Annotated in this window: 99 protein-coding genes, 3 tRNA genes, 1 rRNA gene and 2 pseudogenes (1 of these 105 running past the window's edge); 61 read left to right on the top strand and 44 right to left on the bottom strand. The window is 70.5% G+C overall.

Annotated elements, in window-relative coordinates; all coding sequences use genetic code 11:
- Together AC5L30_RS22710 and AC5L30_RS22705 are read right to left on the bottom strand one after the other, a co-directional pair.
- Window positions 1-74: ribosomal RNA gene (locus AC5L30_RS22710) — 16S ribosomal RNA — on the bottom strand; the annotation flags it as partial.
- A gap of 754 nt (window positions 75-828) precedes the next feature.
- The gene (locus AC5L30_RS22705; RefSeq protein ID WP_494869668.1) at window positions 829-1083 is read right to left on the bottom strand and encodes an SCO4848 family membrane protein; all 255 of its coding nucleotides are present in this window, start codon (window positions 1081-1083) and stop codon (window positions 829-831) included.
- 207 nt (window positions 1084-1290) lie between these two features.
- Between AC5L30_RS22705 and AC5L30_RS22700 the strand changes: the two genes are divergently transcribed.
- From AC5L30_RS22700 to trpS, 3 genes are all read left to right on the top strand, one after another.
- Entirely contained in the window at window positions 1291-1755 is a 465-nt protein-coding gene (locus AC5L30_RS22700) for a PRC-barrel domain-containing protein (protein ID WP_494869666.1), read from the top strand.
- Between the two features lie 9 nt (window positions 1756-1764).
- Window positions 1765-1941 (top strand): hypothetical protein, encoded by a 177-nt coding sequence (locus AC5L30_RS22695; protein WP_494869664.1) that lies wholly within the window; start codon window positions 1765-1767, stop codon window positions 1939-1941.
- Window positions 1942-2029: 88 nt separating this feature from the next.
- Complete coding sequence (gene trpS / locus AC5L30_RS22690) at window positions 2030-3088, top strand: tryptophan--tRNA ligase (protein WP_494869663.1); 1059 nt, start codon at window positions 2030-2032, stop codon at window positions 3086-3088.
- A gap of 52 nt (window positions 3089-3140) precedes the next feature.
- On the opposite strand, the gene AC5L30_RS22685 is transcribed toward trpS, so the two are convergent.
- Window positions 3141-3863 carry a hypothetical protein gene (locus AC5L30_RS22685; protein ID WP_494869661.1) on the bottom strand — a complete coding sequence of 241 codons (723 nt, stop codon included), beginning with the start codon at window positions 3861-3863 and terminating at the stop codon, window positions 3141-3143.
- Window positions 3864-3935: 72 nt separating this feature from the next.
- Here AC5L30_RS22685 and AC5L30_RS22680 point away from each other — a divergent pair, with 72 nt between their 5' ends.
- From AC5L30_RS22680 to AC5L30_RS22665, 4 genes are all read left to right on the top strand, one after another.
- A complete protein-coding gene (locus tag AC5L30_RS22680) occupies window positions 3936-4586 on the top strand; it encodes a winged helix-turn-helix transcriptional regulator (RefSeq protein ID WP_494869659.1) in 651 nt (216 codons plus the stop codon).
- A 381-nt stretch (window positions 4587-4967) separates the two neighbouring features.
- Window positions 4968-5315, top strand: coding sequence for a YciI family protein (locus AC5L30_RS22675; RefSeq protein ID WP_494869688.1), 348 nt, complete (start codon window positions 4968-4970; stop codon window positions 5313-5315).
- A 2-nt stretch (window positions 5316-5317) separates the two neighbouring features.
- Window positions 5318-6574, top strand: coding sequence for an RNA polymerase sigma factor (locus tag AC5L30_RS22670; RefSeq protein ID WP_494869658.1), 1257 nt, complete (start codon window positions 5318-5320; stop codon window positions 6572-6574).
- 17 nt (window positions 6575-6591) lie between these two features.
- The gene (locus tag AC5L30_RS22665; protein WP_494869656.1) at window positions 6592-7182 is read left to right on the top strand and encodes an HAD family hydrolase; all 591 of its coding nucleotides are present in this window, start codon (window positions 6592-6594) and stop codon (window positions 7180-7182) included.
- A 4-nt stretch (window positions 7183-7186) separates the two neighbouring features.
- On the opposite strand, the gene AC5L30_RS22660 is transcribed toward AC5L30_RS22665, so the two are convergent.
- From AC5L30_RS22660 to AC5L30_RS22645, 4 genes are all read right to left on the bottom strand, one after another.
- A complete protein-coding gene (locus AC5L30_RS22660; protein WP_494869654.1) occupies window positions 7187-8158 on the bottom strand; it encodes a quinone oxidoreductase family protein in 972 nt (323 codons plus the stop codon).
- Window positions 8159-8366: 208 nt separating this feature from the next.
- On the bottom strand, window positions 8367-9446 hold the full coding sequence (locus AC5L30_RS22655) for a WxL protein peptidoglycan domain-containing protein (protein WP_494869653.1): 1080 nt from the start codon (window positions 9444-9446) through the stop codon (window positions 8367-8369).
- Between the two features lie 91 nt (window positions 9447-9537).
- Complete coding sequence (locus AC5L30_RS22650; RefSeq protein WP_494869652.1) at window positions 9538-11511, bottom strand: purple acid phosphatase family protein; 1974 nt, start codon at window positions 11509-11511, stop codon at window positions 9538-9540.
- Window positions 11512-11655: 144 nt separating this feature from the next.
- Complete coding sequence (locus AC5L30_RS22645; RefSeq protein WP_494869651.1) at window positions 11656-12933, bottom strand: HupE/UreJ family protein; 1278 nt, start codon at window positions 12931-12933, stop codon at window positions 11656-11658.
- A gap of 121 nt (window positions 12934-13054) precedes the next feature.
- Between AC5L30_RS22645 and AC5L30_RS22640 the strand changes: the two genes are divergently transcribed.
- Window positions 13055-13717, top strand: coding sequence for a type 1 periplasmic-binding domain-containing protein (locus tag AC5L30_RS22640; RefSeq protein WP_494869649.1), 663 nt, complete (start codon window positions 13055-13057; stop codon window positions 13715-13717).
- Between the two features lie 70 nt (window positions 13718-13787).
- Here the strand turns inward: AC5L30_RS22640 and AC5L30_RS22635 are convergent, their stop codons facing one another.
- Both AC5L30_RS22635 and AC5L30_RS22630 read right to left on the bottom strand, forming a co-directional pair.
- On the bottom strand, window positions 13788-15452 hold the full coding sequence (locus tag AC5L30_RS22635) for a glucuronyl esterase domain-containing protein (protein WP_494869647.1): 1665 nt from the start codon (window positions 15450-15452) through the stop codon (window positions 13788-13790).
- A 239-nt stretch (window positions 15453-15691) separates the two neighbouring features.
- Complete coding sequence (locus AC5L30_RS22630) at window positions 15692-15985, bottom strand: hypothetical protein (RefSeq protein ID WP_494869645.1); 294 nt, start codon at window positions 15983-15985, stop codon at window positions 15692-15694.
- A 98-nt stretch (window positions 15986-16083) separates the two neighbouring features.
- Here AC5L30_RS22630 and AC5L30_RS22625 point away from each other — a divergent pair, with 98 nt between their 5' ends.
- On the top strand, window positions 16084-18708 hold the full coding sequence (locus tag AC5L30_RS22625) for a S8 family peptidase (protein WP_494869644.1): 2625 nt from the start codon (window positions 16084-16086) through the stop codon (window positions 18706-18708).
- Between the two features lie 62 nt (window positions 18709-18770).
- Here the strand turns inward: AC5L30_RS22625 and AC5L30_RS22620 are convergent, their stop codons facing one another.
- Window positions 18771-19496 carry an SDR family NAD(P)-dependent oxidoreductase gene (locus AC5L30_RS22620; protein ID WP_494869642.1) on the bottom strand — a complete coding sequence of 242 codons (726 nt, stop codon included), beginning with the start codon at window positions 19494-19496 and terminating at the stop codon, window positions 18771-18773.
- Between the two features lie 329 nt (window positions 19497-19825).
- Between AC5L30_RS22620 and AC5L30_RS22615 the strand changes: the two genes are divergently transcribed.
- The 3 genes from AC5L30_RS22615 to AC5L30_RS22605 all read left to right on the top strand — a co-directional run bounded on the left by AC5L30_RS22615 (window position 19826) and on the right by AC5L30_RS22605 (window position 22023).
- Complete coding sequence (locus AC5L30_RS22615) at window positions 19826-20047, top strand: hypothetical protein (RefSeq protein ID WP_494869641.1); 222 nt, start codon at window positions 19826-19828, stop codon at window positions 20045-20047.
- A 1-nt stretch (window position 20048) separates the two neighbouring features.
- Window positions 20049-21239 (top strand): MFS transporter, encoded by a 1191-nt coding sequence (locus tag AC5L30_RS22610; RefSeq protein ID WP_494869640.1) that lies wholly within the window; start codon window positions 20049-20051, stop codon window positions 21237-21239.
- 262 nt (window positions 21240-21501) lie between these two features.
- Window positions 21502-22023, top strand: coding sequence for a class I SAM-dependent methyltransferase (locus AC5L30_RS22605; RefSeq protein WP_494869639.1), 522 nt, complete (start codon window positions 21502-21504; stop codon window positions 22021-22023).
- Window positions 22024-22117: 94 nt separating this feature from the next.
- On the opposite strand, the gene AC5L30_RS22600 is transcribed toward AC5L30_RS22605, so the two are convergent.
- From AC5L30_RS22600 to AC5L30_RS22590, 3 genes are all read right to left on the bottom strand, one after another.
- The gene (locus tag AC5L30_RS22600) at window positions 22118-23647 is read right to left on the bottom strand and encodes a non-reducing end alpha-L-arabinofuranosidase family hydrolase (RefSeq protein ID WP_494869638.1); all 1530 of its coding nucleotides are present in this window, start codon (window positions 23645-23647) and stop codon (window positions 22118-22120) included.
- Window positions 23648-24141: 494 nt separating this feature from the next.
- Window positions 24142-25761 (bottom strand): serine/threonine protein kinase, encoded by a 1620-nt coding sequence (locus AC5L30_RS22595; protein ID WP_494869637.1) that lies wholly within the window; start codon window positions 25759-25761, stop codon window positions 24142-24144.
- A gap of 238 nt (window positions 25762-25999) precedes the next feature.
- Window positions 26000-27112: a ricin-type beta-trefoil lectin domain protein gene (locus AC5L30_RS22590; RefSeq protein ID WP_494869636.1), complete on the bottom strand. Its 1113-nt coding sequence runs from the start codon at window positions 27110-27112 to the stop codon at window positions 26000-26002.
- 459 nt (window positions 27113-27571) lie between these two features.
- Here AC5L30_RS22590 and AC5L30_RS22585 point away from each other — a divergent pair.
- Window positions 27572-27781: pseudogene (locus tag AC5L30_RS22585) on the top strand (CGNR zinc finger domain-containing protein); the annotation flags it as partial.
- A 44-nt stretch (window positions 27782-27825) separates the two neighbouring features.
- On the opposite strand, the gene AC5L30_RS22580 reads toward AC5L30_RS22585, so the two are convergent.
- The 3 genes from AC5L30_RS22580 to AC5L30_RS22570 are packed head-to-tail and all read right to left on the bottom strand — an operon-like array spanning window position 27826 to window position 31645.
- Window positions 27826-28944: a serine hydrolase domain-containing protein gene (locus AC5L30_RS22580; RefSeq protein ID WP_494869634.1), complete on the bottom strand. Its 1119-nt coding sequence runs from the start codon at window positions 28942-28944 to the stop codon at window positions 27826-27828.
- A gap of 53 nt (window positions 28945-28997) precedes the next feature.
- Window positions 28998-30914: an FtsX-like permease family protein gene (locus AC5L30_RS22575; RefSeq protein WP_494869633.1), complete on the bottom strand. Its 1917-nt coding sequence runs from the start codon at window positions 30912-30914 to the stop codon at window positions 28998-29000.
- Window positions 30911-31645, bottom strand: a complete 735-nt coding sequence (locus tag AC5L30_RS22570; protein ID WP_494869687.1) for an ABC transporter ATP-binding protein — start codon at window positions 31643-31645, stop codon at window positions 30911-30913. Before AC5L30_RS22570 ends, AC5L30_RS22575 begins: the two co-directional genes overlap by 4 nt.
- 108 nt (window positions 31646-31753) lie before the next feature.
- Between AC5L30_RS22570 and AC5L30_RS22565 the strand changes: the two genes are divergently transcribed.
- From AC5L30_RS22565 to AC5L30_RS22555, 3 genes are all read left to right on the top strand, one after another.
- Window positions 31754-32980 (top strand): sensor histidine kinase, encoded by a 1227-nt coding sequence (locus tag AC5L30_RS22565; RefSeq protein WP_494869632.1) that lies wholly within the window; start codon window positions 31754-31756, stop codon window positions 32978-32980.
- A gap of 17 nt (window positions 32981-32997) precedes the next feature.
- Window positions 32998-33639, top strand: coding sequence for a response regulator (locus tag AC5L30_RS22560; protein WP_494869686.1), 642 nt, complete (start codon window positions 32998-33000; stop codon window positions 33637-33639).
- 620 nt (window positions 33640-34259) lie between these two features.
- Window positions 34260-36044 (top strand): AIPR family protein, encoded by a 1785-nt coding sequence (locus AC5L30_RS22555; RefSeq protein WP_494869631.1) that lies wholly within the window; start codon window positions 34260-34262, stop codon window positions 36042-36044.
- Window positions 36045-36579: 535 nt separating this feature from the next.
- Here the strand turns inward: AC5L30_RS22555 and AC5L30_RS22550 are convergent.
- Window positions 36580-36777 (bottom strand): hypothetical protein, encoded by a 198-nt coding sequence (locus AC5L30_RS22550; RefSeq protein ID WP_494869630.1) that lies wholly within the window; start codon window positions 36775-36777, stop codon window positions 36580-36582.
- Between the two features lie 313 nt (window positions 36778-37090).
- Between AC5L30_RS22550 and AC5L30_RS22545 the strand changes: the two genes are divergently transcribed.
- Window positions 37091-37321: a GntR family transcriptional regulator gene (locus AC5L30_RS22545; RefSeq protein WP_494869629.1), complete on the top strand. Its 231-nt coding sequence runs from the start codon at window positions 37091-37093 to the stop codon at window positions 37319-37321.
- A 744-nt stretch (window positions 37322-38065) separates the two neighbouring features.
- Here the strand turns inward: AC5L30_RS22545 and AC5L30_RS22540 are convergent.
- From AC5L30_RS22540 to AC5L30_RS22525, 4 genes are all read right to left on the bottom strand, one after another.
- Window positions 38066-38560 (bottom strand): hypothetical protein, encoded by a 495-nt coding sequence (locus AC5L30_RS22540; protein WP_494869628.1) that lies wholly within the window; start codon window positions 38558-38560, stop codon window positions 38066-38068.
- A gap of 55 nt (window positions 38561-38615) precedes the next feature.
- Window positions 38616-38969 carry a site-specific integrase gene (locus AC5L30_RS22535; protein WP_494869627.1) on the bottom strand — a complete coding sequence of 118 codons (354 nt, stop codon included), beginning with the start codon at window positions 38967-38969 and terminating at the stop codon, window positions 38616-38618.
- Between the two features lie 86 nt (window positions 38970-39055).
- A tRNA-Arg gene (locus AC5L30_RS22530) sits at window positions 39056-39128 on the bottom strand.
- Window positions 39129-39163: 35 nt separating this feature from the next.
- Window positions 39164-39254: transfer RNA gene (locus AC5L30_RS22525), tRNA-Ser, on the bottom strand.
- A gap of 596 nt (window positions 39255-39850) precedes the next feature.
- Between AC5L30_RS22525 and AC5L30_RS22520 the strand changes: the two genes are divergently transcribed.
- Window positions 39851-40711: a hypothetical protein gene (locus tag AC5L30_RS22520; protein ID WP_494869626.1), complete on the top strand. Its 861-nt coding sequence runs from the start codon at window positions 39851-39853 to the stop codon at window positions 40709-40711.
- Between the two features lie 4 nt (window positions 40712-40715).
- Here AC5L30_RS22520 and AC5L30_RS22515 read toward each other — a convergent pair whose 3' ends face one another.
- The gene (locus AC5L30_RS22515) at window positions 40716-41486 is read right to left on the bottom strand and encodes a CPBP family intramembrane glutamic endopeptidase (RefSeq protein ID WP_494869625.1); all 771 of its coding nucleotides are present in this window, start codon (window positions 41484-41486) and stop codon (window positions 40716-40718) included.
- A gap of 144 nt (window positions 41487-41630) precedes the next feature.
- On the opposite strand from AC5L30_RS22515, the gene AC5L30_RS22510 reads away from it, so the two are divergent.
- Window positions 41631-42746, top strand: a complete 1116-nt coding sequence (locus AC5L30_RS22510) for a globin domain-containing protein (RefSeq protein ID WP_494869624.1) — start codon at window positions 41631-41633, stop codon at window positions 42744-42746.
- A gap of 68 nt (window positions 42747-42814) precedes the next feature.
- Here AC5L30_RS22510 and AC5L30_RS22505 read toward each other — a convergent pair whose 3' ends face one another.
- Window positions 42815-44344 (bottom strand): peptide deformylase, encoded by a 1530-nt coding sequence (locus tag AC5L30_RS22505; RefSeq protein ID WP_494869622.1) that lies wholly within the window; start codon window positions 44342-44344, stop codon window positions 42815-42817.
- A 328-nt stretch (window positions 44345-44672) separates the two neighbouring features.
- Between AC5L30_RS22505 and AC5L30_RS22500 the strand changes: the two genes are divergently transcribed.
- Window positions 44673-45449 carry a hypothetical protein gene (locus AC5L30_RS22500; protein WP_494869620.1) on the top strand — a complete coding sequence of 259 codons (777 nt, stop codon included), beginning with the start codon at window positions 44673-44675 and terminating at the stop codon, window positions 45447-45449.
- Window positions 45450-45459: 10 nt separating this feature from the next.
- Here the strand turns inward: AC5L30_RS22500 and AC5L30_RS22495 are convergent, their stop codons facing one another.
- Window positions 45460-47295 carry a DUF6311 domain-containing protein gene (locus AC5L30_RS22495; protein ID WP_494869618.1) on the bottom strand — a complete coding sequence of 612 codons (1836 nt, stop codon included), beginning with the start codon at window positions 47293-47295 and terminating at the stop codon, window positions 45460-45462.
- Between the two features lie 212 nt (window positions 47296-47507).
- Here AC5L30_RS22495 and AC5L30_RS22490 point away from each other — a divergent pair, with 212 nt between their 5' ends.
- Window positions 47508-48218 carry a class I SAM-dependent methyltransferase gene (locus AC5L30_RS22490; protein WP_357360646.1) on the top strand — a complete coding sequence of 237 codons (711 nt, stop codon included), beginning with the start codon at window positions 47508-47510 and terminating at the stop codon, window positions 48216-48218.
- A 141-nt stretch (window positions 48219-48359) separates the two neighbouring features.
- Here AC5L30_RS22490 and AC5L30_RS22485 read toward each other — a convergent pair whose 3' ends face one another.
- Entirely contained in the window at window positions 48360-48902 is a 543-nt protein-coding gene (locus tag AC5L30_RS22485) for a YbhB/YbcL family Raf kinase inhibitor-like protein (protein WP_494869616.1), read from the bottom strand.
- A gap of 271 nt (window positions 48903-49173) precedes the next feature.
- Complete coding sequence (locus tag AC5L30_RS22480; RefSeq protein ID WP_494869615.1) at window positions 49174-49590, bottom strand: hypothetical protein; 417 nt, start codon at window positions 49588-49590, stop codon at window positions 49174-49176.
- A gap of 30 nt (window positions 49591-49620) precedes the next feature.
- Between AC5L30_RS22480 and AC5L30_RS22475 the strand changes: the two genes are divergently transcribed.
- Window positions 49621-50358, top strand: coding sequence for a MerR family transcriptional regulator (locus tag AC5L30_RS22475; protein WP_494869614.1), 738 nt, complete (start codon window positions 49621-49623; stop codon window positions 50356-50358).
- A gap of 25 nt (window positions 50359-50383) precedes the next feature.
- Here the strand turns inward: AC5L30_RS22475 and AC5L30_RS22470 are convergent, their stop codons facing one another.
- Together AC5L30_RS22470 and AC5L30_RS22465 are read right to left on the bottom strand one after the other, a co-directional pair.
- Entirely contained in the window at window positions 50384-50641 is a 258-nt protein-coding gene (locus tag AC5L30_RS22470; protein ID WP_494869613.1) for a LysR substrate-binding domain-containing protein, read from the bottom strand.
- A gap of 101 nt (window positions 50642-50742) precedes the next feature.
- Window positions 50743-50829 (bottom strand) — tRNA-Ser (locus AC5L30_RS22465).
- A gap of 162 nt (window positions 50830-50991) precedes the next feature.
- Here AC5L30_RS22465 and AC5L30_RS22460 point away from each other — a divergent pair.
- The gene (locus AC5L30_RS22460) at window positions 50992-51990 is read left to right on the top strand and encodes an NAD(P)H-quinone oxidoreductase (RefSeq protein ID WP_494869612.1); all 999 of its coding nucleotides are present in this window, start codon (window positions 50992-50994) and stop codon (window positions 51988-51990) included.
- A gap of 21 nt (window positions 51991-52011) precedes the next feature.
- Here AC5L30_RS22460 and soxR read toward each other — a convergent pair whose 3' ends face one another.
- Complete coding sequence (soxR, locus tag AC5L30_RS22455) at window positions 52012-52485, bottom strand: redox-sensitive transcriptional activator SoxR (RefSeq protein WP_494869611.1); 474 nt, start codon at window positions 52483-52485, stop codon at window positions 52012-52014.
- A gap of 47 nt (window positions 52486-52532) precedes the next feature.
- Between soxR and AC5L30_RS22450 the strand changes: the two genes are divergently transcribed.
- Both AC5L30_RS22450 and AC5L30_RS22445 read left to right on the top strand, forming a co-directional pair.
- A complete protein-coding gene (locus AC5L30_RS22450) occupies window positions 52533-53228 on the top strand; it encodes a thiamine pyrophosphate-binding protein (protein WP_494869610.1) in 696 nt (231 codons plus the stop codon).
- Between the two features lie 5 nt (window positions 53229-53233).
- On the top strand, window positions 53234-54127 hold the full coding sequence (locus AC5L30_RS22445; protein ID WP_494869609.1) for a transketolase family protein: 894 nt from the start codon (window positions 53234-53236) through the stop codon (window positions 54125-54127).
- On the opposite strand, the gene AC5L30_RS22440 is transcribed toward AC5L30_RS22445, so the two are convergent.
- Window positions 54113-54820: a glycosyltransferase family 2 protein gene (locus AC5L30_RS22440; protein ID WP_494869608.1), complete on the bottom strand. Its 708-nt coding sequence runs from the start codon at window positions 54818-54820 to the stop codon at window positions 54113-54115. The genes AC5L30_RS22445 and AC5L30_RS22440 overlap by 15 nt on opposite strands.
- A 123-nt stretch (window positions 54821-54943) precedes the next feature.
- Between AC5L30_RS22440 and AC5L30_RS22435 the strand changes: the two genes are divergently transcribed.
- Window positions 54944-57142: a glycosyltransferase family 39 protein gene (locus tag AC5L30_RS22435; RefSeq protein WP_494869606.1), complete on the top strand. Its 2199-nt coding sequence runs from the start codon at window positions 54944-54946 to the stop codon at window positions 57140-57142.
- A gap of 188 nt (window positions 57143-57330) precedes the next feature.
- Window positions 57331-58932: a ricin-type beta-trefoil lectin domain protein gene (locus tag AC5L30_RS22430; RefSeq protein ID WP_494869605.1), complete on the top strand. Its 1602-nt coding sequence runs from the start codon at window positions 57331-57333 to the stop codon at window positions 58930-58932.
- A gap of 39 nt (window positions 58933-58971) precedes the next feature.
- On the opposite strand, the gene AC5L30_RS22425 is transcribed toward AC5L30_RS22430, so the two are convergent.
- The 6 genes from AC5L30_RS22425 to AC5L30_RS22400 form a co-directional block, all read right to left on the bottom strand.
- On the bottom strand, window positions 58972-59571 hold the full coding sequence (locus tag AC5L30_RS22425) for a hypothetical protein (RefSeq protein ID WP_494869603.1): 600 nt from the start codon (window positions 59569-59571) through the stop codon (window positions 58972-58974).
- 56 nt (window positions 59572-59627) lie between these two features.
- Window positions 59628-61094: a sensor histidine kinase gene (locus tag AC5L30_RS22420; protein ID WP_494869602.1), complete on the bottom strand. Its 1467-nt coding sequence runs from the start codon at window positions 61092-61094 to the stop codon at window positions 59628-59630.
- Complete coding sequence (locus AC5L30_RS22415) at window positions 61087-61779, bottom strand: response regulator transcription factor (protein WP_124822475.1); 693 nt, start codon at window positions 61777-61779, stop codon at window positions 61087-61089. Before AC5L30_RS22415 ends, AC5L30_RS22420 begins: the two co-directional genes overlap by 8 nt.
- A gap of 93 nt (window positions 61780-61872) precedes the next feature.
- Window positions 61873-62379, bottom strand: a complete 507-nt coding sequence (locus tag AC5L30_RS22410; RefSeq protein ID WP_238662381.1) for a hypothetical protein — start codon at window positions 62377-62379, stop codon at window positions 61873-61875.
- 111 nt (window positions 62380-62490) lie between these two features.
- Window positions 62491-63504: an aminoglycoside phosphotransferase family protein gene (locus AC5L30_RS22405; protein WP_494869601.1), complete on the bottom strand. Its 1014-nt coding sequence runs from the start codon at window positions 63502-63504 to the stop codon at window positions 62491-62493.
- Between the two features lie 59 nt (window positions 63505-63563).
- Entirely contained in the window at window positions 63564-64736 is a 1173-nt protein-coding gene (locus AC5L30_RS22400; protein ID WP_357223351.1) for a thiolase family protein, read from the bottom strand.
- Between the two features lie 112 nt (window positions 64737-64848).
- Here AC5L30_RS22400 and AC5L30_RS22395 point away from each other — a divergent pair, with 112 nt between their 5' ends.
- Window positions 64849-65277 carry a PH domain-containing protein gene (locus AC5L30_RS22395; protein WP_494869599.1) on the top strand — a complete coding sequence of 143 codons (429 nt, stop codon included), beginning with the start codon at window positions 64849-64851 and terminating at the stop codon, window positions 65275-65277.
- Window positions 65278-65281: 4 nt separating this feature from the next.
- Here AC5L30_RS22395 and AC5L30_RS22390 read toward each other — a convergent pair whose 3' ends face one another.
- Both AC5L30_RS22390 and AC5L30_RS22385 read right to left on the bottom strand, forming a co-directional pair.
- A complete protein-coding gene (locus AC5L30_RS22390; RefSeq protein WP_494869598.1) occupies window positions 65282-66190 on the bottom strand; it encodes a rhomboid family intramembrane serine protease in 909 nt (302 codons plus the stop codon).
- Window positions 66191-66284: 94 nt separating this feature from the next.
- On the bottom strand, window positions 66285-66815 hold the full coding sequence (locus AC5L30_RS22385) for a peptidylprolyl isomerase (RefSeq protein WP_091396894.1): 531 nt from the start codon (window positions 66813-66815) through the stop codon (window positions 66285-66287).
- 84 nt (window positions 66816-66899) lie between these two features.
- Between AC5L30_RS22385 and AC5L30_RS22380 the strand changes: the two genes are divergently transcribed.
- On the top strand, window positions 66900-67679 hold the full coding sequence (locus tag AC5L30_RS22380) for a hypothetical protein (RefSeq protein ID WP_494869597.1): 780 nt from the start codon (window positions 66900-66902) through the stop codon (window positions 67677-67679).
- Between the two features lie 116 nt (window positions 67680-67795).
- Here the strand turns inward: AC5L30_RS22380 and corA are convergent, their stop codons facing one another.
- From corA to AC5L30_RS22360, 4 genes are all read right to left on the bottom strand, one after another.
- The gene (corA, locus tag AC5L30_RS22375; protein ID WP_494869595.1) at window positions 67796-68944 is read right to left on the bottom strand and encodes a magnesium/cobalt transporter CorA; all 1149 of its coding nucleotides are present in this window, start codon (window positions 68942-68944) and stop codon (window positions 67796-67798) included.
- 323 nt (window positions 68945-69267) lie between these two features.
- Window positions 69268-70362 carry an aminotransferase-like domain-containing protein gene (locus AC5L30_RS22370; protein WP_494869594.1) on the bottom strand — a complete coding sequence of 365 codons (1095 nt, stop codon included), beginning with the start codon at window positions 70360-70362 and terminating at the stop codon, window positions 69268-69270.
- Between the two features lie 106 nt (window positions 70363-70468).
- The gene (locus AC5L30_RS22365) at window positions 70469-70927 is read right to left on the bottom strand and encodes an ester cyclase (protein WP_494869593.1); all 459 of its coding nucleotides are present in this window, start codon (window positions 70925-70927) and stop codon (window positions 70469-70471) included.
- An 83-nt stretch (window positions 70928-71010) separates the two neighbouring features.
- Window positions 71011-71403, bottom strand: a complete 393-nt coding sequence (locus tag AC5L30_RS22360) for a CBS domain-containing protein (RefSeq protein ID WP_210782688.1) — start codon at window positions 71401-71403, stop codon at window positions 71011-71013.
- A gap of 109 nt (window positions 71404-71512) precedes the next feature.
- On the opposite strand from AC5L30_RS22360, the gene AC5L30_RS22355 reads away from it, so the two are divergent.
- The 5 genes from AC5L30_RS22355 to AC5L30_RS22335 all read left to right on the top strand — a co-directional run bounded on the left by AC5L30_RS22355 (window position 71513) and on the right by AC5L30_RS22335 (window position 75291).
- A complete protein-coding gene (locus AC5L30_RS22355; RefSeq protein WP_494869592.1) occupies window positions 71513-71965 on the top strand; it encodes an NUDIX domain-containing protein in 453 nt (150 codons plus the stop codon).
- The gene (locus AC5L30_RS22350; protein WP_494869590.1) at window positions 71962-72729 is read left to right on the top strand and encodes a hypothetical protein; all 768 of its coding nucleotides are present in this window, start codon (window positions 71962-71964) and stop codon (window positions 72727-72729) included. Before AC5L30_RS22355 ends, AC5L30_RS22350 begins: the two co-directional genes overlap by 4 nt.
- A 78-nt stretch (window positions 72730-72807) precedes the next feature.
- The gene (locus AC5L30_RS22345; protein WP_494869588.1) at window positions 72808-73539 is read left to right on the top strand and encodes a phosphocholine cytidylyltransferase family protein; all 732 of its coding nucleotides are present in this window, start codon (window positions 72808-72810) and stop codon (window positions 73537-73539) included.
- The gene (locus AC5L30_RS22340) at window positions 73527-74594 is read left to right on the top strand and encodes an iron-containing alcohol dehydrogenase family protein (RefSeq protein WP_494869587.1); all 1068 of its coding nucleotides are present in this window, start codon (window positions 73527-73529) and stop codon (window positions 74592-74594) included. Before AC5L30_RS22345 ends, AC5L30_RS22340 begins: the two co-directional genes overlap by 13 nt.
- Complete coding sequence (locus AC5L30_RS22335; RefSeq protein ID WP_494869585.1) at window positions 74569-75291, top strand: CDP-alcohol phosphatidyltransferase family protein; 723 nt, start codon at window positions 74569-74571, stop codon at window positions 75289-75291. Before AC5L30_RS22340 ends, AC5L30_RS22335 begins: the two co-directional genes overlap by 26 nt.
- Window positions 75292-75495: 204 nt before the next feature.
- On the opposite strand, the gene AC5L30_RS22330 is transcribed toward AC5L30_RS22335, so the two are convergent.
- Window positions 75496-76767 carry a glycosyltransferase family 4 protein gene (locus AC5L30_RS22330; RefSeq protein ID WP_494869584.1) on the bottom strand — a complete coding sequence of 424 codons (1272 nt, stop codon included), beginning with the start codon at window positions 76765-76767 and terminating at the stop codon, window positions 75496-75498.
- 80 nt (window positions 76768-76847) lie between these two features.
- Here AC5L30_RS22330 and AC5L30_RS22325 point away from each other — a divergent pair, with 80 nt between their 5' ends.
- The 22 genes and pseudogenes from AC5L30_RS22325 to AC5L30_RS22220 all read left to right on the top strand — a co-directional run bounded on the left by AC5L30_RS22325 (window position 76848) and on the right by AC5L30_RS22220 (window position 100048).
- Complete coding sequence (locus AC5L30_RS22325; protein ID WP_494869582.1) at window positions 76848-77708, top strand: Fpg/Nei family DNA glycosylase; 861 nt, start codon at window positions 76848-76850, stop codon at window positions 77706-77708.
- 263 nt (window positions 77709-77971) lie between these two features.
- On the top strand, window positions 77972-79543 hold the full coding sequence (locus tag AC5L30_RS22320; RefSeq protein ID WP_494869685.1) for a sugar transferase: 1572 nt from the start codon (window positions 77972-77974) through the stop codon (window positions 79541-79543).
- A 39-nt stretch (window positions 79544-79582) separates the two neighbouring features.
- The gene (locus AC5L30_RS22315) at window positions 79583-80809 is read left to right on the top strand and encodes a sensor histidine kinase (RefSeq protein ID WP_494869581.1); all 1227 of its coding nucleotides are present in this window, start codon (window positions 79583-79585) and stop codon (window positions 80807-80809) included.
- A gap of 23 nt (window positions 80810-80832) precedes the next feature.
- Window positions 80833-81594, top strand: coding sequence for a LytR/AlgR family response regulator transcription factor (locus AC5L30_RS22310; protein ID WP_088950711.1), 762 nt, complete (start codon window positions 80833-80835; stop codon window positions 81592-81594).
- 66 nt (window positions 81595-81660) lie between these two features.
- Complete coding sequence (locus AC5L30_RS22305; RefSeq protein ID WP_494869580.1) at window positions 81661-82323, top strand: DUF5701 family protein; 663 nt, start codon at window positions 81661-81663, stop codon at window positions 82321-82323.
- Between the two features lie 302 nt (window positions 82324-82625).
- Window positions 82626-83039 (top strand): DUF485 domain-containing protein, encoded by a 414-nt coding sequence (locus AC5L30_RS22300; RefSeq protein WP_328651696.1) that lies wholly within the window; start codon window positions 82626-82628, stop codon window positions 83037-83039.
- A gap of 1 nt (window position 83040) precedes the next feature.
- Entirely contained in the window at window positions 83041-84684 is a 1644-nt protein-coding gene (locus AC5L30_RS22295) for a sodium/solute symporter (protein ID WP_494869579.1), read from the top strand.
- A gap of 132 nt (window positions 84685-84816) precedes the next feature.
- The gene (locus AC5L30_RS22290; RefSeq protein ID WP_494869577.1) at window positions 84817-85581 is read left to right on the top strand and encodes an ABC transporter ATP-binding protein; all 765 of its coding nucleotides are present in this window, start codon (window positions 84817-84819) and stop codon (window positions 85579-85581) included.
- Window positions 85566-87269 (top strand): ABC transporter permease, encoded by a 1704-nt coding sequence (locus AC5L30_RS22285; RefSeq protein WP_494869575.1) that lies wholly within the window; start codon window positions 85566-85568, stop codon window positions 87267-87269. The genes AC5L30_RS22290 and AC5L30_RS22285 overlap by 16 nt, the downstream gene beginning before the upstream one ends.
- A gap of 87 nt (window positions 87270-87356) precedes the next feature.
- A complete protein-coding gene (locus AC5L30_RS22280; RefSeq protein WP_494869573.1) occupies window positions 87357-88256 on the top strand; it encodes an alpha/beta fold hydrolase in 900 nt (299 codons plus the stop codon).
- A pseudogene (locus tag AC5L30_RS22275) lies at window positions 88219-88770 on the top strand (flavin reductase family protein); the annotation flags it as partial. The gene AC5L30_RS22280 and the pseudogene AC5L30_RS22275, both read left to right, overlap by 38 nt.
- Before the next feature lie 175 nt (window positions 88771-88945).
- Window positions 88946-89311, top strand: a complete 366-nt coding sequence (locus tag AC5L30_RS22270) for a DUF485 domain-containing protein (protein WP_124853905.1) — start codon at window positions 88946-88948, stop codon at window positions 89309-89311.
- Window positions 89289-90980, top strand: a complete 1692-nt coding sequence (locus AC5L30_RS22265) for a monocarboxylic acid transporter (RefSeq protein ID WP_494869572.1) — start codon at window positions 89289-89291, stop codon at window positions 90978-90980. Before AC5L30_RS22270 ends, AC5L30_RS22265 begins: the two co-directional genes overlap by 23 nt.
- A gap of 88 nt (window positions 90981-91068) precedes the next feature.
- On the top strand, window positions 91069-92043 hold the full coding sequence (locus AC5L30_RS22260; protein WP_494869570.1) for an NAD-dependent epimerase/dehydratase family protein: 975 nt from the start codon (window positions 91069-91071) through the stop codon (window positions 92041-92043).
- A gap of 75 nt (window positions 92044-92118) precedes the next feature.
- Window positions 92119-93345: an LCP family protein gene (locus AC5L30_RS22255; RefSeq protein WP_494869568.1), complete on the top strand. Its 1227-nt coding sequence runs from the start codon at window positions 92119-92121 to the stop codon at window positions 93343-93345.
- Window positions 93346-93504: 159 nt separating this feature from the next.
- A complete protein-coding gene (locus tag AC5L30_RS22250) occupies window positions 93505-94773 on the top strand; it encodes an LCP family protein (protein ID WP_494869567.1) in 1269 nt (422 codons plus the stop codon).
- Window positions 94774-94993: 220 nt separating this feature from the next.
- The gene (locus AC5L30_RS22245; RefSeq protein WP_494869565.1) at window positions 94994-95911 is read left to right on the top strand and encodes an LCP family protein; all 918 of its coding nucleotides are present in this window, start codon (window positions 94994-94996) and stop codon (window positions 95909-95911) included.
- A 58-nt stretch (window positions 95912-95969) separates the two neighbouring features.
- Window positions 95970-96305 (top strand): rhodanese-like domain-containing protein, encoded by a 336-nt coding sequence (locus AC5L30_RS22240; RefSeq protein WP_494869563.1) that lies wholly within the window; start codon window positions 95970-95972, stop codon window positions 96303-96305.
- Window positions 96306-96315: 10 nt separating this feature from the next.
- Window positions 96316-97104 (top strand): glycerophosphodiester phosphodiesterase, encoded by a 789-nt coding sequence (locus AC5L30_RS22235; RefSeq protein ID WP_494869561.1) that lies wholly within the window; start codon window positions 96316-96318, stop codon window positions 97102-97104.
- Between the two features lie 55 nt (window positions 97105-97159).
- Window positions 97160-98614, top strand: coding sequence for a PAS domain-containing sensor histidine kinase (locus tag AC5L30_RS22230; protein ID WP_494869559.1), 1455 nt, complete (start codon window positions 97160-97162; stop codon window positions 98612-98614).
- A 67-nt stretch (window positions 98615-98681) separates the two neighbouring features.
- Entirely contained in the window at window positions 98682-99101 is a 420-nt protein-coding gene (locus AC5L30_RS22225) for an ATP-binding protein (protein ID WP_494869558.1), read from the top strand.
- Between the two features lie 59 nt (window positions 99102-99160).
- Window positions 99161-100048, top strand: a complete 888-nt coding sequence (locus tag AC5L30_RS22220; protein ID WP_494869556.1) for a DUF5926 family protein — start codon at window positions 99161-99163, stop codon at window positions 100046-100048.
- A gap of 19 nt (window positions 100049-100067) precedes the next feature.
- On the opposite strand, the gene AC5L30_RS22215 is transcribed toward AC5L30_RS22220, so the two are convergent.
- The gene (locus AC5L30_RS22215) at window positions 100068-101285 is read right to left on the bottom strand and encodes an arginine deiminase (protein ID WP_494869554.1); all 1218 of its coding nucleotides are present in this window, start codon (window positions 101283-101285) and stop codon (window positions 100068-100070) included.
- A gap of 163 nt (window positions 101286-101448) precedes the next feature.
- On the opposite strand from AC5L30_RS22215, the gene AC5L30_RS22210 reads away from it, so the two are divergent.
- The 5 genes from AC5L30_RS22210 to pheA all read left to right on the top strand — a co-directional run.
- Window positions 101449-102186, top strand: coding sequence for a hypothetical protein (locus AC5L30_RS22210; protein WP_494869552.1), 738 nt, complete (start codon window positions 101449-101451; stop codon window positions 102184-102186).
- Window positions 102187-102354: 168 nt separating this feature from the next.
- Window positions 102355-102813, top strand: a complete 459-nt coding sequence (locus tag AC5L30_RS22205; protein WP_387175126.1) for a hypothetical protein — start codon at window positions 102355-102357, stop codon at window positions 102811-102813.
- Between the two features lie 75 nt (window positions 102814-102888).
- Window positions 102889-103278 (top strand): ACT domain-containing protein, encoded by a 390-nt coding sequence (locus tag AC5L30_RS22200; RefSeq protein WP_494869550.1) that lies wholly within the window; start codon window positions 102889-102891, stop codon window positions 103276-103278.
- A gap of 84 nt (window positions 103279-103362) precedes the next feature.
- Window positions 103363-103989: a hypothetical protein gene (locus AC5L30_RS22195; RefSeq protein WP_494869549.1), complete on the top strand. Its 627-nt coding sequence runs from the start codon at window positions 103363-103365 to the stop codon at window positions 103987-103989.
- Window positions 103990-103999: 10 nt separating this feature from the next.
- Window positions 104000-104559: the 5' portion of a prephenate dehydratase gene (pheA, locus tag AC5L30_RS22190; protein ID WP_494869548.1), read on the top strand. The gene runs 397 nt beyond the window's last position; only the first 560 of its 957 coding nucleotides appear in the window; it begins with the start codon at window positions 104000-104002; the stop codon falls past the right edge of the window.

The raw sequence follows: 104559 nt of genomic DNA, 5'->3' as shown, positions 1-104559 counted from the left end.
CCTTTCCGCTCGACTTGCATGTGTTAAGCACGCCGCCAGCGTTCGTCCTGAGCCAGGATCAAACTCTCCAACAAAAAATTAGTTGAACAGCATCCTGACAACAAACAAATGTTGCCAAAGGAATCCCAACCAGCCAGCAAAAACTGACCAGTCCGGGGTATAAATCATAATTGGCACTGGCTTTACAAGCACCCTGTTGAGTTCTCAAAGAACAACCACACACCGACCAGAAGCCCCACACCGTGGAACCCCAACCGGGGTATTTCGTACCGCGTCCCCGCCGCTCTCGCGCCGGGCACTTTTACTACGTTACCTCACCGTCTTCGCCGTGTCAAACCGTGTGTCCCGGTCTGTCATGCTTCGTACGGGTCAGCGCCGGCGCACTCACGCAGCAGCGGACCGCTGCGTCAGGTCGTCGGATTCGGCAGACCGGCCGCTGCGGTTTCCCGCAGTCTCGCCCGGTTCCCTGCCGGTCGTGAACCTTACCCGGTCGGCTTCGCCGCACCAAATCCGCCTCGCGGCCAATCCGGCGGGCCCCGCCCGGACCGCGTCTCCCAGGAGCGAACCCCTGCTTGACCCGGTTGCCATCCCGTTCCGGTGCTCTAGGACCTTCGTCCCGTTTGCCCCGTTCCGCGCTGGCAGAGAGAAAGTTACGCGTCTGCGGGTTTGATCGTCAAATCCGCGGGTAGCGGCGCGCGTCACACTCGCACGCCCGAACGGTTTTCCCAGTTCAGACCCGCCCGGCGACGAGGTGGAGGCGGCGCTGCCGGCGGTACGAGGGTCGCAGTGCCACCAAATCGGGCTGACCTCCCAGAGCGGCGGTGCCGATCAGGACGTCTGTCGCCGCCGGGCGGCGAGCCAGGCCCGGACGCCGAGGACGCCGGCGGTGGTGCCGATCGCCAGGGACGCGGCGATCAGCAACGCGTGCACCCACAGAAAGCTGGTGGCTGGGCCGTCGGCCACCGTGCCGGACGCCCAGGACCGCGGGTCCTGCCAGATGGCCACCGCGAACCTGGGCCAGATCACCCAGGTCCAGACGCCGACTCCGACCAGGAAGACAGCCCACCCTCGCGACAGCACCATGGCAGCCGAGTATGCCAGCGCTCCCGGTCGCCAGGCGGCGGCGCGAACGGCGAACGCACTGCCATCACCCGGGCGGGAGCGCCGACCAGCTTCTCCATCGCGAGGGGGCGGGCTGCACTCGGTGGGAGCTCGAGCGCTGTTTCCGACGCCGGTGGGGTGGGCACTGCGAAGGGGGACAGCTGAGGACCCGTCCCCTGGAGGTGCCCCATGCGACCCTCGATCTTCAACCCCTGGGCCTGGCGTGACCCTTCCGCTCTGGCCGGCGGCCACACGCAGGCCACGCCCTCGGTCACCCCGCCCGACGACCAGGAGAGTGGCCACCACGGCCCGGACGCTCCCGGCCCGGGTACCCCCGTCGACCTGGTGGGCTACCAGGTGCAGGCAAGCGACGGGCGGATCGGCACCATCGACGAGACGAGCGACGAGGCGGACGCCGAGCACCTGGTGGTGGAGACCGGGCCCTGGATCTTCGGGCAGAAGGTGTTGTTGCCGGCCGGCACGGTGGCCCGGGTGGATCACCAGGAACGCGTCGTGCACGTCGACCGGACCCGCCAGGAGATCAAGGACGCGCCACCGTTCGATCCGGATTCCGCCAACCCGGAGTACCGGGAACGTGTCGGCACCTACTACGCCGACAGCTACCTGTCCCCTCCGGCAACGGACCGCAGGTAGTGTGAGTCCGTGGTCCGGACGGGCAACTGCGCAACCGAGGCGGTCGACCTGGTCGACGGCCGCTTTCTCGGCGCCGTGCCCGAGATCCCGACCAGCTCCGGCGATGGCCGTGAGCAACTTCTGAACGTACTCCGTGCCGGTGGTCTGCGGTTCCGCGCCGGCGCGCGATGGCGGACGGCTCACTGAGCCGATCCCGCTGACCGACAGGGCTGAGCCAGCCCGACTCGGCGCGCGCCCACGCGTTACCCACCCTCCGACAACGAGAGGCACCACCATGTCCGTCGCACGGATGCTCACTGGCGACCGGCCCACCGGCCGCCTGCACCTCGGCCACTACGTCGGCAGCATCGCCAACCGGGTGAAGCTGCACCGGCGCTACGAGAGCTTCTTCATCATCGCCGACCTGCACATGCTCACCACTCGCAACCGCCGAGAGGACATCGACCAGGTCTCCGGCAACGCCCGCGAGATGGTGACCGACATCCTCGCCGCCGGGGTCGACCCGGACCGGGCCACCTTCTACCTCCAGTCCGCCATCCCCGAGGTCGGCGACCTCAACACCCTCCTCCAGAACCTGGTGACCGTTCCCCGGCTGGAACGGGTGCCCTCGCTCAAGGACATGGCCCGCGACGCTGGCAAGGAGGAGATGCCGTACGGGCTGCTGGGTTACCCGGTGCTCCAGGCCGCGGACATCCTCTGCGTCAAGGGGGAGGTGGTCCCCGTCGGCCGGGACAACGCCGCACACGTCGAGGTGACCCGGGAGATCGCCCGACGCTTCAACCACCTGTACGGCCCCGTCTTCCCGGTGCCCGAGTTGATCCCGGCGGACACGCCGAGCCTGGTGGGCACCGACGGCGCCGCCAAGATGAGCAAGAGCCGGGGCAACTCGATCGCGCTCTCCGACGACGCCGCCACGGTGCGTCGCAAGGTGCTCGGCATGTACACCGACCCGAACCGGGTGCGGGCCGACGTGCCGGGCACGGTGGAGGGCAACCCGGTCTTCGCGTACCACGAGGTTTTCAATCCGGACCGCGACGAGGTCGCCGACCTGGCCCGGCGGTACCGGGCCGGGCGGGTGGGCGACGTGGAGGTCAAGGAACGGCTGGTCGTCGCGCTGGAAGGGTTCCTGGCGCCGATCCGACAGCGTCGGGCCGAGATCGAAGCCGACCGGGGTCTGGTCGACCGGCTGATCGTCGAGGGCACGGAACGGACCCGCCAGGAGGTCCGCCAGACCGTGCTTGAGGTACGCCGGGCAATGGGGCTGACCGGCGCGTACCAGCAGGTGCGGCGGCGGGCTGAGCGGAGCCTGCGCCGAACGGACGCCTCGACCTGAGGCCGGGGCGTCCGTTCGGCGGCGTGACGCCGGGTCCGCTGCGACACCCGTCTCAGCGGATCCGCACGTCCGCCAGGTCCAGGATGATCGGCGTCCAGGAGAGGTCCGGGGTGCGGTCCTCCTGGCGGATGTGGATCCGGCGTCGCGTCGGTACGACCAGCCCGTCGACCTCGGTCGCCCCGCTCACGTAGTGCGCGGTCGGGGAGGATCCGTTGACCTCCGGCTGGTAGTCCATGCGCCGCAGCAGCCCGCTGTCGTCGAAGTAGTACAGCTGGGTGTCGTTGTGGGTGTGCACGCTCTCGGGGAACGTGACGCGCAGCCCACGCCACGACTCGCCGCCCTCCGTCCACGGCTCGACCTCGTGCGTCTCGACGCCCGGCCAGGTGAACAGGAACGGCTCGACGAGGTAGTGCCAGGTGGCGTAGCCACGGAAGTAGGCCGCCTGGGCGAGCGTCCACTGGCTCTCCTGGGTGAAGCCGGCGAAGCTGGCCCGGGGATTCGTCAGCTCGTCGATGAGGCTGCCGTCGGCTGCGGTGACGGTGACCCGGTCGGCGTCCTGGTCGTACTCGGTGACCCGGCCGGTGCCCTCCTGAACGTGGCGGATCCGTTCCCGGTGCAGGTCGGCCTCGACCAGTTCGGTGCTGTCGAAGTCGGGGCGGCCCTTGAACGCCCAGAACGGGCCGCCGTAGGTGAGCCGGGTGGTGAGGGTCGACGCGGTGTTCCAGCGATCGAGGCCACCGTGTCGCTCGATCACCTTGGCGAGCAGTGCATCCATGACTTACTCCTAAGTTAGGACTAGACGGTACGACGTTAGCACTGTTCAGTGGATGCCGACTACGATGGCGATGTGACTCAGCGGACTTACCAGGACGCCTGCGGGGCGGCGCGCACGATGGACATCGTCGGCGAGCGCTGGGCGCTGTTGATTGTCCGAGAGCTGGTGTTCGGCCCGAAGCGTTTCGGCGATCTGCGGGCCGGCCTGCCGAAGGCCAGCCAGAACGTGCTCAGCCAGCGACTGCGGGAGCTGGAGCAGTCCGGCATCGTCCGGCGGGTGCAGCTCGGGCCGCCGGCCAGCGTGCACGCGTACGAGCTGACGGAACGTGGCCAGCAACTGGAGCCGACACTGATCGAGCTGTCGCGGTGGGGCGCCGGCCTGCCCGCGGAACCGGACGTCGAGATGAGCACGGACGCGTTCATGCTGCTGCTCAAGGCCCTCTATCGACCACCGACCGACGCGCCGGTGACCGCTCGACTCCGGTTGCAGGTGGGCACCGACGCCTTCGAGGTGGAGGTGGTTCCGAGTGGGATCAGCGTGGCCCGTGGTCGATCGGGCCAGGTCGACGTCACGGTCACCGGCACGGTGAAGGCGCTGCGGGACCTGATGTTCGGCGGAACACCGCTGCGGTCGGCGATTTCGGCGGGTGAGATCGAGGTGCACGGCGACATCGAGGTGGCCGAGCGGTTCTTCCTGCTCTTCGGGGTGGCGCCGGGCGAGTAGAGCGGATGAACCACCGACCGGTATGGCGCAGAATGCGAGGATGACTTCCGCCGGCTGACCATTGGCGCGGTCCACCCGACGCAGGTCGTCGCCGCGCTGCTGCCGCTGGCCCTGCTGCCCATCGGCCGATCCCTGCCGCCACTGGCGGCGCTCACCCTGCTGACCGCCTTCCTGATCGGGGTGACCTGGTTCGAGCGACGGATGGACCGACGCGACGAACGACCCGAGACGGCACAGCCGGGCCGTTCCTGAGCACGGCCGCGCCCTCGGTGCCGCCCGGCCACGAAAAACCTGACGCGCCGTGTCGATAACCGGGACCCGGGTTCGTCGTCATGCTGTACGGCGACACGCCGCACCGAGAGGAGCCGAAACGTGAAGTACATGCTGCTGTTCATGAGCCCCATGGTCGACGGGGAGGTCGTCGACAACGGGTGCAGCTTCGAGGACTGGATCCGCTACGACCGGGAGATGAAGGACGCCGGGGTCTGGGTCTCCGGGCATCCCCTGCAGGACCTCACCACCTGCACGACCGTGCAGGTCGGCCCGGACGGCGAGCGCACGATCACCGACGGGCCGTTCGCCGAGACCCGCGAGCTGCTCGGCGGGTACGACATCATCGACGTGCCGGACCTCGACGCCGCGCTGGACTGGGCGGCCCGCAGCCCCGGGGCGATCGGCACCGGATCGGTCCAGGTCCGTCCGATCTTCGAGATCGACGTGCAGGTCTGACCGTGCCGGGTAAGGGGGCAGCCGTCGGGTCGTCGGTGGAGGCGGTGTTCCGGGAGGAGCGTGGCCGACTGCTCGCCTCGCTCGTGCGCCGCTTCGGCGACCTCGACCTGGCCGAGGAGGTCACCTCCGAGGCCATCGAGGCGGCGCTGACCCACTGGCCGACCGACGGCGTCCCGAGCCGGCCGGGCGCCTGGCTGCTCACCACGGCCCGGCGTCGAGCCGTGGACCGGCTGCGTCGCGACCGGGTGCTGGCGACCCGGCTCGCCGTACTGCAAGCGGAGGCCGAGCGGGCCGATCACGCGCCGCCCGCCGACGCGGACCGCGACCTGCCCGACGACCGGTTGGCGCTCTTCTTCACCTGTGCGCACCCTGCCCTGGCCGCCCAGGATCGTGGCGCACTCACCCTGCGGTTCCTGGCCGGCCTCACCACCACCGAGGTCGCGCGGGCCTTCCTGGTGCCGCCCGCCACCATGGCCCAGCGACTCGTCCGCGCCAAACGGAAGATCCGCGACGCCCGCATCCCGTTCCGGGTGCCGGGCCCCGACGAGTTGCCCGGTCGTCTGCCCACGGTGCTCCAGGCCGTCTACTCGGTCTTCACCGAGGGGTACGCGGCCAGCTCCGGCCCGGATCTGCAACGGATCGACCTGGCCGAGGAGGCCATCCGGCTGGGCCGGATCCTGCGCCGGCTGCTGCCGGCCGAGCGGGAGGTCGCCGGGCTGCTCGGCTTGATGTTGCTGGTCCACGCCCGACGGGACGCGCGGACCGGGCCGGACGGCGCCATGATCCTCCTCGACGACCAGGATCGGAGCCGCTGGGACCATCCCATGATCGAGGAGGGGCGCGGCCTGGTGCTGGTCGCGCTGACCGGCCGAGCGCCCGGCCCGTACGGCGTGCAGGCCGCCATCGCCGCGCTGCACGACGAGGCCGCCGACGTGGCCAGCACCGACTGGCCGCAGGTGGTGGCGCTCTACGACGTGCTGCTCGATCTGGTGCCCTCACCGATCGTGGCGTTGAACCGGGCCGCCGCGGTGGCCATGCGGGACGGGCCGGAGGCGGGGCTCGTGCTGCTCGACGCTTTGGCCGATGAGCCGAGGCTGCGCGGCCACCACCCCTATCCGGCGGCGCGGGCCGAGCTGCTGCGCCGGCTCGGCCGGTACGACGAGGCCGCAGCCGCGTACCGCAGCGCGTTGACGCTGGTCGGCACCGAACCGGAGCGCGCGTACCTGCTCAGACAGTTGCGATCCGTTTCGACCGAGTGAGCTGTACCCTTCCCCGGGTGAGTCTGCCTCTGCCTCCCGGTCCGTTCGCCGCGTACCTGTTCGACTGCGACGGCACCATCGTCGACTCGATGCCGCTGCACTACCTGGCCTGGCAGCGGGCCCTTCAGGAGTGGGGCTGCGAGTTCCCGGAAGATCTCTTCTACACCTGGGGTGGGCGGCCCACCGCCGACATCATCGTCGCCCTCAACGAGCAGCAGGGTCTGGCCATGCCGGTGGCGGCCGTCGTCGAGCGCCGGGAGAGCTACTACCAGGAGTTGCTGCCGCAGCTCGCCGCCGTGCCCGAGGTGCTGGCGCACATCCACGACGCGCACCGGCGGGTTCCGTTCGCCGTCGTCTCGGGCAGCACCCGCGCGTCGGTCACCGCCTCCCTGGACGCGCTCGGCCTGCTGGACCGGTTCGACGTGCTGGTCTGCGCCGACGACTACACCCGGGCCAAACCCGACCCGGAGGCGTTCCTGCTCGCGGCGGAGCAGCTCGGCGTGCCCCCGGAGTCCTGCCTGGTCTTCGAGGACACCGACCTGGGCATCCAGGCCGCGACGGCGGCCGGCATGGCATCGGTACGCGTGCCGCAGCAGCGCACGCCCTGAGGTCTCAGGCCACCGTCAGCAGCAGCTTGCCGGCGTAGGACGTCTGTAGGCGCTGGTGCGCCTCCCGCACCTTGCCCAGCGGGAACTTCTCCGCGACGTGCACCACGAACGGCCCTGCCTCGATGAGTTCGTTGAGGCGCTGCAACTGTCGAGGGTTCGATTCGCCGTCGTACGCCCGGACCGTGACACCCGGCCGCTCCTGCGGCTCCGGCTGCACCCCGTGGGCGAATGCGACCACCCCGCCGTCGGCCAGCGCCTCGGTGAGCCGGTCCAGCGTCGCGCCGCCGGCCATCGCCAGGATGGCGTTCACCCCGCCCGGCGCAGCGTCCCGGATCCGGGCCAGCACGTCGGTCATGTCGCCCTGCCCGTCGAGGGACACGTCGGCGCCGAGCCGGGTCACCAGCGCGACGCCGTCCGCCCCGGACGCGACCGCGATCACGTTCAGCCCCTGCCGCTTCGCCAACTGCACGGCCAGGTGGCCCTGACCGCCGCTGGCACCGAAGATCAGCAGCCAGGCGCCGGCCGACAGGCTGAGGGTGTCGAGCCCGGCCAGCGCGGTCAGCGCATCGGTGGGCATGGCACCGGCGTGCTCGGCCGGCACACCGTCGGGCACCTTCGCCGCGTACTCCGCCTTGACCGCCGCGTACTCGGCGTAGAAACCGCCCTTCGGCCTCGCCGTGGCGGAGACGTAGACCAGGTCGCCCACCGCCAGACTGGTCACCTTGCTGCCCGCCGTGATGACGGTTCCGGCACCATCGGAGCCGGGCACGATCGGAAGAGCCGAGCCCTCCGGCACCAGCGCACCCTCGCGCTCGTACGCGTCCCACACCCCGACGCCGGCGCTCCAGACCTTGATCAGCACCTCGTCGTCGGCGACCTGCGGGATCGGCAGCTTCCGAAGGGTGATCACCTCCGGTCCGCCGAACTCGTCGAAGGCCGCGGCCTGCATCCGCTCTGGCACATCCCCGTCAACCATGTGGATTCCCTCTCCGTGCCGGCGTCACCGTCGCAGCATGCCGGCTGCCGAACAGGCGTGACCCGGGGCTGAGCGTCGTTCACCCACAAGGACGAACGCCCGCGCCCGGCGGTGCTGGTGGTGGCCGTGATCGCGTTCGCGATCGTGGTGGCCCCAGTGCGCGAGAACCGCCGCCGGCCGAAGCCGGCCGAGTTGACCGGTGCCGTGATCAGGAGGTCTGCGGCTCCGGGCCACGAAGCGCCTGCTCGACGGCGTCGCGTACCCGGGCGTCCTCGCGCGCCTTGCGCTGCGCCTGGTTGCGGCGTCGATACAGGTACGCCCCGACGAGCACGGCGATCAGCACGACGAGCACCAGCACCAGCGTCCAGGGCAGGGCCCAGCCGTGCGCGGTGACCTGGACCGGCTTGAGCGCGGTGGTCGAGCCCGAGGCGTCGGTGAGCAGGGGTGTCAGGGTCGCGGTGGTGGCCAGCGAGATGGCGGGTGCCACCCCGTGTACGGGGACCGTCACGTTCCAGCTCTCACCCGGCAGCAGCTCCGGCGGCGCGGCGACGTCCTCGGCCCGTACCCGCAGCAGGCCGAACGGGCCCGAGACGGTCACCGCCTGTTTGCCGGACAGGGCCGCGTTGCCGACGTTGTGCACCTGGTAGGTGATGGTGGCGTCGCCCTTGCTGAACGGGTTGGCCGGTCCGGCGTACGTGACGTGCAGGTTCTCGATCGCGAGGTTCGGCTTCAGTTCGCCGCCCACCCGCAACTTGATCCGGATGCCGAGGCGCCGGTCGACGTTGATTCCCTCGGCCTGGTCGGCCTGGGTCAGCGTGGTGAGGATGCCACCGACGTAGTCACCGGGCGTGGCGTTCTCCGGGACGTTGACCTTGAAGGGGACCTGCGCGGTCTTTCCGGGCTGGATCACGACGCTGCTGGCGTTCGCCTTCACCCAGGCGCCGATCGCGACGGACTTCGTGTCCTTGGTGAGTAGGTCGAGCTGGCCGGCGTCGGTGGTGAAGCCGTCGGCCGCGTACACGGAGAGGGTCAGCGGCGCCGGGCCGCGGTTGGCCACGACCATGGCGTCCTCGACGACGCCCCCCGGGTTGACGGTGTAGCTGTAGCTGGACCGGGCCTCGCCGTAGCCGTTGGAGGCCGTCCGGACCGTCCAGGCGACGTTGCCGTCCGCGGCCAGGGCGGGACCGGCACCGACACCGACGGCCGCGACGACGGCGAGCAGGGACAGTGCGGTCGTACGGAGCAGTGCGGCGGGCGTGGTCTTCCAGTGCGTGACGGACGGTTGCATGTCGGTTCCTTGACGTGATCTTGGACGGATGGCACATGGGTGGCGGGGTAGGCACCCGAAGGTGCCTACCCCGCCCGATGGAACTGTTCGGTCAGCTGCTCAGCGCGGTGATCGTGAGGGTGGTGCGGTAGCTACCCTTCGCGATGCTGTCCGGGATCTTCAGATCCAGGTCAGCGCCGAGCTTGGCGCCACCACGCGGGTGACCCTGCGCGGCCGCGGCGAGCCCGCTGGAGACCGAGAGGCCCTTGCCCTGGTCGTCGAGGGACGACAGGACCGGGGCACCGGCCTCGGCACCCGCGCCGGCGTCGAGCACGTACGGGTTCCAACCGAGGTAGGAGCCGGAGAAGTTCTTGTCGGCGTCCTGGAAGTCGCCGACGTTGGCCGAGATCGACCACGGGGCAAGCGAGCGGCGGCTGTCCGACACGAGGATCGCGTTGATCTTGCCGTTGGCCTGGAAGTAGGTGCCGTCGCGCTCCTGCGCGGTACCCAGGTCGACCAGACCGTTGTAGCCGTCGATCGTCCAGCCGAACTCGCCCGGAGCCGGGTTCGGCACGTTGACCTGGATGGCCTGGCCGTCACCGTGGAACGGGTGCACGGTCACGTTGTCGACGATCGAGCCGACCGGCTGACCGTCCGGGGTGTTGACGCAGGAGAGGCCCTTTTCGACGGCCGCGTTCGGCGCCGCACAGGTGCCGCTGCGGACGTTCGCGAGAACCAGCTTGTCGCCGCGAACCTGCACCTTGACGTAGCTGCGGACGTGCTCCTGGTTCTGCACGGAGTTGTACCAGTACTTGCCCGGGTCCAGCGGGTCCGGGCCGTTGCCGCGGATGCCGGTACCGGTGTTGTCCGGCTTCTTGATGTCGTAGTACTTCGAGCCGGAGGCCGAGTTGGCCGTCACGTAGATGACGCCACCCGGGCCGGGGAACACGTCGGCAGCACCCGGCTTCTCGGCCGGGTTCTCCTTCTGGCCGTTCTTGATGGAGTAGCTGCGCGAGTAGCTGTGGTCGTGGCCCTGAAGCACCATGTCGACGCCGAGGTTGGAGAACGCGGTGGTGAAGTCCTCCCGCCGCTGCTTGTTGTCGGTGTCGGTCGCGTGGCTGGCCGGCGAGTAGATGGAGTGGTGGTAGACCAGCACCTTCCACTTGGCCTCGGAGCCGTGCTTGTTGATGACATCGGTGACGTACGCGACGTGCGCCGCGTCGCCGCCGGCGGAGCCGTCCGCCGGGTTGGCGTAGCTGTTGCTGTTCAGGTCGATGAACAGCACATCCTTGTGGATGAACCAGTAGTCGCCGCCGGACCGGGTCGCCTGGTCCCCGTTGTAGTACGCAGACGAGCGGTCGGTGTTCGGGGTGAAGTGGTGCTGCTCGTACGACTTGCCGCCCACGTCGTGGTTACCGATGGTGGCCACGAGGGGGATCTGACGCAGCTGGTCGGGAGCCAGGAACGAGGTCCACTGACCCTCGTCGTTGGCGCTCTCGACGTGGTCGCCGGCGGAGACCAGCAGCTCGGCGTTCGGGTTGGCCGCGGTGGCCACCTTCAGGGTGTCCTCCCAGCCGGCCTGGTCCTTCAGCCGGTCACCGGAGGAGCCGATCTGCGGGTCGCCGAAGAACAGGAAGTCGTAGTCGCCCTCGAAGTCCTGCGTCTTGAAGGCGTACGCCGGGGACCAGCTGCCCTCGGCGCCGACCCGGTACGAGTACGCCGTCTTCTCGCGCAGGTTGCTGATCGTGGCGTGCCGGTTGAACCCGGTGGTGGAGGTGTTCGCCGCGCCAACGGCGTCGAAGCTGACGGCGCTGGCCGGGAACTCGCCGTTGACGATCTCGGCGGTCGGGGCGAGCTGGATCTTCTGCGCGGTGTCGGCGGAGGAGTACCAGCTCACGATGCGCTGGGTCTCGTTGGCGCCGACACCAAGGACCACACCGGTGATCGTGGTGGACTCGGCCGCGCTCGCGGTGGCCATCAGGCCACTACCGAGAGCCGCGCCCAAACCGAGGAACCCGGCTGCGACCCCGGCGACCAGGCGCCGCCGCACGAGCGCGGAGGCCCGTGTCGAGGTGCTCAATGTCATCGACATTGTTCCCTTTTCAAATAGAGAAATGGATGGTGCCTTCACCCGACGCTGGGGAAGCAAATCCACGCTTTCGCCGCCCGATGAACCGACAATGAACGTGATCTTGCGAAAGACTGCACTTCACGAACTACTTAGCCCTGCTCATGATCCAGAAACGCGCTGCACAAACCAGATCAGCCCCATAATGGACACGCCCCCGGAAACAGCCCCGGTCGCCCAGAGGCCGGCTTTCGGCGCACGACGGCGCAGCGCGAACAACAGCGGGAAGACGACCGCGATAATCGTCAACTGAACGACCTCGATGCCGACGTTGAACACCAGCAGCGACCACAGCAGGGTCCACGACCACGCCTCGTCGATACCCAACGCGCCCGCGAAGCCCAGGCCGTGCACGAGGCCGAAGCAGAACACCACGCCGAGGCGGATCCAGCCGGCCCCATCCAGGCTCAAGTGACCGCGCCCGGCCGTCTCCAGGTCGGTCGCGTGCTCACCGCGCCGCCAGATCCCCCACAGGTGCCAGCCAGCGACGACGGCGATCGACAGCGCGATGATCGGCTCCACGATCACCCCCGGCACCTCGACCAGACCGAGCGCGGCGAGCATGAACGTCACCGAGTGCGCCAGGGTGAAGCTGGTGGCCGCGAGGACGATCTCCCGGAGCCGCCGCGACCCGGCGATGAGCGCCAGCAGGAACAGGATGTGGTCGATCCCGGTGAGCAGATGCTCGGCGCCGAGGAGGAAGAACTCGCCGAACCGCTCGTACCAGGCCTGAGCCGTGGAGAAGGACGGGTTGGCGGCGTCGAGCGCCGCGCTGCCCGAACGGCCGTCGATCTCGTAGGTGACGATCGTCTTCGTGCCCTTGACGTAGCCCTCACCATCCGGGAAGAGGCCGCTGCGCACCACGTGCTCGTCGACCCGCTCGGGGCAGGTCCAGTCGAGCAGCAGGTCCGCGTACGGCACGCCCTCGCGCTCACCGATCGTCGCGTCACCCACCTGCGTCGGCCGGCAGGCCGCACCCCGGGAGCTCACCGAGAACCGCTCGGAGACGTACCCGAGGACCGCCGACGCGTGGTTCTTCAGGGCGGCGGCCTGGGCGGCGGTGTCGCCCGCCTCGAACGCGGCGGTTCCCGCCTGGAAGAGCGGGTCGTCGTCGCCGGCATCCGCGGCGGACACGACGAGGAGGTCGTATTCGAGCTCCACCCCGGTCCGAATGTGACCCTCATCTCCCGCAGCAATTTTCGCGTACACAGTCGACGAGAAGCCGTGCGCGGACGCCGGTTCGACGCCCAAAAACGGAATCACCGCTGCGGCGAAACCGACAGCGGCGACGATAACGGAACGGCGGACGCGGCCTGACATTCGACTCCCTCGGTTGGCCAGTGCACGTTGCACGTCGTGGGTGAACACCAACCCGCGCACCGACGAACCGCCGGAGAACAACCGCCCCGAACGGCCGCTCACCGATTACCGGTGACCGGAATTGAGATAGGAATACGAAGAAGTACGCGCACTTTCCGCCACCACCCGGAGGACGATCACCTTGCGCCCCCCGCTTCGGGCCGTTGCCATGCTGGCCGCGACCGCCGCGCTGGTCACCGCCTGCACCTCCAGCGACGACTGGTCCGAGCCACGTCCGGCGCCCAGCGCCATCGGCACTCTCGGCCCGGGTTTCGTCGACCCCTCCACGAAGCCCGCGCCGGAGGCGACCATCACCCCGCAGCCCGGCTCGTGGGCCGACGTCCACCCGCCGAAGGACTACCGGGTGGTCCTGCTGACCAGCGGCGCGGACGACCCGACCAAGGCCCTCGTGACGGCGGTCAAGGAATGGGCCGACGATGAGCATGTCGACCTGAGGACCATCGTCGTCGGCAATGCGCACGACACCGTTCCCAGCATCGCCAAGGCGATGGAGATGGGCCCGGACCTCATCGTCAGCGCGGGCAACGACCTCATCGACGGGCTCGCGCTGGTCACCCCGAACCACCTGGACGAGAAGTTCCTCGTGGTCGGCGCGGAACTGGCCGAGCCCACCCACAACGTCACCGCGGTCGACTGGGAAGGCGCCTCGTTCCGTGGTGAGGGGCTCGGCATGTCCTCGACGTACGACCCGAACTCGTTCACCGCGGACCGCTGCGCGGCGGCCATCCGGGCGGGCGTGGCCGCGGTCCTCAACGACCTGACCGGGCTCGTGGTCTGGCTCTGACGACACGGCTCCGGCTCGGAGCCGCCCGGCCCGGGGCGGAGGCTTGCGACCTCCGCACCGGGCCTGCGGGTCACCCGGCGGAACAGGTGGGAGTCATCCCCGCACCGGTGCCGCTGCCCTGATAACCGAACTCGGTCGACTGCCCGGCTGCGATGGCGCCGTTGTAGGCGACATTGGTGAACTGAACGGTCCCGGTGCTGCCGCTCCGGTTGGCGCTCCAGACGCTGGTGATGCTGGCACCCGACGGCAGAGTCATGGCGACCGTCCAACCGTTGACCGGCGCGGTGCCGGCGGTCACCCGCACCGTGGCGACGAAACCGCCCGTCCACTGGTTGACCGACACCGTCGCCGCACAGCCACCACCGGCTGGAGGCGGCGTCGTCGGGGGCGGCGTGGTCGGCGGCGGCGTGGTCGGCGGCGGCGTGGTCGGCGGCGGCGTGGTGGACGGCGGCGTGGTCGGGCCGTCAGTCAGGACCGGTGTCGGCCAGTCCCGCCACTCGGCCAACCGGCCGAGCGCCTTGCTGGAAATCCGGATCACGCCCGGCTCGTTGCCCGTCTTCAGCAGGAACTTCCGGATGTTGTTCTGCAACGGGGTACGCCACTCGGAGCGGTTGGCGCAGTGGCTGCCGTCCTGCACGTCCGACCAGTAGGTGATGTTGTCAGCGGCGCCGAGCGCCCGGTAGACCTCGGCGCCGCCCAGGGCCGCCACGCTCGCCGACCGGGGGCCGAGGTTGGCGATGTGCGGGTTGTCCATGATGAACAGTCCGCGCGGTGCCACCATGGCGACCATCTCGTGCGTGTCCACCGGGAGCCGGTTCGGGCTGCCGGTGAAGGAGCCGAACCCGTCGCCCAGCCAGGGTTGCTCACCGTACGCGCTGCTCAGGCTCTGCGCGCCCTCACCGGGGATGCCGCGGAAGATGGGGACGCCCGCGCTGCCCGATTCGATCGGCATGGTCAGGGCGATGCGCTGGTCGAAGACCCCGATTGCGAAGGCACCCTTGCCGTAACGGGAGCAGCCGGTGACGCCCATCGCGTCCGCCTTGAGGATTCTGCCGTCGGACTGCTCGATGACGTCGATGATGCGGCTGACGCCCCAACCCCAGGCGGCGAGCAGTCCGGTGCTGCTCGACGAGCCGTAGATGCTGTAGAACGCGCCCTGCTTGTTGTTCCGAGGGGTGCCCTCCCGGCCAACTGCCAAGGGGTCGTAACTGATCACGGCGGCGCCGGCGGCCTTGATGGTGGCTGTGTCCGCGCCGAACCCGCCGACGACCACGACGGCGGGGAAGGGTCCGGTGCCGCTGGGCAGCTCGACCCGCGCCGAGAAGCTGGAGCTCCTGCCGTTGTGTGACACGTTGACGGTGATGGTGCTGGTGGACACCGTCCCGGTGACGGTCGCGGGTTTGGCGGGCTTGTCGCCGAAGACGAACTTCTCGGCAAGCTCCCTGATCTCTGCCCTTCGGCAGCGCCAGTCGGACTTGGAGCTGATGGTCGTGCCGTTCAGCTTCTTGAAGGGATCGGGAAGCTTGGCGTTGGTCGGCAGTGAGCCTAGGTCCGGTAGACCGGACACGGCGCAGTCGGCGCCCTCGTCCTCCACTGCCGCGGCCAGCGGGCCCACGGCGGCTTGAGCGTCTGTGGTTCGTGTTACTACCGATACCGATCCGGCGACCGTGAGCGCTGCTACCGCCAGCGCGACGACCACCGAACGGGTCCTAGAGCGGCCCGAGCTGATGATCACGGGGCTCTCCTTCCGGGTGGTGATGGAAAGGAAGGAACGAAACGTGATCGATGATCACGAATGCCAGCCAGGTAAAGCTTGAGCGCTTCGATTGCCAGGTGTCAATATTTTACCGAAACTTTCGACGCCTCCCGCCGCCTCAGGCGAGCCTTCGACCCCGCTGCCGGGCCTCCCTTCCCCCAGAAACGCGGGTGGGGCCACGCGTCACCGCGCCACGAATATCGGAAAGGTTTCGACAATCAGCGCGGGGCCGGCCCACGATCCTCGAACTCGTACGTGGTGGTCAGGCCCTCGGGCAGGTCGGGGACCAGGGCGTTGGTGCCGTCGACCACCTGGACGTAGCGCTTCCCGTGGAAGATCGAGTAGCTGCCGTCAGGAACCTGGTCGATCCGGAAGAGCTGCGTGGAGGCGGCGGCATCACACGCCCGGCCGCGTACGCTGCCCGGCGCGGCATCGTGCACGACGGTCATGCAGACCGCGTTGGCACCGGACGCCAGCAGGATCCGGTACCTGTCGCCCTCGGGGCGCAGCACCCACAGCGCCCGATCGTCGAGGCCCTGTTCGGTGCCTCACCGCGGGGGTCACCCACATCTGGCTGGACGGCAAGCGCACGGTCTCCCTCGATCGCAGCGTGCCGCAGATCGGCGCCCCGGCGGCGTGGCAGGCCGGTTTCGACGGCACCGGCGTCACCGTCGGCGTGCTGGACACCGGGATCGACGCCAGCCACCCCGACTTCGCCGGCCACCTCACCGAGGCCCGGGACTTCACCGGCGGCAACGACCCCAGCGACGCGGTCGGCCACGGCACCCACGTGGCGTCGACGATCGTCGGCAGCGGTGCCGCCTCCGGCGGCAGGTACCGCGGGGTGGCGCCGGGGGCGAAGCTGCTCGTCGGCAAGGTCTGCGCCACCACCGAATGCCAGGACTCGGACATCATCACCGGCATGCAGTGGCTCGCGCCGCGGACCAGGGTGGTCAACATGAGCGTGGGCGGCGACGACGCGCCCGGCCTCGACCCGCTGGAGACCGCTGTCCAGGAGTTGAGCCACCAGCACGGCACCCTCTTCGTGGTCGCGGCCGGCAACGAGGGGAAGCCGAAGTCGGTCTCCTCGCCGGCCTCCGCCGACGACGCTCTCGCCGTCGCCGCCGTGGACGCCGACGACCAACGGGCCTACTTCTCCAGCCGGGGCCCGCGCGTCGGCGACAACCACATCAAGCCCGAGATCAGCGCGCCGGGCGTCGACGTCGTGGCCGCCGCTCCCGGCGGCGACTACGCCACCATGTCGGGTACGTCGATGGCGACTCCGCACGTGGCCGGCGCCGCCGCGATTCTCGCCGGGCAGCACTCGGACTGGGCCGGCCCGCAGCTCAAGGCCGCCCTGATGGACTCGGCCAAGCCGACCGGCGCGGACACTATCTACGAGCAGGGCGCCGGCCGGGTGGACATCGCCCGCGCGGTCGCCCAGCCGGTCGCCGCCGACATCGCCGCCATCGACTTTCCGGTGCAGCGCTGGCCGCACGCGGACGACAGCCCGATCACCCAGGTCGTCGGCTACCGCAACACCGGCACCGCGCCGGTCACCCTGACGCTGACCATCGCCCCGGCCCCGGCCGGCATGCTCACCGTCAGCCCGGCCACGCTGGTGGTGCCGGCCGGTGGCCGCGCCGAGGCGACGATCACGGTGGACACCCGGGTGGACGCCCCGGACGGCGTCTACCAGGGGGCGCTGACCGCGACCGGCGCCGACGACCTGCGGGTACGGACGCCTTTCGCGCTGAACCGTGAGATCGAGAGCTGCGACGTACGGCTCGACCACATCGGACGCGACGGCAAGCCGGCCACCGAGTACACGACCGTGGCGGCGAACCTGACCACCGGCGAGTTCAGCACCCTCGCCGCGACCCCGGGCGGCGGCGTCCTGCGGCTGCCCAAGGGTCGGTACGCGCTGTACAGCACCATCCACGAGGGTGCGATGTCGACCCTGCTCGCACAGCCGGTCCTGGACGTGCGCGGCCCGGTCACCGAGGCGGTCGACGCCCGTAGCGCCAAGCCGGTCGCGTTGACAGTGCCGCAGCGTGACGCCGCGCCGATCTCTATCAACGTGAGCGCCAACTGGGACGACGGCATGCGCTACCCGGGCGTGCAACTCAGCGGAGCGTCCTTCGCGGACGTCTTTTTCGGCCGGCTCGGGCCCGCCGTCGCGGCGCCCGAGTTCACCGCGACGTTGGGTGTCGGGCTCGCCCGACCGGGCAAGGACGGCACCTTCCGGAACAGCCCCTACACCTACGACCTGGCGTACGTCGGCAAGGGCGACATGTTCACCGGCCTGACCAGGAAACTGTCGCCGAAGAACCTGGCCACCGTCCGGGCGACCTACCGCAGCCAGTCCACGACGACGACGGCCACCCGGTTCCACCGCGCGTCGGCGCCCGGAGGCGCGGGCCCGATCGGGTCGAACACGCCGGTCGACCTGCCGTTCAAGGGCACCGAGTACTACAACACCGACGGCGGCATCGTCTGGACCTCCACGTTCGTCGAGGGGGACAACCTCACGACCCAGGAATCCACCCTCAGGTCGGGGCGTACCTACACCCAGACCTGGAACGCGGCACCCTTCGGGCCCACCGTGGCCCAGGCGCCGACCCTGTCACCCCTGGGGTACGCGGGCCGCGACGGCGACACCATCTCGATCGCGTCGGTGCCGCTGTTCGGCGACGCGACCGGTCGCCCCGCGAGCCGTGACGACCAGCCGGTGCGGTTCCGGCTGCTGCGCGACGGTAAGGAGATCGGCACCTCGGACAGCCCGTGGGCCGAGTTCCCGGTGCCCGCCGGGAAGGCCACCTACCGTCTGGAGGCAACCACCACCCGAGGCGCACCGGACACCCTGTCGACGTCTGTCTCGGTGGCCTGGACCTTCATCTCGGCGCACACCACGTCGCCGGAGCGATTGCCCCTGACGACGGTTCGCCCGACGCCCGTGCTCGACGACACCAACACCGCACGGGCCGGCCGGATCATGACCATCCCGGTGGCGCTGGACCGGCAGGCCGGTTCGAAGGCCGCACCCAACCGCACGCTCGGTGTGTCCGCGTCGTTCGACGACGGCCGAACATGGGTCGCGTTGCCGGTGATCCGGAACGTCGCCCTGATCAGTCACCCACGACGGGCCGGATTCGTCTCGCTGCGACTGACGGCCACCGACACCGCCGGCAACACGGTCACCCAGACCATCCAGCGCGCGTACCGGATCGCCTGACGCATCACCTGGCTCGGGGTGGCGGCCGCTTGAGCCGCCGCCCCGGACCGGTCCTCGGCGTCTCAGGCGGTGAGCGCGCCGTCGATGGCGATGGACGCGCCGCTGATGAAGGTGGCCTCGTCGCTGAGCAGGAACGTGGTGAGCGCGGCAACCTCGTCGGAGGTGCCGGCTCGTCCGGTCGGCTGCGCCGACAGGTAGCGCTCCGCAATCTCCGGGGCCTGGCTGACCACGCCCTGCCAGAGCGGGGTGTCGATCAGCCCGGTGACCAGGGCGTTGACCCGCACACCGGAGCGCGCCACGTCGAGGGCCGCCGAGCGGGTCAGCCCGATGACGCCATGCTTCGCCGCGTTGTAGGCGGCCTGGGTCCCGTCACCCTTCACGCCGGAGACGGAGGCGTTGTTGACGACCGCGCCGCCACCACCGGAGGCGATGATCGCCGGGAGTTCGTACTTGAGGCCGTAGAAGACGCTCGTCAGGTTGAGGGCGAGCGACCGCTGCCAGTCGCCGCTGTCGGTCTCGCGCACGCTGGCCATCGGGCCACCGCCGGCGTTGTTGAACGCGCCGTCGAGCCGCCCGTACTCCGTCACCGCGGCGTCGACGAGCCGCGCCATCTCCTCCTCGACCGTCACGTCGGTGGGCACGAAGAGGGCGCTGCCGCCCGCGTTCCTGATCTGCGCGGCGACCTCCTCGCCCCGATCCTTGTCCCGGGCGCCGATGACGACGCGGGCCCCTTCCGTGGCCGCCCGCTGGGCGAACGCCAGGCCCATGCCCTGCGTACCGCCGGTCACGACCAGCACCTTTGATTCCAACCGTCCAGACATCTCGTCTCACATCCACTTCGACTGGTAAGCGCCACGGGACTTGCGGGGCTTCGTGAGACGGAACGCTAGCCTTATCTGGAACGATCGACAAAGTAACGGCACTCACAACGGTCGACCCGTGCGGCGCGGACCGTGCCTCGATCACCCATATTTCGGTGACAGAACCACCCTTTAGCACCAAGCGGGCGTCCAACGAGCACTGTTATTGCGGGCACATTCTTTGGCGTTCGTTCCATAACACCGTTAGCGTTGGCCGAGTCTCGCGAATCCGGCTAAACCACTTTTAAGGAACAGTCATGCCCAGAGGTCGCGCCGCTCCGGAGTCCCAGCGGTGGAAGGCCCTGTTGTTCATCTCCATCGCTCAACTGATGGTGGTGCTCGACGGGGCCGTCATGAACATCGCCCTCCCCTCGGCCCAGCAGGCGCTGCACTTCACGGACGGGAGCAGGCAGTGGGTGGTGACCGCGTTACGGTCTGGCCTTCGGCGGCCTGCTGCTGGTCGGCGGCCGGATCGGTGACATGGTCGGGCGCAAGCGCACCTTCCTGATCGCGCTGGCCGGCTTCGCGATCGCCTCGGCGATCGGCGGCCTGGCCCTCAACGCCGCGATGCTGCTGCTCGCCCGGGCACTACAGGGGGTGTTCGCGGCCCTGCTCGCGCCGGCCGCGCTCTCGTTGCTCTCGCTGTCCTTCACGCAGCCCAGGGAACGCGCGAAGGCGTTCGGCGTGTTCAGCGCGGTGTCGATCGCCGGAGGCGCTGTCGGCCTGATCGTGGGAGGGCTGCTCACCCAGTACCTGAACTGGCGCTTCGCCATGTTCGTCCTCGTGCCGATCGCGGTGATCGGGATGCTGGGCGCCAGTCGCACCGTGCACGACGACGGCGAGCGGCACCGGGCACGGCTCGACCTCCCTGGCGTGCTGCTGGTCAGTCTCGGACTCGTCGGTCTGGTCTACGGGTTCAGCGTCGCGGAGAGCCAGGGATGGTCGGCGGGTGTGACCATCGGATCGTTCACCGCTGGGGTGCTGCTGCTGGTGACCTTCGTCGTGGTGCAGGCGCGGGTCACGTCCCCGCTGCTGCCACTACGCGTCCTGACCGAACGCAACCGGGCCGCCGCGTACCTCTCGGTTGGTCTTGCGATCGTCAGCATGTTCGGGATGTTCCTCCTGCTCAGTTACTACTTCCAGCAGGTCAAGGGTTGGTCGCCGGTGATGGCGGGGCTGGCGTTCATGCCGATGGCGGTGCCGCAGGTGATCGGGGCCACGCAGATCGGCGCCCGACTCGCGCACCGGATCGCCCCCCGGCCGATCATGGTCGGTGGCTACCTCGTCACCGCGGTCGGTCTCGTGCTGCTCGCGCTGCTCGACGCGGAGAGCGGCTTCCTGGAGATCGCGTTCGCCGAAGCCGTGATCGGGCTCGGCATCGGCACCGCCTTCATGCCCGCGATGAGCATCTCCACCCACGGTGTCGAGCCCAAGGACGCTGGTGTCGCCTCGGCGATGATCAGCTCGTCGCAGCAGGTCGGCGGGTCGATCGGCACCGCGCTGCTCAACACCATCGCGACCAGCTCGGCCGCCACCTACCTGCTCTCGCACGGTGGCCCGCCGGCGCAACCCCAGCAGCGGAACGAGGTGCTGATGCACGGCTACTCGGTCGCGTACTGGGTCGCCGTCGGTTTGTGGTCGCGGCAGCCCTGGTCTCCGTGGCCATGGTGAACGCCGGCGCTCCGAAGCACGTCCCGGCCCCGACGGACGCCCTCGGGGATGTCACCCCGGCGCCGGTGCACTGATCGCTGCCACACCTGCCGATCGGGCGCGGTGACCGAGGACACGGTGCACTGACTCCGCCGACAGGGTGGAATCAGGAGTGTGAGCAGAGAAGGCACCGGCGAGTGACGTCGTGAGGTCCACCTTTTCGACCCGCGATCCGGGTCCGTCCACCGCCGGCACGACGCCCACGGCGAACGGATCGATTCGGGTGACGGCCGCCCACCGGCAGCGCTGGGCGGTGGAGACCATGGCTGTCGCACCCGACGACCAGGTGCTGGAGATCGGGTGCGGTCGGGGAGCGGCCGTCTCCCTGGTCGCCGACCAACTCACCACTGGTCGGATCGTCGCCATCGACCGCGCCGCGACGATGGTGCGGCTCGCCATCCAGCGGAACCTGAGCCACATCGACGCCGGCAGGGCCGAAATCCGGCGAGCCGGGTTCGAGGCGGCCGACCTTCCAACCGGCCACTTTACCAAGATCTTCGCGGTGAACCTCAGCCTCTTCTGGTTGGGCGACGCAGCGCAGCAAATCGCGCGGATGCGAAGCCTGCTGACGCCGGGAGGCCGGCTCTACGTCTTCGGCGAACGACCCACCGCCGCACACGCCACCGCGAACCTCACCGCGACCGAACTGCTGCTCGAAACCCACGGTTTCGCCACGACCACATCGAGCGCTACCCGTGGTCAGGGCCAGGTGCTGACCTGCGTCACCGGCACGCCTGTCGAATGACCTCAGGCGTGGCCACACCGGCACAGTGAGCCGGGCGGGCTCGGCGTGACGCCGAGCCCGCCCGTTCCGGGTCAGTCGAGCTTGATCAATCGGTTCAGCGCTGCAGGGTCAGCAGACCGGGCCGGTACGGCAGCAGGCCGTAGTCGACGCCGTCGGAGCTGGGGGAACGACCCTGGTACAGGAACTGCAGGTTGCAGGCGTCGACGGTCATGGTCTGGTCGGCGTTGGTGCGCAGCAGCTCACCGTGGCTGATGTCGTTGGTCCAGGTAGCACCGCTGTTGACCTTGCCCGCGAACGGGTTGCTCTGCGACGCGGCCTGCGGCGTCCACGATCCGTTCAGGCTGGTGGCCGTGAACGAACGGAAGTAGCGGCCCGTCGAGCCGATCGCCTCGACGATCATGAGGTACTTGTTCAGACCCTGGAGCTTGTAGACCTGCGGGGCCTCGAAGAGGTTGTTCGTGGTGTCGCTCATGATGGTCGTGTAGCTGCTGCCGAAGTTGCCGGGGAAGTTCCCGATCGGCATGCTGGCCCGGTAGATCTTGCCGTTGTCACCGGCGAAGAACAGGTACATGTTCGTACCGTCACCGATGAGAGCCTGATCGATCGGACCGGTACCGGAACCGGTGATGCTTCCAGTGAACAACGTCTGCGGCGCCGACCAACCGTTCGGGTTGGTCGGGTCGGTCGAGGTCCGGTACGAGAACGCCGGCCCACCCCACTGGTAGGCGAGCACCCAGATGTTCTTCGGCGCGAAGTAGAACAATGACGGCGCCACGGTCCCCGAGTTCATCGCGTTCTGGCTGGCCGAGCCCATCTGCGAGTAGTTCGAGAAGAGGCCGAAGTTCATCGAACCCCAGCTGGACCCGAAGTCGTGCGTGGTGGCGTAGACCAGCTGCTGGCCGTTGTACGGGGCAACGGTGAAGTCCTTCAGCGACACCCAACCCGACCTCGGGTTCGCCAACACCCCGGTGGAGGACCACCGGTACGTCGAGGGAAGGTCGCAGGTGCCGCCCGGCGGCGGCGTGGTGGGGTCGGTCCCACCGCCGACGCGGACGAACTGCCACTGCTGGTTCGTGCCGTTCCAGTCGTCGTACTGCACGATGTTTCCGCCGTCGGCGGTCGAGGCGCCCTGCACCTCCATCACCTTGTTGCTGTTGCGGTTGATCAGCCGGACGTAGCCGCCGTCCGAGTCGGCCAGCCGGAACTGCTGGTTGGTGCTGTTGTTGTCGCTCCATTGCACGATGCTGGCGCCGTTGGCGGTCGAGAAGCCCGAGACGTCCAGCACCTTGTTGGACAGCCGCGACTTCACCCGGTAGTAGCCTCCACCGGAGTCGACGAACTGCCACTGCTGCTGGTTGCCGTTGTTGCGGGCCCACTGGGTGATCCGGGCGCCGTCATTCGTGGCCAGGTTGTAGACGTCCAAAGCCTTGCCGCTGTTGCGGTTGACCAACACGTACCACGCGCTCGTGTCGACCGTCGCCGCGGCGGCGGGTGACGACACCACCGTTACGGCGGCGCCACCGACCAATACCGCTGCCGCGCTGGCGGCGAGAATGCGGGGCAACCACCAACGTCGCCGCCGCGACGGCGGTGCGATCGATGGAGACCTATCGAGGGCAGACATGATCCTCCTCCAGTGACCAAGAGCCGAACGGCCTGCCCGAGGGTGGGCGTACCGCGACGCGTGGCCGAGCACGCAGGCGTCAGAGAGTTAGCGTTAACACGACGCCGGCGAGCCATAGCGCACGCCTGATTCGAGATCGACGAAGCAGGGCTTGCCCGGAAAGCCGAGGTGTCGTCGTCCTTAGGCATCGACTGTGAGCGATAACATGCCGTTCGTCAAGACGTAATGTGCTGGGAACATCAGCCGTCGTCCGGCCGCAGATCTTGAGGCGGAACGTCCTCCACCGACTTCCCGCAGGCATCGCCCCAGATCCCGGGCGCGGGCCACGGCTGGGCCCTTGAGGAGGCTCCACGAGCGCGTTAACATCGACGGTTCCCATTGCTCACGATGCCAACGAACTCAGCCCGACGGGTCGACCGGCTGGAGCGCCGTCGCAGCCGTGTGAGCCAAAGCCCACCGGTCGGACGGTCGACAAGCGGCGGTGTACGCCGGAGTCAGACCGCGCCTCGGTCGACCAGGCTGAACGTGGTGTCGAGCGGGGCATCGCCGAGAAACTCGACGAAGATCTCCTTCTTGGTCGGGCTCCACTGCACCGGGCCGTACTCGTCGTTGATGATGGAGTAGGAGGTGCGCCCCTTGTCGTCCTTGCCCTCACGGGATATCGCGAACAAGGTTGCCTTGGTCGGCCGACAGTCGGCTCCCACCAGCGACTTGTACCCCTGTGAATCGAGTTTGACCCCGAGGCACGGTCGGTGGGCGATGTCCGGGTTCACCGATTTGATCATGTAGTCGACCCCGACCGGTTCGAGCACGAAGAGTGCGTCCTTGCCGGTTCCGTTGCCGACCTCGACCTCGCCGTGAGACGGCAGCGACAGATCACCGTCGATCTCCACCGCGTGCAGCAGGAATCGCCGCTGACCGGCCAGCATGGCCCGGGTGGGGTCCACGCTTGCCGACGGTGAGGCGGACGGCTTGCCCGACGCGGGCGTGGGCGTCGTGGCCGCCGGCCCGCTCGTCGTCGGGCTACCGCTCGGCGTCGAGCCGGCCCGGTCCGGTTCGGACAGCCCACGCAGTAGTTGCGGGCCGAACAGGGAAGCGGGCACCAGCACCGCGATCACCGCGGCGGTCGCCCCCAGCGCGGTGAGCCAGCCACGCCCGCGTGAGCCGGCGTGACCGGTCGTGGCCAGGCCCGGTGGCGCCGACCGCGCGCCCTGATCGTCACCACCGGCAGCGGGCGACACACTCCCCGCCGGCATCACGTTCAGGAGTTGGGCCGGCCCGCCAGCAGCCCCCGGATGCGCCGCGGTCAACAACCCGTCGAGCAACTCCCGGGCGGTGGGCCGGGCAGCGGGGTCCTTCTCCAACGCCCGGGAGACCAACTCCCGCAACGGCCCGCCGAGCCCGGTCAGGTCCGGCGGTTGAGTGAGGATCCGCATCGCCGTCGCGGTAACGGAGTCGCCCCCGAACGGGTTGCGACCGGTCGCGGCTTGGGCGACCAGGGCACCCCAGGCGAAGATGTCCGCCGCCGGGCCCACCGGACGGCCGGACGTCGTATCGAACCGCTCCGGAGCCATGTACGAGACGGTCCCGACCATCTGATTGGTCCGGGTGTGCTGGCTCGTCGCCTCAAACGCGCGGGCGATGCCGAAGTCGATGACCTTGATCCCACCCGGTGCGACCAGGACGTTCGCCGGCTTCAGGTCGCGGTGGATCACCCCGGCGCCGTGGATGGCGGTGAGCGCGGTGGCCACCCCGACCGCGATGCTGTGCAGTTGCGCCGCCCCCAGCGGCCCCTGTTCCCGGACCACCTGGGCCAGGCTCGGGCCCTCGACGTACTCCACCACCAGGTACGGCGGGTCATGGTCCGGGTCGGCGTCCAGGACCTCGGCGGTGCAGAACGGTGGAACCTGGCGGGCGCGGTTCACCTCGCTACGGAACCGACCCCGAAACTCCTCGTCGTGCGAGAGTTCCGCACGGACGACCTTGACCGCCACCCGCCGCCCTTGCGGTGAGCGGGCCAGGAAGACACTGCCCATGCCCCCGTCGCCGAGCCGGTCGAGCACCTCGTACCCACCGAGGCGTGCCGGGTCACCGGGACGCAACCCCTCGCTCACGCCAGATGCCCGCAGACCGCGACCACCGCGCGAACCGTTCCGCCTGCCACCCGTTCCCCTTCGGTCACTCGGACGCCGGCCGCAGCCTATCGCCCGCCCACCGAACCCCGTCGATGCCGCCCATGAGGTGGCCTCGACGCGAGCGTCTGGGGCAGGTTTGACCGCGCCGCGCCGGCCGGCGCTCAGCCGACGGATACGGGACCGGGCGAGATCGGGGACCAGAGGGCTTTGCCTCGCGCTATCGGCGGCTCCACTGCTGGTTGGTCTGGCCGGTGCAGCTCCAGAGAACGAGCTTCGTGCCGTTGCCCGTACCGACGTTGTGGGGGTCCAGGCAGAGGCCGGACTGCGCCCCGGTGATGGTGCCGTTGGCGTTGACGTTCCACTGCTGGTTCGTTCCGCCGTGGCAGTCGTAGATGGTGACCTGGGTGCCCGGGGAGGTGCCGTAGCCGGCGGCGTCGAGGCACTTGTTGCCGTACACGGTCAGCGTCTTGCTGCTCGTGTAGGTCCACTGCTGGTTGGTGCGGCCGTGACAGTCCCACAACTGCACCTGGACGCCGTTGGTGGTGGAGGCGCCGGGGACGTCGACGCAGCGGCCGGACAGGGCGCCCACGATCGCAGTGGTCTGCCCGGTGCCGCTGCCCGGCTCGCCGATGCTGCCGGGGACCGACTGCAAGGCGCTGTACCAGCGGGCAGCCATCTTGTCGTAGCCGCCGGACGTGGGGTGCACCCCGTCGATCAGGTCGGCGGTGGTGAGGGCGCTGTGCATGTCGACCAGGCGTACCCGCTTGCCAGCGTTCACCTTGCCCTGCACGATGCCAGGGATCGCCGCGTTGAAGGTACGGACGGCCGCCTCCTGATTGCTGTTGGAGAGCGGGATGATCTGCGCGACGAACACCTCCGCGGTGGGGGCCGTCGTGGTGATCCGGTCGATCAGGGTGGAGAGCCGGTTCGGCGCGGTGTTCACGTTGTAGTTCTGAAGGATGTCGTTGGTACCGATGTGCAGCAGGACGGTCTGCGGCCGTTGGGTGTTCAGCCAGCCGACGATGTTCGCGTCGATCTGGTCGATGCGCCAGCCCGGATGCCCCTGGTGGTCGTGGTCACCCAGGCTGGCTGGTCCGTTGAACTGCGACCCGACGAAGTCAACCGTGTAGCGACCATTGACGAGGCGCTGCCAGAGCCCGATGCGGTACCCGCCCGGCACCTGGGTGCCCTCGGTGATGGAGTCGCCGAGAGGCATCACCCGCACCCCGCCGTTGGATTCCGCGTTGGCCGGACCGGTCGAGGTCAGCACCCCGGCGAGGACGACACCGAGCGCGGCGGTCGCCGCGAGCCATCTTGCCCTCATTCGCATAGATTTCTCCCCTGCAGTGGTGGTCCTGGACCAAGGAGTCAGGCCGTCGCGACCGCCGCCAGATCGGCATGACGATCGCAACACTGGGACGGATTGTTAACGCTAACAGCGATTCATGTAAATTCTTGTCGCTGGCCTGGCCCACGTCAAGCGCCAGCAGTCCGGACCTGCTCGCGCCGGAGCCCCCGTGATGCCTGCGGACCATCAAGATGACGCACCATCAGGCTCAACGGAGGGCCCTGGTGGCCGGTGTGCCGCAGAAGCCGGTATGCCAGACCCCGGCTTATCCCACGCCGTCGAGCGTCACCCGCGTCGAGCGTCGCCGGCGCCCCTCGTCGTGTCCCGCCGCTTGCCGCCCGCAGCCTCGGTGAGCGGTATACCTCCGACCAAACCGCGACCGCGGGCGACCCGCCGACGGAGACGATGTGTTGAGCGCGGTGAGAACCGGCCGACGGCCGGGTGCGGGAGTCCTGGTCGGTCGACGACCCGGACCGGGCGGGACTGGCGGCGGCCGCCCTCGCGTTGCGGGCCCATCTGGCCGCGCACACGGGCCGCCTCGGAGTCTGCGCGGACGCGAAGTGCGCCGACGTCTACGCCGATGCCTCACCGGCCGGTCACCGCCGGTTCTGCTCGCTCACCTGCCAGAACCGGACCCGGACGGCGGCTTTCCGCCGCCGCCGGCCCGATCAGGGTGACGCGGGTGACGCGGGGTGTCAGCCCCGGCACAGGGCGATGTCGAGGGACCGCTCGAGTCGCCGGTTGGCGTCGTCGTCCGGGACCATCGAGTTCACCGCGACGGTCGCCGCCTTGCCGGAGGCGGTGATGCCGACCACGGTGACATATCCGGGCGCGATGCCCCCGTGCGTCCAGGCGAAACCGCCGCAGCTCAGCGCGAACGTGGCGAGGCCGAGGCCGTACCGGGAACCGCCGACGCTGTCGAACCCCGGCGCGGCCACCGTCTTCTTCATCTCCGCCAGTTGCGCCGGTGCCAGGAGGCGGCCGCCCAGCAGTCCGGCGAGGAACCGGTTGACGTCGGAGGGACGGCCGACCAGGGCGCCGGCGGACCAGGCGGGCGACTGGTCGGACTCGGTGATGTCGACGGGCGGATCGGCGGGGAGGTACCCGCGCGGGTGGGTGCCGCGAATCGTGGTCTCACCCTCGGTCGGCCAGTACATGCCGCGCAGGCCCAGCGGCTCGATGATGCGCTCGGTGATCAGCTCACCGATCGGGCGGCCGCTCGCCTTCTGCGCCACCAGGCCGGCCAGGATGTAATTCGTGTTGCTGTAGACGAACTTGGCCCCCGGCGCGGATTCCGGCTTCGCGGCGAAGGCGGCCCGGAGCAGCTCGTACGGCTCGTAGTAGGTGTTCAGTCCTTCGGGGAAGTCCGCGAAGATCGCCTCGTCGTAGTCGAGCAGGCCGCTCGTCTGCTGCAGCAGGTGCCGGACCGTGATGGTGCGCCCGTCGATGCCGGGACCACGGACCACGCCCGGGAGGTACGTCTCGACCGGTGTGTCCAGGCCGACCTTGCCCTCGCCGACCAGCTGGAGCACCACCGTGGCGGTGAACATCTTGGTGTTGCTGGCGATCCGGACCCGCCCGTCGACCGGCATCTTCGCTCCGGTGCGCAGGTCCGCGACGCCCGCGGTGTAGTTGCGGGTACGGCCGTCGGGTTGCCGCACCGACGCCAGCACACCGGGGAACCGGTCCTGGGAGACCAACGCGTCCACACTGCGCTGGACGGGGGAGGTCTCGGCGTGGGCCGCGGGCGCGGCGACGAGGCCGGCGCCGACGGTCACCAGGGCCGCCAGGATGCGGGGAAGAACACGGGACATCGGGATCTCCTGTCGGAAGGATTCAACACCGTGAGGTCTTCCGGGATCCACGCTCATGGCGCGTTCCCGGCTAGATGTGGAGCCTTGCGCGTACGGATACCGGCCGCTGCTGCGGCCACGGTGAGCAGCAGGCAGGTGACGCCGATGCCGAGCAGCGGGAGCCATGGGATGGTGATGGGCACGGCGATGCCGACCAGGTCGGCGGTGATGGCGCGGCGTACGAGCCAGCCGAGCAGCAGGGTGGTGGCACCGCCCAGGAGCAGGCCGGTGCCGCAGACGAGGACGGCCTGCCAGATGGCTGCTCGCCGGACCTGGTCGGGGGTCGCGCCGAGGAACTGGACCAGGGCGCGTTGCCGGCGCCGCTGGGATCCGCCGATGAGGGTGGCGTTGACGATCGCGATGGCGGCGTAGAGGCCGGCCGGTCCGAGCAGGATGGTGAGGCTGAGGTTGTTGGCCTGGCGGGTCTGGGCCGTGGTGGCGTCGATCCAGTCGCCGGAGTCGAGGATCCGGCTGTCAGTGCCGGCGAGGGTGCGCTGGAGGGAGACGCGCGCCGCGGCGGCGTCGGCGCGCGGTAGGACGAAGACCGTCCCGGTGGCACGTTCGCTTGCGGGCGGGAGCAGGCCGGCCGGGATGACGAGTTCGCCGTACAGGTCGGGTGCGTCGGGGATGACGGCGACGACCCGCAACGGGACCCGCTCGCCGGCGATCCAGACCGGGAGAGTGCCGCCCACGCCGATGCCGGCGTCGATGACCCCTGTGGCGGTGACCGCCACCACGCGTCCGTGGAAGTCGTCGAGGGTGCCGCGGGTGGCGGTCAGGCCCCGGGCGGCGGAGGCGGTGACGGGGTCGAGGATCTCGACCTGATTGTCCACGCCGGGACGGCCCTCCTCGTCACGCTGGAGCATGCCCTGCCGGCGTACGTCGGCGATCGCGACGGCCTTGTCGGACGCGACCGCCGCCGCTGCGGCCGGACTGTCCGCCTCGACGACGAGCGGTGCGCGCAGCCGGGCCCGGTCCTGCGCGTTCGTCCAGTCGGCGGTGAAGCTGAGGGACAGCAGCAGCGACCCGGCGATGGCGGAGATGGCCAAGACCGGGGCGGCGACCGCGGCGGTGGTGCGGGCGGCCGCACGCACCTCGTCGCGGGCCATCCGGGCCGTGACGTCCCGGGCGACGAAGGGGCGGGCGAGCAGGGCGGCGAGCCGCGGGATGACGGCGTGGCCGATGCTCATCAGGCCAATCACGACCACCTCGGGCAGCAGGATGGAGGCGATCAGGGCGAACAGCGGCGGCATGTCGGCGGCGACGACGACCACCACCATCAGGCCGCCGAAGCACAGCGTCGCGACGGCGAGCTGGAGAATGCTCGGCCGGGTTCGTTCGATCGTGGCCTCCCGCAGGGCGGCGCTCGGGGCGATCCGGGCGGCGCGGCGCGAGGATCGCCAGACCCCGAGGAGCGCGATCACGGCACCGGTGGGCACGGCGACCGCCCAGGCGATCCACGGGCGCGGCGCCCGAAGGTCGAGCGTGGTGATCCCGATGGCCTCCACCAGCCAGAGAACGGCGGGGGCCAGCGCCGTGCCGAGCAGACCGCCAACCGTGGTGGCCGCGGCCGCGACGACGAGGGACTCGCCCAGCAGAAGCCGGCGCACCTGCCCTGGCGTCGCGCCGACCAGGCGCAGCAGGCCGAGCTCGCGCCGGCGGCCGGCCACGACGAAGCCGAACGTGCTGCTGACCACGAACAGCGCCATGAACGCCGAGACCGCCGACATGATCCCGAACATCGCGGCCAGGTCGTCGAGTTGGGCGCGCTGGTCGGCGGTGACGCCGGGCCGGCTGCCGGTGGCGTCGACGCTCCCGATGAGCGTCACGGTGACGGCGATCAGGACGACGCCGAACAGCAGCGCGACGAAGGCGCCCAGGTAGCCGCGCCATGAGCTGCGCACGGTCTGCCGGCTCAAAGTCAGCATCATCGCTCCAAGTCGGTCATCGTCGCGGCGATCTGACCGGCGTCGGCGTGCGTGAGGTGACCGACGATCTGCCCGTCGGCGAGGAACAACACCGCGTCCGCGTACGAAGCAGCCAGTGGATCGTGGGTCACCATGACGACGCTCTGGCCGCCGTCGGCCAGCGAGCGCAGGAGTTCCAGCACGTCGCGTCCGGTGCCGCGGTCCAGGGCGCCGGTGGGTTCATCGGCGAACAGGACGTCGGGCCGACCGTGCAGCGCCCGGGCGATCGCGACCCGCTGTTGCTGGCCGCCGGACAGCTCCGATGGCCGGCGCCGGGCGTGTTCGGCAAGGCCGACGTGAGCCAGGGCGGTCTGCACGGCGGCCGGGTCGACACGGCGTCCGGCCAGGCGGGCGGGAAGCGCGACGTTTTCGAACGCGGTGAGCGCGTCGAGAAGGTTGTAGGACTGGAAGACGAACGCCATCGACGTGCGCCGGAAGCGGGTCAGCGCGGTCTCGTCCAGCTTGTCGAGCCGAGTGTCGCCGACGAGCACCCGCCCGCCGGTCGGCCGGTCGAGGCCCGCGGCGAGCTGCAGCAGGGTGGATTTTCCGGAGCCGGACGGTCCCATGATCGCGGTGAACGTGCCGCGTTGGAACACATGGGTGACGCCGCGCAGCGCATGCACCGTGCCGGCGCGCGAGCGGTAGGTGCGGGTGAGGCCGTCGAGCGTGACGGCCGCCGGGAATGCCTGGTTCATGCCCTCAGTACACCTGCCGGCGCGGCCCACCACACTGGCTCCGACGCGACTTCGGGGGTAGCGCGCACGCTACCCCGCCCGGCCGGTGCGAACCGTAGGGTTGGGCACGTGAATGATGCCTGGACAGCCGTACGGGGACGCCCCACGCGGTTTCTGGCGTCGGTGTGGCCGTGGCGCTCACTCGCGTACGTGGCCACCACCGTGCCCATCGGTCTCGGCTGGCTGATCCTCCTGCTCGTGGTACTCACAGTGGGCGTGGCCACGATCGTGGTGGTCGCGGGACTGTTCGTGCTCGCCGGCCTTCCGACGCTCGCGCACTTCGCCGCCGCGGGCGAGCGGCGCCGGCTCCGGCTGATCTTTCCCGGGCGGCCGGTGAGCCGGTTACCTGCGCCGCGCGATCGGGAACATGGCCGCGTGGCCTGGCCGGAGACGGGCGTCACGGTCCTGCTGGTGACGCTGTTCTGGCTCGTGGACGCCGCGGTGGTGGTGCTGCTGACGGCTCCGGTCGTGCTGATCCTCGCTCCGGTGCTGGTCCGTCACGACGTGGTCGAGGTCGCCGGGTGGCGGGTGGGCAACACCGGTGAGGCGTGGTTGGCGGTGCCCGCCGGCATCCTCACGCTCGTCCTGCTGGCGTACGCGGTCACCGCGCTGGCCTGCGGCCAGGCGGCCCTGGTGCGGCACCTGCTGGACCCGCCCGAAGCCCAACTGGCCGAAGCGGTCCAGCAGCTGCGCCGCTCCCGAAGCGGGCTGGTCGACGCGTTCGAAACCGAACGCCGCCGGATCGAGCGCGATCTCCACGACGGCGTCCAACAGCGCCTCGTCGCGCTGACCATGACACTGGGCAGCGCCGAACTGGACCTGACCGACGGCCCCGGCCTCGACCTCGTGCGCGAGGCCCATCAGCAGGCCGAGCAGGCCCTCGCCGACCTGCGCACCACGATCCGGGGCATCCACCCCCAGGTACTGACCGACCATGGTCTCGCCGCGGCCGTGCACGAGATCGCCGGTCGGTCACCGGTCCCGGTCCACCTCGATCTCGCTCTCGACGGCCGGCTCCCCCCGGCCGTCGAGGCCGCGGCCTACTTCTTCGTCAGCGAAAACCTCACCAACGTCGCCCGCCACGCCCGGGCCCGATCGGCACAGGTGCATGCGTGGACCGAGGACCACGCACTGATCGTCTCGGTGGTCGACGACGGCGTCGGCGGCGCTGACCCGCAGGCCGGCACCGGCCTCGCCGGACTGCGCGCCCGGCTCGACGCCCTCGACGGCGACCTGCACATCACCAGCCCCGCCGGCGGCCCGACCCAGGTGAGGATGACGTGCCCGATCCACTGACGCCGCCGCCGAAGGCACTGCGCATCGTGGTCGCCGAGGACGCGGCCCTGCTCCGCGAAGGGTTGGTGCGAATCCTCGAACGCGCTGGCCACGACATCGTCGCGGCCGTCGCAGACGCGCAGGCCCTGCTCACGTACGCGGCCAACTGCCGCCCCGACCTCGTCGTCACCGACATTCGCATGCCACCCACCCACACCGACGAGGGCCTGCGCGCGGCGGCCACCATCCGAGCCGCCCATCCCGGCATCGCGATCCTGCTGCTGTCCGCCTATGTCGCCGACGCCTACGTCGGCGAGCTGCTCGACTCCGCCCCCGGCGGCGGCATCGGCTATCTGCTCAAGGACCGGGTCGGCCACGTACGCGACTTCCTCGACAGCATCGACCGTGTCGCCGCGGGCGGCACGGTCATCGACGCCGAGGTCGTCCGCCAGCTCGTCGTCCGCCGGCACACCGACGGTCCGCTCGCCGGCCTCACCGAACGCGAACGGGAGGTGCTGGCGCTCATGGCCGAAGGCCACACCAACCACGCGATTGCCGGCAAGCTGTTCGTCAGCGAGGCCGCGGTGCGCAAGCACATCGGCAACATCTTCGCCAAGCTCCCGCTCGACCCGCACTCGGACCGCCGGGTGTCGGCCGTTCTCACCTACCTTCGCGGCTGACCGAACGGGATCGACCACGCCTGTCAGGCGTGCCATCCGATCGGCCGGGACCGCGGGTGCCGCGTGCGTCGGGGGCGTGGAACTGGAGCTGGTCACGGACTTCTGCACCGCAACGGCGGCGAACAGGTCGTGGCGGACCAAACCAGACGGAGTCAGAGCCAGGCGGACATGGCGGCAAGGAGGGGGCGCTCGTCGGACGAACAGCCACCGAGCAGCCAAACGTCCACAAAGGCGATAAAGCAGAGAGCCCGACCCGTGTTTCCGCAGGTCAGGCTCTCTTGATCTTGTGCGCCCGAAAGGACTCGAACCCCTAACCTTCTGATCCGTAGTCAACGCCAAGGGGTTGCCGCGACCTGCATGTTTGCGCGTTTGCCCTGATTTGATATGTAGCAGCGTAAACGGAACGTGACGCTCGACCGCGCTTCAATCCTGCAAGGTGCCACTCAAGTGGCACGCCTGACTCGTGTCGAAGTACTGCCGGGTCGCACACTCTCTGCCAGCAAGGCGCAACAAGTCTGCTCGGGTTAAGTTGCGATCTCCCCCAATCGGTCGGGTAGCAGGTAGAAAACCGATGCCCTCTCAGGATCGCGGCGACGAGAGGCTTCCCCTACACTTCGTGCGTGGCCGACAACGAACAGGTGCTGCTCGATCAAGTTCTGGTCCAGCGGCAGGCCGAACGATCCGTCCCGATCCGCGACGATGAAGCCTTCGAACTGTTCGCAGCGGAACAGGCGCTCGTCACCCGGCAACTATCCGTAGAGGAAGTCGCTGAGGGAGTCATCGGAGGAAGCAACGACGGCGCCATCGACGCGATCTACGTATTCGTCGATGGGATGCTTCTCTCCGAGGACAGCGATGTGCTGCAGGCGGGATTCTCGTCGAGCAAACTGCCACGGGGCGTTAAGCTGCAACTCTGGTTGGTGCAGGCCAAGCGGGAAACCTCCTTCACCGAGACGGCCATCGACAAGGCCGCGGCTGCGCTCGCGCGGTTACTGAGCCTCGCGGAGAACGAAGACGATCTCCTCAAGCTCTACTCCTCAGGCACCGTCTCGCGGACGGGATTCTTTCGAAAGGCTCTCCGGGCCCTAGCCACGCGGCATCCCCAGGTGGAGATCCACTTCGTGTATGCGACCCGTGGTCGCGCCACCGGCCAAAACTCGATCAACACCAAGGTCGAGATCAAGGCACGCGACCTGGAGACCCAGCTCGCTAGCGTCATATCCGGCGCTAAGGGCCAAGTCGAGTTCCTCGGGGCGGCCGAGCTATGGCGACGGGCGAACACTGTCGCGTCATACACGACCGAGCTGACCTACCAGGAAAACGCGACCAGCGGCAACAGCCACGTCGCTCTGGTCAAGCTCCGCGATTACATGACCTTCCTTAAGGACGAGGACGGCCAACTCCGGCGGCACATCTTCGACTGGAACGTCCGTGACTATCAAGGCGACGTTGAGGTCAACCGGGAAATCCGGGCCTCTCTGGAGGACCCCGAAGGCCCCGAGTTTTGGTGGCTCAACAACGGAGTAACTATCGTCTGTTCCAAGGCAACCGCAGTCGGCAAGACTTATTCTCTAGACGATGTCCAAGTGGTCAACGGGCTGCAGTCCTCGCACACCATCTTCAATTTCTTGCGTACGGCGCCTGAAAGCCATCCTGCCCTCGACCGCTCAGTGCTAGTCCGCATCCTGGTGACGGGCGACGACCTGGCTACCCGGGATCTCGTCATCCGCGCCACCAACCGCCAAACGTCGGTGCCGGCAGCCTCGCTGCGGGCCACCGACGACATCCAGCGCGACATCGAAGCGTACTTCCTCGGACACGACTGGTACTACGACCGCCGGAAGAATTTCTACCGCAACAGCGGACGCAGCGCCGAACGGATCGTGAGCATCTCCCTGCTTGCACAGGCTGTTATGGCCATGGGGCTGAGCCGCCCCGACAACTCCCGTGCCCGACCTTCTAGCCTGCTGAAGCGTGACGAAGAGTACAAGCGAATCTTCTCCAAGGAAATCCCGGTGGAGATCTATCTCTGGGTCGCCCGGGCTCAGAAGGAGATCGACGCTTTCCTGACGTCGGAGACTGCCGGCGTCAGCGTTCCTGAGCGCAATAACTACCGCTTCCTTTTGGCAATGGTGGCAGCGGCGAAGCTCGTAGGGCAGCCCGTACGGTCTCCGAAGCAGCTCAGCCGCTTGGCCTCGGCTGGCACCCCGCTGGCGGACGCGGATCTACTGGCGACCTTGGCCTTCCTTCGCGGCGAGTTTGCTGTACACGAACGCCGCACGGGGAACTCGCTCGACAAGATCGCCAAGGGCCCAGACTTCGTCGAGCACCTGCTGGGGATATCGCACGACGGGACTACCAACGGGCCCGACTTCGTCGAGCGCCTGCTCAAGCGTTTTTCGTAGGGCAAGTGGAGCCTCAGACGACCGACGCCTGCGGACTCCTGGACCGCGGCGGACCCGCGCTGATCTTCCGATCTAGCCTCGCTGCCTGATAACCCAACTCGGGCGCGCCGGCCCGCTGACCATCCCGACCGTCGCCCTGCTTGGCGATGCCAGGTGGTCAAAGCCGGTGGCAAGGACGAGCAAGGGTAGGGGCGTCGAAAGCAGGCGGCACCACTTCATCGGATATGTGGCCGCTTCACTGCAAGCTGCACTCTGCGTCAGGTGAGCCAACATCGAGGGTCCAGCGTGCCACCCAAGTGGCACGAAAAATGCCCCTCCAGTCGACTTTCGTCGATGAATTGGAGGGGCATCTTCCCTGCTCAACAGCTGTGCGCCCGAAGGGACTCGAACCCCTAACCTTCTGATCCGTATTCGTCCCTTGTGGACAGGCCCTGCGACCTGCGGAAACGCAAGATCGAAAGCCTGAGAACCCACCGGGGTTAGAAGGTCTGGAACCCGGCCGTACGGAACCCCTCACCCTCTGTAACGATCTGGACTACAGAGATCCCTTAGCGGCTCGGTACCGCTCGGCGCGCTGGGCTCGGTAGTCGGCTAGCAGCTCTCCGGCCTCTTCGAGCCGAGGGCACCCCTCGGGCGTGCAGCTCCCGCAGGTGTCGTTCTTGTGGAAGCTGATGCAGTACGAGGCCTGCTCGACGTAGAACGGGACCTTGCTGAGGATCTTCTCGACGCTCACCGCTCACCCTCCTCCGGCCAGTGACCCCGATTGATCGGGATCTTGTGGCGTGAGCGGCAGGGAAGCTCGTTCCCGCAGCGACAGACGTACCGCCACCGAATCCATGACCAGACCGGGCGGTGTCGACGGGCAAAGGTCAACGCCGTCGCCATCAGGTAGTCGTCAAACCGGACTCTTCGCACCTGGCCTCCTACGGTCGGTGAGCACCTACCGACCGAAGGTAGTCCAACTCGTACAGCCCGTATAGCCCGTTCAATACGTCTAGGCCGTACCCGACGGATTAGCCGTGTGGTCCGTCCATAAGGTCTCGATCATGGTTGACGAGATGAGCCCGGTAGCGCTCTACATCCAGCTCGCCGATCTCCTCGCCAAGAAGATCGAATCCGGGAAGCTCAAGCCCCGTCAGCCGCTCCCCTCTGAAGCCCACCTTCAGCAGGAGTACGGCGTAGCTCGCGGCACGGTCCGGGCGGCTATCCGGCTGCTGCGGGAGCGCGGTCTCGTCGTGACCCTCCCGGCTCGCGGGACGTTCGTCGCGGACCGCTAGCCCTCCCGGACTACCCGGAGACGGGGCAGCCCCGTAGGCGCACGCCTAACGGGCTGCACGGACGACTCCGGGGTTAAACGCCGAGGGTCTAGACAACCGCGCCTTGGGCTGTGGCCTCTGCGGAGCCGAAGAGGCCAGCGGCATCCGGACCCGGTGTCGGAGCTTCCACGGCTGGAACCTCTGGAGCCTCGTCCAGGAGCGCTGAGGCCGGCGGACGGGCACGGTAGTGGGCAAGGGCTTCGTGCTCCTGCCCACTCGTGTTGTAGTGATATACTTACAGGTGCTGATGGAGTTCGTGTTAGGGCCGTCGATCTGGGTAGGGCCGGACCGACGCGCTTTTGCGGCCGCAACTGACCCCCGGGCATTGCTATGGCCGGAGAAAGACAACAAACATGACTCCCAGCATTTTGGCAGGCTTAGCGCTCGCCGTCCTGTACCTATTCCTGATCTGCGTTGTCGCTGTGGTGGGTGCTGCCCACCCGGACTCGGCGCGGAGGGCGGACGCTCAGAAGGTTCTTGAGCGGTTGTTGAAGTGGCGTCGTAGGTAGCAACGTTGGGCGGAGCGCCGGGCATTACGCTCGGCGCTCTTGCTATTCCGCAGGCCAGATCTCGTGTATCTCCCTGGCGGTCAGGTCGAAACCCTCCAGGTCTCTAGTCCTGGCGGCATACCCAGGTCGCGGCGGATGAGCGTCACGACATCGCTTTCCCTGTCCCTCAGCCTCCGCAGTGCGAAGCGCGCCTGCTTCAGTTCTCCGGGTCGTCCAGTTCACCACCGCATAGCAGCGCGAGACACATCATTGCGTCCATGAAGAAGCGGCTGGCTGCTTGCTCGGTGTCCTTTGATGCGAAAAGCCCGAGCTTCCTATCGGCAGCGCCTACTCCAGATAGGGCCTCACTCAGTCGGTGTTGGTCTTCTTGCGACACGATGGCTGGGCCAGGCCCCGTAATGGGAAGCACCTGATCCACGACGTGGTGCCACTCCTCGATGCGCTGGAGGAGTTCGGTGTACAGGGGTAGCCTTTCCTGGTGCCACCGGGCGTGGTCCTCTCGCTCCCACTGCTCCCGGCGCTCGTCGCGCTCCCGGTCCCACCGCTCCCGTTCGTGCTCGCGCTGCCGATCCCACTGCCTGGCCTCACGGCGTCCGCCGAGGATCTGCGTGAGCACTGCCGCCGCCAACGTGCCCACGACGCCCAACGCGGCGACGACGAGCACGATCCAAGCGGGAGTTCCGGAAGACATGCCCACATCGTTGCCCGAGGGCGCAACTAACACAGCGCCCCTGACGCAGGCGTGGTTACCCGCCCGGCCGTGGTGCAGGTACCGAAGCTGCCTCAGCGAGCCCGACGCGTTGTCGCCGTTGGCGAGCTTCGTCAACGGCACCACGATTGGAGCTGCAGCCCGAAATTTTGTAGAAAGCACGGAGAGCCCTGTACCGCGCGCAGGCCGACGCCGACGAGCGGGTCTCCAGGACGTGGAGGATGTAGCCCTCGACCGCCGTCCGGCCCAGCTCCAGGAGGTCCGCCTCGTCTACGAACGCCGAGAGCTGGAGCAGCGTCTCCCGGTAGTTCTGGGCGGTCCGAGGTGACCGGTTACGGACCTTCAAGTCGCGCTCGTAGGCTGCCAGATGCAGCGAGTTGATCTTGGCCATGCACGGAGAGTAAGAAGGTGTTCACGGCCGTGGCTAGACAAGAAGAAGCCCCCTAGCTGCCTTACGGCCTGCTAGAGGGCTGTCTGTGCGCCCGAAGGGACTCGAACCCCTAACCTTCTGATCCGTAGTCAGATGCTCTATCCATTGAGCTACGGGCGCTTGTGCTCAGCCAGTCTACACACCCGGCTTTCGCGCGGAGACTCCGGGATTCGAACCCGGGAGGGGCTTTAAGACCCCAACCGCATTAGCAGTGCGGCGCCATAGACCAGACTAGGCGAAGTCTCCCTGGTGATCCTCAGACCACCGCGCCCGAGGATACAGGTCGCCACCCACCGGGAGCAAAACGACTTCCGGGGTACGTCCACCAGGCCCGCCCGCCCTCCGTGTTTCAAGGCTGTGCGACGGCGTGATCGGGACTACGCTCCATCGATATGCAGGAGCAGCCGCCCAGCGAGTCGACCAGTCGAGAGCCTGCTGAACGAGCGCGTCGGCGCTCCCCACGGGCCACCTTCAGGCCGCCGATCGTGGCCGAGGAGCCCACCGAGACGGTGGAGCCCACCGAGTCGGCGGCACCGCCGGCAGCCGCTCCGGCGAGCCAGCGTCCTCGACGGGCCAAGGCTGCCCCGGCGGTGCTCTTCCAGCCTCCAGAGCCGGACCGTCCGCTGCCTCGACAGCCTCGACGCGCACCGACCGACGTGACCACCGACACGAGCGCGGAACTCCCAGAGCCGCCGAACGGCGACCAGGCAAGCTCGCCAACTGCCACGAATGAAGCCGGCCAGGAAGGCCCCGCAACAGGCGTCGCACCGACACCGCCGAAGGCTCGGACCACCCCCGTTCGCAAGGCTGCCCTCCGGAAGGCGGCCGAAACGCCCACCGAGGTGACCCCGACCACGCCAGCACCGCGCAAGCGCGCCGCGAGCCCCACCAGAGCAGCGAGCACCACCACACCAGCGACCCCGGTCAAGGCCGCAAAGACCACCAAGCGCGCGGTCACCCCACGCAAGAGCACCCCGCCGGCAGAGCCCACCCCCGAACCCGTGGCCCCGCAGCAGACGGCACCTGCGGCACCCGCCGTGCGGCAGGCTGAGCCGGCTCTGGGGCGTACCCCTGAATCGGAGCTGCGCGCGGTCGCCGCGCGCGTGCTCGACCACCCGGGCTTCGCGCCGGAGCTGTTGGCCCTGGCCGCGGTGCGGGCGTTCGGGCTCGGCGCGGCCGGGTGGGCCGCGGGGTTGCGCACCCGGTATCCGGACGCCTCGGCGGACGGCCTGGCCCGGTTGGCGACCCGGCGGTTCGTCCGCTCGGCGGGTGCGGGCGGGGCGACCGCCACGCTGGCCGGTTTCTTCGCGCCGGTGGCCGAGTTGGCGACGGTGCTGTGGACGCACTCGGAGCTGGTGCTGCACCTGGCCGCCGCGTACGGCAAGGATCCGACGCATCCCGACCGGGCCGTCGACCTGCTGGTGCTGACGCAGGTGCACCCGGACCGGGCGAGCGCGGCGGCGGCCCTGGCCGTCGCCGAGTCGGCGGGCGACCCGGTCGAGGGGACGTGGCCGCGGGCGGCGGAGGCGGCCTGGCGGTTGGCCGCGCCGCTCACGGCGCAGGCCGGCGGTTGGGTCGCGTTGCGGCTGGTGGCCCGGTTGCTGCCGGGCGCGGCGGTGCTCGCGGCGGCGCTGGGTGACGCGGCGGCGGCCGACCGGCTCGCGGCCCGAACGGTGGCCGTCTACCGACCCGATCGGCGCTGACCGGTCAGAGCCAGTCGAACCACTCCCGGGGCAGCAGCGCGTAGCCGACGAAGGCGAACACGTCGAGCAGGGTGTGCGCGATGACCAGCGGCATCACCCGCCGGGTACGCAGGTAGAAGAGGCTGAACACGACGCCCATGATCGCGTTGCCGACGAAGGCCCCGAAGCCCTGGTAGAGGTGGTACGAGCCGCGCAGCAGCGCACTCGTCGCGATGATCGCGCCCAGCCGCCACTGGAGCTGGCGCAGCCGGGTGACCAGGTAACCGACCACGATCACCTCCTCCAGCACGGCGTTCTGCACGGCGGCCAGGATCAGCACCGGGACCGCCCACCAGACGTCCGGCAGCGCGGCCGGCACCAGCGTCGCGTTGAGGCCCAGGTGGGCCGCCACCCAGAACAGCGCCAGCCCGGGTAGGCCGATCAGCGCCGCCAGGCCGGCCCCGCGCGTCAGGTCCTGACCGGGCCGCCCGGTGTCCAGGCCGAGGGTCCGCGCCGGGTCGCCGGGGTCACGGCTGAGCAGGTGTACGGCGAGCAGCACCGGCAGCAGCGCGAACACGATGCCGAGCAGCTGGTACGTGAGGTCCAGCCAGGGTCGGGCCGACGCCGAGGTGTTCAGCGAGGCGGTCTGCTTGGAGAGCGGACCGTCGGCGGTCAACTTCGCGATGATCGAGACCATCGCGTAGATCGCGGACTGGCCGAGGGAGAGGCCGAGGACCAGCAGCGTCTCGGTGCCCAGCAGTCGGCGGGACACCGGGCGGGTCAGCTCAACGGTCACCGCATCACTCTGCCCGACGTGCGGCACCCGTGACATGGCCGACCGGCCACCATGAGCGGATCGCACATTCTGTGCGACCAGCAGACACGCTCCGTGGAGATTCTATGGGCGCCCGATCCGTTGCCGTCTGGAGAAGGAGCGTCCGTGGACAACCTCGCGCGGTTGCTGAAGGAGAGCTGGACCCTGGTCGAGGACGACCGGGTCCGGTTGAGCGGTCACTTCTACGCTCGGCTGTTCCTGCTCGACCCCGCCCTGCGGCAGCTCTTCCCGGTCCAGATGACCGGCCAGGGCGACCGCCTGCTCGAAGCGATCATCACGGCGATCCACACGGTCGACGACCCGGAGAGCTTCGACGAGTTTCTTCGGGCGCTGGGCCGCGACCACCGTAAGTACCACGTCGACGAGCGGCACTACGCGACGATGGGCGTCGCACTGCTGGATGCGCTGCGCAGCACCGCCGGCGACGGCTGGAACCTGGAGTACGACCAGGCGTGGCGGGATGCGTACGCGGCGATCGCCGCCCTGATGGTGGCCGGCGCGGCCTCCGACGACGACCCGCCGTTCTGGCACGCCGAGGTGCTGACCCACGAGCGGTACGGCCCGGACACCGCCGTGCTGACCTGCCGGGCGTTGCAGCATCCGCTGCGCTGGCAGGCGGGGCAGTACGTGAGCCTGGAGGTGCCGCGCTACCACCCGCGGGTGTGGCGCAACTACTCGGTGGCGAACGCCCCGAACGACGACAACGTGCTGGAGTTCCACGTGCGGTCTCCGGGGGCCGGCTGGGTGTCCGGCGCGCTGGTACGGCGGGTGCGGCCGGGTGACCTGCTCCGCCTGGCGGCGCCGATGGGGTCGATGACAGTGGACCGCACCTCGGAACGGGACATCCTCTGCGTGGCCGGCGGTGTCGGGCTGGCGCCGATCAAGGCGCTGGTGGAGGAGTTGGCCACCTTCAACCGGACCCGGTGGGTGCACGTCTTCTACGGCGCCCGGCAGGCGGCTGACCTGTACGGCCTGGCCGGGTTGCAGGAGTTGGTGGCCGTACACCCGTGGTTGTCGGTCACCGCGGCGTGCAGTGAGGACCCGGACTTCGACGGCGAGCAGGGCGACGTCCCGGAGGTGGTGGCCCGGTACGGCCCGTGGACCACCCACGACTGCTACGTCTCCGGCGCCGCCCGGATGGTCCGGTCCACCCTGCGGGTGCTCGCCGCGGACGACGTGCCGCCGCCGCACATCCGCTACGACACCTTCGGTGACCTCTAGACGTTCCTCCCCCCACACCGGGGCGCGTGCCCCTGCCCCCTGGGGCACGCGCCCCGGTCCCTTCCTGGTCAGTAGCGCCAGGGGTGCCCGGTCTCGCGGTACTCCTCCACCGGCACCAACGGCACGCCGGGTGCCATCCGGTCGACGTAGAGCCGGCCCTCCAGGTGGTCGATCTCGTGTGCGACCAGTCGGGCCATGCCGAACTCGAACGAGGTGATGATCCGGCTGCCGTCCCACTGGGCGTGCTCCACGTCCAGTCGCAGCGGCCGGGGCACCAGACCTCGGTGGTCGAAGAAGGAGAGGCAGCCCTCGTACTGCTCGTCGGTCTCCAGGTCGGCGTCGACCACCCGGGGGTTGAGCAGCACGACCGGCTCCGCCGACCGGTCGGGGGGTCGCACCACCGCCGCCGCCCGGTCGATGCCGAACTGTGGCGCGGCGACGCCGACCCCCTTGCTGAACGGGTGCAGTTCGTCGAGCCGGGCCAGGACCATGGTGAGCCGGTCGACCACGTCCCGGGCGACGTGTTCCTCCGCGGGCAGGTCGAACGGGCGGGCGCGCTGGCGGAGCAGGTCGGCGCCGCGTTGCACGACGCCGAGGCCGCGCATCCGGTCGCTGGGTCGGACCCGAGCGCCGCCGGGGCCGATGTCCGGTTCGGTGTCCGGGCGGGCGCGGAACCGCCACTGCATCCGGTAGCGGGCGTTCAACGGCGGGTCGTCGGTCTGCCAGTCGTAGATCGCCCGGTCGCCCTCGTCGTGACGCTGCGGCGCCGTCCGCAGCGGGCCCTCCTCCGCGCTGAGCGAGGTCTCCACGCCCCAGACCTGCGGGTCTAGCGCGGCAGGCAGATCCAGGCGTACGGCGAGCTGCCGGGTGGGCAGTCGCACGGCTCGCTGGAACCAGGGGCCCCACTTGTCGTGCCCGACGCTGTACGCGTACTCGATGGTGGCCCGGTCGCCCGGGTAGAGGGGGAAGCGCCGCTCTGCGTTCTCGAAGAGCAGCCAGATCTCCTTGAACGCGTCCCGATCGTGCTTGGCTCGCCAGTGCATCGGCTCCGGGTCACCGCCGCCGTCGTCCCGGCGGGCCTGTATCTGCAACTCGGCGAAGGTGAGGGGGTGCTCCCGGTGGTGCCGGTTGGAGCGGCCGGGGTCGTTCGGGTAACGGTCGACGGCGACCCGGACCAGGTAGCGGGTGACCGGCTCGGTGCCGGCGTTGTACAGCTCACGGTGGATGACGCAGCGGTAGCCGTCCTCGGCATGGGTGAGGGTGGCCATTTCCCGTTCCACGACCAGGCCGGTGCCGGGTGGCAGCCACTGTCCCGGCAGGTACGGCTCTCGGTGCGACTGACCCACCCGGGCGTGCCGTAGGTCGTCGTACTCCCGGAAGCGCTGCCAGATCGCGCCGCTGGCCTCCAGGACGGCCTCCGCGCGGCGGGCGAAGTCCTCGGTTGGGCGGTGCCGGCGCCCCTCGACATGGCTCACGTAGGACGGGTCGAACCCCATCAGGACGGCCAGTTGCTTCTTGGACAACCCACGCCCGGTCCGTTGCCGGGCGAGCTCGGCCGCGAAGGAGTCGGCAGCCCGTTCGAGGGGTGAGGTCGTCATCAGCTTCCTCGTGGCCGGGGATATAAGTTTCACGTTCCGTGCCCGAGCACACACGCATGTGGCATGTTTTCGACACACCGCTTGACAATCCACCGATGACCATCGATCGTGCTGCCGCGTTTCCCAGCACTGACTCCGGGTAGTACCCGAAGCGCTACTCCTCTCGGATACGGGATGACCTGGGCGTCTGCTGGGATGTGACCAAGGTGAGGCTTCCCTTACGGCCGAGGGTCTGGTTAGGCTAGCCTTAGCTCAGGACGGCACTGGTCGTCCGCCGGGGCGCACTCCTCGGTCACACAGACAGGGGACGACTCAGGTGACAGCGGTGATGCCGAGGCGGGAGGCCGCCACCACGCCGCTCGCCCCCGTCACCGCGGCGCTCCGCGCCATGTTCGGCACCGACGACCTCCCCGGCCTCGCCCGGGGTCTACTGGTCGACGACGAGCTGGGCTGGTCACCCGCCACCACGCTGATCGACGGCAGCCGACTGCCGGAGCTGCTGAACGGCGCCGCCGTCCGCTGGGGCGGCACCCCGCACGCCTGCGCGGCGCTCGCCTGGAAGTCGTACAGCTACTGGGCCGCGCTGCCGGTCGTGCTCGGCTGGGCCTCCGCCCGGCGGGTGCCGCTGCTCGATCCGGCCGACCTGCTGATCCACTTCGAGGACCATCGGCAGTTGCTCACCATGGGCCTGCGCCGGGGCGCCACCGTGGCGGTGCTGCCGAATGATCCGCTGGCGCTGGCCGGTCTGCCGGAGGTGCGGGTCGTCGCCGACGAGGCGGAGCTGCTGGCCGCGCTGCGCGCGTCCCTGCTCGACGCCCACCTGGCGCCGCTCATCACGGCGATCCAGTCCGAGGTCCGGGTGGGCACCCGGACGCTGCTCGGCTCGGTCGCCTCCGGCATCGCGCACGGCATCCTGCGGGCCGCGGACGGTCTGCCCGGCTCCACCGTGCAGAGCATCGACACCCTGCTCGGCGCACTCGATCTGACCGACCTGATCGAGCTGGTGCCAGGGCCGACCGGTGAGCCGACCGTGCAGCGGCGCACCTGCTGCCTCGCCTTCACCCTGCCCCGGCCGAAGGTCTGCCAGGGCTGCTGCGTCCGCTAGGCCGCACTGCTCAGTCGGTCAACGACCGGACGTCCCACACCCACACGTCGCCGGTGAAGACCGGTTGGATCCCGGTCAGCTCGGTCATCCCCCGGCGCAGCGCTGCCTCGTGCTCGTGTGGCCCGAGGATCACCACCCCGGCCCGCCAGTAACGCAGGTCGTCGACCGCCCGGACCCGGCTCTGCGGGGTGATCGGCGGCACCGCTCCGGTGCGCCTGATGGTGGCGAAGAAGCTGCTGGTGGGGCGCGGAGTCGCACCGAACAGCGCGACCTTCGGCGGATCGGCGGTCGGGCGGGTGTCCGGGCCGAGGAAGTAGCCACGGGCTATCGGCATGTCCAGACGGGTCGTTGCGGACCAGCGCAGCGGCTCCGCGTACGTGGTGTCCGGCAACGGCAGGGGCACCACACTGCGCCCACCGGTCACATAGGGCCGCCAAGCCCCACTGGTCACAAATCTGGGGACCGGGTCGAGGTGGGCCACGGGCAGCGGCGTGGGGACGATCGGCAACAGGGCCATCGTGAGCACGGTCGCGGTGACGAAACGAACCTGCCCCCCGGCGACCGGGTGCGCGCCGGCCACCTCGCGGGCCCGTTCGGCGCCGTAGGCGAGCAGCAGCCCGATGATCGGGGTGATCGCCAACGCCCAACGGGTCGGCACCACCGAGTGCAGGATGGGCAGGTTCTCCAGCGCCGCCCAGGGGCCCGGCACACCCGTACCCCGGTTGTCGAAGCGCACCTCCCGGCCCAGCGAGAGCACCGCGAAGAGCAACCCGAGCGCGGCCAGCGCGAGCGCCACGACCGAGCGGCGCAGCCACCAGACCAGGGCGATCACCAGCACCAGCAGCGCCCAACCGAAAAAGCTGTTCTCCTCGGTCGGGTTCTTGGCCAGGCCCGCGGCGGTGCGCGCGCTACCGGCGAGCGATTCCCGGGAGTACGCGACGAACGAGGCCAGGTCGCTGGAGTAGCCGCGGATCAGGCGGGACAGCCCGGAGTAGGCGTCGGGTCCGAAAAACTGGACGTACAGGGGGTACGCCAGCAGGAGCCCGGCGACCCCGGCGGCGACGGCCAGGCCGGCGAGGAAGGGCCGGGCCCGCGACCGCAGATCCGCGCGGCCGAGGGCGAGCACACCGATGATCACGCCGAGCCCGATCGCGGTCATCAGCAGGACCTCCAGGTTGAGGAATGCCTGCCAGACGATGACCAGCGCGAGGAGGACCCCGTTGCGCAGCCAGCGGCCCGGTTCACCGAGTCGTAGCGTGCGCCAGATGATCAACGGGACGACGAACTGCGACACGATGTTCGGGTGCCCATTGGCGTGCGACACCATGGCCGGTGCGAACGCGCAGAAGCCGGCACCCAGCCACGCCGGCCCCCGGCTGCCGACCAGGACCCGGGAGAGCAGGAAATACCAGGCCGTGGCGGTGGCAATCATGCCGGCGGTGAGAAAGACCAGGAAGGACGCCCGCGGCCCGAACAACAGGGTGATCGGCGTCATTGGCAATGAAATGGATAATACGGACGTATTGGCCATCAGATTCACGCCGTCGGGGACGTTCATCTGATTGGAATGGAACGGATACGCAAAGTGCGTGACGACTCGCGCACCGTGGGCCATCATCCATTCGAACTGCGACTGATCGGACTGGTTGTCCCGTACGCCACTGCCTGGGTCCAGCCAGAGGCGACCGGTGACCCAGAAGCCCAGCACCACGAAGCTCAGCACAGCGGCCAGATCGGCCCACAACCCCCTGCGGGAAGGCCGAACGACGCCGGAGGCCCCCTCCGCCGACGACGCGGCGGCCGGGCCGCCGCTGTCGCTGGGCACGTCCGGTTCAGGAGTAGTCATGACAATTCACAGGGTAGTCAGCATATGACGCCGCCGTGACATGTTTCGGGGTACTGCCGTACTATGTGCCGGGTTCGCCGACCGCCGATCACGAACCCACCCCCCGACCACAATTCGGCCACCCCGATGCCTCGATTCTTCTGCCGTATCAGCGGATGATTCACTCTGTCGATCCAGGCACGGGTCGAGTTCATATCGTGAGGAATCGACGCATGGCAGAAATCACTGGGGATCAGCGCGTGCAGTCCGAGGTGCTGGAAGGCCTGGCAACCGCTGTCAACCACCGTCGCTGGTTCATCGAACTGGCCGTGCCGTACCTCGGCGACGACCCGATCGAGATCGGCAGCGGCCTTGGTGACTACGCGCTGGAATGGTCCGAGCGGCTGCCCCGGTTCACCGCCACCGAGGCTGACCCGGACCGGCTGGTGCAGCTCAAGGAGCGCCTCGCCGACCGTCCCAACATCGACGTCCGGCAGATGCTGCTGCCGCACAACGACCGCGGCGACTACAGCGCCGCCGTCTCGTACAACGTCCTGGAGCACATCGAGGACCACGTTGGCGCGCTGCAGAGCATGCGCGACCTGGTCCGGCCCGGCGGTGCCGTGATCATCATCGTGCCGGCGTTCCAGTTCGCGATGGGCCCGGCCGACATCGCCACCGGGCACGTCCGCCGCTACACGAAGAAGACGCTCGGGGCGGCGATGACCGAGGCTGGCCTGACGATCGAGAAGATGCACTACGCCAACGCGCTCGGGCTGATCGGCTACTTCATGGCCACCAAGGTCTTCCGGCTGATGCCGAAGGAGGGCCCGATGGTCAAGGTGTACGACACCCTCGTCCTGCCCGCCACCAAGGCCGCCGAGCAGCTCGTTCTCCCGCCGTTCGGCCAGTCCGTCTTCGCCGTGGCCCGCGTCCCAGCCTGACCCCGGCCCCGGCCCGGCCCCGGCCCCGGCCCCGGCCCCGGCCCCGGCCCCGGCGATCTTGCACTTCCTGTCGTCCTAATGCCCTGTTCTGTCGGCCATGTCGGAACAGTAAGTGCAAGATCGCGGGAGCTGGGGGCGGGGTCAGTCCTTGATCTGGTACGTCGGACGGATCACCGCTCGGGCCAGGGTGTGGAACGTAAGGTTGAAGCCGACGTAGGCGGGGGTGGCGTCCGGGGTCAGGTCCAGGCGGTCGACGTCCAGAGCGTGCACCGCGAAGACGTACCGGTGCGGACGGTCGCCGGCCGGCGGAGCCGCGCCGCCGTAACCCTGCTCGCCGTAGTCGTTGCGGACCGAGAACGCCCCGCCAAGGTCGGTGCCCGCCGCGCCACCGGCGTCCGTGGGCAACTGTGTGACGGTGGCCGGCACGTTCACCAGCACCCAGTGCCAGAACCCGCTGCCGGTCGGCGCGTCGGGGTCGTAGCAGGTCACCGTGAAGCTCTTCGTCTCGGCGGGGAAATCCGACCACGTCAGCTGCGGCGAGATGTTGTCGCCCCCGGTGCTGCCATGCGCGTGCCGGGCGTCCATCGGCTCGCCGTTCTGCACGTCCTCACTCGTCAGCGTGAACGAGGGCAGCGTCGGCAGCAGCTCGTACGGGTCCGGGGCGATCGGTCGTTCCAGGGTCATTGGGACGTGTCCTTCCGGTGTGCGGAGATACCAGCCCTTCATACCCCGTTCAGTGGCGCCCGATGACCGGATGGTGGCTGTCCGGGATCACCCTCACAGATAGGGTTGTCGCCGCAGTGTTCCCCGTGGGGAATTCTGACAGGCGGTTGGCGTGATTTCGTGATCGGCGCCGTCACCGCCCTGCGGAAGCGTGGACCCGGCGATCCGCGACGAGCGGCACGCCGCGAACTCCGCCGGAGCGACCGGGCGCGTAACGATGCTGCTCAACGCTTCAGGCGGTCAGCAGCCCGACGCCGAGGCTCACCACCCCTGCTGCCAGGCAGAGTGCGCCCAGCCACAGCACCCAGACGAACCGGTTCGGTGCGATGACGTCCCTGCCGGCGGACGACGCGAAGAATCCCGCCGACATCAGGATCGCGGCGAGCGGCACGCCAAGCCTCGCGGTCCAGAGCAAAACGCCGCTGAGCCGGGTGGCGTCGACATAGAGCAGGGCGATCAGGCTCAGGAGTACCAGCACGCCGGCGTGACCATGTCCGGCGCGTGCGAACGACTTCTGAAAGTCCGTCATCGGGACCTGGCCGCGGGCGATCCGCGTCAAGAACCAGCCGCCCAGCTGGATGGTGACGATGATGAGCAGCACCGCCCCGGCAAGGATTCGCGACTCGGTGCTGAGGGCCAGGGTCTGCACGGCAGTCTCCGCTCGGGATTGGATGTATCGATGGATAGTAGTGCTATCCGCTTATGGATAGGATTACTATCCATCTTACCGAGAGGAAAGGCAATGCGTATCGCGGAGCTGAGTCGCCGGTCAGGGGTTCCCGTGCCCACCATCAAGTACTACCTGCGGGAAGGTCTGCTGCCACCCGGCGAGCTGACCAGTCCCAACCAAGCCAGGTACGAGGAGCGCCACCTGCGTCGGCTGCGCCTGATCCGCGCCCTGATCGAGCTGGCACAGCTACCCGTAGCCAGCGTGAAGGTCGTCCTGGAGGGGTTCGACTCCGACGCCCTCCCGCTGCACGAACGGATTGGGACGGTGCACCGCGCCATCACGCCCCACCGACAGGTGACCGCCGACGTCGACGCACGTGCCGCGGCCGCCGCCCAGGTACGGGAACTCGTAGAGCGGCGCGGCTGGGCGGTCAAGTCGGATGCTCCCGCCATCACGACGCTCATTGAGACCATCGCTGCCCTGCGCGCGCTCGGCCATGACCGCCTCACTGGTTACCTCGACGCGTATGCGGAAGCCGTCGAACGGTTCACCGATCTGGAGCTCGCGGCGGTCACCTCGTACGCCGATCCTGACCAGATCGCCGAGAGCGTCGTGGTCGGCACCGTCCTCGGCGAGACGCTCATCGCGGCGCTACGGCTGCTGGCCCAGGAGAGCATCTCCGCCCGCCTGCTGGGCCCAGCGCCCACGTCCGATGGCCAGGCGAACTGCCCTGGTCACTCCCCCTGATCAGTGGGTCGGCGAGGTCTGGTGTTCAGGGGCGGGCTGCGGCGTACAGGATGTCGCGCATGCACGGCAACGACTCCGGGTCTTGTCGCCAGACCAGCCGCAGGCTGAGGTCCGGGAGTGGGAGGTCGAGTTGGATCAGCGCGCCGGAGTGGAGGCTGTCGGCGACCGCGAACTGGGGTGGCAGCGTGATTCCGAGTCCTTGTTCGGCCCATGCGCGCATCACTGGGACGCCTCCGACTTTGATCCGTCGGGGACCGGAGCCGAGAATCTTGTTCCCGGCCACTCAGAACGAGCACTCTGGCACGTTGACCGGGAGCCGCTCGTGTTTGAGGTCATCGGGAGTCAGTGCGGCTCGGCCATGCCGCGCTGAGCTGCCCACGAAAGCGGAGGGTGTGGGATTCGAACCCACGAAGACATCGCTGCCTTACCGGTTTTCAAGACCAGCGCCATCGGCCACTAGGCGAACCCTCCTGGACCGCCACCCGCAGGCGGACGGCCACGCATAGTCTGCCACGGCTCGCTGCGGGCGGCCCGGCGTCCCTCCCCGGTGCGCCCGGCCAGGCGGTCTACTGGGTCCACAGTGGGCTGGAGGGTGCGCCTGCGGCGCCCGGTGAGATCGGGAAGACTGGGCCCATGCGAGCCATCACCATTCCGCAGCCCGGTGGTCCCGATGCGCTGGTCTGGGCCGAGGTGCCCGACCCGGCGCCGGGCCCGGACGAGGTGATCGTGGATGTGCGGGCCAGCGGGGTCAACCGCGCTGACCTGCTGCAACGGCAGGGGCACTATCCGCCACCGCCGGGCGCACCCGCGTACCCCGGGTTGGAATGCTCTGGGGTGATCACGGAGGTTGGCGCGGATGTCGCCGGGTGGGCGGTCGGGCAGCAGGTCTGCGCGCTGCTGGCCGGCGGCGGGTACGCGGAGCGGGTCGCGGTCCCTGCCGGGCAGTTGTTGCCGGTGCCGGCCTGCGACCCGGTCGACGCGGCGGCGCTGCCCGAGGTGGCCTGCACGGTCTGGTCGAACCTGGTCCAGGTGGCGCGGCTCGGCGCGGGCGACACGCTGCTGGTGCACGGCGGTGGCAGCGGGATCGGCACCTTCGCCATCCAGCTCGGGGCGGCGCTCGGCGTGACCGTGCTGACCACCGCGCGGGAGGCCAAGCACGCCCGACTACGTGAGCTGGGCGCGGCGCACATGATCGACTACCGGGAGCAGGACTTCGTCGAGGAGGTCCGGCGGGTCACCGACGGGCGCGGCGTGGACGTCATCCTCGACATCATGGGTGGGTCCTACCTGGGGCGGAACGTCTCCGCGCTGGCCACTGGCGGTCGGCTCGTGGTGATCGGGATGCAGGGTGGGCGCAAGGCCGAGTTGGATCTCGGCGCGCTGCTGACCAAGCGGGCCAGCGTCACCGCGACGTCGCTACGGTCCCGTCCGCTCGCCGAGAAGGCGGAGATCGTCCAGGGCGTACGGGATGAGGTGTGGCCGCTCGTTGAGGCGGGCCAGATCCGGCCGATCGTGGACCGGCGGCTGCCGATGACCGAGGCGGCGCAGGCGCACCGGCTCGTCGAGTCGAACGATCACTTCGGCAAGGTGCTGCTCACCCGCCCGCCGGGTGGGGGCTCGGCCGTCAGCTGAGCACGCCCACCGAGTCGGTCGTCAGTTGAGCGAGCTCGCCAGCGTCGGGTCGTCGGTGGGTCGGGGCAGCACCAGCCGGGCGCCCGGGCCCTCCCCGGCCAGGGTGTCCTCCGGGTTGTTGAGCGTGCAGCGCTGCAAGGACAGGCAGCCGCAGCCGATGCAGCCGTCCAGGTCGTCGCGGAGCTTGGTGAGCAGCCGGATCCGCTCGTCCAGCCGGCTGCGCCAGCTGGCTGAGAGCCGCGCCCAGTCCTGCGGGCTGGGGGTGCGGGCCTCGGGGAGCGAGTCGAGCGCCGACCGGATCTCGTCGAGCGAGACGCCGACCTGCTGGGAGATCCGGATGAAGGCCACCCGCCGCAGCTCGGCGCGGGCGTACCGGCGCTGGTTGCCGCCCGTGCGGTCGGCGCGGATCAGCCCGAGTCGCTCGTAGTAGCGCAACGCCGACGGTGCCACCCCGGAGCGGGCGGACAGCTCACCGATGGTCAATAGATCCGGCATCACCAGGTCCTTGAGTTGAAGTGCACTTCAACTCACACAGTAGTGGCATGACCACAACACTGACCACCGACAGCAGCGCCCGACTGCCCGGGCTGATCCGACGACTGACCGGTGACGAGAAGCACGCGCCGAGCGCGCACTCCACCACCGACCTGCTCCAGGTGCTCTACGACCGGGTGCTGCGGGTCACCCCGGACACCGCCGACGACCCGGAGCGGGACCGGTTCCTGCTCTCCAAGGGCCACGGCCCGGCCGCCTACTACGCGGTGCTCGCCGCACACGGCTTCATCCCGGACGCCTGGCTCGACGACCTGGCCGGGCCGGAAAGCCGGCTCGGCCACCACCCGGACCGACTCCTGGTGCCCGGGGTCGAAATCAGCTCCGGCTCCCTCGGGCACGGCCTCGGCCTGGCCGTCGGCACCGCCCTCGGCCTGCGCGCCCAGGGACTGCGCACACCCCGGGTTTACGTGCTGCTCGGTGACGCCGAACTGGACGAGGGTTCCAACCACGAGGGGATCGCGTACGCCGGAGCGACCGGCCTGGACAGCCTCACCGCGATCGTGGTCGACAACTCGTCGGCCAGCCACGGGTGGGCCGGTGGCATCGCCAGCCGGTTCACCGTCAACGGCTGGACCGCCGACACCGTCGACGGTCGGGACCACGAAGCCCTGTACGCGGCGCTGACCGGGCACCGGCCACGACACCCGCACCTGGTGGTCGCCCGCACCGAGAGCAAGGGATGACCGACATGCGTACCGCCTTCATCGACACCACCACCGCGCTCCTCGACGAGGACCCGCGTACCGCACTGGTGCTGGCCGACATCTCGGTGAGCCAGTTCGCACCCGCCGGGCACCGACACCCGGACCGGGTGCTCAACGTGGGGATCCGGGAGCAGTTGATGATCGGTGTGGCCGGCGGGCTCGCCCTGACCGGGCTGCGTCCGATCGCGCACTCGTACGCGACGTTCCTGGTGGACCGGGCGTACGAGCAGATCAAGTTGGATCTGGACCACCAGGGCGTGGGCGCGGTCCTGGTCAGCATCGGCGCGTCGTACGACGGGTCGGCCGAGGGCCGCACCCACCAGTCGCCCGGGGATGTGGCGCTCTTCGACTCGCTCGGCGACGGCTGGACGATCCGGGTGCCCGGCCACCCGGACGAGGTCGCGCCGCTGCTCCGCGACGCCGCGACCACCGACGATCCGATCTACCTGCGGCTCTCCGAGCAGCGCAACGCCGAGGCGTACCCGGATGCCGCCCGGCTACGGGTGCTCCGGCGGGGCGGAACAGACGCGCCGCTCGTGGTGGCGGTCGGACCGATGCTCGACCCCACCCTGGCGGCGACGGAGGGGATGGACGTGACGGTGGCGTACACCCACACGCCCCGACCGTTCGACACGCGCGGGCTGCGGGCGCTCGCCAACACCGACGTGGTGCTGGTCGAGCCGTACCTGGCGGGAACGTCGAGCGCGGTCGTCAACCGGGCACTGGCGGACGTACCGCACCGGCTGCTCGCCCTCGGGGTGGGTCAGACCGACCTGCGCCGGTACGGCGATCCGGCTGACCACGCCCGGTGGCATGGTCTGGACGCCGACGGCCTACGGCGGTCGATCAGCGCTTTCCTGGGGTCAGTTGGCGGTTGAGGCGGCGGGGCGGCGGCGAGCGCGCTCGCGCCCGAGGATCCAGATCGCCTCGACGCCGTCCTTCCAGGTGATCTTCTTGCCCTCTTCCCGGCCACGCGCCCGGTAGCTGATCGGCACCTCGTACGGCCGGATCCGGCGACGCAGGAGCTTGCCGGTCACCTCGGCCTCCATGCCGAAGCCGCGCGAGCGCACCCCCAGCGACCGGTAGAGCGCCACCGGCATCAGCTTGAAGCAGGTCTCCAGGTCACCGATGTACGAGTTGAACAGCACGTTGGCCGCCATCGTGACGCCCTTGTTGCCCATCACGTACCAGAAGCTGTAGGCGCTGTGGCTGCCGAAGGTGCGATTGCCGTAGACCACCGTGGCCCGCCCGTCGAGCACCGGGTCGAGCAGCTTGGGGATGTCCTGCGGGTCGTACTCCAGGTCGGCGTCGAGGATGACCATGTAGTCGCCCTCGGCGCTGTCGACCGCGGTCTTGATCGCGGCACCCTTGCCGGCGTTACGCTGGTGGGTGATGACTCGCAGACGCGCGTCGTCGGCCCGATCGAGGATCTCGCCGGTGCCGTCCCGGCTGCCGTCGTCGACGACGACCAGCTCAATCTCACAGGGATAGTCCACCGCCAGTGCCTGCTTGAGGGCATCCGCGATGCGTTCTTCCTCGTTGTAGACCGGCATGAGGATCGAGAGCTTCACGGGGATCTCCACGGTGGCGGCAACACGTCGGCCATAGCCTAGCCTGGTTGGTTTATTCACTGCGTACCCCTGTCGCGAGGCAGTCGGCGCGGCGGCTTCAGATCAATGGTGTTTACTTCCGCCATGTCGGCTGCCGGCTCCCTGCTCGCGGTGGTTCCTGCCGCCGCGGTGCTCCTGCTCACCGTCGCGACGCGGCCACGCGAGGCTGGCGAGGTGGCACCGCTGCGGCTCGCCGTGGTGCGCGCCGTCCTGCTCAGCGGGGCGTACGCGGTGCTCGTCGTCGAGGTGCTCGGCGCGCTGCACGCGCTGACCCGACCCGCCTTCGCCGTCGCCTGGCTGCTCTTCCTGGCCGCTGCCGCGACGGCGGCCGGTCTGCGCTGGCGACGAGAGGCCCGCCTCGGGCAGCCGCCCGCCGCCGCGCCGGCTTCGGTCAGCGCTACGCCGCAGCCGGTACCGGTCGGCGCGGTGGTGTCCGGCGGCGGACCCGATGTCGCCCCGACCGTCGAGCGCGGTGAGCCCGCCCCCGCGCCGGCCCGGGCTGGTCGGGGGCCCGCCGGCCTGCTCGCCATGGCGGTCGACGCCTGGCGTACGGCCCGACCGGGCGAGCGGCTCCTCGCCGGCACGGTCGGCGGGCTGGTCCTGGTGGAGTTGCTGATCGCGCTGCTGGCCGAGCCGAACAACTTCGACTCGCAGACGTACCACCTGCCGAAGGTGGAGCACTGGGTGGCCCAGGGCGACCTGGACTTCTGGCCCACGGCCATCCACCGGCAGGTGACCATCCCGCCCGGAGCCGAGTACCTGCTGCTGCACCTCCGCCTGCTCACCGGCGGGGACCACCTGCACAACCTGGTGCAGTGGGCGGCCGGAGTGGTCTGCCTGCTGGTGGCCGCACGGATCACCGCGCAGCTCGGCGGCGGCCGGCGGGCCCAGTTGCTCACCGCGTTCGTGCTGGCGAGCACGCCGATGGTGGCGCTCCAGGCGACCAGCACGCAGACCGACCTGATCTGCGCGGCGTGGGTGGCCTGCGCGGCGACCCTGGTGCTGGACGGGCTGCGTCGACAGACCGGCTGGGGCACGCTGCTCGGGCTGGGGGCGGCCACCGGGCTGACCGCCGTGACCAAGACCAGCGGCTTGATCGCGGTCGGCCCGCTGCTGGTGCTCTGGGGGTTGGCCCAGCTGAGGCTGGCTCGGACCGGGAAAGCGGCGCCAACCGACCCGGCGGCGACGGGTGGGGGTCGGCGGTCCTGGCCGCTCGGCGGGCTGGCCCGTACGGTCGGCGGTTCGGTGCTGATCCTGGTGGTCGCGGCCGTGGTGGTCGGCCCGTTCCTGGCCCGGGTGACCGCCGAGTTCGGGCACCCGCTGGGGCCACCCCGGCTGCGCGAGTCCATCCCGATGGAGCGGCACGACCCGGCGTCGATCGTGGTCAACGCGCTGCGGATCGGGCACACCGCGTTCGACACGCCGCTGGCCCCCCTGCGTCGGGCCGGGGCCGAAGCGATCATCAGCGGCGCCGAGGCGATCGGGGTCGACCCGCAGGACCGCGCGATCACCTTCGGTCGGGAGCTCTTTCCGGAGCCGGCCTGGTATCCGGACGAGGACCGGGTGGCGTTTCCGCTGGCCGGGGCGTTGGCGGTGATCGGCGCGGTTCTGGCGCTCGCCCGACCACGGCAGATCGCGTCAGAGCGGGCCGGGTCGTTGCGGGCGTACGCCGTGGTGGTGCTGACCGCCGTGCTGCTGCACACCGCGATGATCAAGTGGCAGCCGTGGGGCAACCGGCTGCTGCTCTACGCCGTGGTGCTGGCCGTGCCCCTCGCCGGCCTCTGGCTGGACGCGCTCCTGCGCAACCGCGCGGGTGGGCGTCGATCGGTTGCCACCATGGCGGCCGTCACCGTGCTGGCCACCTCGGCGCTGGCCGGCGTGCTCGCGCTGTCGTACGGCTTCCCGCGCCGGCTGGTCGGTGCCGGCTCCGTCTTCACCACCTCGGACTGGGACACCCGGTTCCTGCGCCGCCCGCAGTGGGCCGACGAGTTCCGCTGGGCGGCGACCGCGGTCCGGGACAGCGGCGCGCGACGGATCGGGCTGGTGCAGCAGAACGACAACTGGGAGTACCCGTGGTGGCTGCTGCTGCGGCAACCCGACGGCGGCTCACCGGACCTGGTGGCGTTGCAGTCGGTGCTGCCGGAACGACCGCCGGCCGAGCCCTCCTCGGTCGACGCGATCGTCTGCACCGGCAGCGAGGCGGCCTGCGCCAAGCTCGTCCCGGCCGGCTGGCGGCTGGAGTTCCGCGGCTACGTCGGCTACGCCCTGCCGCCGGGCCGCTGAGACAGCAGACCGCCGTACGGCCGGCCGAGAGCCGTCGGTCACTGGACCAGGCCCGCCCGGATAGTCCGATCCGGGCGGTTCTGCATTCCGCGCGCAAGGATCTGAGGCGCATTCACATCCGTTGATCCACACGTTACCGTCTGGTAACTCAATCGACGTCCCGCGATTGAGCCGAAAGGAGTGCGTCGATGCCTGCAATCCCCGCCAGGCCCGAACGCGCGACCCGACGACGGGCCATCACCGTCGCCGTCGCCGTCGCCGCTCTCGTCCTACCGATGCTCGCCGGACCGGCCACCCCCGCCACCGCCGCCGACCGACCGACCGTCCAACCACTCCCCGCCAACCTCGAAGCCATCCGGGCCGCCGAGGCGACCGCCCTCTACGGCAGCCCGGCGATCCGCCCGATCGAACAGCGCCGCACCGCTCTGATCACCATGGGTGACAGCGAGATCTCCGGTGAAGGGGTCGGCAACTACGTCCCCGGCACCCACCAGGACGGCAACTGGTGCGACCGCTCGTACGACCAGGCGGTGTTCCGCACCGGCATCACGTCGGACGCGCAGTACAACATCGCCTGCTCCGGCGCCACCCCGTGGAACCTGATCGCCGGCGGCCCGACCCAACACAACGAGCTGAACCAGGGCGACTACCTGGGCATCAAGGCGCGCAACACGCACGTCAAGCTGATCTGGGTGGTGGTCGGCGCGAACGGTGACGGCACCATCCAGTTCGGTCCGGTCGCCACCGACTGCGCCGTCCGCCGGGTCTTCTTCCAGGGCGCCTGCTACCCCACCTACACCGACCAGTGGACGATCCGCACCGACGGCAGCCGGCAGGCCGTGGAGTCGGCGCTCACCGACATCCGGCAGACCATGACCAACGCCGGCTACCTGCGGTCGGACTACGAGCTGGTGTTGATGTCGTACCCGAGCCCCGGCAGCCCCGACGTGGAGGACAACCCCAACTTCCCCGGCTGGTACTCCGGCGGATGTCTGCTCTACCTGGCCGACGCGGCGTTCGCCCGGAACAAGGCGGTGCCGATGTTCGAGTCGGCGCTGCGCTCGGCCGCGGCCAACACCGGCACCCGCTACCTGGACGCCAGCCGGCTCTTCCACGGGCACGAGGTGTGCACCGACAACACCTCGGTCCGCGGCCTCTACATCGAGGTCGGCATCTGGAACGAGAACGCCGCCCGCCAGTCGTTCCACCCCAACGCCCGGGGGCACGGCATGTTCGCCCAGTGCATCACCCAGTTCTGGAACTCCGGGCAGCCGCGGGCCAGCTGCGTCGACCCGGCCAGCACCGGCAGCGGCGTGCTCTACCCGGGGCTGCTGGAGTTCAAGCAGCTGCGCAACCTCGCCACCGGCACCTGCGTCGACGGCAAGGGGTACGACTCCCGCAACGGCACCGCGCAGCAGCCGTACTCCTGCCACGGTGGGCGCAACCAGGGCTTCTGGTACGACTCGGCCCGGCGGTCGCTGCACTCGGAGCTGTCCCACGACCGTTGCCTGGACGTCGCCAACAGCTCGATGACCGCCGGCACCGCGGTCAACATCTACGACTGCAACGGCACCGGCGCGCAGCAGTTCGTCTTCGTGGGCAACCAGATCAGGCCGGCGAGCGCCACCAACCTCTGCGTGGCGTTCGACAACCCGTTGCTGGGCAGCTCCCGCCTGCGATTGGCGACCTGCTCCAGCAACACCCGGCAGCAGTGGTCGTTCGAGGCCCGTACCGCCGCCAACCCGGTCGGCTACGGTCACGACGACTTCATCGGCTCCCGCGTCTACTGACGAGGGCAGGGGCCCTGGCGTCGACCAGGGCCCCTGCGCTCACCTGGCGCCCGGAATGAGGATGAGCCGGGCCACGCCCCTGTCGCCGTCCTTCGCGCCGGCGACGCCGAGCGTCGCGCCGACCTTGACCTCGCTGGGCTGCACGGTGGCCCGCCGCTCGACCACCCGCAGGTCGTCGCCGAGAGTCCAGGTCATGGTGAAGCCGTCGGTGGACCTGACGGTCATCGAGTCGCCGTCGATGGCGGTCACCTCGCCGCGCTGCACGGCGACGGTCTGCGTACCGCCGTCCTTCGTCTTCACCACCGCCTCACCGTGCAGGGTGTTGCGGCGCAGCAGCACGCGGGCCTGGCGGCGCTTACGCCACTCCTCGCCACGCTTCTCCCGGGCCTTCTCCTGCGCGCTGGGGGACGCACCCGGCGTCGGGGTGGCCGGTGCGGCGACGGTCCGCACGTCCAGGTCGTCGGCGTCGAAGCCCATCGCGGTCAGCGCCTGACCCTCGACCCCCATGGCGGCGGCGACCTCGACGGCGACATCCCGGGCGGGCTGGCTGGCCACCTCGGCCGCACCGCAGCCGCTGACGCCGAGCGCGACCGCCGCGAGCAGTGCCGTGGTGCCGGTGGCGATACCCCAACGTGGCATGACTCTCCCTCTCGTCCGTGGAGCCCTCAGCCTTCCCGGGAACGACGAGCGGAGCGTCAGGCCGACGTTCGGGTCAGGTAAGGATCACCGGGCAGCCGGACCGTGAAGGCGGCGCCGCCCTCCGGCGCGTGCCCCGCGGCGATCTCCCCGCCCAACCGGCGGACCAGCCCGGCGGCGAGCGCCAACCCCAGTCCGCTGCCCACCTTGCGCACCCCCCGGTAACGCTCGTGCAGCGCGCCGCGTTCGAAGGCCACCGCCAGGTCGTCGTCGGTGAAGCCGGGCCCGCCGTCGCGAACCTCGAACACGCCGCCGTGCGCCGGGTCCGCGCCGGCCGGCCGGACCGCGAGCACCACCGGCGACCCCGGGGGTACGACCCGCAGCGCGTTCTCCAGCAGCCCGTCCAGCACCTGCCGGATCCGCCCCGGATCGGTGTACGCGGGCACCGGCCGACCGGGCGTCTCCAACCGGAACGGCACCCCGACCGCCGCGCACCGACCGGACCAGGTCGGCTCGGCCTCGGTAGCCAGTTGGGTCAGGTCCACCGGCACCGGTTCGAGGGGGAAGTCCGCGGCCTCCAATCGGGCCAGTGCCAGCAGATCACCGATCAGTCGGTCCAGGTGTTGGGCCTCGGTCAGCATGGTCCGACCGGTGTCCACCGTGTCGTCGGCACCGAGCACCCCGTCGGCGAGCGCCTCGGCGTACCCCCGGATCGCGGTCAGCGGGGTGCGCAGCTCGTGCGAGACGGAGAGCAGGAACTCCCGCTGTCGGCCCTCGCTGGTGGCCAGTGCGGCGGCCAGCCCGTTCAACGCCTCGGCCAGGTCGGCGACCTCGTCCGGCGGCTCGACCGGCACCCGGACGGCGCGGTCACCCGCGCGCAGCCGGGCGGCGGCGGTGGCCGCGACCCGGATCGGCCGGGCCAGCCGGCGGGCCAGCAGCAGCCCGGCCACCACACCGGCGGTCAACCCGGCCAGCAGCGGCAACCAGAGACTGAGCAGCACCCGGGCCCACAGCCCGGTGGCCAGCGGACGGGAGAGCACCACCCCGTTGCCGCCGGGCAGGGCCCGACCCTCGACCAGGGCCCGCTCACCGTTGACCAAGCGGCGGGCCGACACGTTGCGGCCCTGCCCGATCCGCTGCACCACCCGGGGTGGCAGACCCGCCCGGTCGACCGCCCCGCGCCGGATCAGGTATGCGTCGATGCCCTGGTCACGCAGTTGCTGGATGAGCCGCTCCTCGTCGGCGCTGCGGCCCCGGTCGAGGCGGGTCCGCAGCACCTCGGCCGCGAGCCGGGCCTGGGCGGCGAGCGCCTCCTGCTCGCCCCGCTCCGCGCCACGGATCGCCAACGGCACCGCCACGATGGCGGTGACCAGCACCGACACCAGCGCCACCGCGCAGGTGACGAGCACCGCGCGGGCGGTCAGCGTACGGCCGAGTCGGCCTCGTCGAGGTGCGGCGGGTGGGGTGACGCCGACCAGCGGCAGGGCCATGGTCGGCGACTCGACGGGCCCGGGGTGGTCAGGCATCGACCGCGTACCCCACGCCGCGATGGGTCCGGATCACGCTCGCCGGGCCGAGCTTCGCGCGCACCTGGGCGACGTGCACGTCCACCGTCCGGGTGCCGGCGTGCGCCGCGTAGCCCCAGACCCCGGCCAGCAGCTCCTCCCGAGTGAAGACCCGGCCGGGCCGGGCCATCAGGTGAGCCAGCAGGTCGAATTCGGTGGAGGTGAGCTGCACCGGAGCGCCGGCCGCGGTGACCGTGCGGCGGGCCGGGTCGAGCGTCACCGGGCCGACGACACGTGGTCGGTCGGCGCCCTCCGGGCCGCCGGCGGATCGGCGCAGCACCGCGCGCACCCGGGCGACCAGCTCCCGTGGGCTGAACGGCTTGGTGACGTAGTCGTCGGCGCCCAACTCCAGGCCGACGATCCGGTCCACCTCGTCGTCGCGGGCGGTGAGGAAGATGACCGGAGTCCAGTCGCCGGCCTCGCGCAGCCGGCGGCAGATCTCGGTGCCGGGCAGGCCGGGCAGCGCGATGTCTAGGACGCAGGCCACCGGGCGCAACCGGCGGGCCGCGCTCAGACCGGCTTCGCCGTCACGTTCCAGGTGGACGCCGAACCCGTCTCGGGTGAGGTAGAGCCGGACCAGGTCGGCGATGGCCGGCTCGTCCTCCACGACGAGGACGAGCCCGCGATGCGGTGGTTCGACGGTCACCGGCCCATGATTGCCGACCCGGAGGGCTCGGGGCGATCGGCGCGTGTTCGAGTTCGGTAAAGGCGGCGTTGCGTCGCCCGATGCGGTGTCAGCTCACCAGGACGGTGCGAACATCCCGGGCCGCGCGACGGCCGGTGCGTCACCGATGCTGGCGACGACCCGCGCGCCGGGCGGCCGTAGGCGGGTCCGGAACGCCTGGTTGAGCAACGCGTCGAGCTGCCAGACCTGCTTCGGGTGGCTGGTCCGGATCAGGAACCGCTCACGGATCCCGTCGATCGCGGTGGCCGCCATCTCGACCGACTGGAGCCGCGGGTCCGGGCTCCAGGTGACGTTGCTCAGCTCGCGCAGCTCAGTGTTGAGGTGCAGGCGCAGTCGGTGCAGGAGGCGGGTCTGCTGGGTCACCACCAGCCGACGGTGAGTGAGAAGTAACAGGTAGTCGCCGGTGACCGGGCGGTCGGGGCGGCTGCAACGGGTGACCAGGATGGTGGCGTCACCGGAGCCGACGCAGCGCCGGAAGACCGGCATGTGCCGGCTCACCGTCTGCACGGCCAGGCCAGCCTCAGCGGCGGCCGGGAGGAACGTTCGGGAGAAGACGTCCATGACCTGCCCAACGACGTCCTCACCGGGGTGACGTGGGTCACGGACTTTTTTTGGAAGTTCCACGCCGCCTGTCGCACTGCCTGTCCGACTTCCGACCCGGACGGATCATGGTCAGGAGTTGGGCTGCAGTGGACTGGCGGCGAACAGCTCCTCCAGCCAGCCCGGGACCGCGTCGGCGTACTCGGCGCGGGACTCCTCGGTCGTGTCCAGTGCTCGACGCCAGGACAGCGACCGGCTCACCGGCCCCAGGCCGATCGCGAGGTCGGCGGCCTCGACGAGGGTCCGGCGGTCGTACCGGTCGGTCCAGGGCTCCAGGTAGGCGTCGCGCAACCGCACCAGTTGGGCGTCGTCGGCGGCGAGCTTCCGGGCGTGCCCGATGGAACGCAGGGTCACCAGCAGCGTGCCGAACGGGTGCGCCACCGAGGCGTCGCCCCAGTCGAAGTAGCGGTACCCGGCCTCACCGGCGAAGACGTTGCCGTCGTGCAGGTCGTCGTGTTGCACGGCGGCCGGAATGCCGATGTCGGCGAGTCGGCGGCACCGCTGCGCGTACGACGGCAACTCGGCCCGCAACCGCTCGTGCAGCTCCGGGCTGAGCCCGCCCTCGACGCCGATCAGCAGCGCCTCGTGATCGTCGAGCAGCTCGGCGAAGAGGCCGGCCAGCACCTCCGGACGTTGATCCGGCACACCCAGGGCGACCAGCTCGTCGACGCGCGACGCGCTCGCCAGTTGCAGCGCCGCGTACCCGGGCAGCGCCCGTTCCCAGTGCGCCAGATCGGGGTCGCGTGCCAGCACGTCGCGCAACGACTCGCCGCCGTCGGGCAGCAGCGACCAGCCCTGCGCCGGGTCCACCGCGATCGGGGTCAGCACCCGGTCGGGCGTCAACTCGGCGAGCGCCGCGATCAGGACCGCCTCGTGCACCGTGCCCGGGTTGTTGGCCTTGAACCAGACCGGCCCGTCGTCGGTGGGCACCCGCCAGACCAACGACCAGGGCCGCAGCCGAGGCTCCACCAGCCCGGTCACCCGTCGGCCGGCCCGGCTCAGCTGCGCGTCGACCCAGGACCGGGCCCGCACCTGCCACTGCTCGCTGGACCAGTCAGGGGTGCGCTCACCGGCGATCGTCGTCACGCTGGGCACCTTAGGTGGCCGTTCCGCGTCGAGGCGAGGCGTTTTCCCCCGCCCGCGGGTCAGACCAGCTCGACGATGGTGGCGTTGGCCATGCCGCCGCCCTCGCACATGGTCTGCAGCCCGTAGCGGATGCCGTTGTCCCGCATGTGCTGGAGCATGGTGGTCATGATCCGGGCACCGGAGCCGCCGAGCGGGTGACCGAGGGCGATCGCCCCGCCGCGCGGGTTGAGCCGCTCCGGGTCCGCCTCGGTCTCCGCCAGCCAGGCCAGCGGCACCGGGGCGAACGCCTCGTTCACCTCGTACACCCCGATCTCCTCGATGCCCAGCCCCGCTCGGCGCAGCGCCTTCGCGGTGGCCGGGATGGGTGCGGTGAGCATGGTGACCGGGTCGTCGGCGGCGACCACGGCGGTGTGGATCCGGGCCAGTGGGCGCAGGCCGTGTCGGCTGGCCCAGTCGGAGGTGGTCACCGCGAGGGCCGCGGCACCGTCGGAGATCTGGGACGCGGACCCGGCGGTCACCACCCCGTCGGCGCGGAACGGGGTGGCCAGCTCGCCGAGCTTCTCCAGGGAGGTCTCCCGGCGGATGCCCTCGTCGGCGGCGAACTTGCCACCGTCGGCGAGCGGCACCGGGGTCAGCTCCGGATCGAACGCGCCAGCGTCCTGCGCGGCGGCTGCCTTCTCGTGGCTGGCCAGCGCGAACTCGTCGAGCTGGGTACGCGAGAGGCGCCACCGTTGGGCGATCAGCTCGGCCCCGACCCCCTGGTTGAACGGCAGCGGCGCGTCGTCGGCGAAGCCCTCGACGCCCCGGTAGCGGGCGCGCAGCTGGTCACTGAACGGCATCCCGCCGGCCACACTGGAGCCCATCGGCACCCGGGTCATCGACTCGACACCGCCGGCGACCACCAGGTCAGCCTGGCCGGAGAGCACCGTCGCGGCGGCGAAGTGCAGGGCCTGCTGGCTGGAGCCGCACTGCCGGTCCAGGGTGGTGCCGGGCACCGTCTCGGGCCAGCCGGCGGCGAGCACGCCGTTGCGGGCGATGTTCCACGACTGCTCGCCGACCTGGGACACGCAGCCCCAGAAGACGTCGTCGACCTGGGCCGGGTCGAGCCCGGTGCGCTCGGCGAGGGCGCGCAGCACGTGCGCCGAGAGGTCGACCGGGTGGACGCCGGCGAGGCTGCCCTTGCGCCGCCCGACCGGGGTACGTACCGCGCCGACGATGACCGCGTCACTCATGTTTACTCCCCGGTAACTTGGGCTGCCCCGATCTTACGTCCTCCATCGACCGGTCGTCCGGCCACACCTGCACGAGGTGCCGTAATCCGACGGCCGCTGGCATGCTGGGCGGGTGAATGAGACCTCCCCGGCACAGCAGTGGCGGGTGCCGTCGAGCCTGCCGGCGGCGAAGTTGGCCGGCGCCGTTCTGCTCGTCGCGCTCGGGCTGCTCTTCGCCGACGGCGACCCGGTCCGCCTGGCGGTGGCCGCCCTGGCCGGCGCCGCGCTGGCCGGCTGGGCGGCACGTGACCTGGTCGCGCCGGTCCGGTTGGCGGTGGACCCGGCCGGGCTCACCGTCATCCACGGCTTCGCGAGCCGGCGGCTGGTGCCCTGGTCGGCGGTCGAGGCGATCGCCGTCGACCGGCGACCCCGACTCGGGCTGACCAGCGAGACCCTGGAAATCGACGCGGGCGACTCGCTGCATCTGTTCGGCCGGTACGACCTGGGGGCCACCCCGGAAGAGGTGGCCGCCGTGCTGCGGGCTGCCCGCCCGAACCCCTGATCTGTCAGGTGAGCAGTGCGGCGGTCCGGACGAGCACCAGCGCGAGCAGGATCAGCAGGATGATCGCCCCACCGACGACCTGCACCAGCGTCCGCCGAGCACGCGGCGCGTACGCGAGCACCAACGCCATCAACGCGCCAACCACCAGCCCACCCAGGTGCCCGGGGATCGAGATGCCCGGCACGGCGAGTGTGAACACCAGGTTGATCACCAGGATCGGGATGATCCGGGAGATGTCCCGGCCCAGCTTGCGCTCGATGATGATCAGCGCGGCGAAGAGACCGAACACGGCGGTCGACGCGCCGACGGTGGCCGCCCTCGGGCTGCTGAACAGGTAGGCGGCGACGTTGCCGCCGAGGCCCGCGATCAGGTAGAGCGCGGCGAACCGCACCCGCCCGAGGTTGGCCTCCAGCGACCGACCGAGCACCCACAGCGCCCACATGTTGAGCAGCAGATGAAGCACGCCGTAGTGCAGGAACATCGCTGTGACCAGCCGGTACCACTGGCCCTCGGCGATCCCGCCGAGTGTGTAGTCGGAGAGGTAGGCCCGGCCGAGCACCGCACCCCACTCGGTCAGCGGCGTGCTGCCACCCATCAGGCCGCCGAAGCCGCCGCCGACCGCCGCGTCCCCGCCCCGGGCGGAGGCGATGGAGAGCAGCAGGAGCAGCACGTTCACGGCGATCAGGGCCTTGGTGACATAGCCGTGCCGGCCGGCCGTACCGCCGCCGAAGGCGGTACGCGCCGGCCGGACACTGCGACGCCCCTCGTTGACGCACTCCGGGCACTGGTGCCCGACCGAGGCATCCCGCATGCAGTCCGGGCAGATCGGCCGGTCACAGCGGGTGCACCGGACGTAGGTCTCCCGGCCGGGGTGCCGGTAGCAGACCGGGGTGGTCGGCGGAGACTCGCTCACCGGGCCGACCCTCCGTCCGCCACCACACGGTCCACCGGCACCGGCCGTGCTCCGGAGCGCTCAATCATGCGAGCAAAGGTACCTCGCCAGTCGCTCAGGAAGCGGACCGCTCGATCTCGACCCGCTCGATGACGACGTCCTGCAGCGGACGGTCGCTCGGACCGGTCGGGGTGTTCGCGATCGAATCCACGATCTTCACCGACTCCTCGTCGGCGACCTGGCCGAAGATGGTGTGCCGGTTGTTGAGGTGCGGCGTCGGGGACACGGTGATGAAGAACTGCGAACCGTTGGTGCCCGGTCCGGCGTTCGCCATCGCCAGCAGGTAGGGACGGTCGAACCGCAGCTCCGGGTGGAACTCGTCGGCGAACTTGTAGCCCGGTCCGCCCCGGCCGGTGCCGGTCGGGTCGCCCATCTGGACCATGAAACCGCTGATCACCCGGTGCGAGATGGTGCCGTCGTAGTACGGACCACTGCCCGGCTGACCGGTGCGCGGGTCGGTGTACTCACGGTTGCCCTCGGCCAGGTCGACGAAGTTGCGGACGGTCTTCGGCGCGTGGTTGGGGAAGAGCTCCAGCCGGATCGGGCCAGCGTTGGTGTGCAGGGTGGCGTAGACAGCCTCGGCCACGGGTACTCCTCACTCGTTGGTCAGTTCCATGCGGATCCTCCCATGTGCCCGATCTGGCATCGCGGAGGCATCCGAAGGTGGAGGATGACGAAGGAACAACTCCCAGGAGGTAGGACCGTGTTTGGATTCGGGCGGCGTAAGTCCCAGGGACAGCTGGCCAAGGCCGAGCTGAACCAGAGCATCAGCCACCTGATGCTGGCAGCCAATCACGCCGCGAAGGGCGCTGGCGCGACCGTCGGCCCGCGGGTCCAGGTGGCCCGGGGCTACGTCGCACCGACCGCCGCGAAGGTACGTGACCGGGCGTCGACCGGCTGGGGGACGACTCTCACCACGCTGGCACCGCTGGCGGCGGCTGCTCGTGACGGCGCCGCCCAGGCAGGGCCGCTGACCAGGAAGGCCAAGTCGAAGACCATGCGGATCACCGGTAAGAAGAAGCAGCCGCGCCGTCGCGGCTCGATGATGACCGGCCTGTTGGCGGCGGGTGCTATCGCCGGCCTGGCCGGTGCGGTCGCACTGCGTCGCCGCCGGGAGCAGCAGGAGTGGGCCGAGTACGACCCGACCCGCAGCACCCTGGAGCCGATGCGCGACGAGGTCGACTCGATCGAGGTGCGTACGCCGTCCGCCGCCCGGGGGTCCGACGGGTCCGCCATGTCCGGCGCGGCGGGGATGACCGGCGCGGGCAGCTCGGCGGTGGCCGGCGGCTCCAGCGCCAGCACCACCGCCCCGGCCAAGCAGACCGCCGTCCGCCCGACCGACAAGGTCCCGTCGGTCGCCGAGGGCGCCACCGACGCCTCCGGTCGGCCGACCGACGACCTCACCAAGGCGCTGGGCAAGGACACCGCCCGCACCAACGGCCGCCGCTGAGGTCAGCAGTAGCGCATCGGGCGCCGGCGGGTGGGTTCACCCCGCTCGTCGGCGCTTCGCGTCGGGTGGCGCTATCGCAAGATCAGCACGGGACGGCGCAGAGCACCCTTGCGCGGTCAGAGCCAGCCGTTGCGGCGGAACCAGCGGTAGAGGGCCAACGAGATGCCGAGCATGAGGGCGAGCACCACCGGATAGCCGTACGTCATCTTCAGCTCGGGCATGTTGTCGAAGTTCATCCCGTAGATGCCGGCGATGGCGGTCCAGACCGCGGCGATGGCCGCCCAGGCGGCGATCTTGCGCATGTCATTGTTCTGGTCGACGGTGACCTGGGCCAGCCGCGCCTGGAGGATCGAGTTCAGCAGGTCGTCGTAGGAGTTCACCTGCTCCACGGTGCGGCTCAGGTGGTCCTGCACATCCCGGAAGTACTTGCGGATCTCCTTGGGCACGTCCCGGTTGACCTGGGAGGTCAGCGTCATCAGCGGCCGTTGCAGCGGCACCACCGCCCGCTTGAACTCCACCAGCTCCCGTTTCATCTGGTAGATCCGCTGGATCCGACCATGGCTGTTGCGGTCGAAGACCTCGGCCTCCAGCACGTCCAGGTCGTCCTCGATCTGGTCGGCCACCTCCAGATAGAGGTCGACCACCCGGTCGGTCACCCCGTACGCCACCGCCCACGGGCCATGCAGCAGCAACTCCTGCTTGGTCTCCAGGTCGGCGCGGATCGGGGCGAGCCGGCAGGCATCGCCGTGCCGGACGCTGATCACGAAGTTCGGGCCGATGAAGAGCATCACCTGCCCGGTCTCCACCACCTCGGAGTTCTCGGTCAGCTCGGTGTGCTCGCAGTAACGGGCGGTGCGCAGCACCAGGAAGACGACGTCGTTGAACCGCTCCAGCTTGGGGCGCTGCTCGGCCTTGACCGCGTCCTCGACCGCCAGCTCGTGCAGGCCGTAGGTCTCCGCGATGGCGGTCATCTCGGCCAGCTCCGGCTGGTGCAGGCCGATCCAGACGAAGCCGTGCTCCTCGCGGCGGGCCGCTTCCAGCGCCTCCGCATACGTCCAGTCGCCGGGTTGCCGCTTGCCGTCGACGTAGAGCGCGCAGTCGACCACCGCGCTGCGGCCGGTGCCCGTCGGGGCCGGCACGGGCGGCGAGCCGTCGGCGTTGAGGATCCGGGTCATCGCCCGGACCGGGGAGGGCCACGCCCGAGGTCGCAGGCCCCGACCGGTGGTCGACGGTGCCGTCCGGTCCCGCTCTGTCCGATCCGTCATCGCGTCACCTCCCGCGCTCAGCTGCGGCTTGCAGGCTACGCCGATCACGGTGGAGGACCGGTGTGACGGCGGTCGCGTGGAGGCGGCGCCGGGCGGGCCGGGCCGCATCGGGGGGTGTGCGGGGGACGACACGGCCCGCCCGGCACCTGTGGGGGCGGGAGGTTGTGCTGCCGCGTCAACCCGGGCGGGGCCGGCCCGGAGGCCGGGCGGTGAGCTCCGCAGCTGACGGGGTGACGCTCGCAGCATTGTGGGCCAGCCGGCCGCCCGGAGGGGAGCCCCGGGACGGCCGGCATCGTCGTTCTGTCAGGAACCCGACAGACAATTCAGCTGCGGACGGCCTCGACGGCTTCCGCGAGCCGCCGGACGCCCTCGTCGATCCGGTCGGCGGTCACCGCCGAGAAGGCCAGCCGGAGAGCGTGCCGCCCGCCGTCGAGCACGAAGTCGCTGCCCTTGACCACGGCGACCCCGCGCTCGGCCGCCGCCGGGGCGAGCCGGTCGACCAGCACGTCCTCCGGGAACTCCACCCAGAGGAAGTAGCCGCCGTCGGGCTCCACGAACCGCGCCTGCGGCAGGTGCCGGCGCAACGACTCGGCGAGCACCTGGGCCCGCTCGCCCAGCGCCGCCCGGACCGTCTCGATCGAGCGGTCGATGTCACCGGAGACGCAGAACTGGTGCACGATCGCCTGGGACACCATGCCGGGGGAGATGTAGAGGCTTGTCGCGTTCTTCGCGATGGAGGCGATCAGGTCGGCCGAGCCGACCAGGTAACCGACCCGCACCCCCGGGCAGACCGTCTTGGTGAAGCTCGACGCGTGCACCACCACGTTGCGGGTGTCCAGCGAGAGCATCGACGGCAGCGCCTCACCACGGAAGCGGATGTCCGCGTACGGGTCGTCCTCGAAGATCGTGAACTCGTACTCGGCGGCCAGGTCGAGCAGCTCGCGGCGCTTCTCCAGGGACAGCGTCATGCCGGCCGGGTTCTGGTAGTTCGGGATGACGTGCGCGAGCCGGGGTCGGACCCCCGACTCCAGCAGCTTGCGCAGCTCGGCAGTGTCCAGGCCGTCCGGCTGGACCGAGATGCCGTGCAGCTCGCTGCCCATCCGCTGGAGGTTGAGCAGCGTCCGGTCGTACGTCGGGCGTTCCACCACCACCGCGTCGCCGGGGCGGACCAGATGATCGAAGAGGAACGCGTCGGCCTGGAGCGACCCGTTGGTGACCAGCACCTGGTCGGCCTCGACCCCGTGCTTCTCGGCGATCCACTTCCGCAGCGGAAGGTATCCGACGGAGGTGCCGTACGCCGTCACCCCCGCGGGGTCGGCGTCGAAGGCGCGGACGGCGGCGGCCTTGAGCCCCTCGACATCGACGATGTCCAGCGAGGGAGCCCCACGGGCAAAGGAGATCAACTGCTCGGCGGTCATGGATGTTGAGCGTACGGGCGGCGGCGGGGAACGCGCGGTCGGCACGGCGATGTCCGCATCCTGAGCCACCGGGTCGGGTGACCCCACTCCACCGGTCGGCGGCAGATCAGACCGGAAGGGCGAGCGCGTCGTGCTGCGCGGCCCGGGAAAGTCCCTCCAGCTGCACGCCCAGCGCGTCGAGGAGCTGGCTCCAGTCAAAGTAGGAGCGCCAGGCGGTGATCCGACCCTTGCGGGCCCGGACCACGTCGGCCACCTCCCAGCTCACCAGCCGGCCGGTGGGCGCGACGGTGCCGTACGGCGAATGCAGGGTGCCGGTGTGGGTGCCGGTCAGCCGCAGCTCGACCGCGGCGCCACCGCCCGTGCGGACCGCGCCCATCGGGTCGACCCGCAGGTCTGCGAAGGCGCCGGTCCAGGTGCGCAGCAGCGCGGGCAGCTCGATCGGACGGACCGTCACGCCCGGCATGGCGTAGAACGCCTCCGGGGCGTAGAGATCCGGCAGCCGGGCCACGTCCCGACGCAGGAGCATGGCGTACTGCTGTTCGACCAGCCGCTCCGCGTCGCGCATCGGGACCTCCCTCACGGGCCACGGCATCTCCGCGCCCGCAAGGGATGTCTACCCATCGATCCCGCCCGGCACACCACCCCCGGTCAGGTGGTGGCGACCGCCTGGCTCTCCGACCAGACCCGCATGATGTCCCGGACGGAGATCACGCCGGCCACCTCCCGGCCGTCCAGCACCACCAGGTGCCGGAACCCACCCCGGGCCATCGCGGCGGCGGCCTCGGTCACCGTCCACTCCGGCCCCGCGTAGACCACGTCCCAGGTCAGGTGGGCGCCGGTGCGCTCCACGTCGCAGTCCAGGCCGGCGCCGATGGCCTTCAACACGTCGCGTTCGGTCATGATCCCCACACCCTCGGAGTCGGGGTCGATCACGACCGCCGACCCGACACCGCGGGCCGACATCATCCGGGCCGCCTGGCGGAGCGTGTGCTCCGGACCGACGACGAGGACCTGGCTGGACATCGCATCCCGTACCTGCATCACGCATCACCCCTTTGGGACGGTGGCATTCGGTACGGACATGGTGGTCGGTGGATGTTTCCGGGACAAGAGCGGCATCGCACAAGCTGCGGACGCTGGCTACTGTCGGATGGTGTCCACCGAGCCCCTGCGCTGCGCCGGCGCGCTGATCGTCGACCATGACGGCCGCATCTTCTTTCAGCGCCGCTCACCACACCGACGCCTGTTTCCCAACTGCTGGGACATTGTCGGCGGCCACCTGGAGCCGGGCGAGGACATCGACGAGGCGCTCCGCCGGGAGATCACCGAGGAGACCGGCTGGGTCCTCTCGCACGTCCTGGGCCAGGTGGGCGAGTACAGCTACGTCGGCGACGACGGCCTGGCCCGGACCGAGTACGACTTCCTGGTCCGCGTCGACGGTGACCTCGACCGCCCGACGCTGGAGGCCGGCAAGCACACCGAGTACCGCTGGCTGGCCGAGCACGAGGTGACAATGCTCGACGAGCACCGCGACGTCAACGACGGGCTGATCCGGCGGATCGCGGAGGAGGGCTTCGCCGTCCTGCGGTCGATCGGACTGTGAACACCGTCGAGTTGGCGCCGCACCGGATCGCCGGGCTGCTCGCACCGGCCGTGGACCGGACCTTCCGCGCCGGCATCCTGGCCGGCCGGGACGGTGGTGGCGCCGAGTTGTCCCAGCGCTACGGCGGAGTGACGGCCACCGGCTTCCTGGTCGACCTGCGCACCCGGCTGGCCGCACCCGGCGGCACGGTCGACGGGCCCGGGTTCGCGGCGATCACCCGCTACCACGACCCGGTCGCCTGCCGGCGGACCGTGGACAAGCAGGTGGCACACGGGATGATCTACCGCGGCCCGGACGGCGCCCTCTCCGCCACCGAGCGTGGCGCCGCCTTCCTCGCCGAGCTGTACCAGGTGCACGCCGAGGTCACCGAGGAGCTGTGGGCCGGTCACGACGACCGGGTGGCCCGGCTGGTCGCCCTGCTCGGCCGACTGCTGTCGTACGCCCTGGTGCTGGCCGACGAGGAGGGGGACCGAGGCGGCTCGGCCTTCGCCGCGCTGGCACCCCCGTACGAGCCGGACGGCACCCCGTCGGGCGTGCTGCTGCTCAACCGGCTCGGCACGCTGCGACACCACCGGGCCGACGCGCACGCCGCCGCCTGGACCGCCGCCGGGCACACCGCGACGAGCATCGCCGCCCTGCCAGCCGGCCCCGAGCGGCTCGCCATCGAGCTGGAGACCGACCGGCGGGCGGCCGGCCCGTACGCCGCGCTCAGCGCGGAGGAGCGCCTGACCATGCTGGCCGACCTGGCGGCGTTGCCCGGCTGACCCGGTTGGCCGGAGCGGTGCACCCGGCCGGGGCTATCCTCCAGCGGTGACCGGAGCAGGACGAGGGAGGATGTCGCGATGATCGGAATGGTGCTCGCGGCCGGAGCGGGACGACGGCTGCGCCCGTACACCGACACCCTGCCCAAGGCGTTGGTGCCGGTGGACGGCGAGGTGACGATCCTGGACATCGCGCTGGGCAACCTCGCCGAGGTCGGGCTCACCGACATCGTGATCGTCGTCGGTTACGCGGCGGACGCGGTCCGCGAGCGGCAGGCTGACCTGGAGAAGCGGTACGGGGTCACGCTCACCCTGGTGCACAACGACAAGGCCGAGGAGTGGAACAACGCCTACTCGCTCTGGCTGGCCCGGGAGTACTTCGCGCGCGGGGTGCTGCTGGTCAACGGGGACACCGTGCACCCGGTGAGCGTGGAGAAGACCCTGCTCGCCGAGCGCGGCCCGGGCATCCTGCTCGCCGTGGACACCCTCAAGCCGCTGGCCGAGGAGGAGATGAAGACCACCTTCGACGCCGCCGGCCAGCTCACCCGCATCACCAAGCTGATGGACCCGGGCGAGGCGTACGGGGAGTACATCGGCGCGACGCTGATCGAGCCGCAGGTCGCCGACGCCCTCGCCGACGCGCTGGAGGCGACCTGGCGACGGGACCCGAACCTCTACTACGAGGACGGCTACCAGGAGTTCTCCGACCGGGGCGGGGAGGTGCGGGCGGCGCCGATCGGTGACGTCCCGTGGGTCGAGGTGGACAACCACGCCGACCTGGCCCGCGCGCGGGAGATCGCGTGCCGCTACTAGCTCGGAGCGTCCTCACCCCGCTGCACATCGACGTGCGACGCGGGGCGGTCGCCGACCTGGGCGCGATCCTGGCCGACGGGCGGATCTCCTCCGGGGGTGACGTCGCGGTGGTGGTCGGCCCGGGTCAGGGCACCCAGATCGCGGAGCTGATCCGACCGTCGCTGCGTTCGGCGGACGTCTTCACCGTCTCCGGCGGGACGCTGGACGCCGCCGACGACCTGGGCGGCAAACTCCGCGCCCGGTCGTACGACGCCGTCGTCGGCATCGGCGGCGGCAAGACCATAGACGTGGCGAAGTACGCGGCGACCCGCCGAGGGCTGCCGATGGTGTCGGTGGCGACCAGCCTCGCCAACGACGGGATCGCCTCCCCGGTGGCCAGCCTGATCACCGACGGGATCAAGGGCTCCTACGGCGTGCACATCCCGATCGGGGTGATCGTCGACCTGGACTTCGTGGAAAGTGGCCCCGACCGGCACAACCGGGCCGGCATCGGCGACGTGATCAGCAACATCAGCGCGCTGGCCGACTGGGAGCTGTCCCGGCAGGTACGCGGTGAGCCGGTCGACGGGCTGGCCGCCTCGCTGTCCCGAGCGGGCGCCGAGGCGGTGCTCAACCACCCCGGCGACATGAGCGACGACGCCTTCGTGATCGTCCTCGCCGAGGCGTTGATCTCCAGCGGCCTGGCGATGGCGGTCGACGGCACCAGCCGTCCGTGCAGTGGCGGCTGCCACGAGATCATGCACGCGGTCGACTCGCTCTTCCCCGGCACCGCCTCGCACGGCGAACTGGCCGGGCTGGGCGCGCTGTTCTGCACCTGGCTGCGCGGAGACCTCCGCCGCTTCGGGGAGATGTCGGCCTGCCTGGCCCGGCACGGTCTGCCCCGGCTCCCCGCCGAGGTGGCGCTCACCGACGACCAGTTCATCGAGGCGGTGCAGTTCGCGCCGCGTACCCGGCCGGACCGGTACACCATCCTCGAACACCTGGCACTGTCGCCTACCGAGACCCGGGAGCGGCTGGCAGACTACGCCGGTGCAATCCGCGACCAGCTTGGCTGACCCCCGTCCCACCGTCGCCGACTTCCACCGGGTGAACCGGGGCGGCGGCCTGTTCAGCGAGTCGATCAGCCAGTGGCTGGGGGCCGTCTTCGCGCTCGTCGCCCAGCGGCTCGGGCTGCGACCGACCGCGTTGACGATCACCAACCTGGTGCTCGGGCTGGCCACCTCGGTCACCGTGGTGGCGCTCGCCGTCCCGGTCGCCGCCGGGGACGTACCGGCCTGGGTGGTCGGCCTGCTCGCCCTGGTCGGCTGGCAGGTGGCGTACTCCCTGGACTGTGCGGACGGGCAACTGGCCCGGGTGACCGGCCAGGGCAGCGCGGCCGGCGCCCGCGTCGACGTGCTCTGCGACGTGGCCGCGCAGATCGCCCTGGTGGCGGCCCTGGCCGCCACCGCCGTGGCGCAGGAGCCGGCCACGCCGACCTGGCTCGTGGCGACCTTCGCGGGCACCTGGATGGTCAACCTGGTGACGTCGGTGATGCAGGCTGGCCCGAACGCGGCCAGCATGGTCACCTCGACCTCGCTGCCGGTGCGCCTGGTGAAGCTGGTCCGCGACTACGGCGCGGTGGTCTTCGTGGCTGCCCTGGTGCTCGCCGTGGCCCCCGCGCTGGTCCTCTGGGTGATGGTCGCCTTCACCATCGTCAACGGCGGCTTCCTGCTGGCGAGCATCGCCTTCTCGGCCCGCGCCTCCCTGCGCTGAGCCACCTGCCCCTACCCTCACCCTCAACGCGCCGCCCGTCCGCAAGATCCACCCAACGTCCCCGAAGTTGCGGTGTCCGCCGCCAAGATCGCGCTTGATCCAGGATGTAGTGGCCTCGGAGCAGCCGGATGGGGACTACATCCTGGATCGAGCGCGATCAGGCCAGGCCGGGGGTCAGGGCGGCGCGGGCCGCCCGGACGAGGCTCAGACGTGGTTGGGGGTGCGGGCCAGGCCCGCGTAGATGTCGATGAGCTGCTTGGTGACCACGTCGGGGTGGAAGGTGCGCTCGTAGCGGGCGCGGGCGGCCAGGGTCAGCCCGGACGCACCGGCGCGGGCGACCGGCAGGGCGGCCGCGAGCGCGGCCGGCTCCGGGGCCACCACCCAACCGGCCTCGCCCAGGCCGATCCCCGCCGGCATGGGTGACCCGCCACCTCCCCCGGCGACCGCGGAGGCGATCTCGGCGGGCCCGGTGCCGGCGGGCTCGTGCGGGGCGTCCGCCCCGACCAGGTACGGAATGCCGCCCAACGCCGTACCGAGCACCGGCCGACCGCTCGCCAACGCCTCGATGATCACGGTGGGCAGCACGTCGTGCCACATCGCGGCGGCGATCACCACCGCGCTCGCCTCGACCGCGGCCTGCACACCCGCCCGGTCGAGCTGACCGAGGTAGACCACGTCGGGTCGCTCGGCGGCGGCTGCCTCCACGAGGGCGCGCAGCTCACCGTCGCCGGCCACCCGCAGCGTGCCCAGCGCACCCACCGGGTGCCGACGCCAGGCGTCCAGCAGCAGGTCGACGCCCTTCTCAGGGGAGAGCCGGGCCATGTAGAGGAACCCGTCACCGAGCGGCGCCGGCCGACCCGGGTCGGGTACGGAGTTCGGCTTCACCACGATGCGTTCGTCCGGAATGCCGTAGTCGCGGAGGTGGTCGGCGATCGCCGAGGTGAGCGCGATGTACCGATCCACCGAGCGCCAGGTGCCGCGGTGCACGGCCAGGGTGGTCGCCATCAGCGCGCTCTGCGCCGCCGAGTCGCGGTAGCAGCGGTGCTTGATCGCCGGCACACCCAACGCCCGGCCCTTGCAGTCCTGACAGATCACGCCGTCCCGGAAGTAGATCCCCGACGAGCAGACCTGCCGGTAGTTGTGCACCGTCTGCACCACCGGCACACCGTGCCGGTGCGCGGTCCGCACCACCCAGGGCGAGAGCAGAGGGTACGGGTTGTGCAGGTGCAGAACGTCCGGTCGGTGCTCGGTGAGCAGCCGGCTCAGGTCGTGCTGGGCGCGCGGCGCCCAGATCGGCGAGATCGGCAGCAGCGCCTTCGCCATCTTCGACATCGACGGGATCTCGTCCGAGCTGCGGATGAAGGGCAGCACCTCGACGCCAGCGGCGGTGAGCTGAGCGATCTCCGAGTCGACGATCGTGTTCTCACCGGACGGCTGGGCTTCCCGGTACCGGTTGTGTGCCACCACGATTCTCACGGAGCTCGCCTCTCGTTCGCGATTGCGGGACTCGCGAGCTCATTCCTCACGCTCACGGCAAAGAAGGCTACCGTTGTGTCGTGCCCGAACTACCGGAGGTTGAGGCGCTCGCGGGTTACCTGCGTCAGCGCGCGGTGGGGCGGCGCGTCGATCGGCTGGAGATCGCCGCGATCAGCGCCCTGAAGACGTACCAGCCGGCACCGACCGAGGTCGCCGGTCGGGCGGTGGTCGACGCCAGTCGGCACGGCAAGTTCCTCGATGTCCGCTTCGAGGGCGATCTGCACCTGGTGGTGCATTTGGCGCGAGCGGGCTGGCTGCACTACCGGGAGGCGTTTCCCGCCACCACCCCGCTGCGTCCGGGCAAGGGTCCGATCGCGGTCCGGGTACGCCTGGATGACGGTTCCGGCTTCGACCTCACCGAGGCCGGCACCCAGAAGAAGCTGGCCGCCTATCTGGTCACCGACCTCGCGGCGGTCCCCGGGGTGGCCAAGCTGGGTCCGGACGCGCTCGCCGCGGACCTGCCCACCTTCGCCGAGCGACTGCGGAGCCGGCGGGGGCAGGTCAAGGGGGTGCTGACCGACCAGGCGGTGCTGTCCGGGGTGGGCAACGCGTACTCCGACGAGATCCTGCACGCCGCGAAGCTGTCCCCGTTCGCGATCACCGATCGGCTCACCGACGCCCAGATCGCCACCCTGCACGCCGCCACCCGACAGGTTCTCGGCGACGCGGTCGAGCGGTCCCTCGGTCAGCGGGCCGCGGAGCTCAAGGGCGAGAAGCGCTCCGGGCTGAAGGTGCACGCCCGCACCGGGCTGCCCTGTCCGGTGTGCGGGGACACCGTGCGCGAGGTGTCGTTCGCCGACTCCAGCCTCCAGTACTGCCCGACCTGTCAGACCGGCGGCAAGCCGCTCGCTGACCGACGGTTGTCCCGCCTCGTACGGTGAGTAATTCCACTCCATGACTACGGAGCGGAATCACCCTCACTGAGCGGAAGCTCCGGTCCGCCCTTCTCGCCACACGCGCATCCATCGGTATAGTGGCCCGGTCCCCGGCTTCTGAAATGGTGCGGAGCCGGCCAGATCCCGCCAGCACCGTCGGTCGCCAATCTCCTTCGGGGCGGCGACCGGTCGGAGCACGCGTGGGAGACTGGGACGGTGGGCGACCGGGCCTTCACGGCGAGTGAGCGGCCCGTGTCATGCGGGAGGACATGGGTGAGGTGACGGCAAGCCTCCAGCGCCCGGTAACCAACGAAGGCCGGAGCAGACTCGTGCGGCACGTCGACAGCTTCGAGATCCAGCCGCCGACGCCGCCGTCCCACAACGGCGTACCCCGGTCGGCGTGGGCCCGAGCGCGACGCCGCGTCTCCCGCTGGCACCGGCCCTACACGGCGATCCTGCTGCTGCTCGACTTCGGCGCGGCGGCGTTCGCCAGCTGGATCGCGATCCAGCTCTTCGACCAGGCCGCCTCCGGGTTCTCCGGCACCAAGCAGGACCCAACCTGGTTCCACACCATCTCCTATCTGCTGCTCCCGCTCGGCTGGGTGATCATCCTCTGGAGCAACCGGGCCTACGACCGCCGCTACCTGGGGCTCGGCCCGGACGAGTTCAAGCGGGTGATCCGGGCCGGGGTGACGGTCGCCGCGAGTGTCTCGTTCCTCGCCTTCGCCACCAAGACCGAGTTGTCCCGCTGGACGGTCGGCACGGCGCTGCTCGGTGCCCTGCTGTTGATCCTGTGGGGCCGCTTCGTGGCCCGCTGGGCGCTGCACTACATCCGTCGGCGGGCCGGTCAGGCCGCGCACCGGATGGTGCTGGTCGGCACCCTGCCCGAGTGCCTGGAGGTCTACGCGGCGGTCACCCGCAGCCCGGCCGCCGGGCTGATGCCCGTCGCCATCCACATCACCGACGGGTACGCGGCGGCCCGAGGCATGCCGACCCCGGTTCCGGTGTACGCCGGGCGCGACGTCCTGGCCCTGGTCCGTGAGGTCGGTGGGGACACCATCGCCGTCTGCGGATCGGCCAGCGCCGAGCCGGGCGAGCTGCGCCGGCTGGCCTGGCAGTTGGAGGGCTCCGGCGTCGACCTGGTGGTCGCCCCGCAGCTGACCGACATCGCCGGCCCCCGGGTGCACATCCGGCCGATCGAGGGTCTGCCGCTGCTGCACGTCGAGGAGCCGACCCTCTCCGGGCCGGCGCTGCTGGCCAAGAACCTGATGGACCGGGTCGCCGCCGGTCTCGGCCTGCTGCTGCTGATCCCGCTCTTCCTGGCCATCGCCGTGGCGATCCGGATCTCCGACCCCGGGCCGGTCTTCTTCCGCCAGCCCCGGGTGGGGCACGAGGGGCGCACGTTCCGGGTGTGGAAGTTCCGGACCATGTACGTCAACGCCGAGGAGCGGCTGGCCAGCCTGGTCGACCGCAACGAGACCGACGGCATGTTGTTCAAGATGAAGGAGGACCCCCGGGTCTTCCCGGTCGGACGCTTCCTCCGGGCCACCTCGCTGGACGAACTGCCGCAGCTGATCAATGTGCTCTGGGGTGAGATGTCGCTGGTCGGGCCGCGCCCGCTACCGGCCGACGACGGTGACTTCCTGGGCGACGTCCGCCGCCGCCTGCTGGTCCGCCCCGGCATGACGGGCCTGTGGCAGGTCTCCGGCCGCTCCGACCTGTCCTGGGACGAGTCGGTCCGACTGGACCTCTACTACGTCGACAACTGGTCGCTCGCGTACGACCTGAGCATCCTGTGGCGCACGGTCGGGGTGGTGCTCGCCCGCAAGGGCGCGTACTAGAGGGTTGGCGCGCCGGCTCCCAGGGGCGAGGATCGCTGCGTGGCTGCCAACCTCTCCGCCGTGGTCGGCGTCGTCTCACTCGTCACCGCGCTGACCGCAGCCCTGTTGGCGGTGCTGCGGCTGCGGGCCCGCCGCGGCATCGCCACCGCCACCCAGCGGGCCACCTACGAGGTGCTGCACACCGCCGGCCTGGCCGCCGAGCCGCTGCGGGCGGGGTTGAGCGAGGCGGGCGCGGCGAAGGCCGTACGTCATCTGCGGGCTCTGGTGGGCGCGGTCGGGCTGGCGCTCACCGACGCCGACCGGTTGCTGGCCCTCGACGGGCGCGGCACGCACCACGGGGAGCAACTGCTCGCGGCGGCCCAGCGGACGGTGGACACCGGCCGCTCGACGGTGCTGGGTGAGCAGGAACTGCACTGCGACCGGGTCGACTGCCCGATCCGCGGGGCGGTGGTCGCACCGTTGCTGGCGGCGGACGGCCGGGTGGTGGGCGCGCTGGTGGCGGTCGCCGACAGCCCACCGCCTCCGGGGTTGGTGCAGGCCACCCTGGAGACGGCGCACTGGGCCGGCAACCAGCTCGCCCTGGCCGAGCTGGACTCGTCGCGGGAGCGGTTGGCCCGCGCCGAGATCCGTGCGTTGCGGGCACAGATCAGCCCGCACTTCATCTACAACGCGCTGACCGCGATCGGCTCGTTCGTGCGCACCGACCCGGAGCGGGCCCGGGAGCTGATCCTGGAGTTCGCGGAGTTCACCCGGTACTCCTTCCGGGCGCACGGGGAGTTCACCACGCTGGCCGAGGAGCTGCGGTCGATCGACCGCTACCTGACCATCGAGCGGGCCCGGTTCGGTGACCGGTTGCAGGTGCGGTTGCAGATCGCCCCGGAGGTGCTGCCGGTGACGCTGCCGTTCCTCTGCCTCCAGCCGTTGGTGGAGAACGCGGTTCGCCACGGGTTGTCCCGCAAGCCGGGCACGGGCATGGTGAGCATCGAGGCCCGGGACGCGGGCGCCGAATGCCACATCACGGTGGAGGACGACGGAGTGGGAATGGATCCGACCACGCTGACCGCCGGCATCGCCGAGCTGGCCCGCGGCACCGGCGACCCGGGTGACGACACGGGCCAGCACGTCGGCCTCTCCAACGTCGACGAGCGGCTGCGCTCGGTCTTCGGCGACCGCTTCGGCCTGGTCGTGGAGACCGGGCTGGGCTCGGGCACGAAGGTGAGCATGCGGGTGCCGAAGTTCCACCCCGGCGTGCGGGCAGGGTCGTGAGCGAGCGCACCGGGACGGGTGCGGTGAACGCGTCCGGCTTCCTGCGCGTCCTCGCGGTGGACGACGAGCCGCCCGCGCTCGACGAGCTGGCGTACCACCTGCGGGCCGACCCCCGGGTGGCCCGGCTGCACACGGCCGGGGATGCCACCGAGGCGCTGCGGCTGCTGCGCGACGGCGACGTGGACGTCGTCTTCCTGGACATCCGGATGCCCGGCCTGGACGGCATGGAGTTGGCCCGGGTGCTGCGCCGCTTCGCCCGACCACCGGCGATCGTGTTCGTCACCGCGTACGACGACGGCGCGGTGGACGCCTTCGACCTGGGTGCCACCGACTACGTGCGGAAACCGGTTCGGGCCGATCGGTTGGCCGAGTCGCTGCGTCGGGTGATCGGCTCGCGGGTGGTGCCGTCGCACCCGGCGGCGCTGGCCCGCGCGGAGGAGGACCCGACCATCCCCATCGAGTTGGCCGGCACCACCCGGATGCTGCCCCGTTCGGCGGTGCGGTGGGTGGAGGCGCAGGGCGACTACGCCCGGTTGCACACCGCGGAGGGGTCGCACCTGGTGCGGGTCTCGCTGGCCACGCTCGCGGAGCGCTGGGCCGATGCCGGTTTTGTCCGGGTGCACCGGTCGTACCTGGTGCAGTTGAAGTTGATCGCGGAGTTGCGGCTGGTCAACTCCGGCTACGTGGTGGTGATCGATTCCACCGAGCTGCCGGTGAGCCGGCGGCACACCCGGGAGCTGAAGGACAAGCTGGTCAGGGCCGCGAAGCAGGATTGGAGTCGCTGACCCGGGAATGAAAGCGCTCCTACCGTACGTTGTACGCTAGTCCGTACGACTTCCGGGAGGCCCGCTGTGACCGTGACCCCGTTCAACGCCGAAACCGAGTTCGACCGCCAACTCGACCGACTGGTGCAGCTCGGCTACCCCACCCTCGCCGGGCTGACCGAGAGCGCCTTCCGCGACCTGGTCGCGCCGCTGCGGGCCAGCGCGGTCGACGGCACCACCGGGCTGCCCGCTCCCACCGACGCCCGAACGCCGTTCCTGCTCGTCATCACCCGGGACCTGATCGGCGTACCGGAACGGGTGGGGCTGACCACCCTCGCCGGCAAGCGCAAGCCCGGCGTCGTCGACCGGAACTACGCCGAGGACGACCTGCCCCGCTTCGACCCGATCAAGGAGTTGGAGGTGCCGGCCGGGCCGGCCTACCTGCTCTTCGACGTCGACCGGGGCGAGGAGTTCCGCAACCTGGCCCCGGCCACCGCCATGGAGGGGATCACCGCCCAGGGCCGATTGCCGCTCACCATCGACGAGGGTCTCGCCTTCGTCACGCTGCACCCCGCCGCGCTGGCCAGCAACCGGTGCTTCTCGCTGGTCGGCTCCCGCTGCGGCGACAAGCGGGTGCCGGCGCTCTGGATCAGCCAGGGCGCGCCCAAGCTGGGCTGGTGCTGGTACGGCAACCCGCACACCTGGCTCGGCTCCGCCTCGGCCCGCCCGGAGCGCATCGGCCTGGAGTGACCGCCGGGTCAGAGGATGTCGGACAGCGGCAGGGCGAGGGGGAACGGCTGCTCGGTGCGGTAGACCTCGCCCACCGGCAGAACGACCTCCTCGCGGTAACCGCCCACGCCGTTCACCAACACGGTCAGGGTCGTTGTCCACAACGATCCTCAGCAGTTCCCACAGGCCAGCCTGCGTCGTCAGTGGGTTATCCACAGGCGTGAGTCGTTGTCCACAGGTTATGCACAACACCACCCACCGCTGTGCGCGACGCTGCGGACATCCCTGCTTGACAATCCGGCACGGCGGGCGAGACTGCCGGGGTGGCCAAGCAACTCCCCGACGTGGGGTCGAGCGGTGCGGTACCGCCGCCCCGGCGGTCCCGGATCGTGCTGGCCGAGATCACCCGGCAGGACACCCGCGCCGAGCGGACCCGCGCCGAGCTGGCCCAGCAGACCCAGGTCGGCGAGGCGCTGGTCCGCGGCCTGGTCCGGGCCCAACTCGCGCTGGCGCTGCGGCTGTCCCTGGTGGTGGCCATCGGGTTGGGCGGGCTGCCCTGGCTGTTCGCTATCGCGCCCTCGCTCGGCCGGACCACCGTCGCCGGTGTCAACCTGCCGTGGCTGCTGCTCGGGGTGGCCTCCTTCCCGTTCCTGATCGCGGTGGGCTGGGCGTACGTGCGGTTGGCCGAGCGCAACGAACAGGACTTCACCGACCTGGTACAACGGCCGGAGCGCTGAGGTGGGCAACGACTTCGTGGTCCCGGCCATCGTGGCGGTCACCCTGGTCACCGTCGGGATCGGCTTCTACGGGCTGCGGTTGGCCCGGACCACGTCCGACTTCCTGGTGGCGTCCCGGGCGATCAGTCCGACCTGGAACGCCGCCGCCATCGGCGGTGAGTACCTGTCGGCGGCGAGCTTCCTCGGCATCGCGGGGCTGGTCCTCAAGTACGGCGTGGACGTGCTCTGGTACCCGGTCGGGTTCGCGGCCGGCTACCTGGCCCTGCTGCTCTTCGTGGCTGCGCCGCTGCGCCGCTCCGGGGCGTTCACCCTGCCCGACTTCTGCGAGCTGCGGCTGGGATCGCGTCGACTCCGCATCCTGGCCACCACCTTCGTGATCTTCATTGGTTGGCTGTACCTGGTGCCGCAACTCCAGGGCGCAGGGCTGACCCTGGCCACGGTGGCCGGCTCCCCCTATCCCCTCGGTGCGCTGCTGGTGGCCGCGGTGGTCACCGCGAACGTGGCGCTGGGCGGGATGCGCGCGATCACCTTCGTGCAGGCGTTCCAGTACTGGCTCAAACTGACCGCTCTCGCCGTACCGGTGGTCTTCCTGGCCCTGCAGTGGCAGGCCGACGGCCGCCCGGCGGTGACCCCACCCGACGGGCCGACGTTCCGGGCCGCGACCACCGTCGTGGTCGAGCACCGCGCGACCCTCACCCTGCCCGACGGTGAGATCCGAGAGGTACGCCCCGGCGACGAGCTGACCTTCGCGGCCGGTGATCCGGTGCCGGACGTGTCCGGGGTGGCCAACGACGCCAACGACTGGTTGCTGCCCAGCGCCGCCGGTGACGACGACCGGGGCCTGTTCGCCACGTACTCGCTGATCCTGGCCACCTTCCTGGGCACCATGGGCCTGCCGCACGTGCTGGTGCGCTTCTACACCAATCCCGACGGCGCGGCGGCCCGCCGGACCACCCTGGTCGTGCTCGCGTTGGTCGGCGCGTTCTACCTGCTGCCCACCCTGTACGGGGTCCTCGGCCGGATCTACACCCCGCAACTGCTGCTCAGCGGCCAGACCGACGCGGTGGTGGTGCTGCTACCCGGCGCGACCCTGGGCGACGGGACGGTCGGGCGGCTGCTCGCCGCGCTGGTCGCCGCGGGCGCGTTCGCGGCCTTCCTCTCCACCTCGTCCGGGCTGCTGACCAGCGTCGCCGGGGTGATCTCGACGGACGTGCTCGGTCGGGGCTCGGTACGCGGATTCCGGCTGGCCACCGTCATCGCCGGTGGGGTGCCGGCGGTGCTGGCGCTGCACGTCTCCGGGCTGAACGTGTCGCAGGTCGTCGGACTGGCGTTCGCGGTCGCCGCATCGAGCTTCTGCCCGCTGCTGGTGCTCGGCATCTGGTGGCGTGGGCTGACCGACGTGGGCGCCACCGCCGGCGTGGTGGTCGGCGGCGGCGCGGCGATCGGCGCGGTGCTGGTCACCGTGCTCGGTCCACCGCTGTCCGGCTGGCCGGCCACGCTCATCGCGCAGCCGGCCGCCTGGACGGTGCCGCTGGCCTTCACCGTGATGGTCGCCGTGTCGATGGCAACCCGCCGCCGAGCCCCGGCTGACGTCGCCGCCACCATGCTCCGCCTGCACACTCCGGAAGCCCTCCGCATGCAGTGAGCGCAGCTGCCGCGACGCCTTCCACCATGATCGCCAGCGCCCCGGCGGCTGGCAGCCGTCCGCCTCCGGGATGATCGCGGGTCCGCCCGTCGCCGGACGGCGGAACTGGCGATCGACGGATAACGTCGGCGCATGACTGTTGAGCACCCCGCGCTCGCACTGCGTGGCCTGGCCAAGCGGTTCGACGGCACGATCGCGGTGGCCGGCGTCGACCTGGACGTCCCCGCCGGCTCCTTCTATGGCCTGCTCGGCCCGAACGGCGCCGGCAAGACGACCACCCTGTCGATGGCGGTCGGGCTGTTGCGACCGGACGCCGGCTCGGCCTGGGTGCTCGGGCACGACGTCTGGCAGGACCCGGTCACCGCGAAGCGGCTGCTCGGCGTGATGCCCGACGGGGTCCGGCTGTTCGACCGGCTGACCGGGGCGGAGCTGCTGGCGTACAACGGGTTGTTGCGCGGGATGGACCCGGCGGTGGTCGACCAGCGGGCGGCCGAGCTGCTGGACGTGCTGGCGCTCGGCGACGCCGGTCGGACGCTGGTGGTGGACTACTCGGCGGGCATGAAGAAGAAGATCGGCCTGGCCTGCGCGCTGCTGCACGGCCCTCGGGTGTTGGTGTTGGACGAGCCGTTCGAGGCGGTCGACCCGGTCTCCGCCGCGCTGATCCGGGACATCCTCACCCGGTACGCGGCCGGCGGCGGCACTGTGGTGTTCTCCAGTCACGTGATGGAGGTCGTCGAGCGGCTCTGCTCGCACGTGGCGATCCTGGCCGGCGGCACCATCAAGCGGGTCGGGGCCATCGACGAGGTCCGTGGCGGTCGCTCGTTGGAGCAGGTCTTCGTCGAGGTAGTCGGCGGGCGCACCGCGACCGGCGAGGAGCTGTCGTGGCTCTCCCGGTGAGCGCGGACGCCACGCCCGCCGCGCCCGTACGCCCGGTCTCCGCTCGACACTTCGTGCGGCTGAAGCTGCGGGTGATGGGCAACAACTTTCGGGGCCAGGGCTGGCGGATCGCCATGTTCGTCGGCGGCGCGCTGCTCGGGCTCTGGTTCGCCGCCGGCGGGTTCTTCCTCTTCGCCGCGCCGGGCCTGACCGGCAACGGTCGGTACGCGGTGCTGATCGCGGCGGCGGGCGGCGGGCTGCTGGTGCTCGGTTGGCTGTTCCTGCCACTGGTCTTCTTCGGTGTGGACGAGACACTGGACCCGGCCCGGTTCGCGCTGCTGCCGCTGCCCCGGCGCACGTTGGTGACCGGCCTGTTCGTGGCGGCTCTGATCAGCGTGCCGGCGTTGGCGGTGCTGATCGCGTCGTCCGGGTTGGTGCTGACCGCCTGGTCGTTGGGTGGTTGGTCGGCGGGGTTGGTCGCCGCCCTGGGTGTGTTCGCCGGGCTGCTGCTCTGTGTGGCCGCCAGCCGGGCGGTGACCAGCGCCTTCGCCAGCATGTTGCGGTCCCGACGGGTCCGCGACCTGGCGGCCGTGCTGCTGGCGGTGATCGCCGCGTTGCTCGGCCCGTTGCAGGTCTTCGGCCTGGCCGCGCTGCGGGAGGCGGACTGGACCCGGTTGACCGGTGTGGCGACGGTGATCGGTTGGACGCCGTTGGGCGCACCGTGGACCGTCGGCGTCGACGTGGCCCAGGGGCGGGTGTGGGCGGCGCCGGTCAAGTTGCTGATCACGCTGGTGGCGCTCGGTGCCCTGCTGGCCTGGTGGTCCCGGTCGCTCGAGTCGGCCATGGTGGGTGCGGCGAGCGCCGGTAAGGCCCCGGTGCGGCGCGGGGTCACCGGCGGCGCGGTCGCCCAACTGTTTCCCCGGGTCGCCACCTGGGCCGGCCGGGACCGGTTCGGTGCCCTGGTCGCCCGGGAGGCCCGTTACTGGTGGCGGGACGCGCGCCGCCGGGCCAACCTGATCACGATCGCGGTGGTCGGCATCTTCGTGCCGGTGTTGATCAACGTTACGGGCGGGGACTTCGCGTTCGAGGACGGCGCCGGGTTGACGGCGGCGGCCAGCGACAGCTCACCGGTCGTGGTCACCATCTCCATGGTCCTCGTGGGTGTGCTCGCCGCCGTCACCCTGGCCAACCAGTTCGGCTTCGACGGCAGCGCGTACGCGGCGAACGTGGTGGCCGGGGTGCCCGGCCGGGTCGAGTTGCGGGCCCGGATGACGGCTTTCTCGCTGTACGTGCTGCCGATGCTGGGTGTCGTCGCGGTGGTGTTGTCGTTTCTGCTCGGCCGACCGGGCTGGATCGGGCTCACCATCGGCGGCCTGGTCGCCACCTACGGTGCCGGGCTGGCGGTGAACAGCCTGGTCTCGGTGCTCGGGGCGTACTCGCTGCCGGAGACGAGCAACCCGTTCGCCATGAACAGCGGTGCGGGCCTGGCGAAGGGGCTGCTCACCCTGCTGGCCATGCTCGCCTCGGTGGTCGCCGCGGTGCCCATGGTGGTGGCCGCCGCGCTGCTCGGTGACGCGTGGCTCTGGCTGGCCCTGCCGGTCGGCGTCGCGTACGGGCTGGGCGCGGCGCTGCTGGGCGCGTACCTGGCCGGAGACGTGCTGGACCGGCGCCAGCCGGAGCTGCTGGCCACCGTCACACCGCGCCGCTGAGCACGGCCGTTCCGTCCGGCCGAACCCCGGTCGGGGGCGGCCGTCCCTCGTTATGGTGCGAGCAGTCGGGACGAGGGGGCAGTCGGCATGGGCTCGCACACGCGCTACCGCAGCATCGTCGTCGACGGGCTTTCGATCTTCTACCGGGAGGCGGGGGCGTCGGACACGCCCGTGCTGCTGCTTCTGCACGGTTTCCCGTCCTCGTCGCGCATGTTCGAGCCGCTGTTCGATCGGCTCGCCGACCAGTTCCGGCTGATCGCGCCGGACTACCCCGGCTTCGGGCACAGTGCCGCTCCGGATCCGCGGAGCCCGTACACCTTCGACCGGATCGCCGAGACGATGGCGAGTTTCGCCGCCGCCGTCGGCGCGGAGCACTACCTGCTCTACGTGCAGGACTACGGCGGGCCGGTGGGGTTCCGGATGGCGCTCGCCGATCCGGGTCGCCTGCGCGGTCTCATCGTGCAGAACGCGGTGGCCCACGACACCGGGCTGGGCCCGCTCTGGGGCACCCGCCGGGCCTTCTGGCAGGACCGGGCCGCGCACGAGGCGGCGGTCCGGGAGAACATCCTCTCGATGGCGGCGATCCGGACCCGGCACGTCGGCAACGATCCGGACCCGGAGCGGTACGACCCCGACCTGTGGGTCGACGAGCACGCCTTCCTCAGTCGCCCCGGGGAGATCGAGCGTCAACTGGACCTCCAGTACGACTACCGGACCAACGTCGCCTCGTACCCGACCTGGCAGGACTGGTTGCGCCGAACCCAGCCACCGCTGTTGGTGGTCTGGGGCCGGCACGACACCTCGTTCGAGGTCACCGAACCCGAGGCGTACCGCTCCGACGTGCCGGGGGCGGAGGTGCACCTGCTCGACGGCGGGCATTTCGTGCTCGACACCCGACCGGACGAGGTCGCCGCCCTGATTCGGTCCTTCGCCAGTCGGGTACGGGCGACGGGCGGGGCGGGTCACAATGTTTCACGTGAATCATGAGCCGGGTGCCGAGATCCACCACACCGATCCGTTCGCGGTGCCGACCGGGCAGCGGTCGCCGGTACGCCGGCTGCGTGGTCGCCTCGCCGCACCGGTGACCCTCTGGACGGCGCCCGGCCCGGCCGGGCTGACCGTCTCGTCCACACTGGTGGCCGAGGGGGAACCGGACCGGCTGCTCGGGCTGATCGACGCGGAGTCCGACCTCTGGGCGGCCGTCGAGGAGGCGGGTCGGTTCGCGGTCACGCCGCTCGGCCCACCACACCGGCAACTCGCCGACCGGTTCGCCGGCCTCTTCCCCGCACCGGGCGGGCTCTTCGCCACCGGCGCGTGGGTCGAGACGCCGTACGGGCCGGTCCCGGCGGACGCCGGCGGCTGGGCCGGGTGCCGGCTGGACACCGCCCGGGAGTACGGCTGGGGCCTGCTGGTCGAGGCCACGATCGAGGCGGTCGACCTGGCCGAGGAGGCTGCTCCGCTGCTGCACTACCGCGGTCGCTATCACGAGCTGCCGGCCTGAACGGACGCCGCGCCGGGGGCGACCGATCACCGCAGTGACCTGAGTCACTTGGCGCAGCCAGCCAACCGCTCGGCGCACTCGCCGACCGGCGTCGATCTCAGCCTTCCCTGCCGGGGAGTGCGCTCTTTACCGTGCGCGAAACTCCTCTGACGCCTGTGAAGGTGGTGATCCACAGATGTCCACGGACACACCCGCTCCGGCCGCTTCCCAGTCGGACAAGTACCTGGCCGTACAACGGTCGGACGAGTTCGCCGGGCTGCGGCGTGCGCTGCGCGGCTTCGTCTTCCCGATGACCGTCGCTTTCTTCCTGTGGTATGCGCTTTACGTCATTCTCTCCGCGTACGCCCGGGACTTCATGGGCACGAAGCTGTTCGGCAGCAACATCAACGTCGCGCTGGTCTTCGGCCTGCTCCAGTTCGTCTCCACGTTCCTGATCGCCTGGCTCTACTCCCGGTACGCGGACCGGAAGATCGACCCCATCGCGGACCGGATCCGCGCCGAGATCGGGGAGGTGACCCATGAGCAAGGTCCTCGCGGTTGAGACGTTCCTCGCGGCTGAGGCGGGCAATCACACCGCCCGCAACCTGACCATCACGCTCTTCCTGGTCTTCGTGGCGGTGACCCTGGGCATCACCATCTGGGCCAGCCGGCAGACCAAGACGGCGACCGACTTCTACGCGGGCGGCCGGTCCTTCTCCGGCTTCCAGAACGGCATGGCGATCGGCGGCGACTACATGTCGGCCGCCTCGTTCCTGGGCATCGCCGGCATCATCGCGCTGTACGGCTACGACGGCTTCCTCTACTCGATCGGCTTCCTGGTCGCCTGGCTGGTGGCTCTGCTGCTGGTCGCGGAGCTGCTGCGGAACTCGGGCCGGTACACGATGGCGGACGTGCTGGCCTTCCGGATGCGTCAGCGTCCGGTGCGTACGGCGGCGGCGGTCTCCACCATCACGGTGTCGATCTTCTACCTGCTCGCCCAGATGGTGGGCGCAGGCGCGCTGGTCGCGCTGCTGCTCGGCATCCGGCCGGGGACGACCTTCCTCGGCATGGACGCGGACACCGCGAAGGTGGCCACCATCATCATGGTCGGCACGCTGATGATCATCTACGTGACCGTGGGTGGCATGAAGGGCACCACCTACGTGCAGATCGTCAAGGCGTTCCTGCTCATGGGTGGCGCGCTGCTGATGACCATCCTGGTGCTGGCGAAGTTCAACTTCAACCTGTCGGAGCTGCTCGGCCAGGCGGCCGCCGCCTCCGGCAAGGGCAGCGCGTTCCTCGAACCCGGGTTGCGGTACGGCGTCGAGGTGGCCGGCAACTCGACGCAGACCTTCTACAACAAGGTCGACCTGCTGTCCCTGGGCATCGCCCTGGTGCTCGGCACCGCCGGTCTGCCGCACATCCTGATCCGCTTCTACACGGTGCCGACCGCGAAGGCGGCCCGCAAGAGCGTGCTCTGGGCGATCGGCATCATCGGCACCTTCTACCTGCTCACCCTGGCCCTCGGCTTCGGTGCGGCGGCGCTGGTCGGCAGCCAGGCGATCACTGCACAGGACAAGGCCGGCAACACCGCCGCGCCGCAGCTGGCCGAAGCGCTCGGCATCGACTTCTTCGGCGGTGAACTGGGCGGGGCAGCCCTGCTGGCGATCATCGCGGCGGTCGCCTTCGCCACCATCCTCGCGGTGGTCGCCGGGTTGACGCTGGCCTCGTCGTCCAGCCTCGCGCACGACTTCTACGCGAACGTGCTGAAGAAGGGTGAGGCGTCGGAGCGGCAGGAGGTGCGGGTCGCCCGGATCTCCGCCCTGGTGATCGGCGCGGTGTCGATCGCCCTGTCGATCTACGCACAGAACCTCAACGTGGCGTTCCTGGTGGCGCTGGCCTTCGCGGTCGCCGCCTCGGGCAACCTGCCGGCGATCCTCTACAGCCTCTTCTGGCGGCGGTTCAACACCTCCGGCGCGGTGTGGGCGATCTACGGCGGGCTGCTCTCGGCCGTACTGCTGGTGTTCTTCTCGCCGGTGGTCTCCGGTGCGGCGACCTCGATGTTCCCGAACCACGACTGGCAGTGGTTCCCGCTGTCCAACCCGGGCATCCTCTCCATCCCGTTCGGTTTCCTCTGTGGGTGGATCGGCACTGTCATCTCCAAGGAGCACGACGAGGAGAAGTACGCGGAGCTGGAGGTGCGCGCCCTCACCGGCGCCGGCGCCCACTGACCGCGGCATCTGTCGGAGGGTCCCCTGTTGACGCGCGACGTCAGCAGGGGACCCTTCCGCGATTTCGGGGCTCGGTAGGCTGAGCGCCATGAAGGTTGCTGAGCGCTTTGGTTCCGGTCACCGCGTCCTCGTCACCGGCGGAGCTGGCTTTGTCCCGTCGCACCTGGTGGACGCCCTGATCGTCCGAGGTTGCACGGTGGTGGTGCTGGACAACTTCGTGACCGGCTCCAAGGAGAACGTCGCCCACCTGTTGGATCGACCGACCTTCACCCTCGTCGAGGCAGACATCTCCGACGGCCTGCCGACTCACCCGGCGCTGGCCGAGCGGTTCGACGCGATCCTGCACATGGCCTCTCCGGCCAGCCCCACCGACTTCGCCCAACTGCCGGTCGAGATCCTCCGGGTCGGCTCGGTGGGCACCCTGCACCTGCTGGAGCGCGCGGTCGCCGACGGCGCCCGGTTCCTGATGGCCTCCACCTCCGAGGCGTACGGGGACCCGAAGGAGCACCCGCAGCGGGAGACCTACTGGGGCAACGTCAACCCGATCGGGATCCGCAGCGTCTACGACGAGGCCAAGCGCTTCTCCGAGGCCGCGACGATGGCGTACCACCGCTACCGCGGGCTCGACGCGGCGATCGTCCGGATCTTCAACACGTACGGCCCGCGGATGCGCCCGGACGACGGCCGCGCCATCCCCACCTTCATCTCCCAGGCGCTGCGCGGCGAGCCGATCACCGTGCACGGCACGGGCAACCAGACCCGGTCCATCTGCTTCGTCGAGGACCTGGTGCGCGGCATCCTGCTGCTGCTCGACTCGACCGAGACCGGCCCGGTCAACTGCGGCACCGAGCACGAGCTGACCATGCGGCAACTCGCCGAGTTGATCGTGTCGCTCTCCGACAGCACCTCGAAGGTGACCTATGTCACCCGCAGCTCGGACGATCCGGAGATGCGCCGGCCGGATCTCACCCTCGCTCGTGAACTGCTCGGATACGAGCCGTCGGTCGCGCCCGAAGATGGCCTGCGACGCACGATCGAGTACTTCCGGACGCGGCTAGGGTAACCGGATCCACGCGTACGCCTGCCGCTGAGTGTCGCCTGAAGGCGGCGGTGGCTTCCGCTACGTACCCTGAGTTACATGTCCGCGACCTCGTCTGCCGACGTCCCGCATCCGTACCTGCACCGCAGCGCCGGGCGCGCGTCGGTGCCCGGCCCCGACCGGGGCGCCTCCGGGCGTGCCCGTCCGACCGAGGCGCGCTTCTACCCGTCGTACGACGAGGAGCAGCCTCGCTCCGGCGGCCCGGCGGGGCCCACCGGGCCCGGCGGTCCCGGCGGTCCCGGTGGGCCGGGGCGGCGTGGCCCGCGACCGCGCTGGGGTCGGATCGCCCTCGTGGCCGGGATCGCGGTGCTGGTGCTGGCGCTGCTCGGCAGCGTCGGCGCCTGGCTGTACGCCCGCAACCTCAACAGTGACCTGGCCCGCACCGACCCGTTCGCGGAGATCACCGGCGGTCGGCCCGCGAAGACCGTCGATGGCGCGCTGAACATCCTGCTGGTCGGCAGCGACTCGCGCGACCCGGACGCGCCGGTCGACACCAAGAGTCAGTGGCGCGCCGACACGATCATCGTCATGCACATCCCGGCCGACCATCAGGAGGCCTACCTGGTCTCCATCCCCCGGGACCTGTACGTGCCGATCCCGGAGAGCGCCGGCGCGGACTGCGGCTCGGGCTCGCGCGCGAAGATCAACGCGGCGTTCGCGTTCGGTGGGTTGCCGCTGGCGGTACGCACCGTGGAGTGCTTCACCGACGTTCGGATCGACCATGTGATGGCGATCGACTTCGGCGGTTTCAAGGAGGTCACCGACGCCCTCGGTGGGGTGGACCTGAAGGTGGAGCGAACCGTCACCTCGATCCACAAGCCGTACCGGACGTTCACCAAGGGCACCAACCACATGGACGGCGCGGAGGCGTTGGACTGGATCCGGCAGCGCAAGCAGTTCCCGGACGGGGACTTCGCCCGGATGCGGCACCAGCAGGAGTTCCTCCGGGCGTTGATGGACAAGGCGGCCAGCACCGGCACACTGGCGAACCCGAAGAAGCTCAACGATTTCCTCAAGTCGGTGACCGCGGCCGTAACCGTCGACCAGAGTTTCTCGGTTACAGACATGGCGCTGCAGTTCCGTAACCTGCGCGGCCAGAACCTCACCTTTGTGACCAGCCCGAACTCGGGCAGCGAGACGATCAACGGCGAGTCGGTGGTGGTGTCGGACCGGGAGAAGGCGCTCGCCATGTACCAGGCCATGTCGGCGGGCACGATGGCCGACTGGGTCAAGGCGAACCCGCCGAAGAGCAACGACGGGGGCTGACCGCGGCCCGGCGGGCACCAGCCGTTCGGGTCATCGAGCGGCGACGATCGACTGAGTCTGCGAAATTCGACGTCCGGATTGACCCGGGATGAACTCGCCAAGTCGATTTGATGTACGTACAGTGGTGCCGCCCCCTCCTGATCACGAGCTGGAGCACGAATGCCGGTTCAGGCCAGTCGTCGCCCTTCTTCCTCCGGGTCCGCCGCCCCCAGCGGTCGAGTCGCCGCGGCCATACCAGCGCAGGCACGTCCCTCGGGCGGCGGGCCGGGCTCGCGCCCGCCCGGCAGCGGCGGTGGTGGCGGTGGCGACCGCGCGGGCGGCGGTGGGTCGAAGAAGCGGACGAAGCGCAAGGACCCGCTCTGGGCCAGGCTGACCGTGATCTTCGGTGCCGTGCTGATGCTGACCAGCGGGGTGGCCATCGTCGGCAGCAAGGCGCTGATCGGGCAGGCGACCGGCGGCATCGCGAAGGGCAACCTGCTGGGTGAGGCCGGCAAGTCCGACGCCGAGGGCGGTGCGAGCCTGGACGGCCCGATCGACATGCTGCTGCTCGGCGTGGACGCGCGGGAGCGTTGGGCCGCCGACGACGTCCGCTCGGACAGCATCATCATCCTGCACATTCCGGCCACGCACGACCAGGCGTACCTGATCTCGATCCCCCGGGACACCGAGGCGCAGATCCCGGCGTTCGAGAAGAGCGGCTACGGCGGCGGCAGCGGGAAGATCAATGCCGCGTTCCAGGCTGGTGCCGCGAACGGTGGCGGCTGGGAGGGCGGCGCCCAGCTGATGGCCCAGACGATCAAGCGGCTCACCGGGATCAGCTTCGACGGCGCGGCGATCATCAACTTCGGTGGCTTCAAGAACGTCATCGACGCCCTGGGCACGGTGCGGATCTGTGTGAGCCAGGAGGTCGAATCGCTGCACATGTCGTACGTCGACGGCAAGCCGATGTGGAACGCGGACGCCAAGAAGACCGGCAAGCCGCGGACCCCGGTGGTGCACAAGAAGGGCTGCAAGGAGATGGAGGGTTGGGCCGCGCTCGACTACTCCCGCCAGCGCAAGTCCCTTCGTAACGGCGACTACGACCGGCAGGCGAACCAGCAGCAGCTGATCAAGGCGATGGCCAAGAAGGCCACCGAGGGCGGGATGTTGACCAACCCGGCCAAGATGAATCAGTTGATCAAGGCGGCGGGCAAGGCGTTCGTGCTGGACACCGGCGGCGTGCCGATCGAGGACTTCATCTTCACCATGCGCGGGGTCACCGGCAACGAACTGACCATGCTCAAGACCAACAACGGCACCTTCAACGCCAACGGCAACAACACCGAGGGCTTGAACGAAGAGACGATGGCGATGTTCCGGGCGGTCAAGCAGGACAAACTCGCCGAGTTCGTCTTCACCCACCCCGAGGTGATCTCCACCCGCAAGTAGGGCCGGTAGTCGCGGAAAGCCAGCGACGGCCTCGTCACCGCCCGTAGCCTGACGTGAGCAGGTTTCACGTATCGGCTGCGGGGAGGCGGTCACGTCCAGGTGGGGACGGAACGCAGCGGGCCGGGCCGGAGCGGCCCCGCCCGCCCGGTCGCCTCGGGCCCGTGGGTCGCGGATCCTGCTCGCCGTCGGCCTGGCCCTCGTCCTCCTGGCGGGGCTCGCCGTGGCCGGGCTCAAGATGCTCAGCCACCGGTACGACCGCACGGTGACCAAGGAACAACTGCTCGACCCCGACGCCCGCACCGACCGCACCGATCTGGACGGGCCGCTCAACTACCTCCTGGTCGGCTCGGACCGACGCCCGGGCGACAGCGGCCCGGACCAACGCTCGGACACCATCCTCATCGTGCACGTTCCCGCCGGGCAGCGGGAGGCGTACCTCGTCTCCATCCCGCGGGACCTGCTGGTCGCCATCCCACCCGCGAACGGCTTCGGCGGCGGCCAAGACAAGATCAATGCGGCGTACGAGCACGGCGGCGGCGGGCAGGCCGGCGCCCAACTGCTCTCCGCCACCCTGAACCGACTCACCGGGATCCGGTTCGACGGCGCCGCACTGATCGACTTCTCCGGCTTCCGGAAGGTCATCGACCTGCTCGGCGGGGTGGAGATGTGCGTGGACACCGAGGTCCGCTCGATCCACACCAACCGGGTCTTCCCCACCGGCTGCCAGCAGATGGACGGGGCCCAGGCGCTGGACTACGTCCGCCAGCGCTACGACCTGCCCGGCGGTGACTACGACCGGCAGCATCACCAGCAGCAACTGCTCCGGGCGATGCTGGACAGCGCCGGCAGGGCGGACCTGCGGAACAACCCCGTCAAACTGGACCAGGTGCTCCGGGCGGTCGGCGGCTCGTTGACCGTCGACACCAACGGCGTACCCCTGGAGGACCTGCTGCTCGCGCTGCGCGCGCTGCCGCCCGACGGGATGCGCGGCGTCCAGGTGCCCTCCTCACCGCAGACCATCGACGAGGTCTCGTACGTGGTGCTGGACAACGGGGGCAACGGACTCTTCGAGGCGCTTCGCGGCACGCGGGTGCCGGCCTGGGCGCAGGCCAACCCGCGCTGGGTGACCCGGTTGTGACAGTGCCGACGGCCCGGTCGGTGCCGAACCGGGCCACGAGGATCTAGTGTTGCTTCCTGTGTTCGGACCCCAGGTTCCCACCGTGCCCGTGACCGAGATCGCCGACGAGACCTACCTGCTGGATGTGCGGGAGGACGACGAGTGGGCGGCCGGCCACGCGCCCACCGCCCACCACCTGCCGATGATGGAGCTGCCGGCCCGGCTGGCCGAGGTGCCCACCGACCGGGAGGTGGCGGTCATCTGCCGTTCCGGCGGGCGCTCCGCCCAGGTCGTCGCCTACCTGATCAACAACGGCTGGGAGCAGGTGCGCAACGCCGACGGCGGGATGCGCCAGTGGGCTGCGGTCGGCCGACCGGTGGTCGACGCGAACGGGCAGCCCGGCCAGGTCATCTGAGGCCGGCGCAATGGGCGGGCCACTGGTCTTCGCGCACCGCGGCGCCTCGTTCGACCTACCCGAGCACACCCTCGCCGCGTACCTGCGCGCCTTGGACGAGGGCGCCGACGGCCTGGAGTGCGACGTCCGGCTGACCCGGGACGGGCACCTGGTCTGTGTGCACGACCGACGACTCGACCGGACCAGCAACGGTCGCGGTCTGGTCAGCGCGCGTACCCTCGCCGAGCTGGACGCCCTGGACTTCGGCTCGTGGCACCCGGGCAGCGCGCCGACCGGCGACCTGCCGCCGGACGAGTCACACACCCGGCTGCTGACCCTGGCCCGGCTCCTGGACGCGGTGCTCGCCGCCGGCCGGCCGGTCCGGCTGCTGGTCGAGACGAAGCACCCGTCCCGCTACGGCTCGAACGTGGAACGGCGACTGGTCAGTCTGCTGCGCCGGTACGGGCTGGCCGACCCGGCGCCGGACGACCCGGTGCAGGTCACCGTCATGTCGTTCTCCCCGCTGGCGGTCCGTCGGGTGCGCGAGCTGGCCCCGACGCTGCCCACGGTGCTGTTGCTGGAGGTGTTGCCGCGCTGGTTGCGGTTGGGTCGGCTGCCGTTCGGCACCCGGATCGCCGGGCCGGGCATCGGTCTGGTCCGGGCCCGCCCGCAGTTGCTGCCCGCACTGCGCGCGGCCGGAAACCAGGTGTACGTCTGGACGGTCAACGAACCGACCGACCTGGAGCTGGTGCTGGCCGCCGGGGTGGACGGGATCATCACCGACCGACCGGCGTACGCCCTCGCCCGGTTGGACCGCTGACCCCATCGGCCGGGCGGGGGTGCCCAAAACCGGGTCGGCGGGGCAGACTCGGCACATGCCGGAGCGTATCGATTTCCCCGCTCTCATCGCCGGCCACACCGTCGTGATCGAGATGATCAATTCTGGGGACGCGGGCCTGCCGGTCCTCACCCAACTGCTGCGGGTGGCCCAACCGGCGCTCGGCGCGACCGGGATGGCCTTCGTCGAGTTCGGTCCGACCGGTGGGCGCGTCATCGCCGCGACCGGCGCGGCGGAATGGGTCCTCGGTCGACCGTTGGCGGTCGACGACCCGGACACCGTCTGCCTGCTCTCCGGGCCCCGGGTACGCCAGGCGCGGGTGGCTGACCTCAACGGCAAGCTCGCCGGCGAACTGGCCGGCAGCGGCCTGCGCCGGATGGTGGTCTCCCGGGCCGAGATCGGCGGTCACACCGTCGGCAGCCTGCACGCGCTCTACTCGGGCGATGACGAGCCGGACGCGGAGCAGCAGGGGGTGGTCGCCTACCTCGCGTCCTGCGTCGGCCACATGTACGGCGACCAGAGTGGCCTGCCGGTGCACGGCGACGGCCCGGTGGTGGCGGCCCTCGCCGACGGGCTGGCCGTCGTCGACCGGGACGGGCACGTCCGGCTCTGGAACCCGGCCGCCGCCCAGGTCACCGGCCGGACGGTCGAGCAGGCGCTGAGCCGCCCGTTGCCGTTCCCGCTGCCGCCCTCCGGGCAGGTTCGGGACCACCGGATGCCGGACGGCCGCTGGCTGCGGATCACCTCCGGCGAGCTGCCCGGCCCGGGCACGTTGCGGGTGGTCACCTTCCGCGACATCACCGACCAGCAGCGCCGCGACCACGACCGGGAGCTGTTCGTCGCGGTGACCAGCCACGAGCTGCGCACCCCGGTCACCGTCATCAAGGGGTACGCGGACACCCTCACCGACCACTGGGAGTCGCTGACCGACGTCGACCGACGGCAGGCGGCCCGGGTGATCGGGCAACGCGCCAACGAGCTGGCCCGGCTGGTCGACCGCCTGCTCAGCTCGGCTGCCGAGGTGGGGCCGGGCGACGACCCGCCCACCCCGTTCGACCTCGGCGAGGCGCTGCGCGCCGCCGTCGTGGACCTGCCGGCGGAGCTACGCCGCCGGCTGGTGCTCCGCCTGCCGAGCGATCTGCCCAAGGCGCTCGGTCACCGACCCAGCCTGGCCACCGTGCTGACCGAGTTGACGACCAACGCCGGTAAGTACTCGGCACCGGATTCTCCGATCGAGATCACCGCCTCCGGTGACGGTCAACTGGTGGCGTTCCGGGTCAGTGACCAGGGCATCGGCATCCGACCCGAGCACGTGGAACGGGCGTTCGACCGGTTCTGGCAGGGCGAGTCCGGCGACCGTCGGGGCTACCCGGGGGCCGGGCTCGGCCTCTATCTCGTCCGCCGGATCGTTGAACAGCAGAATGGATGGGTATCCCTACGTCCGAGGACCGGCGGCGGTACGGTCGCAGAGGTGCGGCTACCGCGCGGTTGATCAGGGGTGGCGTGACGTGGAGGCGACGGTGGCAGCGGCAGCGGCAGCGAGGGATCGAGCCTGGTGCGTGGTGGTTCCCCACCACCCGGGCGGGGCACGGCTGGCCCGACACCGGCTCGCCGCTGAGCTGGCGGAGGTCGTACCCCCGACGCTCCTCGCGGACCTGATCGCGGTGCTCGCGGAGCTGGTGGGCAACGCGGTGCGGCACGCCAGGCCGCTGCCCGGCGGCGTGATCCGGGTGGCCTGGCGGTTGCGGCCCTCGGCCGAGGGCGCGCTGATCCAGCTGCGGGTCACCGACGGCGGCAGCGCGAGCACCGGGCCACGGCTCCGGACGGCCAGCCCGGACGCGGCGGACGGGCGCGGGCTGCACATCGTGGCCGGCCTGGCCACCCGCTGGGGCGTCGAGCAGGACGGCATGGGCCAGCGGGTCTGGGCGGAGTTCGACCCGGTGCCGACCCCCCGACCCGACCTGGTGCGGGCGGGCTGAGGACGGCTCGGGCGGGTCCCGGCCACGGCGAGTCGCTCGGGGCTCTAGGCTGTGACGCCGTGAGTAAGCGTCGAAAGAACCAGCGCACCGCCGCCGACACCACCCCCCGCCGCGACAAGGTGCGGGACGTCTTCGTGCCGCGCCCGTTCGACGGGCTGGTCGACGAATCCGAGTGGATCGCGCTGCGCGAGTTGGTGCCCGCGGCCTCCGCCCCGCTGCGGCTGGCGCCCGCCCTCGTCGAGGAGTTCGGCGAGCGGACGGCGACGCTCGCCACGGTGCTGCCGATGGCCGCCCCGGCGATCACCAAGCCGGACGGCCGGGTGCTGATCGGTCTCCAGCGCCACCAGCAGTCCGGTGACGTGTCCCGGGACCTGGCCGACGCGTTGCTCAGCGCGCTGCGTGCCGAGCCGGGTGGCCAGGTGACCGTGCCGCCACTGCCCGGCCCCGGGCCCCGGCTGCAGGACGTCCTCGTGGACGGCCCGCTGGACATCACCATGCACGACGGTTTCGACTTCTGGCTCGACCCCGGGGCCGCCGACGATCCGACCGTCCAGGCGTCGCTGGAGCGGGCGAACGCGGCCATCTACCCGACGGTGCGGCTGACCGCGGCGAAGGCCGCTTACTGGTGTCAGGTCCCGGAGAAGGCCCACGTGCGTTGGGTGCTGCCGGACGACGAGGACGCCGCCCTCGACGCGCTGGCCCGGCTCGGCGCGGCCGGCACGCTGACGCTCGGCGAGCAGACCAAGTTCGCCGGCATGTTCCGCGCGCACGGTCGACTCGTGCCGGTCTGGGACCTGCCGGAGGAGACCCCGGCGGCCGAGTGGGAGGAGCCGGTGGCGCAGTTCGCCAAGCGGTACGCGGAGGCGCTCACCAGCACCGACCCACTCGACGCCGCGGGCCGCCGGGCCCGGCAGGGGCTGCTCGGTCGCCAGCTCACCCTGCGCTGAGCCGGCCGCCGTCCCGCCCTCAACGGGCAACGGGTAGCGGCTCCCGGGTGATCGGGCAGGACATGCAGCGAGGTCCGCCCCGGCCGGAGCCCAGCTCGGAGCCGGCGATCGGGATCACCTCGATGCCGGCCCGCTCCAGTTGCGCGTTCGTCTCGGTGTTGCGCTCGTAGCCGACGCAGAGCCGGGGGGCCAACGCGAGGGTGTTGTTGCCGTCATCCCACTGCTCGCGTTCCGCGGTGACCGGGTCCAGCCCGGTGTCGATGACCCGGAGCAGGTCGAGGTCCATCGCGTCGGCGGCGGCCCGCAGGAACGGCGCCGGCCCGTCCACCCGCGGGTCCTCGCCGTCCCCGCCGGCGATCACCGTGTACGCGGACAGCGTGCTCGCGATGTTGGGGTACATCAGCACGGCGTCCACGTCGACCATCGTGCACACGGTGTCCAGGTGCATGGTGGCGCGTTTCTGGGCGATCGGCACCACCAGGATGGTGTGGGCCAGGCCGGCGGCGAAGACCTGCCGGCCGAGGCGTTCGGCACCGGCCGGAGTCGTCCGCTCGCCCACGCCGACCGCCAGCACCCCGGGGGCGAGCAGCAGCACGTCCCCGCCCTCCAGGTGCTCAAGGCTGGGCCGGTAGACGAACTCGGTGCCGGCGAACCGGGGGTGGTGGCGGTAGATGGCGTCGGTCAGGGTGGTCTCGCGGCGGCGGGCGGGCATGGCCAGGCTGGTGACACCGACCCGGTCGCCGATCCACAGCGACGAGTCGCGGGTGAACAGGAGGTTCGGCAACGGATCGATGACGAAGTCGTGTCGGTCCATCAGCGTGTAGACCAGTCCACCCGGTCGCTCCGAGCTGATCCGCAACTCCTCGTGGGCCAGCCCGGCGGTGAGCACGTCGGCCAGGGCGGCCGGGTCCAGGTAGGAGAGGTGGTCGGCGACGCGGGCGCGCAGGGTGTCACCGAGCCGTCGGGAGCGCAGCACCTGCTCGGTGAGTTCGGCCCGGGCGTCCGCGACGGCGAGCGTCTCGGCCAGCAGGGTGGCCAGGTAGAGCACCTCGACGCCACGCTCGCGCAGGGCGGCGGCGAACGCGTCGTGCTCCTCCTGGGCGCGCCCCACCCAGGGGATCGCGTCGAACAGGAGCGAGTCGTTGTTGCGTGGGGTGAGCCGGGCCAGTTCGGGGCCGGGCCGGTGCAGCAGTACGGTGCCGAGCCGCCCGACTTCACTGTCGACGTAGTGGGTCACTCCCGCAGCGTAGGGCAGGGTTTAGCGGCATCCGAGAAAAGAACTGTGGATGAATATGGCATTCATCCACAGTCACTCCGGCGCTCCGGCTTGCCGAACACCGGTAGTAGCAACGTAGGGTAGTGAGGACATAACTTCGAGGGACCTTTTGCCGGAGGTCGCGATGACTGTCTTTCCCGCACGACGAGCCGTACCGTCCGCTCGGGCACTGCCGCCCATCGCGGTGCCACACCCCCGCGTCGAGGCGCCGGGGGTTCTCGAACCGGTCCGTCCGACACCTCTCGAATGGGCCCGCCGCCGTCGGGCCGAGCGGGGTGCACGCCGCCTGGAGGCGGCCGGGGCCCGGGCGTTGGGCCAACTCGACCATCTCGGGCCCGCCTGGCACGTGATCGAGTGGCCGCGCACCGACGTGACAGACGTCCTCGACCGCGGTCAGGACGACCGAGCCGGGTTCCTCGCCATCGGGCCGAGTGGCCTCTTCGCCGTGACCATCGCCGACCACGGCCGGGCCAGGGTGCTCGTCGCCGGAGACGTGGTGCAGATCAATGGCAAGCGGCCCCCGTACGTGGCGGAGTCCCGCCGGGACGCCAAGCGGGCCAGCAAGGCGCTCTCCGACGCGGTGGGGCTACCCGTTCCGGTGACGCCGGTGCTGACCTTCGTCGGCTCCGGCGTGATCAGCGTCTACGGCCTTCCGAAGGACTGTCTGATGGCCACTCATCGGGAACTGGACCGGTTGCTCGTGGCCGGTGGCAGCCGGATCAGCCCCGCCACCGCCGAGAAGCTTTCCCGGGTCGCACAGCACCCCGGCACCTGGCTGAACGGCACGTACCGTCCAACGGCCGACTACCGGTGGTACGACGAGGGCCGAACGGCCGCTGACAAGCCGGCCCACCGCCGGTAACGTCACCGGCGACGCCACGCGGCTCCGGTCCCCCCGTTCACCTCACCGGTCTCCGCGCCGTCACCGGTCGCCTCGGCTCATGCTGCGCGCCCGGTGACCCGGTGCGCTCGGTGATTCCGTCGGCGACCCGCTAGCGTGGACAGTCGATCGGTGCACATAGGAGGCGCGGTGGCCCACGTCGAACTTTCGCTCTCGGAAGCGTTCGTGCCGGCGGCGCGGGCCTCGACAGAGCCGGAGTCCGACAACGTCGGCCAATGGTCGTCGACAGTCTCCCGCGCCGACGAGCCGTGTCTGCTGATCGACGCCGACACCCGGGTGGTGGCGATCTCCACGGCCGGCTGCGAGCTGCTCTGCCTCGGTGAACCGGACGGGCTGATCGGGCGACCGCTGCTCGACGGCGGGCTCCGCCTGCTCGACTTCACCGCCAACCGGGGCGAGCTGACCGAAGCCGAGATCGACAAGATCCCGCCCCTGCTGGCGCTCTCCTCCGGCCGACTCGCCCGTGGGCTGCTCCGGGTGCAGGCCGCCTCGGCGAACAGCTCCGACGCGACCGTCGACGCGATCTCCACCCCGGTGCTCACCGACGGCACCGTCGCCGGCTCACTCACCTTCTTCTCCGAGGTTTGACCTGCGGCGGAGTGTGTCCTTCGCCGCACGCGGCGTTGCCGGGGTAGGCCCGCACGAAGGCCGTAGGGTGCCCTCATGCTCGATATCGCTCTGCTGCCGGGGGAATACGCCGTGTGCCGGTTGGCCGCCGGCACCACCCTGCCGTACGCGCTGTCGAGTGGGCTGCGCGGCGCGGACGTGGTGACGGTGAGCTGGACCTCCGACGGGATCTCGGTGATCTGCCCGACCGACCGGGCACCGGCACAGGCGGTGGTGGAGACGACCTGGCGCTGCCTGCGGGTCACCGCCCCGGTGGCGCCGGCCGGCACCGGCAGCCTGGCCGCGCTCGTCGACCCGCTCGCCGAGGCACGGGTCAGCGCCGTCACGTTCTCCACGTTCGACACCGACTACCTGCTGGTGCCGACCGTCCGGCTGGCGGAGGGCACCGCCGCGCTCCAGCGCGCCGGGCATCGCGTCACCGGATGACCTTCACCCGATCGGCCGCTCACCCTACGATGGGCTCGGCCACCCCGGCCGCGACGAATTCTCCGATGTCCCGAGGATCGGCCCGTGCCGTTCACCCCACCCCACCCCGCGTCCCCCTCACCGCGGGCGGCGATGCACGCCCCACCGGCGACTCCTGGCCGGGCAGCCGACCGCGTTCCCGCGCGGACCATCGCCCCGGCCCTGCCGACGGTGCTGGCGGCGCTCGCCGTCGCGGCGCTGGCCGGCTGTGGCGCCCCACCCGGGGTGGGAGAGCCGACCAGCGTGCCCACCCACACCGCCACCCCGACGACGCCCGGCCCGAGCACCGCACCGGCGACCCCGTCGGCGACCCCACCGTCTCTCGCCACGGTGACGCCCACCCCCGACGCCGGGTCGGTCGCGACGGCCTGCCGCAACGGGCCGACCGGGCAGCGGGTGCTGCAACTGCTGCGCGGCCGGGCCGGAGTGCTGCCGGCGAACGTCCGCGTCCAGGTCCGCACCGGGCCGCTCTGTGCCGGTGACTGGCACTTCACCGTGCTGGCGGTGACCGGGCACGAGGAACTCCAGGTGGTCACCCGGGGCAAGCCAAGCGCCCCGGTGCTGGTCACCGCCGGCACGGACGTCTGCACCGTCGAGGTACGCGCCACCAGCCCGGCCGGGATCCGCACCCTCGCCTGCGACGCCGGCCCGGCCAATGGGCCGGGTGCGTAGGCTGATCGGCATGCCGGGAACACCGCCGACACGTTTCGTCTTCCTCGGGCCGGAGGGCACCTTCGCCGAACAGGCCCTGCGCTCCGTACCCGCCGCCGAGCGCGGCACCCGTACGCCCGCCCGTAGCGTCGGAGAGGCGCTGGACAGCGTCCGCGCCGGCGACGCCGACGCCGCGCTGGTGCCACTGGAAAACTCGATCGGCGGCGCGGTCGGCGTCACGCTCGACGAGATGGCCGAGGGCGAGCCGCTGGTGATCACCCGGGAGGTGATCCTGGCGGTGGAGTTCGTGCTCGCCGCGCGGCCCGGCACCTCGCTGACCTCGATCCGCACCGTGGCGGCCCATCCGCAGGCTTCCACCCAGTGCCGGGGCTGGCTACGCGATCACCTGCCCGACGCCGTGGTCGTCGATGTGCTCTCCAACGGAGCGGCCGCCGCCGGTGCCGGCACGGGTGAGTACGACGCGGCGATCTGCGCACCGATCGGCGCCTCCCGGCACCGACTCACCACACTCGCCGACAAGATCGCCGATCACCCCGACGCGGTGACCCGGTTCGCGCTCGTGTCCCGCCC

It is taken from the genome of Micromonospora sp. BQ32, from assembly GCF_059358895.1.
The sequence above is the reverse complement of the archived record's forward strand: the minus strand, read 5'-3'. Positions and strand labels throughout refer to the sequence as shown.

Coding starts and splice junctions, on each gene's coding strand:
- AC5L30_RS22705 (WP_494869668.1), bottom strand. CDS start 1,083: ATGGTGCTGTCGCGAGGGTGGGCTGTCTTCCTGGTCGGAGTCGGCGTC.
- AC5L30_RS22700 (WP_494869666.1), top strand. CDS start 1,291: ATGCGACCCTCGATCTTCAACCCCTGGGCCTGGCGTGACCCTTCCGCT.
- trpS (WP_494869663.1), top strand. CDS start 2,030: ATGTCCGTCGCACGGATGCTCACTGGCGACCGGCCCACCGGCCGCCTG.
- AC5L30_RS22685 (WP_494869661.1), bottom strand. CDS start 3,863: ATGGATGCACTGCTCGCCAAGGTGATCGAGCGACACGGTGGCCTCGAT.
- AC5L30_RS22675 (WP_494869688.1), top strand. CDS start 4,968: ATGCTGCTGTTCATGAGCCCCATGGTCGACGGGGAGGTCGTCGACAAC.
- AC5L30_RS22660 (WP_494869654.1), bottom strand. CDS start 8,158: ATGGTTGACGGGGATGTGCCAGAGCGGATGCAGGCCGCGGCCTTCGAC.
- AC5L30_RS22655 (WP_494869653.1), bottom strand. CDS start 9,446: ATGCAACCGTCCGTCACGCACTGGAAGACCACGCCCGCCGCACTGCTC.
- AC5L30_RS22650 (WP_494869652.1), bottom strand. CDS start 11,511: ATGACATTGAGCACCTCGACACGGGCCTCCGCGCTCGTGCGGCGGCGC.
- AC5L30_RS22615 (WP_494869641.1), top strand. CDS start 19,826: ATGCCCAGAGGTCGCGCCGCTCCGGAGTCCCAGCGGTGGAAGGCCCTG.
- AC5L30_RS22610 (WP_494869640.1), top strand. CDS start 20,049: ATGGTCGGGCGCAAGCGCACCTTCCTGATCGCGCTGGCCGGCTTCGCG.
- AC5L30_RS22600 (WP_494869638.1), bottom strand. CDS start 23,647: ATGTCTGCCCTCGATAGGTCTCCATCGATCGCACCGCCGTCGCGGCGG.
- AC5L30_RS22590 (WP_494869636.1), bottom strand. CDS start 27,112: ATGCGAATGAGGGCAAGATGGCTCGCGGCGACCGCCGCGCTCGGTGTC.
- AC5L30_RS22580 (WP_494869634.1), bottom strand. CDS start 28,944: ATGTCCCGTGTTCTTCCCCGCATCCTGGCGGCCCTGGTGACCGTCGGC.
- AC5L30_RS22575 (WP_494869633.1), bottom strand. CDS start 30,914: ATGATGCTGACTTTGAGCCGGCAGACCGTGCGCAGCTCATGGCGCGGC.
- AC5L30_RS22570 (WP_494869687.1), bottom strand. CDS start 31,645: ATGAACCAGGCATTCCCGGCGGCCGTCACGCTCGACGGCCTCACCCGC.
- AC5L30_RS22545 (WP_494869629.1), top strand. CDS start 37,091: ATGGTTGACGAGATGAGCCCGGTAGCGCTCTACATCCAGCTCGCCGAT.
- AC5L30_RS22540 (WP_494869628.1), bottom strand. CDS start 38,560: ATGTCTTCCGGAACTCCCGCTTGGATCGTGCTCGTCGTCGCCGCGTTG.
- AC5L30_RS22535 (WP_494869627.1), bottom strand. CDS start 38,969: ATGGCCAAGATCAACTCGCTGCATCTGGCAGCCTACGAGCGCGACTTG.
- AC5L30_RS22505 (WP_494869622.1), bottom strand. CDS start 44,344: ATGACGACCTCACCCCTCGAACGGGCTGCCGACTCCTTCGCGGCCGAG.
- AC5L30_RS22500 (WP_494869620.1), top strand. CDS start 44,673: ATGCCGAGGCGGGAGGCCGCCACCACGCCGCTCGCCCCCGTCACCGCG.
- AC5L30_RS22495 (WP_494869618.1), bottom strand. CDS start 47,295: ATGACTACTCCTGAACCGGACGTGCCCAGCGACAGCGGCGGCCCGGCC.
- AC5L30_RS22490 (WP_357360646.1), top strand. CDS start 47,508: ATGGCAGAAATCACTGGGGATCAGCGCGTGCAGTCCGAGGTGCTGGAA.
- AC5L30_RS22485 (WP_494869616.1), bottom strand. CDS start 48,902: ATGACCCTGGAACGACCGATCGCCCCGGACCCGTACGAGCTGCTGCCG.
- AC5L30_RS22475 (WP_494869614.1), top strand. CDS start 49,621: ATGGATAGTAGTGCTATCCGCTTATGGATAGGATTACTATCCATCTTA.
- AC5L30_RS22460 (WP_494869612.1), top strand. CDS start 50,992: ATGCGAGCCATCACCATTCCGCAGCCCGGTGGTCCCGATGCGCTGGTC.
- soxR (WP_494869611.1), bottom strand. CDS start 52,485: ATGCCGGATCTATTGACCATCGGTGAGCTGTCCGCCCGCTCCGGGGTG.
- AC5L30_RS22450 (WP_494869610.1), top strand. CDS start 52,533: ATGACCACAACACTGACCACCGACAGCAGCGCCCGACTGCCCGGGCTG.
- AC5L30_RS22445 (WP_494869609.1), top strand. CDS start 53,234: ATGCGTACCGCCTTCATCGACACCACCACCGCGCTCCTCGACGAGGAC.
- AC5L30_RS22435 (WP_494869606.1), top strand. CDS start 54,944: ATGTCGGCTGCCGGCTCCCTGCTCGCGGTGGTTCCTGCCGCCGCGGTG.
- AC5L30_RS22430 (WP_494869605.1), top strand. CDS start 57,331: ATGCCTGCAATCCCCGCCAGGCCCGAACGCGCGACCCGACGACGGGCC.
- AC5L30_RS22425 (WP_494869603.1), bottom strand. CDS start 59,571: ATGCCACGTTGGGGTATCGCCACCGGCACCACGGCACTGCTCGCGGCG.
- AC5L30_RS22420 (WP_494869602.1), bottom strand. CDS start 61,094: ATGCCTGACCACCCCGGGCCCGTCGAGTCGCCGACCATGGCCCTGCCG.
- AC5L30_RS22410 (WP_238662381.1), bottom strand. CDS start 62,379: ATGGACGTCTTCTCCCGAACGTTCCTCCCGGCCGCCGCTGAGGCTGGC.
- AC5L30_RS22400 (WP_357223351.1), bottom strand. CDS start 64,736: ATGAGTGACGCGGTCATCGTCGGCGCGGTACGTACCCCGGTCGGGCGG.
- AC5L30_RS22380 (WP_494869597.1), top strand. CDS start 66,900: ATGACGAAGGAACAACTCCCAGGAGGTAGGACCGTGTTTGGATTCGGG.
- corA (WP_494869595.1), bottom strand. CDS start 68,944: ATGACGGATCGGACAGAGCGGGACCGGACGGCACCGTCGACCACCGGT.
- AC5L30_RS22370 (WP_494869594.1), bottom strand. CDS start 70,362: ATGACCGCCGAGCAGTTGATCTCCTTTGCCCGTGGGGCTCCCTCGCTG.
- AC5L30_RS22365 (WP_494869593.1), bottom strand. CDS start 70,927: ATGCGCGACGCGGAGCGGCTGGTCGAACAGCAGTACGCCATGCTCCTG.
- AC5L30_RS22360 (WP_210782688.1), bottom strand. CDS start 71,403: ATGCAGGTACGGGATGCGATGTCCAGCCAGGTCCTCGTCGTCGGTCCG.
- AC5L30_RS22355 (WP_494869592.1), top strand. CDS start 71,513: ATGGTGTCCACCGAGCCCCTGCGCTGCGCCGGCGCGCTGATCGTCGAC.
- AC5L30_RS22345 (WP_494869588.1), top strand. CDS start 72,808: ATGATCGGAATGGTGCTCGCGGCCGGAGCGGGACGACGGCTGCGCCCG.
- AC5L30_RS22320 (WP_494869685.1), top strand. CDS start 77,972: ATGGGTGAGGTGACGGCAAGCCTCCAGCGCCCGGTAACCAACGAAGGC.
- AC5L30_RS22290 (WP_494869577.1), top strand. CDS start 84,817: ATGACTGTTGAGCACCCCGCGCTCGCACTGCGTGGCCTGGCCAAGCGG.
- AC5L30_RS22280 (WP_494869573.1), top strand. CDS start 87,357: ATGGGCTCGCACACGCGCTACCGCAGCATCGTCGTCGACGGGCTTTCG.
- AC5L30_RS22270 (WP_124853905.1), top strand. CDS start 88,946: ATGTCCACGGACACACCCGCTCCGGCCGCTTCCCAGTCGGACAAGTAC.
- AC5L30_RS22265 (WP_494869572.1), top strand. CDS start 89,289: ATGAGCAAGGTCCTCGCGGTTGAGACGTTCCTCGCGGCTGAGGCGGGC.
- AC5L30_RS22260 (WP_494869570.1), top strand. CDS start 91,069: ATGAAGGTTGCTGAGCGCTTTGGTTCCGGTCACCGCGTCCTCGTCACC.
- AC5L30_RS22255 (WP_494869568.1), top strand. CDS start 92,119: ATGTCCGCGACCTCGTCTGCCGACGTCCCGCATCCGTACCTGCACCGC.
- AC5L30_RS22250 (WP_494869567.1), top strand. CDS start 93,505: ATGCCGGTTCAGGCCAGTCGTCGCCCTTCTTCCTCCGGGTCCGCCGCC.
- AC5L30_RS22235 (WP_494869561.1), top strand. CDS start 96,316: ATGGGCGGGCCACTGGTCTTCGCGCACCGCGGCGCCTCGTTCGACCTA.
- AC5L30_RS22230 (WP_494869559.1), top strand. CDS start 97,160: ATGCCGGAGCGTATCGATTTCCCCGCTCTCATCGCCGGCCACACCGTC.
- AC5L30_RS22210 (WP_494869552.1), top strand. CDS start 101,449: ATGACTGTCTTTCCCGCACGACGAGCCGTACCGTCCGCTCGGGCACTG.
- AC5L30_RS22200 (WP_494869550.1), top strand. CDS start 102,889: ATGCTCGATATCGCTCTGCTGCCGGGGGAATACGCCGTGTGCCGGTTG.